Raw genomic sequence first — 112,527 nt, forward strand, 5'->3', positions numbered from 1 at the left:
GCCGCGGTTTCAGGACCGCGTTCGCCGCCATCAGCCCGCCCGCCAGCGCTCCCACCACGCCGGAGCCCCAGGCGTCCTGCCCGGCCACAAAGAGCCCCTTGACCGGTGTACGGCATCCCGCCCGTGCCGAACGCAACCGCTGGGGAGTCGCCGCGAGTCCGTAGAAGGAGCCCAGCACGCTGTGCTGATAGGTCTCGAACGACAGTGGCGTCGCCAGTTCGGCGAATGCGACCGTCTCCCGGAAGCCGGGCCAGCGTTCCTCCAGGCGGTCGAGCAGGCGCCGGGTCAGCTCGTCCTTGAACGTGCGGTAACTGTCCGGCCGCTCGGTCTCGGGTGTCCCGCGCCACTGGTCGACCGCCTTCGGATCGACGAGTTCCAGCAACTCCACCGTGTGGAACCGGGCAGCCGGGTTGTTGAGCGAGGCGAACGAGACGTACAGCGTGCCTTCCCCGGGAGGGCGATGAATGCTGTCGTGGTCGTCGAGATCCGGCATGAACCAATGGTTCTCGCCGCGCAACCCGAACTCGGCCGGCGACCTGTCCAGTCCGAGAAACAGCATGACCGCCGACCGTTCCTCGGGCAGATCCGCCAGTTGGTGGCTTTCCCCGATCAGGGCGTATGTGTTGCGCACTCCGACCGCCGAGACAACGGTGTTCGTCCGCACTCGGTAGCGGCGGCCGGTGGCGGTGTCCTCGACGTCGACACCGGCCACCCTGCCGTCCTCGACGACGACCTCATGGACCGTTTGCCGGGTGCGCAGCACCACGCCGTACCGCTGCAGGATCTCCAGAACGACCCGGTTGAGCTCCTGCGGGCCGCCCACGGGATGTGCGGTGCCTTCCATGAAGAAGGTCAGCGGGACCGCCGCGTGATAGCCGAACGCGCTCGATGCCGGCGGGGTGCCGTAGAGCCCCCAGCGCGCGGCCAGAACGGCCTGCAGACGCGGATCGCGGAAGCTGCGGGCAACCTGTTCGCGCACCGATCGGTACGTCGACGGGAAGAGCCGCTCGATGAGGCGTGCACTCGCTTTTCGCAGCCCGGCGGGGAACGATGCGAAGACATTGCGTGCGGTCAGCCCGACCATGGCCCAGCGCGTGGTCCGGAAGAATCCGTCGATGGCGTCGGCCTCGGCGGCAAACTGTTCCTTCAGACGCGCACGGAACCGTTCCTTCGTGGCAGGGACGGCGAAATCGAACCCCGGGAAGTGCAGTGCGTCGTACTCGTCCGGCAGTGGCGAAAGCTGCGCCCGTCCGTCCGTCATGAAACCTAGGAACGGGCCGGCGCTCGCGCTCATGTAGTGCAGCCCGGTACCGAACCGGTATCGCCCGGCGCGGGAGAACTCGTGCGTCATCCCGCCGAGCGTGTAGTGCTGTTCGAGGACGAGAACCCGCTTCCCGCCGAACTGCGCGATCGCGCGCGCCGCCGCGAGACCACCCATTCCCGACCCGATCACCACCACATCGGCTTCCTCGTCCGACACCATCGGCAACCCCCCAGTCAGCTGTCCTCCGAGGCGCTCAGATTGGCCGAACCGGCTTGACGTCCACTGAATGACCAGTGAAGGCCACCCGGAACCGCGTCCCGGTCACATTCCGTTCCCGTCCAGTGCGACGCCATAACTTTGCGTCGAGCGCGAGTGTGGAGCGGCGCAATCGCGGTTCGAAGAAGTGGTCGTCAGCCGGACGGTGTGGGAGAACCCGACACCCGCTCCCGGCAGTGTCGGCCGTCGTCCGAAGGAGAGGTTGGTCCATGGTGAGCGGGAATCCGACGATCGTGCTCGTGCACGGAGCTTTTGCCGACAGCAGCGGCTTCAACGCCATCGTCAAGCGGCTTGTCGCCGACGGCTATCCAGTGCTCGCCGCGCCGAATCCACTTCGGGGGCTCGCCTTTGACGCGGCCAACGTCAAGGCACTGCTGGACAGCATCGAGGGACCGATCGTGCTGGTCGGGCACTCGTACGGGGGTGCAGTCATCTCCACGGCCGCCGTGGGAAACACGAACGTGAAAGCACTGGTCTACCTGGCGGCGTTCGTGCCTGAAGCGGGCGAGAGCGCGCAAGCACTGGTCGAGAGGTTCCCGGGCAGCACCGTGGGCGAGTCCTTGAAGCCCGTACCGCTACCCGACGGACAGGTGGACCTCTACATCGACCCCAAGGTCTTTCATCCGCATTTCGCGGCCGACGTGTCCGCGGAGGAGGCTGCCCTCTACTCGATCACGCAACGTCCGGCCGCTGGCGCCGCCCTCGGTGAGCCCGCCAGCGGTCCGCAGGCCTGGCACACGATCCCGAGCTACAACCTGATCAGCGGCGCGGACAGGATCATCCCACCGGCGACGCAGGAGTTCATGGCCCAGCGCTCCGACGCGAAGACGCAGGTGGTCGAGGGTGCTTCACACATGGTGTTCGTCTCCAGGCCGGGCGCGACGGTGGCCCTCATCGAGACAGCCGTGCAGGAACAGGCTCTCCCGCGACAACACCGCTGAGCACCGCAAGTACATCGATCCAATGATCCGTGGGAGGGAAAATGCACAAGAGTGAACAGGCCATGAGGTGGGGCCTGCGGATCCACCTTCTCTGGTACGTCATCGCCAATCTGGTCCAGGTGCTGCTGTGGGGGACTCTGACCCCGGATCACTTCTTCTGGCCCGTGTGGTCGATTGTGGGCTGGGGTATCGGGCTGGTGGCCCACTTCTGGGTGATTCGTTCGAAGTCCCGATCAGCCATCCGGTCGACCTGAGCCGTTGCAAAGGGGAACAAATGGGGAATCATGTCTGAGAAAGTAGTTCCGGGTCGCAACACCGCCGCCGCTGAAGGCGATGTCGTCGTCTTCCACATCGGGCTACGGATCAACCGGCTGCGAGCATTCTCCAGCTGGTTGCCGGCATTCATGTCGATGCCGCGCATGCTGCGTGAGCTGTCACAGGAGAAGGGCAGCGGGCTTCTCGGCTACAAGGTGCTGTACGGCGGCCTCCGAGAGTTCTACGTGGTCCAGTACTGGACCGACAAGGAACGGCTCCTCACCTACGCCCATCAGCAGGACAGGGAGCACCGGCCCGCATGGACGGCGTTCAACCGACGAGCACGCGCCGGGAAGGGTCATGTGGGTATCTGGCACGAGACGTTCATCGTCCCGGCGGGCTCCTACGAATCGGTGTACGACGACATGCCCGCCTACGGCCTCGGTGCCGCGACAGGTGTCGTACCGGTCGGTCGGCGCGGCGACACGGCGGCCCAGCGGCTGAGAGCGGAAAAGGGGTAGGCGTCCGTTCTGTCAGACTCGCTCACGCCGAACCGCCTTGGCCCGCATGCACACCACGTGGTCTCATCACCACAGTGCAGCCGAGTACCGCGGTGTCGGCCAGGCGTGCCGATGGGCTGTGAGCGGATCGAAGAGGGTGAGAGAAAAACGGTCGGCGCCGGGATGAGCCATCCCGGCGCCGATGCCTATTTTGACGTGCAACTCCCCCACAGCAACAACATGCAGACGATCACGCCGGCGCGGCGCTGCCACCCGGAGGTCTGCGGAGCAGGTGCAGGCAGACGATCGAGGCGACGACGGTCCGCCGTTCGGAGGCGTCCAGGCCAGGGTCCGTTTCGACGACGTACTGCTGCAACCCGATCCACGAGTCGATGGTGCTCACCGTGACCCGGCCGAGTATCTCCGGCGTCGGGTCCCGTTCCGGGTCGGTCTCCGTGAGCTGCCATTCGGCGTTCAGGAGACCCGGCCGCGTGAGGAGGAGCTGACGTCCTTGTTCCGTCCGGAGGCTCAGTTGCCGGGTCTTGATGAGTCCAAGGGCACCGGCGGTGCCGACCTCGCGGTCCGCGGCGTCGGTGAAGCGGAACTCCACGGGCCCGAACTGCTCGATACGGACGACGAACTCGCCTGACGTTGTCGTGAGCACGGAGTACGTGTCGTCGGTGTACGTGACGCAGGCGAGCGGGGTCCCCTCCACGGTGGACACGGCCAGGGCGGGGCCCACATATCTGCGCCACCGTGACCGCCGCGGCTGACCCACCACAACGGTTTCCAGCTCGAACAGACCGGGTTCCGTCATCGGTTTCCCTTCCCCCGCCTCCGCAACAGCCGACAACGTTGCGCAATCCGCGGCCGGCTGTCTCAGCAGTTCGCGCTGTAGCGGATACAAGTAGGCGACGGGGTGTGGCTGTTGTCCCACTCCTGCCGCTCAGCCACCAGTATTCCGCCTGCGAGGAGAGCCACCAACAGGTGTGCGACCACCGTCCAGCGGGCACGGAAGATTCCCGCGAGAACTGCCAGGAGGAGCACGACGATCAGCAGCATTCGTAGCCGCTCCATGTGTGCGAAGGCGGCCGAATCGATCCGTGCTTGATCGCCTTGCGCTGCCCATGCCTCAAGGCCGAAGCCGTATATCCAGTCCAGCGCGAGCCACGCGGTCTCCGCCAAGAGCAACGGGATCGCGAGGGCGAGGTCCACGCCCGGGCGCGTTCTGCGCGACCAGGGGCGCCGCCGTTCCGGGGCTGAAAGGGTGTCCGCCATGGGTGCAGGATGCCGTGGCTGGTGATGGTGCGCATGAGCACCCGTACTCAACTCCGGTCCCACCGCGTCGTCGTCGCAGTCCAGACCGTCTGCCGATCGCCCACTCGCGCACCGGGCACCGGGCACCGGGCACCGGGCACCGGGCACCGGGCACCGGGCACCGGGATAGGGTGCGTCGATGAAGCGGATCTTGGTGGTGGGTGTCACCGGTGCAGGTAAATCCACGCTTGCGCACGCCCTGAGCAGTCGCTTGGGATCGCCGTACCACGAGATGGACGCACTGTACTTCAACGGCCCCGGCTGGGCGGTCAACAGTGCGTTGGCCGAGGACGTGGCACGGCTCACCGCCGAGCCTTGCTGGATCATCGACTCGCTCGGCTACCCGGAAGTCCGTGACCTGCTCTGGGACCGGGCCGACACGGTGATATGGCTGGACTATCCACGACGCGTCATCATGCCTCGTGTCCTGCGCCGGTCCTTCCGGCGCACCGTCACGCGCGAAGTCCTCTTCGGCGGCAACAGGGAGACCTGGAGGGGCTGGCTCAGCAGGGAGCACCCGGCCTGGTGGGCGTGGTCCCAACAGGGGGCACGCCGCCAAGAGGTCGAGCGTCGGGTCCACGATCCCCGCTTCGCCCCGCTCCAGAGCCTGCGCTTCCACCACCCCAGGGAGACGGCGACCTGGCTGGCATCCCTCTGACCTGGCGGGAAAGTGGGCGGGATCTGCTTCGTCAGAGGGCGTCGGCGCCGGTCCAGAAGGTGAAGACCTGATCCAGGCCGATGATGCCGAAAATGCGAAGGGTGTGAGCGGGAACGCCGGCCAGCACGATGTCGGCGCCGGCGGCCTGAGTATGCTGGCATGCGGCGAACAGGGTGGTGATGCCGCTGGAGTCGCAGAAGGTCAGACCCGACAGGTCGATGACCAGGCGGTGCCCGTGGACCAGGGTGAGTTGCTCGACGTGGTCGCGCAGGACGGCGGCATTCGCGAGGTCGAGTTCACCGCTCACGTGCAGAACGTATCCGGTGGCGGTGTCACGGCGGGAAAAATATTGATCATGCTCATCGTGGGGTGTTCGTTGCCGGAGGGGTGAGTGGAACTATGGCAGGGCCGCCCAGCGCGAGTAGGGCGGCGTCGTCCTCCAGCCCGGCACCGAAACTGCCCAGCAACTGGGTCAGTGCGCTGATCACCGTATGTGCGGGGGCGGGACCGATGTCGGAGGCGAACGCGTCGACTTGACCGTTGCCGCGGATGCGGAGTGCCAGAGGCTGGCCGCCGGAAGCCAGGCTCACTGTGACTCGATCCTCGGGACCGGGTTCCAGGATCTGCACACCCTGGCGCAGCGTCCGTTCCTCCCCGCCGTGGCCTGGGAGGAGACGGCCAAGTACCGCGGAACGGCTTGCCCTTCGACGCCTCGAGGAGAGGGCGGAACGCTCGCAACACCGTCCGCCCCTCGTGCAGCCGTGCTCTGCCCTTACGGAGGCACGCCCGCCTGCCCGCGAGCCACTGCCGGGCAGAGGGCGCGAGGCCACCCCCGATGATCACGCAGTGCGTTCGGGCCCGCACATGCCGACGGGTCGAGAACGATCACCAGGCAATGCGGCCTTGCAGCCGTCGGTGGATCTCCTGACGGATGTCGGCCGCGAGGACCCCGGTCCTGCCCCACGAAACGACCAGCTCGGCCACATGGCGCAGCTTGATATCGGTGCACATCGATGTCTCGCGAAGCACGTCCCAGACCTCGGCCGGGGTCATACGCGTCATGGCGACGATGACTCCGATGGCCTGGTCGATCACGGCGTCGGCGTTCATGTCCCGTTCAAGCTGGGCAACCTGAGCCTCAAGCTGATCGATCTGCCCGAGCGAGTCGGCGTTCGGCTCCGAAACCGCGTCAGAGAGCCGGTCCGCGTGGAGGTCCACGTTGCCTCCGTGGTGGGGGGTGGGTATTCCACACTGCGAGTGTCCAGCCTCGGGCCGAGTACGCACGGCGATTATTCACCGTGATCACAGTGAGGGCCGGTGTGGCCGGTGACGGACAGACGGAGCTCGGTACTCCAGTCGCAGTTCGTGATCACGGGTGCAGAAGCCGCTGCTGGAGTCGCTCCCCGTGGCTTACCGTCAAGCGCCGGGCTGCGCGTGGGAGAGGTGCTCGGAACTTCGGCGATGGCTTAACTTCCCCGCCACTGCAGATGGTCTCGGTCAGGAGACCAGCGGAACCAGGGACGGATCTCAGGTACAAGCGATGGGGCAGCCACGCCGGATCGAATGCTGGGCAGCCCGCAGGAACAGTGCCACGTAGAAGGCCGTGTCCAGGTCATCACTCCAAGGTCCCGGTCGAGTGGCGGCCAGTTCCTTCGCCGCTCCGTGCCTGAACCACATGCTCAGGTCGAGGTTGTCGCATGTCGCCGGGGTCTCGGGCGGCAGGGCGATGACCGCGGCAAGTCTTTCTGCGAGTGGTAGCACCTGGGGGGCGCCGACGACCATCGTCGACTCGCAGCAGCCGACGTCGATGGGCAACCAGATCTCCTCATCGAGCGGAAAAGGCACGAGCACCGTCCAGCCGCAGACGGTCTCCGATTCCTCCTGTGACAGGTGGTCCTGGCACAACGCGAGGAACCCGGTCATGGACGGGGTCAGCTTCTCCTCGAAAGCCTGACCTGAGCCCGGCGCGAAGTCCGTCTCTGCGGGGACGTCCTCATAGGGCGGCAGGCCCCGCCGTTTCAGCTCGGCATTGAGGGCCGAAGCGACTTCGCCCCACCCGTCTTCCTCCTCATCGAACCATTCCTCCGCGCCCATGCTCACCAGGTACACGCCCATGCGGGGAAGCTACAACCTGCAACTGACATCGATCAGGGGGCCGGCAGGACTCGGTTGTGCAGGAGAGTGAAACCAGCGCGGCCGAACGTTCGGCGCTTGAACACTTTGATGCGGTTGACGTGTCGTTCGACGACTCCGGAATTCCAGGGCAGGGTGGGGTCGGCGATGACCGCCGCCCGGTCGCGGTCGACGCCGGCTGCGAGGGTGTGGAGGCCCGGCAGATCCTCTCGGCGGACTGCGTCGAACCACTCGAGCAGCCGTCGGCCCTGTCGCTTGGTGAGGATCTGGGAGCAGGAACGGACATGTCCGGTATGGGCTTCCAGTGCGGCGCAGTGAGCGCGGACGGTCTTGCGCCTTGCTGTTCGACCTCACAGGTAGGCGGCGAGGTACCGGCCGCTCGTCGATGAACCGAGGCATGGGGGCAGTAAGCGCCACGTCATCGTCCCGGCCAACGGCACCCCGCTGGCCGCGACCGTGACGGGCGGCAACGGCAGTCACGTCGCCCTGTTCACTTTCGGTCCCCGAGACAATGAGGATCCAAGAAGAGGGAGGTGCCATGGTGACGGACGGGCTGCCGGGTGTTCTGGCCGACTGGACCGACTACGACGCGGCGGGTTTCGAACTGGGGAAGATCCTTGGGGTGTTCCCGGCGAACGCGACGTTCGGCGGGGTCAAGCGGATGTTCTGGGTGGACGGTTACCCGCTCGGTGAGATGCTCGTCGATCTACTCGACCGGATGGTCGAGGCAGGCGTACTGCTGAGGAACGAGGACCTGCAGTACCGGTGGAACGTCGACAATCCAAACCTGCCGCTCACGCGGAACGACATCGAGGACCGCGAGCACGCCTGCTGAAGGGGAGCGCGTGACTCGCCTTGGGTGACCGTCGCGAGGTCCGGCCGTGCTGTCGTGCGGTACTCCGTGACGAGCGCCTTGGTCGAGAGTATCTCCCCTGTTCCAGAACCCTGTTCACGTAGCGGGCGTCATCATCACGCGGTCGCACAGAGGTGCCGGACCGGACCCCGTTGGACTCCCCAGCGCCAAGTGGCCGAGGGCAGAACCGTAAGCCCACCACCGCACGGACCGCCCGGCGGCCTTGGCTGAAGGTGCCTGGAGGGCCAGGAAAACGGTTCCGGCATACTGCGCGCATGAGCCTGCCCGCCGTGCGCACGTCTGCCTCCGTGCTCGTGATCGCGCTCCTCGCCCTCTCCGGCTGCCGTGTGGAGACGTCTGACAGCGCGGGTTCGGCGGCCCGCAGTGCCGCGGCCGTGGCTCCCCTCGAGCACTCGGCGGTGGGGAAGGCGCTGGCCGACCGGGCCGGGCATCCGTACTCGGCGCGGTTCGCGACGACCGGGGGCGTCCAGCGCATGGCGGGCTTCCTGAACCTCGGCGCCCGTACCAGCGGTGAGTTCGCCATCTCGTCGGTGTCACCGGACCAGTACAAGGAGACGCAGGAGGTTCTGCTGCCCGGCCACGCCTACCTGCGGCGCGTGAATGACCGTGGCGACACCGTCAAGGGCTGGTGGCGCGACCCCCTCACAAAGGCGCCGCCCGGCAACCAGATCGTCGAATTGCACACGACGGCCCGTCTGTTGGCCCGTCAGCCCGCCAACGCCCACGCGCGTCCGGTCCGCGCCCCGTCCGGCACGACCGCGTACCGTCTCAGCGGCTGGATCGACACCGCCGCGCTCAAGGACACCGACCCGAGGACGTATGCGATGCTGGCGCCCAGGCCCGATGTCCCCGGGGCGAAGGGCGTCAGGTGCACTGCTTGGGTCGACATGCAGGGCCGGGTCGTGCGCTTCGACGAGGACCTCGTCCACCCGGACGGCAGCGAGTACCACAGCGTCACGACCCTCACTGGGTTCGACGGACCGCTTCCCGTCCACCCACCCGCCACTCCTGGGACCGAAGGGCGTTGACGGTCCTGGGCAGGCTGCCGGCGCCCTCCCCGCGGCGGGCGCCGGCAGCACGCCCCGCATGCACGGGGCAAGCCGTGAACCCGCATGCATCCGCCGACGGTCGGCGCCGTATCGCCGCCGCCCCGTTCCGCCGCTGACCGCTCGACCGCTCATGAAGCCCGGTCGCGTACAACGGCTTCTTCCTCTTCTTCGGCCCCGCACGACAGGTCGCCGTCCAGGCGGCGCGCGTGATCGACTGCACGCGGCAACGACCGGCGGATGACCTCGGGCAGCGGCCCGCCCGCCGGCCACTGCACCAGAACGCGCGCCACCTCGCGCAGCTTGACGTTGGTGTGCTGCGAGATGTGTTTCAGCACCTCCCAGCCCTGCTCGGGCCGCAGACCGCCGACCGTGACGACCACGCCGATCGCCTGATCGATGAGAGCGTGCGAAACCATGGCAGATCGGAGCTGTTCGACTTCTTGCTGCAGGACCGTGACCCGATCCGTGTGCTCGCCGCGCTCGATCATGTTTCCACGTTGCCGTGCGGGGGGTTGCCAGGAACAGCCATCAGACGAACGCTTTCACCATCCGCCGTACAAGAAACGAAAAACACCTGTTCAGGAATCACATGCGGGAGCCGTTCGCGGGCATCAGGCAATCCATGGAGACGCTGACCTTCGACAGCGACGACCTCGAAGAGACCGAGGAATTCCTCAGCCATGCCTATGCCAGGATGCGCATCGGCAGCAATACCGCCGGCCCCAGCCGGGCCCGTATCCACCGCACGGGCATCGACGCGGTGAGCGTCGACGAACTCGACCTGGACTTCGAGATGAGCTACGCGGTGACGCCGCTCGGCAAGCTCTGTCTGTGCGTTGTCCATGACGGTACGGTGCGGGATCACACCTTCCAGGGTGTCGAGGACTCCTTCGGCCCCGGCGACGTGGTGCTGTTCGCGCCCCCGGACCTGCCGTATGCCGGACGGATCTGCAATGCGCGCTACACCATCACCATGCTCGAGCCTGCACTGCTCGCCCAGGTGGCCGGCTCGACCGGACCGCAGGGCGACGAGTCGGTCAGGGTGACCGGACACCGGCCCCACTCGCCGGCGGCCGCACGGCAGCTGAGCCAGGCCATCAACTATCTGCGTGACCACGTCCTTGCGGACCCCGCCGTCGCCGACCAGCCTCTGGTGGCGTCCACCGCCGCGCAGCACCTGGCGGCCAGTGTGTTGTCCGCCTTCCCGAACACCGCGCTCCCCGACGAGGGAGGCTCCGAGAGGAGCGACGCACACCCGGTGGTGCTCCGCCTCGCCCTCGCCTATATCGACGACCACGCCGACCAGCCGATCACGCTCGCGCAGATCGCTGCGGCGGCCCATGTCACCCCGCGGGCCCTGCAGTACGCCTTCCGGCGCCATCTGGACACCACCCCGCTCGCCCATCTGCGTCGTGTGCGGCTCGCGGAGGCACATCGGGATCTGGTGGCCGCCGACCCCGCCGGAGGTTCCACGGTCACCGGGATCGCCGCTCGCTGGGGCTTCTACCACCCGGGGCGGTTCGCCTCCCTCTACCGGGACATGTATCGCCGTACTCCGCATCAGGCGCTGAACGGCAGTTGAGTCGGCTCGGTGCCTGCGCAGGTAGGTGCCGACGGACGGCGGGCGTCATCTCCGCATGCGGTGTTGATCAAGCGTGGCCAGGATGTCGTTGACAGGGCCGAAGCTCATCAAGGCTGTTGTGCCACCCGCGATCTCGCCCCGCAGGGGGGAGAGGGCGTTGTGCGCCTGCGTGGCGAGTGATGGGTCCTGGAGCAGGATCGCTGTGTGCGCGTTGACGGCCCAGAGCGCGTCGTACAGGTGGTCGGCAGGGGGTCTGGGCAGGACGGCGGCAGTTTCGCGCGCCGCTGTGGGATTGCCACGGGCGAGCTCGAGGAGGGGCTGGATCCAGGGACGGCAGGGTCCCCAGTCGAGGGCGGGGTCCACCTGCACGGGACGTCGGTGGCGCATGCGCAGGGAGAGGAGCGCGAGCGGCACGATGCCGGCTTCTACCCCGGGCATGCCGGCGCCTGCGAGGTCGGTGGCTACGGTGCGATAGGCATGAGCGACCTCGGCGGGGTCGTCCGAGCGTTCTGCCAGCTGCATGGCCCGGAAAGCGGCGGTGAGCACGTGAACGAGCGGGGTCTCGTGAATGGCCGCGAGCCGCTCGGCCGACTCGACGTGCCGTTGCGCGCTCTCGGTGTCGCCGCGGGCCGCACAGACCTGGATCTTGATCAGGTGTCCAAGGATCTCGAACATCGAAAGATCGTGCCGCGTGGAGACTTCGATGAGCTCGCCGGCGATCACGTCGCGTTCTCCGGTGCGCCCGGGGCGTTGGAAGGACTGTACGAAGCGGGCGTTGAGCGCGAGTACCAGCACGCTGGGGTCGTGGAGTTCTCGGGCGAGTCGCTCGGCTTCGGTCGCCGCCTCGGCCGCCCAGCGGTCTCGGGTTCCGCGATGCTCCAGCCCGACGGTGGCGAGGAGACGTGCTCGCAGCGCGGGTGAAGCCCCTGGTCCCAGCCGGTGCAGCGTGCGCCGAGTGGTCGCGACCAGGGCCTTGGACCGTGCGGGATCATCGGTGCGCGTCCAGATGGTGGGGACGTCGTACGCCGCGATCACGCGGGCGGTGAGGCCGGGGTCTTCGGTCCGTTCTGCTTCCGCGGCCGCCGCGGCGCGTTGCTCTTGGGCAAGTACCAGATTGGTGCCGCCTGTGACCGCGGCGGCCCGGGCGACAGTGCTCATGGAGCGCAGCCGGGTGTAGGTCCCCGTCGCTTCTGTGCGGGTGAGCAGGCGCAGCCGGTCCTCGTCCCGGGGTGCGGGCGTGAGATGCGGAGCATGACGGAGGATGTCGCGTTCGAGATGGTCGAGGCTGCTCGCCGATTCCAGTCCGAACCGTTCCAGCAGCCTGGCTCGCGCGTCACGCAGCAGGGCCAGCGCATCAACCTGGCGGCCGGCTTGGTAGAGAGCATGGGCAAGCAGAACCCAGGCGTGCTCCCGCCACGGGTGTGCGGTGGCGAACGCCTCCAGTTCCGGGACGAGGGGCGCGCCACGTCCGAGGTCGAGCATCGCTCGGGCGCGCAGCTCGACGGCTTCACGGTGCAGTTCTGTCAGCCGGGCGCGCTCCGGCGTCAGCCAGGGCGAGGCGTCGAGGTCTGCGTACGGCTCGCCCCGCCACCACGACAGTGCTTCGCTCAGCGCACCGGCACCCTGACCGCTGGGCGCGTTGTGCAGGGCTCGAAGGGTGTCCTCGAATCGGTGGGCGTCGACGTGTGCCCGTGGAATCCGCAGGGCGTATCCGGTGCCGACGGTCTCGATGGTGAGTGACCGGGTTCGCGCAGGACGGTCGGGTTCGAGGGCGCGGCGGAGTTCGGCGACGAAGGTGCGGACCGTCCCGGCCGCTGCGGGCGGGGGGTCCTCCCAGAGGTCTTCGACCAGCACCTGGAGCGGGACGGACCGGCCGCCGGCGGCGACCAGCCGTCCCAGGAGCTCGCGGCGGCGCCGGCTCCCCACCGGTACAGGGTGGCCTTCGGCATCCGTGACCTCGATCGGCCCGAGCACGTTGACGAGGATCTCCATGTCCTCATTGTCGTAGGTCTCGGGCTGCTGCTGATCCACTGCTGATTCGGCTCTCGGATCATCCCTGTCGTTCATGCATCCGACGCGTGTGTCGCAGCGACTCACGCGTCAGGGAGAAGGAGACGACAACGATGGACATCAGCATTCCGGGGTTCGAGACCAGGTCGATCGCTGTGGCTGACGGCGTGGAGCTGAACGTGGCGACCGGCGGGGAGGGACCGGCCGTCGTGCTGCTCCACGGCTTTCCGCAGACCCACCTGATGTGGCGGCACGTCGCCCCCGTCCTGGCCGAGCACCACACCGTGGTCTGCCCCGACCTTCGCGGTTACGGCGCCAGCAGCAAGCCGGAAGCGGTCACCGAGGACACCTACTCGAAGCGGACGATGGCCGCAGACATCGTCGGCCTGGCCGACGCACTCGGGTTCGACCGGTTCGCGCTGGTCGGGCACGACCGCGGTGCGCATGTCGCCTTCCGGGCCGGCCTTGATCACCCGAATCGGATCAGTCACCTGGGAATCCTGGACATCGTTCCCACTCCGGACACCTGGAACGTCCTCCACGGGGTCGGCGCGGCGGTGGCCTTCCATCTGTACCTGATGGCTCAGCCGCCCGGTCTGCCCGAGCAGATGATCGCGGGCAGCGCCGACGCGTTCTTCGGCCACTTCCTCGACGTCTGGTCCATGAGCTCCGAGGCGATCCCGGCGGACGTGCGCACCGAGTACCTTCGCGCATGCCGGGAAGCGGTTCCGTCGATCGTCGCCGACTATCGCGCCACCGCGACCGTCGACATCGAACATGATCAGGCCGACCTCGACGCCGGCAACCGGCTCACCATGCCGGTGTCGGTCGTCCAGCAGGACTGGGGGCAGCAGTTGGGGTTCGACGCCGCCGCGACCTGGCGGCCGTGGAGCACCGACCTCGATCACTTCACCACCCGGGCGGGTCACTTCATGGCCGAGGAGGCTCCGGAGGACATCGCCAGGCTGGTCCTGAACCTGATGAAGCGGTGATCGTCCCGGACGGGCCGCCATCGGCCGCAGTCACCTGAGGCCCGGATCGGGAGCCGTCATCAGCGTGCACCGTGCCGACACACGCAGGCCTGACCAGTGGCTTTGCGGGTGGATACGGGGAGTGACGGCCGATCGGCGAGGTGTACGAAGGTCGGCAGTGCGGCCTCGACGGTGCACGTTTGCCATATACATACCGCTACCTGCTGGATATTGGTTTTTGTCCAGATGTTGAACATCCCTCGCCAAGTCCGGCATGCGCTGAGAGGGTGGGAATGGTGATGCCCGAGGTGACTGCGGGAAGGGGACCGCAGAACCGAGGGAGAGTGCGATGGCGCAGAATCGGATGTGGCTGGCCGAAGTTCTGGCCGCGGCGGAGGACGCCGCGCCGGTGGCGTCCCTCGATGTCGTGGCGCGCAGTCTGCGGGAGCGGTTCGGCGCACAGTTTGTGTCGTTCCTGTTCGTCGACATCGTCGGCCGGAAGATGGTCAGGGTCGGCGAGGACACCGACTCACAGCGAGGGTGCCGCGCCGATCAGATTCTTCTGGCCGGCAGCCTCTATGAGGAAGTCCTGCGCAACCAGAAGCTGGTGCAGGCGCTGGACGGCGGGCGAGGACATCGAGTGCTCGCCCCCGTCACCAACCGCGGCGACGCCATCGGCGTACTGGAACTGTTCCTGCCCCACGTGACGCAGCAGGCGCTGGACCAGGTCGAGGGGATGGCGCACGCGCTGGCCTACATCCTTGTCACCGACCGTCGCTTCACCGACCTCTACCACTGGGGGCAGCGCACTGTCCCGGTGACCCTGGCCGCCGAGATCCAGCGCCAGCTCCTGCCCACGGCCCCCTCCTGTGAAGCCGCCGAGTTCGCCCTCGCCGCCACGCTGATCCCCGCCGACAACTGCGCCGGCGACAGCTACGACTACACCCTCGACCACGACACCCTCCACCTGTCCATCTCCGACGCGATGGGCCACGACGTTGATGCCGCCCTCATGGCGACCGTCTTGGTCAACGCTTCTCGTGGCGCCCGGCGCGCCGGAGCCGATCTGGCCGAACAGGCCCGCCGGACCCACCAGGCCCTCCTGGACCACGGCCGCAGCTCGTTCGCCACCGGACAGCTGCTGCGAGTCGCCCTGGACGGCACCCGCGCGCAGGCAGTCAACGCCGGTCACCCCTGGCCACTTCGACTGCGCAACGGCACCGTCGACACGCTGCACCTGGACGTCAGCCTGCCCTTCGGCTTCAAGTCCCCTTCCCCGTACCGGGTCCAGGACCTCGATCTGCGGCCCGGGGACCGCCTGGTGCTCTACACGGACGGCATGCAAGAACGTCAGGCGGAAGCCGTCGACCTGCGGCGCGTCATCCACGACACCGCAGCCGAGCATCCCCGCGAGGTCGTCCGGAACTTGGCCTCCGCGGTCACCGACGCGTGCGAGGGGCATCTCGCCGACGACGCGACGGTGATCTGTCTGGACTGGCACGGCCCCTGTCACGGAGGCCGACACGCAAGAGCCGGCGCCGACTGCTGACGGTGGGGGCAGGGGATCGCAGCCAGGTCCGTCCCTGGTGCGCGTGCCCAGGACACCCACCGACGCCTCGCGTGATCACCACGCCCGCCGCTTCAGCACATGGCAGGGCCGCGAAAGGATGGACACGCAGGCCGGCCGGCCGCACGCTCGTGCCGGCCGACCGGTCGTCACCCGCTTGGCCCGCCTCGATGAGTGGTCAGGACAGGCGGGTGGCGGAAATCCCGCCGTCCACGTAGAGCGTGATGCCGTGGACCATGGCCGCGTCGTCACTGACGACGTAGAGGACACCCTTGGCGATGTCGTCCGGCTGCACGACAACGCCTGCCGGTGTGGCGGCCGTCAGCGCGTCGAGCTGCGCGCGGCCCGCCTCGTTGCCGGGTGTGAGGGTCGCCCCCGGCGCGACGGTGTTCACTCGTACGCCCCGCGACCCGTACTCAGCGGCCCAGCTGCGGGTGAGCTGCTCGTCCGCAGCCTTGGTCGCGGTGTACATCGCCGCGAAGGGGCTGCCGACCCGGGCCATCCAGGAGCCGATGTTGACGATGACGCCGCTGCCCCGCTCGGCCATGGCCGGCGCCATCGCCGCGACCAGGACGTGGGGGGCTCGGATGTTGACCGACAGCATGGCGTCGAGGTCCGCGTCCGACAGGTCCTCGGTCTGCGTCGCCGGATAGATGCCCGCGTTGTTGACCAGGATGTCGACCCGCCCCCCGAGCACGTCGGTGGCCTGTGCCGCGAAGGCGCGCAGCTGCTCGTAGCTTCCCGCCAGGTCCGCCGGGACGAAGTCCGCGCTGCCACCGGCCTGCCGGATCTCCTCGACGACGTTCTTTCCGCGGGTTGCCTGTCGGCCGCTGACGACGACGTGTGCGCCTTCGCCGGCCAGTGTGCGCGCTATCGACGCACCGATCCCGCTGGTCGAGCCGGTGATCACAGCGGTACGGCCGGACAGCCGGGCGCCGGTGGCGGCGGGGGTGCTGATGTTCGTGTGAAGGGAAGTCATGGATCCCTTTCTAGGGCGGCCCGCTGGTATCGGGCCAGGTCAGGATGAACCTGGGCATGCCAGGACCACCCAGGGGGCCGATGGGCCGCCTACCCTGGAGCCATGTCACGCGACCGCGCCGCGCTCGGGGCGTTTCTGCGCTCCCGGCGAGACCGCCTCACGCCCTCGCAAGCCGGCATCGAGGCATTCCCGGGGGCCCGACGGGTGCCGGGGCTGCGGCGCGAGGAGCTGGCCGTGCTGGCAGGTCTGAGCCCGGACTACTACAGCCGGCTCGAACAGGGACGCCAAGCCAACATCTCCACCGAAGTACTCGACGCGCTGGCGCGGGCACTGCGTCTGGACGAGGTCGAGCGCGCGCATCTGCGGGACCTCGCCGCGCCCACCACCCGGCACCGGGTCGCGACCTCGCACGCCCCCCAGCGCCCGGATCCCGGCCTTCTGCGACTGATGCACACCCTCGATCATGTCCCGGTGCTGCTCCTCGGCCACCGCGGGGAGGTCCTGGCCCGCAACGCCCTGCTCACGGAGGTACTGGGCCGTCCACTGGAACCGGGGTCATCGTTCGTCCGCTTCATGTTCCAGGATCCGGCCGCCCGTGAGCGGATCCTGAACTGGGCGGACTTCGCCTCGGCCACCGTCGCCACGATGCGCCGGGAGATCGCCCGCCGCCCCTACGACAACCGGCTCACGGCGCTCCTCGACGAGTTGCGCACCACCGACCGCGATGTCGCCCGGTGGTGGGACGACCACGCCGTACGCGACTACGCGTCCGTGACCAAACGCATTCGGCACCCTGCCACCGGCCCGATGTCGTTCGACATCGAGATCGTCTGTGCGCCCCACGAACCGGACCAGCGGCTCGTCGTCTACACGACACAGCCCGACTCCCCCACCGCCCGCGTCCTGCCGCTCCTGGCCAGCTGGAACGCGACCCCCGTCGTACGGCCCGACACGCGCGCCGGCGGGTGAAACGCCCGCGTGTTCACGTGGGCGGTGTCCGGATACTGCGTTCGGCATGATTCCGAGGCGTGTCACCGATGCTCTTCCGGAGTTGGAGGTCTTCGCGCATGCCGTGCAGGCGCGCCGCCCCGACGACGGCACCTGGTGCGAGGCCTGGACGGTGCGCGACATCCTGATCCATCAGACGGGCAATGCCGAAGAGCTGGCCCGGGTTCTCACCGCTCACCTCGCCGGCGCACCGGTCGAGACGCGAGGGTTCGACCGGGAGAATCCCTATCGGGCCACGATCGAGAGGGACGCGGCCGTCCGCGCGCTTCTCATCTGGGGCCGTCGCCCTGCGGATTGCCTCACGCCGGCACAGTGACGCGGGCCCTGAAGCCCTACGAGCGGTGCGCACGCTTCTCAGCGGTTACTGAGCGTAGGGTCCGTGCGCCTCGGCCGACCGATCTTCGGGGCCATGTCTGCGAGGTACGGGACGGTCCCCATGGTCCCGATCCACTTCCGTCCGTGGTCAGCGCCCTGCGCGCCCTGGTCCGCGCCCGCCCGCTTCCTCGGCCGATGACGTGAGCTCTCCGGACGAGGGGGCGAGCTCACCCGGCCCCGCCCAGCAGTCCGGTCCGCCGCCCTTGCGCGGCCAGACCTCCGGGCCACCGCCGTGCCACTCGATCAGATCCGACTCGGCCACGTCCAGCTCGTCTCCTCCCGTCAGACCGATGTAGCGAAGGAACACGGTCAGGTCGTGCAGCGAATACGCCGTGCCCAGGGTCTCGCCATCGATACAGACCCGCCGGCCGCCGGATCCGCCGGGCCCCCGCACGACCACGCGATGCTCGGCCATGAGCTCAGCCTCTAACACTCGCAAACCGGGCGCATTCCGTGACGTGGTCCACGGCAGACGGGTGTCACAGCGATCGTCGACCTCGGCTGACCGTACAGGTCGCCGGCATGGCGTCCGTGTCGGCCCGGAGGCATCCCGCTCCCGTCACCGCGACCGGTTCCTGTTCGACGCGGATTCCGGGTCGACTCGGGTCGCTACGGATGTCGGGTGACGGCAGGCATGCGTGGAGGAAGCCGGACTGCGGCAGAAACCCGGGAGTTGAGCCTGTCACGAAGCGCGACGAAAGCTCGCCGCCGGGCCGATCACGCCGGGCCCGAACTTGTCGCGGATACGGTCGCTCACGGCCTCGGCGGCGAGCCGCGAAGCGCGAGCACCGTCAAGGCTGAGCTGCTCGGCGACCTGATCGGCTTCCACCAGATCCTCCGCCCTGAGCGTCAGTCCGGCGAGCCGGCCTCGCTGCAGGCCTGCGGCATCCATCAACTGGTAGGCCAGGGTGCGCAGGTCATCGTCGTGCGCGGAGGTGTCCGGCAGGCGGCGGGTCTTCTCCCACCTGCCCTCGCCGACGAACCGCAGCGTCAGTGTCAGGCCTCGGGCCGCCTGACCCCGTCGGCGCAACAGCCGTCCGAGCTGGATGACCAGGTCGAGCAGGGCGGTGCGGACCTCGGCACCGTCCAGGGTGTGCCGGACAAAGGCGCACCGGACCGCGGCCGAGGCCGGCAGGGCGCGCGGGACGACGGGGCGGGGATCGGTGCCGTGGGCCCGGTCGACCGCCAGGCGCCCGGTGCGGCCGCCGAGCAGACGCTGCACTGTGGCCGGCGGGACAGCTGCGAGCAGGCCGACGCTGTGGATTCCGTAGTCGCGCAGGGCACGCGCTTGGTGGGGACCGATGCCGTGCAGGGCTTCCACGGGAAGCGGGGCAAGCCACTCGGTGACGCGCTCGGGGGTGACGACCAGTACGCCGCCCGGGCCATCGATCCGGCCGGAGGCCGTGGCGGCCACGGTGATCGACGGCCCGATGCCGACACGCACATCGACACCCAGGCGGGAGAGAGTCCGCACCCGCAGTACCTCCGCCAGCCGACCAGGATCGACGCCGTGATAGCGCAGCGCACCCCTGAGCTGGACCAGGGCGGCTGACGGCGGTAGGGCCTGTACGACCGGCGACAGCTCCGCGAGTTCCTCGAGGACCCGCCGGAAGACCTCCTCGGGTACCCGGTCCGGACAGCGGACATGCATCACGACGGACGGTCCACGCCCCGTTGTGTCATCAGTCACGGCGACTCCACCTCCTCCACAGCCACCATATCGAACGTAAATTCGAACACGCGAGGGCGGGCCACCGGATCTCGAAGGCTCGGCCGCTGAACCGGCGGGAGCGGAATGAGGCGCTGTCGACATCGTTCGGAGGCGAACCCGTGGCCCGCGGTGGACAAGCGCGGGCGCCGTGCGATCAGTTCGCGCCGGAGCCGCCGCTGCCGGAGGAGCCGCTGAAGCCGGAGTTCCACCGGGGGCGACTCTGGTCCTCGCTGCGCCTGCTCCCGCCGGGATGCAGTTGGTGCGGCGTCAGGCGCTCGCTCTCGTCCGCAGCTCGCGGCACTTCGTCCGGCTCCCTCCGCTCATGAGCCGACATGTCGGGACCGTCGCCGGAATCGGGGTGCGGGGGCCGTGGGGAGGTGCGTGAGGGGCCCTGTTCCCTGCCTCGGACCTTGATCCCGAGCCGGATGGCCCAGACCAGGAACCCGGCGACGACGAGACCGACCACCAGGGCGCCGGCCACGCCCCACGCAGCGTCCGAAGCTGCCATTTCGATCGAGATCATCATTTCCGCCGGGTTCCCCGGAGAGGGAGGGGAACACGTCGACGTGCGGCCGCACAGCCCGTCGTGCGCCCGCGGCAGTGAAGGATCGCGCAACGGGCGTGGCGCAACGCGGCGCCCGGGATGCCCGTCAGTAAAGTCGCGGCGTACGGCCACTTCGACCGGTGATCTTCCCCACCGGCCGACCCGGACGGATGCGGCATGTCCGCCTCCTCAGCCCGACCGGTCTGCCTCGGCGCGCGCCGGGCACTCGCGTCGCGCCCGTATGCCGCCCGACCTCGCAGCGGACCTGACGCCCGCGAGGTCGGGCTTTTGGAGGAGGAGGATGTCCCGTCTGTCGGAACCCGCCGCCCGGCACGGTGCTTCCGCCCCGTCCCCGCTCGGCCGATCGCTGCTGCGCTGGGCGACGACGACCGATCACAAGGTGATCGGCCGGTTGTACATGGTCACCGCCTTCTGCTTCTTCCTCTTCGCCGGTCTCCTGGCGATGGGGATGCGGGCCGAACTCGCCCGTCCAGGACTGCAGCTCATGTCCGAGGACACCTACAACCAGTTCTTCACGGTGCACGGCACGGTGATGATGCTGCTCTTCGCCACACCCATGTTCGCGGGGTTCGCCAACGCGGTCATGCCGCTGCAGATCGGCGCCCCGGACGTCGCCTTCCCGCGTCTGAACGCCCTGTCGTACTGGATGTACCTCTTCGGCGGTCTGATGGTGGTCTCGGGGTTCGCGGTGCCCGGGGGTGCCGCGTCCTTCGGCTGGTTCGCCTATGCCCCGCTGAACAGTGCCCTCCGCTCCCCCGGCGCCGGCGGGGACCTGTGGGTGATGGGCCTGGTGGTGACGGGCGTGTCGACAACTCTGGGCGCGGTCAACTTCATCACCACCATCATGTGTCTGCGGGCACCCGGTATGACCATGTTCCGGATGCCGATCCTCACCTGGAACATCCTGTTCACCTCGATCCTGGTGCTGCCGGCCTTCCCCGTGCTCACCGCGGCGCTGCTCGGTCTGGAGGCCGACCGGAAGTTCGGTGCGCACATCTTCGACGCGGCGAACGGCGGCGCCCTTCTGTGGCAGCACCTGTTCTGGTTCTTCGGCCATCCCGAGGTCTACATCGTCGCGCTGCCGTTCTTCGGTATCGTCTCGGAGATCATTCCGGTGTTCTCCCGCAAGCCGCTGTTCGGCTACCTGCCGATGATCGGTGCGACGGTCGCGATCACGATGCTGTCGGCGGTCGTATGGGCTCATCACATGTTCGCCACCGGCGCGGTACTGCTGCCCTTCTTCTCCCTGATGTCGTTCCTGATCGCGGTGCCCACCGGCATCAAGTTCTTCGCGTGGATCGGGACGATGCGCGGGGGATCGCTGTCGTTCGAGACACCGATGCTCTGGTCGGTGGGATTTCTGGTGTCGTTCCTGCTGGGCGGTCTGAGCGGCGTGCTCATCGCGTCCCCGCCGATGGACTTCCACGTCACCGACTCGTACTTCATCGTGGCGCATCTGCACTATGTGCTCTTCGGCACCGTGGTCTTCGCCATGTTCGCGGGCTTCTACTTCTGGTGGCCGAAGTTCACCGGCAGAATGCTCAACGAACGGCTGGGCAAGGTGCACTTCTGGCTGCTGTTCATCGGCTTCCAGCTGACCTTCCTGGTCCAGCACTGGCTCGGTACGGAGGGCATGCCGCGCCGCTACGCCGACTATCTGGCCGCCGACGGCTTCACCCTGCTCAACACGCTCTCGTCCGCAGGGGCGTTCCTGCTCGGCGTCTCCACGCTGCCGTTCCTGTACAACGTGTGGCACACCGCACGGCACGCCGAACAGGTCACCGAGGACGACCCCTGGGGGTACGGCCGCGGCCTCGAGTGGGCCACGTCCTGCCCGCCGCCACGCCACAACTTCCGAGCCCTGCCCCGGGTGAGGTCCAACTCGCCCACCTTCGACCTGCACCACCCAGAGATCGTCCGGCAGGCACCGCAGGAGGAATTGCGATGAAGATCGAGGCCCTGCTCTTCGGCGGTGTCGCCGTGTTCTTCGCCGCCGCCGCCGCGCTGTACGGCGCATGGTCGGGCGAACCGGCCGGCACAGCGGTACTGATCGTCGCCTTCGGCATGGCCGCGGTGGTCTCCTTCTTCTGCGCGGTGCAGTACCGGCGCCGCGGACGCCGCCCCCAGGACCGCACCGACGCGGAAGTGGCGGATGCCGCCGGCGCGCTGGAGTTCTTCCCGCCCCACAGCCCCTGGCCCCTGGTCACGGCGCTGGGCTTCAGCGTCGCCGCCCTGGGCGTGGTCTACGGACTGTGGCTCTTCCTCATCGGCGCCGGGGTGCTGGCTCGAGGGGTTCTGGGGATGGCGTTCCAGTACGCGACCCGCCAGGACTGACCGGTCGCCTTGGAGCGGCCGGCCGGTATCCGGTCACGGCACCGCCGCCGGGTGCCCGGAAGGACCCGGCCGACGCCGACAGTTCGTGTGCGCCACGGACTGCGCGCCGTCACGCCGTACGCGACACGGAGACGCCGGTGGGTGCGGCGATCGCCGCCCCACCCACCGGTTGCCCCACGCCGTCCAGCGGCGCAAACCAGCCGATCATCGGCTTTCCCGCCGCTCCACCACGCCTTGCTGAGCGGCTCAGTTGAAGGTGTCGGGGTCCGGGCCGGTGCGCAGGTCACGGTCGAGTGTGGTGATCGCGGCCATCTCGTCGTCGGACAGGGTGAAGTCGAAGACGTCGAGGTTCTCTCGGATGCGAGCGGGAGTCACCGACTTGGGGATCACGATGTTGCCGAGCTGCAGGTGCCAGCGCAGGACCACCTGGGCGGGCGACCTGTCCAGCCGCTGCGCGATGGTGGTGATCGCGTCGTCGCCGAGGACAGCGCCCTGGGCCAGTGGGCTCCAGGCCTCGGTCGCGATGCCCAGTTCGGTGTGCAGCGCGCGCAACTCGGACTGCTGCAGGCCAGGGTGCAGCTCGATCTGGTTGACGGCAGGCAGGAGCGAGGCGCCGTCGACCAGCCGCCGCAGATGGGCGGGCTGGAAGTTGGACACGCCCGGGGCGCGGACCCTGCCGTCGGCCACCAGCTTTTCGATCGCCCGCCAGGAGTCCCGGTACAGGTCACGGACGGGCGTCGGCCAGTGGATGAGGTACAGGTCGATGTACTCGAGGCCCAACTTGGCGAGACTCGCGTCGAATGCCTTGAGCGTGGCGTCGTAGCCCTGGTCGGCGTTCCACAGCTTGGTGGTGATGAACAACTCCTCGCGGGGGATGCCCGCCGCGGAAAGTGCCTTGCCCACGCCGGACTCGTTGCCGTAGATCGCGGCGGTGTCGATGGAGCGGTAGCCGGCCTCCAGAGCGGAGGCCACGGCCGCGGTGGTCTCCTCGTCGGGGACCTGGAAGACGCCGAAGCCGAGCTGTGGGATCTGCACGCCGTTGTTGAGGGTGACAGTGGGGACAGAAGTCATGGTGGGTGGAGCTTTCTCGTACGAAGTACTGGTCTGGCTTGGTGGCCGGGCGTCCTGACGAACGCGCCGGCAGGGTGCCGTCGTCTTCGGCGTACGTCCGCCGAGCCCGTCGGCGCCGTCCGGGTGGGCGGCGCACCGGAGTGGGACGCCCCGAAGCGAGGAGCCGCCGTCGGTTGGGGGTGCCGGTCTCCCCCGAGACGAGGACCGCCCGCTCGTCGGAGGGAAGGGCGCAGGTGGCCTCCGGGGTCCAGGACGGTCAGGAGGCGTCGATCGTGGTCGTTCTCATGATCACACTCCGTTGGTGAGTGTTGTGCGGGACGTCGTCGCATGGGACGACGCGTAGCCGGGTCGTGCGTAGAGGTGCAGATGATCACGGGGAGCACTTACAAGCACCAACAATAGTTGCAGACGCCTGCTAAGGGCAAACGCGGGATACCGCGCTTGGAATTTGTAGTCGCACGCAAACATCTGGGGGGCGGGAATCCTCGTGGGCTCTCGACCGGAGAGGGTCCGATCTCGAGGTCCGCGGAAGCCGCAAGCAACGCGTCAGCTCCGCGGCAGGCGCGGGACCGGCCAACCCGGCCCCCACCGCCATGACCTCCACACGGCCGCGTCACCGAACGGACCGGTGCGTTCCTCGATCATCGCGAGGGCCTGATCTCGGGCGGCGTCCACGGCCCGGTACTCGGCGTCGGTGACGATCCCGAGCCGTCGCACCTGGGCGTACTCGTCTTCGTCCTTCCAGTGCCAGCGGCTCAGGTCGGGGGCGACAATCAGGTCCACAGCCAGGTCGAAGGTGTCGAACCCGCCCCGCGTGCGCCGGATGGGGTGCTCGAAGTTCACGTACCAGTTGCGCATCCCGGCACTCGTGTAGAAGGCGTTGACGCTGAACCACGCCGTCGGCGGCTTCCACAGCAGCAGTTCGGTGTCCTGCCACACCCCGCCCACAAGCTCCGACTCCCCCATGGCCATCGCCTCCAAGGCCTCACAGCGCGGGAACCGGTCGCCGTCGGCACAGGCCTGAACGTACCGCCACGGCCGGCGGAGCTCCGCCCCCGGCGCGCATGCGGTCACCAGCGCATCGGTGCTGTCGGCGACGACCCGGAGCGCCTGCTCGCTCCATACGCGGCCGCCGCGATACACATCGCGTCGTACGACCGTCTCTCCAGCCTCAAAGCTGCGCACCGCGCCTCCTTCGCGCCGGCCCGACGGATCCTCCTCACCGGACTGCGGCCGAGCCATCACCCTCCGTCGGTTCCGTCCGAATCGCCGGAGCGCGGTCCTGGGCTGTCGCCGCACGTTCGACCACGGCGATCGGTGCCCCGCGAGTTGCGTAACCGTCAGGACGGGCGGCACCGAGCCCTCGCAGTGCGATGGTCGCGCGCGCGTCAGGGGTACCGCGTGACCGACACCTACGAGCCGACTGTCTCCAGTGCCTCCTCCGGTGCCGGTCGGCCGACGGCAGAACCGCAAACGGTCGGATCGGGGCGGGCTTTGCTCCGCCAGTCGAGTGGTTGGCCTCCGTGGCAAGAACCTGTCGTCTGCCGCCGGACGTGATGTCGTTCGTGGATGTGATCAACGAGGTTCATGTGTCGGAGCCGGGTCTGATCGTGGTCGACGTGGTGGCCGCGGACGACGCGACTGCCTTTGCGTTTCATGCGGTTCTGGCGGCGATGTGGGTGACCACCGGGATCGAGCGCGCGCCCCGGGATCCCGGGCGGTCCGGAGTACGGCTGCGCTGCCACCTGGACATGCGCCGGCGCCCGGGCTGATACGGGCTGGGAGGACGGTCGGCAAGCTTTTCGAACGGGGGCGGAACACCGTGGGCAGCGGGCACCGTGCCGCTCGACACCACGGCATGACCACCTGCCCGTTCGGCCGGCTCTGTCGTGCGTGGACGCATCTCGGCCCCATGTCCCGCACATGTGGCCCCGCATGGGGACGGTCTGTCGCGCTCCGTCCAGAACGGGTGTGCCGATGCATCGGGCGCCGGACCACTTTCCCGGTCTCCGGGTATCCGGCCCGCGTTCAGCCGGCCAGCAGATCGCCCACCGCGGCGACGCCGTCCGCGATCGCGCGCTCCGTCACATCGCCGAAGCCCAGCACGAGCCTCGCGCCGCTGGAACCGGCCGGCACCGAGCGGTTGGCCGCCATCCCGTACAGCCCGACCCGTCGGGTGCGGGCCGCAGCAACGACCTGCTCCTCATCGCGGCCCGAACCGAGGTGTGCCACCGCATGGAAGCCGGCGGCGAGGCCGGTGAGCCGTACGCCGGGGGCGTGCGCCGCGAGCGCCTCGACCAGGGTGGCGCGCCGGGCCGCGTACACCGTCCGCATCCGCCGCAGATGGCGGTCGTAGCGCCCGGACGCGATCAGCCGGGCGAGCGCGATCTGGTCCAGGGTGGGCGATCCGCGGTCGTCCGACACCTTGAACGCCACGACCGATTCGACCAGGGCCGGTGGGCACAGCAACCAGCCCAGCCGCAGTGCGGGCGCGAGGGACTTGCTCACGGTGCCGATGGCCACGACGCGATCGGCGGCGAGCCCGTGCAGCGAACCGACCGGGTCGCGGTCGTAGCGGAACTCCGCGTCGTAGTCGTCCTCGATGACGAAGGCGTCCCGGCGCTGTGCCCAGGCGATCAGCGCACGTCGTCGTTCGGCGGCCATGACGACCCCGGTCGGCCACTGATGCGCGGGGGTGACCAGGACCGCCCGCGCGCCGGTCCGCTCCAGTGCCCGTACGTCGATGCCGTCCTCGTCGACGGGCACCGGTACGGCGGTCATCCGGGCGTGCGCGGCGGCCAGGGCCGTCGCGACCGGTGCGCCCGGGTCCTCGTAGGCGAGGGTGTGCACGCCCTGGGCGGCCAACGCGCGCAGGACCAGGGCCAGGCCCTGGGCGTAGCCGGAGCAGATGACGGTCCGTTCGGGGTCGGCCGCGGCGGCCCGCACCCGCCGCTGGTACCCGGCGACCACCTCGCGCAGTGCGGGCGCCCCATGCGGCTCGCCGTAGTCGAGCGCGGCGGTCGGCAGGGCACGGCCGGCCTCGCGCATCGCCCACAGCCAGTCGGCCAGCGGGAAGGACGCGAGGTCGGGGACACCGGTCCGGAAGTCGGCGATGAGGCGTGGAGCGGGCGGCGGTGCGGGAGTCGGCGCAGGCGGCGGACAGGCACGGGCGGCGACCGTGGTGGCGGCACCCACCCGGGTGGAAAGGTAGCCCTCGGCCTGCAGTTGGGCGTAGCAGTCCTGGACGAGGCCGCGGGAGACTCCGATGCGACGGGCCAGTTCACGGGAGGACGGCAGCCGCTCTCCGACCTCGAGACGGCCGGCCCTTATGGCGTCTCTGATCTGGCGTTCCATCTGCGTGCGCAGGCCTTCTGCGCTCTCCCGGTCCAGGGTGAGCAGCAGTTCGGGCGAGAGACCGGACCACTCCAGCGGCATGGAAATGGAGCTTATCGGGGGGCCGGGCGACCTCTAGCGTCACCAGCATGACCAAGCCACCCAGCTCGTCGTCCGCCGACACGGCACGCTTCCCGGACGCCCCTCCCGCTCCTGCTCTTCCTCCGCTGGTGACACGGCAGTTGCTGCTGCGCTTCCTGACGGTGATCGGCGCCTCCGCAAGCTTCTTCCTGCTGCTGTCGGTGGTGCCGCTGTACGCCCAGCACAGCGGCGGCAGCCCCGGCCTGGCCACGGGCGCGTTGATGCTGGCCACGGTCGGCGGCGAGTTGGCCACCCCGCGCCTGGTCGCACGATACGGCTACCGGGTGGCACTGGCGGCGGGTCTGGGCCTGCTCGGCGCGCCCGCACTGGTGTTGACCGCCGGAGACGGCATGGCGTGGATCGTCGCGATGTGTCTGCTGCGCGGGTTGGGCTTCGCCCTCACCGTCGTCGCCGGCGGTGCTTTGACGGCGTCCCTGATCCCGGCCGAGCGGCGCGGCGAGGGACTGGCCCTGGCCGGGATCGTGTCGGGTGTGCCGTCCCTGGTGGGCCTGCCGCTGGGTGTGTGGCTGGCCTCGCACGTGGGGTTCACCCCGGTGTGTGTGGCCGGCGGGATGGCGGCGCTGGCCGCCGTCGTGGTGGTACCGGGGCTGCCCGGGCGGGAACGCTCCGCGGGCCGGGACGCCGGGGTCCTCGCGGGCCTGCGCAACGGTGCTCTGGTTCGGCCCACCGCGGTGTTCGCGACGACCGCGATCGGCGCTGGGATCATCGTGACGTTCCTGCCGGTCGCCGTCCCCGCCTCACTGTCCGGGCTGGTGGCGGTCGCGCTCTTCGCCCAGCCCGCGACGGCCACCGCTGCCCGCTGGTTCGCCGGGCGGTTCGGCGACCGCCACGGCCCGGCCCGCCTGGTACTGCCCGGACTGCTCGCGTCGTCCGGCGGCCTGTTGGTGACGTCGGTGACGAGCAGTCCGGTGGCGGTGCTGGCCGGGGTCGCGTTGTTCGGGGCCGGTTTCGGGGTGGCACAGAACGCGACGCTGACGCTGATGTACGCCAGGGTGCCGGAGTCCGGGTACGGGACGGTCAGCGCGCTGTGGAACGTCGCCTACGACGGTGGGATGGGCCTGGGCGCGGTCGGCTTCGGCGCAGCGGCGGCGCACACCGGCTACCCGGCCGCCTTCGCCCTCACCGCCGCCGTGATGCTCGTCGCCCTGGCCCCGGCGTGGCACGACCGGCTGCGGGCATCGAACTGCTGCCGGCCGCCCACATCCGCGTGACCGCCCCGGGAAGCCCGCTTCCGTCAACTCGCGGTCCGCCGGGGGATCCACCCCTTCGGTGGAGCCGCCTCCCGCCCCTCCCCCGGGAGACGGCATGGGGCAACGCCATGCGATGGATCCTGATCGGCGAGGAGTTCGAGGCCGCCTACGCCCATCGCCTCGGCCTCATCCAGGAAGGCCTCGCCGACGGCGCCTCCGCGCTCGAGCGGGCCCAGCAGATCGCGCGCGTCATCGGCCGGCCGTCCACGCCGCCGGCCGTGCGCATCGCTCTCGCTCCGCCCGCCGGGCCCGCGAGTCGGGTGACGCCGCCGCCGTCGCCCGGCCGCGGTGTCCTCAGGGGGATGCCCGCCGTGTCGCCCTGGGCAGCGCTGTAGCTTCCTCAGGCCGGGCACGATCGTCGCGTCAACCCGTGGTCATGCGGGCCAGTGCGTTGCGGCCGGTGTCGAAGCTGTGCAGTGCCGCGCCGACCGCAGCCGCGACGGTGACTTCGAAGATCTCGTCCTCCGAGCACCCCTCGGCGGTGAGCCGGTCCAGGTCCGCTTCGGTGATCCGGTACGAGGCCGTACGGACGGTCGCGGCGTACGACTGCCACGGTCCGGGAAGTGGCTCACCGGCCGCTGCGGCGGCGCGCAGCGCCGGATCGGTGGTGGCAGGCGCGTCCAGCACCGAGTGGCGAAGGTCGGCCACGGCGTCGCCGTGGCCGGTCGCGGGGCCGTCGTTGAGCAGGAAGGACGGGAAGCGATAGCCGAAGCGGTGCAGCGCACGGGTACCGCTGTGCAACTGGCCCTCACGGAGGGTGAATCCGAAGGCGTTCGCCAGGCGGTTGACGATGTTCCACACCAGGTTGACGCGCAACGCTTCCTGCAACGCGTGCTCGGGCAGGTCGGCGAGGTCCGCGGTGACTTCGGCGGCGTAGATGCGGTCCGGGGTCAGGCCGGCCGACTCGAGGAACTGCCGGACGGCGCGCAGTTGTGGCCGGGCCGACTCGGGATCGTCCGGGTCGATCTCGCCGTGGCCGGCGATGCGGGTGAGTTCGGCGTGCGTGTCGATGCAGAACGGGCACTGGTGGAGCCGCGCGGTGCACATCGCGAGGTATTCGCGTTCCCCCGCGGTCCAGTACGACGGTCCGCGCATCGCATCGGCGGTGAGCTCCAGCAGCGGACGGGTGAGAAAGCCGGGCCGGTACAGCAGCGTCTTCACGATGTCCGGGCTGTCCACACGCGACGTCGCGGAGGTGAGCGCCAGGAACAGCTTCACACGGCGGCGGTGGCCGTGGTCCAGGACGGACAGTCTCATCAGGACTCCGGGATGTCGAGGTCGTGTAGCCGGCCGGCAAGGAATCGCCGGTCGGCGGGGTTGGTGGCCAGTTCGTGGGCACGCCGGTACGCGGCTGCCGCGTCCAGGGTGCGGCCCAGGCGGCGCAGCAGATCCGCGCGGGCGGCGTGCAGCAGGTGGTAGCGGTCGAGCCCGTCGATCCGGTCGATCAACACCAGTCCCTCGTCGGGACCGGTGGCCATGGCCACCGCGACGGCGTGGTTGAGCGCCACCACAGGTGACGGGGCCAGCGCGAGCAGTCGGGTGTAGAGGGCGGCGATGCCCGGCCAGTCCGTCCGATCGGCACGGACGGCCTGGGCGTGCAGCGCGGCGATCCCGGCTTGCAGCTGGTAGGGGCCTGGCCTGCCCAGGCACAGCGCACGGTCCAGCAGCCCGACGGCTTCGACGATCTCCGTGTGATCCCAGCGGGACCGGTCCTGGTCGGTCAGCAGCACCACCTCACCGGAAGCGCTGTAGCGGGCTGCGCTGCGCGAGTCATGCAGCAGCAACAGGGCGACCAGGCCGAGCGCTTCGGGCTCGTCGGGCATCAGGGTGGCGACGAGCTTGCCGAGCCTGATCGCCTCCTGGGACAGCGTGCGATGTTCGGACCGTTCGGGAGCGGCGATGTAGCCCTGGGTGAAGATCAGATAGATCACGGCGAGGACTCCGGACAGCCGCTCGGGCAACAGCGGGTCGGCGGGCACTTCCAGGCCGATGCCGGCATCCCGGATCTTCCGTTTCGCGCGCACCAGGCGTTGCGCCAGAGTCGATTCGCCGACCAGGAACGTCCGGGCGATCTGCCCGGCGGTCAGTCCGGCTACGGCCTGCAGGGTCAGGGCGACCCGCACGTCCTCGGCCAGGGCGGGGTGACAGCAGGTGAAGATCAGGCTGAGCCGCTCGTCGCCCAGGCCGAGCAGACTCTCTTCCTCGAGGTTCGTCATCGTCGTCACCGCCTCGTGTTCCGCGCCGAGTTCGGCGAGCTTCGCTCGACCGAGCCGGGCCCTGCGGAGCCGGTCGATCGCCCTGTTGCGGGCCGCGGTCAGCAACCACGCCACCGGATCGTCGGGCGCCGATTCACCCCATGAGCCCAGCGCGAGCGCGCACGCGTCCTGCAGCGCGTCCTCGGCGAGTTCGAAGTCGCCGAGGACACGGATCAGAGCGGCCAGCATCCTCGCCCGGTGCTCCCGGTAGACCGGCTGCAGGATCGCCGCGGCGTTCATTCGCGGGTGGCCGCCGGGTCCGCAGGACGGTGGTCCAGGCCCGGAACACCGACGATCGGCCGCACCTCGATCCCGCCCTGCTCGGCCATCGGGCACATCGCGGCCAGCTCCAGGGCCTCGTCCAGGTTGCGGCAGTCGAGGACGTAGATGCCGCCGAGGTGCTCATGGGTTTCGGCGTACGGACCGTCGGTGGTCAGCGTCCGTCCGTCCCGCACGCTGACGGTGGTGGCGGTGTGCTCGCCCTGCAGGGGATGCCCGGAGACGAACGCGCCCCGCCGACGGCACTCGTCGGCGAACGCGTTCACCCTGGCCAGCGCCTCGGCGAAACCCGGATCGTCGGGCTCGGGCCGCTCGCAATCGTAGATCAACAGCATGTACTGCACGTGTCCTCCATTCGCCCGGATCACGGCCGGTCGAAGAGGATGACGAACGGACCGACCGTATCTCGACACCCCGATTGCACCATCCTCGCCGGATCCGCGAGGGCCGGGGTACGGCGGCGTGCCGAGCACAGCGGAGCAGGGCGCAACCGGCGACCACGGCACCGGGCGGGTCGGGCTTCGCAGCAACCGTGACGACCGCCTGCATGGCCCGACGGATGTACAACCCGTACTCACAGCGTGATGACCGGCCATGCCCCCGTCGCACCGCTCCGGCACGGCCCAAGGACGAGGGCGACCGCGGATACAGGCACCGGCGCATGCCGGCGATCACCGTGTTCGTGGCCACCACGGGCTGCACGTGGGGACAGCTGTCAACGGGGTTCGGCCCGTCCGGGCCGACCACACACCGTCGGTTCGCAGAGCGGAGCCGGGGCCGCCAATGGGGCAAGCTCCATCGCCCGGTTCCTGACGAACTCCGCGTTCGAAGGAAGTTGGAGTTGTCGCGAGGCGCGACCGACTCGGTGCAGATGCGGGTGCGTCAGTCGGCGAGTCGGGAGGCCATCGCCGGGAGTGGCCGCCAGCTGACGGGGACACCGCGCATGACCAGAGCGCAGTCGAGGGTCGCGCTCCCCGTCGGGAAGCGGTCCGGGTCGTCAAAAAAGGACGACGCGGCGGAGCGAACCCGGCCGGCCTCCACGTGCCAGGCACTGGTCCGCAGTTCCATCCCATCGAGGTGACGGCCGGAGCCGGTGGCCGAGAACCCCTTTGCCCCGCCTCGGAAGAAGCGCGAAGCCTCGGCGAGATCGGCGAAGAGCTCACTGCCGCGCAACTCGTCGGACAGCTCGACGGTGACATCCACCCGGGTGTCGCCGTCCCGTGTCGCCAGGGCGACGCGCATCTGACCCGGCGTCTCGTGCACTTCGAAGTCGGCGCGGCCGTGTTCACCGGGGAAAAGGCGGCCTCCGGCCCAGGTGTTGAACCATGAGGCGGTGTCGCGCCGTGGGATATAGACGCCGGTCTCCACGCCGTCCGGTCCGTCCCACTCGACGGCGATCCGATGTGCCGCGTTCTCGCTCCGCAGTCCGAAGGCCTTGGGTGCCCAGGTGGGCCGTACATGTCCCAGGCGCAGCAGACAGATGCCCGCGACCGCGTAGCCGTGCACCAGGTGCGGGCGCAGTGCCCCGGGAAGCAGGCGTGCTGCGGCGTCCGGCGCGACTCGATAGTTCACCAGAAGCCTGCGTTCCACGACGCTGGACAATCGCGGCTGCCTCATGATTCCTCGTTCTGCGCTGCGGGGCGCCATGTGGTGTGACGGAGCACGATCTGTTCGGGGCAGACGGCGCTGAGGAACCGGCCGATGGAGTTGGCCAGACGTTGCTCTGCCAGCGCGTAGAAGATCCGGTTGCCTTCCCGTCGCTCGGTGACGAGTCCGGCCCCCTTGAGCACACCGAGATGTCGTGAGATGGAAGGCGCGCTGATCGCGAACCTGGCTGCGATCTCACCGGCCGCGAGCTCGCCGCCTCTGAGGTCCTCGAGAATCTGGCGTCTTGTCGGATCGGCGAGGGCGCGGAAGGCTCCCGCCTCGTCCTGAGCTCCCGTCATCCTCGATATTTAGCACCTTGGCTAAACATCTAACAAGGGGTCGGGCCCCACATCGGTCGGCACGGGTCGCGGCCGACGGTATCCGCTCGGCCCGCTTCCGGGACCCGCTCACCCGCCGACTGGAGGGTTCAGCAAGAGTGGGGCGTCCGGGGCCCCTGGCCGTCGTATACCGGCCCCGATGGGCTTCGGACACAGTCGTCCGCGGGTCGAGGCCCAGCGCCATGCCGGTGTGACCGCAGTGGTCACACCGGCATGGCGGGACCGACGACTCCACTGTGTTCCGGAAGCGCAGATGTGCGGGGTGGGGCCGCCCGACGTCGCACCGCGGACTCTGCCGACCTCGGTGTCCGCGTGGCGGTCGCGCATCACGGATCCGGCAACAGGTGCGGGCGGTCTCCGCAACCGCTCATGCGGTCCGGCATCGGCCCCGCCGACCACTTGGCCGAACGGGACATCCCCGTGGTGGACCGTCTGCCCGGGGCGGGACTGGGCCCGCAGGACCATCCGTCGGTACTGATCAGCCTGCCCGTGGTGCGCGGTTCCACATGGCTTGACGCGTTCAGCGAGGAGAACCGGGCCCTCTGTGCCGACGGCTGCGCGGACCGTTGGCCTCCATCGGCCAGGCCGGCGCCTTCCTGAGCTGCGCGGACGGCGCCGAAGCCCCGGACGTCGAGCTCACACCGATGCTCGTGGACCTCCTCGGCAACGGTGCACCGGGGTTCTCCTGCCTGGTCACACTCCTGGCGCCCGAGAGCCGGGGCACCGTACGGCTCGCTTCCACCGACCCAGTGGCCGCGCCGCTCATCGACCCGCGGTACTCCACCGAGGCGGCGGAGCGGGAACTGATGGTGGACGGGATGTGCAGGACCCCGGAGTCGTGCGAAAGCCCGATCATGCGGGCACTCATCGGCTCCGCCTCGTACCCCACCGCCACGGACGACGTATCGCTGCCGGAGTGCGCACGCGAGTCCCGGGTCTCCATCAAGCATCCTGCGAGCACCTGCCGCGCGACCGAGGACGAGCAGTCGGTTGTCGACCCCACTGCAGGTACACGGCAGCACGGGGCTCCGCGTCGTCGACGCCTCCGTCATGGCCGCCATCACTCGTGGGAACACGTACGCCCCGTCCGTGACGGTGGGAGAACATACAGCCGAGCTCATCCTCAGCACGGCGTGAGCGGCACACACCTGCGCGTCACCCCATAAACGCCGCTGATCGCCGCATCGAGTGAATCTGGTGGCAGTTGGCTGCGTTCCGGTCGCCGGTGGCCGCCGTCCGGAGTTTCCTGGCGGAGAACACACACCAGGAGATGCGGATGCGGCACACCCACAGCGCAGTGCGGCCCGCGAGATGTCGCGGCCTGTACGCCCTTGCGTTGCTCGCCCTCCTGGCTGTCCTCCACACGACATTCAGCACCTGTGCGTCGCACCTGACCGTGCTCGAGCCGGACGGTTGCCGTCAACAGGCGGTCTCCGTAAGCGATCCACGCTGTCGGGCGATGCCTTCGACCGCCGTCGCCGGCCCCGACGCCGAGGGGCACCACCAGCACAGCGGAGGCGTGCAGTCCCGCTCCACCTCCCCCTACGGACGGCAGCAACTCGGGGCTCCCACGCACGGTACCCCCGCCGTCGACGCCGACCGCGCCGCACCCGGCACTGCCTCCACGGCAACATGGCAAGGGACGATGGGTCCCGGGAGCATCGCGTCCACTCCCGGCACGGTTGTCCTGCGCTGCTGAGAGCACCATCACCGCGCCCGCGCGCCGGTACGGGTGCGGCGGCCGGCGTCCGCGCGTGAACGCTCCGGAATGCCGGCCGACGGCGTGCGGCCGCACCCCGTGATCCCCACGGCACCCTTCCCGTCTCGAATGTGCTGCCGGGATCCGCGCCCGCAATCGCATCACGGTCGCTCGGACCTCCCGGTCCGGACGCCGCTTCCGTCATACAGCAGCACGCCCCGACCCTGCTCGCCCGTCCGAGCCTCCATCCCGTTCATCGCCCGGCGCCTGGATCCGGCCCTCGGCGGCCGCGCACCCGGTACCGCACCGCCGACACCCGCAAGGTCGTCGCCACCCCCCGCACACTCATAGCTTCGCGTCCCCGTGACACGGGCGGGCCACGGCCCATGCGGCACCGCACACTCCGGCGCCTCCGCGACGTTCCTTCCTCCCGCAGAAAGAACGCCATGACTTCACGCAAATCCAACTTCGCGACCGCACTGCGGACCGACCTCTCCTCCTCCCTCATCGTCTTCCTCGTCGCCCTGCCCCTGTGTGTGGGAGTCGCCGTCGCATCGGGAGCACCGGCCGAACTCGGCCTGATCACCGGCATCGTCGGTGGTCTGGTCACCGGGCTGCTCCCCGGCAGCAGCCTCCAGGTCAGCGGCCCGGCCGCCGGGCTGACCGTGCTCGTGTTCACCGCCGTGCGGGACTTCGGACTGTCCGCGCTCGGCGTCATCGTCCTCGCCGCCGGACTCCTTCAACTGGCCCTCGGCGCACTGCGTCTGGGACGCCTGTTCCGTGCCATCTCGCTGTCCGTCGTGCACGGCATGCTGGCCGGCATCGGACTGGTGCTGATCGCGGGACAGCTCTACGCGCTCGCCGACCGCAAGGCCCCCGGCAGCGGTACGTCGAACATCGCGGGGCTGCCGGACCTGGTCGCCGACGTCGTCGGCTCGGGCGCCGCGTTGACCGCCGTCGGTGTCGGTGCCGGAACGGTCACGATCATGACGCTGTGGAAGAAGCTGCCGCCGAAAGCGCAGATGCTGCCCGGCCCACTCGTCGCGGTCGGAGCGGCGATGCTCGCCGCCTTCGCTTTCGACCTGCCCGTCACCCGCATCGAGGTCAACGGGCTGATGGCCTCCATCCAGCCACCCGGCCTCGACGCATTCGAGAAGTTGGCGGAGGTGGCCATGCTCACCACCATCGTCGCCTTCACTCTTATCGCCTCCGCGGAATCCCTGTTCAGCGCGGCAGCCGTCGACAGGATGCACGAAGGGCCCAAGACCGACTACGACAAGGAGCTGATGGCACAGGGCGCAGGCAACACCGTGTGCGGACTGCTCGGCGCACTACCCATGACCGCGGTGATCGTCCGCAGTGCCGCCAATGTGCAGGCGGGAGCCACGACGAAACTGTCGCGCGTCCTGCACGGTGTTTGGCTCCTGCTGTTCGCCGCATTGCTGCCCCACCTCCTGGACCTGATTCCCACCGCCGCTCTCGCCGGGGTCCTCATCCACGCCGGCCTCAAACTGCTGCCCCACAAGGAACTCGGCCCCCTCTGGCGCGATCACCGGGGCGAGGCCGTGGTACTGGTGGTCACCGCGGGAGCGATCCTTTTCACGAACATGTTCGAGGGCGTGCTGATCGGATTGCTGCTGTCGGTGGTGAAGACCGCCTGGGAGACCTCACGCGTTCAGATCGAGGTCGATGACACCGGAACGGGACCGGTGCGGGTGCGGATCCTCGGCCATGCGACCTTCCTGCGGCTGCCCCGCATCCTGGAGACCCTGGAGCAGCTTCCCGCACATCGGCCCACCGAGCTCAACCTCACCGGTCTGCTGCACCTCGACCACGCCTGCATGAGCGCGCTGCAGAACTGGGCCGACCAGCACAACGCACGCACCATCCACCCCGAGCCTTCTCCCGCCTCGGTCTGAGCCGAAGGGCTGCGGGACGGTGGTCCGTCGCACTGGGTCGATCCCGCCGGGCCCGTCGCCCGCGGAGGCGAACCGAGCGGTGAAGACCTGCTCCGGCGCCCTGGGTGCACCCACATGGCGATCCGCCACGAAGTGGGCCGTCCAACTCGTGCAGGCGGTCGCGAACGAAGCGACCGGGGGCGGGACCATTGATGGTCCCGCCCCCGGCAGTTGTGTTCCTCTCTCAGTGGCGGTGTGCCGAGATCACTTCAGTCCGAAGGCACGGACGATGGTCTGCTCCACGGCGTTGCCGTCGGAGTCGGTGGCGCCTGCCCGGAGGGTGACGAAGCGGGCGCCCTTGGGGGCGTTCAGCTCCGTACGCCAGCCACGGCCGTCGGACGTCCGGGTCAGCTGTGCCCTGTGCCAGGTGGCGCCGTCGTCGTAGGACAACTGCAGGGTCCCGTCGTGGAAGGCGGCGGGGGGCAGATCCGCGTAGGCCTTCGGCCACTCACCGGACGGTTTGGCGGGCTTGATGGTGAACACCGCGTCGCGATCGGCCTTGCCCGAGAAGTCCGTGGTCACGTTGTAGTCGAGTTGGACCAGGGGCAGCGGCAGGTTCTGGTAGCGCTGACCGGCCGCGGACGTGAAGTCCCAGACCGTTCGGGTGCGGGTGGAGTAAGGGCTCGCCCAGGTGCCGCGGGAGAACTCCGAGACGATGCGGTACGGAAGCGCCTCGGGCTTCAGCCCCGTCGCATAGGTGTAGTAGTCGGACGACTGGGCGAGCAGGGTGTCGCCCTGGTAGATCGACGTCTTAGCCTGGACGCCCGGGGCGGTGCCGTATCCCTCGCGGTCGGCGCCCGCGTCCCCCCAGCCGGCTACGAACGCGAAGAGAGCGTCGTCCTGGCGGGACAGCGAAGAGCCGTCGTACGAGATGCGCGGCCGCTGGATCGGCGAGAACCAGCTCTCCGCCGTGCGGCTCCCGGTGCCGTAGTGCTTGTCCGCGGCGATGACCCGGGTCTCACCGGTCACCGTCGCGCTCTCCCGGTACTGCACGCCCGGGGACACGTAGTCGGTGCGGTCGCCCTGGCCCTGTCCCGGAATCTCCGGCCAGCCGACGGCCCACCAGTCGAACTCCGGATACACGTCGTAGCGGAAGTCCGTCGCCTGGGCCGGACGGTAGTTGCGGAAGGACATGTCGACCCTGGCCAGATCACCGGTGTTCGGACGGTAGGTGAGATCCATCGGGATCTGGTTGCGGTGGTTGCGGACCACGTCGTACAGGTACTCGGTGGTCGGGTTGGAGTACACCTCCAGTGCCGTACCGGACTTGGAGGCCTGCGAGATCAGGCGGCGGCCTTCCTCCTGGTCCAGTGTTGCGATGTTCATCGGCGCGATGCTGTCGAAGGCCAGCGGTTCCACAAGGCCGGGGCCGTCGTTGACGACCAGCAGCAGCGCGGCGCCGGCCGCCGCCGCGGTGTCCGCCTGCTCGGACAGCGCCACGGTGTCGTTGCGGTCGACCACGACGGCCTTGCCTCGGACGTCCCGGCCCGTGTACTCCGCCGCGGCGCCCTGACCCACGTACACGGCCTTCAGCCGGTGCGAGCCCTTGGACAGGGGCTTCGTCCCACGCCGCACCAGCAGATCGTCGAACGAGGTGCCGCCCATGGAGATCTTCAGCGCGGGCTGCTCATTGCGCCACCGGGTGCGCACGTCGAAGGTTCCCTTGGTCACCTTCGCCGTGGGCACCGCCCAGAGGGTGTCCTCGGTGCGCGGCACGAGGAAGGACATCACCTGATTGCCCGCACCGGGGAAGGCCCGTGTGTAGTCGACCCGCAGCGCGCTGCTTCTGGACTCCCGAGGGGTCAGCAGCTTCATCTGCCGGGCCTTGGTCGCGCTGAGCACGATGGTGGTGTCACGGTCCAGGTCGAACTGGGGCACCATGACCAGGGCATGTCCGCGGGACTGCGGACCATGACTGCCCTCGACCTGCATCCACTGACCCAACGACCAGGTTCCGGCGGGAAGTTCGAGCGTCAGAACGCCGGGTGAATCGATGTCGAAGTTGATGTTCCAGTTGTTCACAAAGGGGTCGGAGGTTTCGTCGGAGGCTCCCATGAGCGTGCCGGGGCCCGTGTAGATCCCGCCTGACCGGTCCTTGGACACGATCGTCACCTTGAAGGTCTGGTTGGCGGTGGCGAAACCGACGGCGGTGTGGGCGAGGCGGATGCCCGCCGCCGACGCGTCGATGCGCGCGTCGTAGGTCGTCCCCCGGGCGGCCTTGTCGACGTTCGCGGTCACGGTGACCGTGCTCGTGCCATGTGCCGGGACGGTGACCTTGTCCTTCGACAGGGTGAACAGCCCGGCCGGGGCCTTGGGGGCGGAGACCGCGAGGTCCAACGTCACCGCGGAGTCGCCGACGTTGGTGTACGTCACCGTCTTGTCGACCGTCGCGCCGGGATCGGCCGGCCAGGTGTGCTCGCCGAGGGAGACCGTACCGGTGGCGTACACGGTGGACTTGGAGGCGGCCGCGATGTCCACACGACCGGCACCGGCCTGGAAGGCGGTGTAGGCGGGGGTCGGCTTCGAGGTGCTGACCAGGGCGTCCTTGATCTGCTGACCGGTCCAGTCGGGGTGCTCCGCGGCCAGCAGCGCGGCGGCTCCTGCGACATGCGGAGTGGCCATCGAGGTGCCGCTCATCGTGATGTAGTCGCCGGTGCCGCCGGCGTATCGCGAGCGGGCGGCGAGAATGTCGACGCCGGGAGCGGTGATCTCCGGCTTGACCGCGCTGTCCGACCAACGCGGGCCGCGGCTCGAGAAGTCGGCCAGCTGGTCGTCGTGGTCCACGGCGCCGACGGTCAGCGCCGCATCCGCGGCGCCGGGTGCGGCGACCGTCATCGGGTCCGGGCCCGAGTTGCCGGCGGCGATGGTGAACAACGCACCGGTCTCCGCACTGAGTTGGTCGACGGCCTGGCTGAGCGGGTCGGATCCGTCGGACGGGCTTCCGCCCAGGCTCATGCTGATGACCTTGGCGTGGGCGTTCCTGGCGGCCCACTCCATGCCGGCCAGGATCCAGGAGTCCTGTCCTTCGCCGGAGTCGTTGAGGACCTTGCCGACGTGCAGCCGGACGCCGGGGGCGACGCCCTTCTCCTTGCCTGAGGAGGCCGCACCGGTTCCGGCGATGGTGGAGGCCACGTGGGTGCCGTGCCCGTGGTGATCCACGGCGTCCGTGTCGGCGGTCGCCTGGCCCTGCGGACCGTCACCGCCGCCGGGGGGCTGGTCGGGTACGAAGCTGGTCGCCTCCGCGACCTGACCCACCAGATCGGGGTGTCCGTCGTCGACGCCGGTGTCGAGTACGGCGACGTCCACGCCCTTGCCCGTATTGCCCCCGCGCCACACCTCGGGCGCACCGATCTGGGCGGTCGAATCGGCGAGAGTCGCCTTGGCCTTGCCGTCCAGCCAGATCTTGGAGATGCCGCCGGCCAGAGTGGGCTTGGGGGCGGGCGAGGCGAGGAGGGAGCTGCTGCGGGACACCGCGGATGCGTTCACCTTGGCGGTGACGGCCGACCAGAACTCGGCCGCCTTGTCATGGTCCTCGGCGAGAGCCGCACCGTTGATGCTGGAAAGGGTGCGCACCCGGTTCGCGCCGCGCGGTGCGCTCTGTGTGCGGGCGGCAGCGTTGTGTGTGTAGGTCACGATGAGCGGCAGGTGATTCACCCGGGCGTCGTCGTAACCGTCGGCGACCAGCCCCGTGACGTTGAAAAGGTCCTTGTCGAGGAGCCCGGCGGAGACGTACGGCGCGGCCGACTCGGGGTACACGTACAGGTCCTTGCCGACCTTGTCGGTGTGCGCGGCGATGGGTTCACCGTGCGGACCGCTCACCGTCACGGTGCCCGCACCTCCGGCGGGCGTGACCGTGACCTTGTCGCCTGTGATCAGCGTGACGGTACGGGGCTGCGCGGCCGCGGCCGGGGCGGGCACACCGGCCGCCGCCGTGCTCCCCAGCTGCCGTACGGGCTGCGCGTCTGCGGATGTCGTGACCGAAAGGGACAGCATGGCCGCCGTGATGCCGAGCGCCGTCAGCCGTCCTCTACGAGAGGATATGTGAGGCAATGTGAATTCACCGCCGTGTTTGCGGGGGCAGTACCGGCCGATCATGCGGCGTTCGCTTTCCGGTCAGCCATACCGGAATGGTGTCGCCCTTGGTCATGGCGCACATGCGCCATGAGGACACCCGTGGCGCGGGACGGCGGTACACACTTCGTGTGACAACGCGGCAGAGGGCTCCAGGTGCTGTTCGGGTCACGGTCGGCAGGACGGGCTGTGGCCGCGTGCGCCCCGGCCGGCGCGGGAGACGCGACAGGACCTGCACCGACCGGCTCATCCCCGACACGGGTGAAGCTGTTCGCTATACAGAACGTCCGGCTCGGCGTCGGTCGGGGCAGGCGACCGCCAGTTGTCAGGCAACTAGTGGCATCGCACGCATCGTTGACACGTGACTAGCGGCGCCATACGCTCCCGATCGTTCGTTCTGCAGAACGACAACGACGTTCAGGAGGCGGTGCCACGTGTGGTCAGGCCTGATCGGCGGAAGGACCAGAGCAGTCGCGGCAGGGGCCGTCGCGATGGTGACGGCATTGATCGGCAGCAGTGCGGGGGCGGCGCCCGTCGGGCCCGCAGGTCCTCCCCCCGCAGCGGCGCACATCTCGGATCCGTTCGCGCCCATCGATGCGCAGCACCCGCAGGACCAACAGGACATGACCTGGAGCGACTATCAAAAAGTTCCGGGCACGAACTGGGCGGATCCCCAACTGCAGCCGACTCAGAAGAAGTTGCGCATAGCGTTGGTCGCGGTGGATTTCCCGGACCAGCCCTTTGTCATGACTATGCCGAAAAAGAGCGACCCTTTCGGCAACCCGCAGATCGACCCCGTATCCCGCGATGACATCCCTGGGTTCTACGCGGACTTCTACAACAAGCCCAGCGCGCTGAACCACGGCCACACCGTGAACGAGTACTGGATGGAGCAGACCGGCGGCCGTATCGGCGTCGAGTTCGTTCCCTTCGGACCGTACCGGGCTCCCCGGCCGTCGTACGAGTACGGGCTGAACGACATCGGCCAGGAGCGTGCGGGCTGCCCGAGCGGACACACCTGCGACGGCAGCATCGAAAAGGACATCGACCCCGTGTGGAAGCAGGACGTGGGGGCGGACGAGGCGAAGTCCTTCGATCGCGTGATGCGGATCTACGCCGGCTACGACGAGACGTCCGTCTGGCAGGAGTTCGGCGAGATGAAGTTCCAGACCCCGCAGGACGTGCCCGATGAATGGGGGCCGCCCGACCCGGACCTTCCGAACGCCGTGCGCAGCCGGTACACCGGCTTCACGTCGTGGAAGGCCGGATCGCAGCTGTGGGGCAACTCCGGTATCCGGCAAGGGGAGAGCTCGGGAACCATCACGCACGAGATCACCCATACCTTCGGTATCGGCGACAACAACAACAATCCGTACGTCGAGCCCTACCACCGGGCCGGCACCGGCCCCTTCGACGTGCTCGACCGAGGCTCCTTCAACGGGCCGGGCGGACCGCACAACCGCTGGCAGGTCCCGGCCACGCAGGGCGCCTCGATGCCGGCCGGCCAGACCGTGCGGACCAAGACCAAGCTCGGATTCCTCAACGACGACCAACTGCTGACGCTGTCCCCGCAGGCACTCGCGGATCATGGTCTGGCCGTGTTCGACGTCCGCGCCCGGTCGGCGAAGGTGAAGGAGAACCAGCTACAGGGTGTCGAGATCGACCTGGGCACGGACAGGACACCGGCATGCGACGTCAATACGGATCCGTTCTGCTCCGGCCCCGGCTTCACCGACTACACCATCGAGACGGTGCAGCGGATCGGCGCGGACTCCTTCACCCCTGATCACGGGGTGATGCTCACGAAGAACAAGCCGTTCGGCGACGAGGGCGCCAGCTGCGGTTACCTCTGCTTCAGCTGGATGATCGACGCCAACCCCCAGGACATCAACATGGTCGACTTCACCCGGCCGGACGGCACAAAGGTGATGCGCTCGATCGGTGACTACCGTCAGCTCAACGACGGCCTGTTCCACGCGGGGACGCGCTCCGGCAGCGCGTACGAGTACACGGACACGGCCAACAGGCTCAAGTTCTACGTCATCAACATGAAGACCGATCCGGCCGGCGAGCTCTCCTACACGGTGGCCGTACGGTCGCTGGACGGATCGGGCCCGCAGACCCGCGGCGTGGCGCTCAGCCACGGCAGCTCCGCCGGTGACGCCCAGCGCCGGGGTGCCGTCTGCACCTTCCAGCTGGCCAACACCGGACACGGCTCCAGCGGTGCGACGGACAAGTCGGCCGCGTACCGGGATGCGGACGTCTACCGGCTCTCCGCGACGGCGCAGGGCGCGGGATGGCGGGCCGAGGTTCCCAACGCTCTCGCCACCGCCAAGGTCGGCGAACGCACCACGGTCAACGTCGCCGTGGCCGCGGGCAAGGGCGCGGCAAACCACTCCAAGGTGACACTGACCGCACGCTCCGAGAGCGATCCGCACAAGACGGCGCAGGCGAACTGCACCGTGCACCGCTGAGCAACCGGTCGCCGGGAGCACTCCCGGCGACCGCATCGGCCGAGGGCCGGCGTCGCGACCGCGCCCGGCCCTCGGCCTCTTTCCCTCAAGTCCTCGACCGCCAACGGCCGTCACAGGCAGGCGCAGACCCCGTACGCTGAGGCGAACGCACCCGCCCCGCAGGAGATCGTGTGATGACCCCGAGCAGCTCGGTCAGACAGACCCTGGCCGCCAACCTCAGGCGTGAGCGGAACCGCCGCGGGCTGTCCCTCAGCGAACTGTCCCGGCTCTCCCGGATCGGCAAGGCGACCCTGTCGCAACTCGAGTCGGCCACCGGAAACCCCACGATCGAGACGGTGTTCAGCCTCTCCCGCGCCCTGGATCTGCCGATCTCCGACCTGCTCGAGACCGATCCCTCAGGCAGCGTCACCGTGGTCCGCGCCGCCGACACGGAGGTCCTGAGCGGCGAAGGGGTCGACCTGCGGCCGCTGCGCCGGATACAGACCGGCGGGCTGATCGTCGAGGTGTACGACCAGCAGGTACGAACCGACGGCCGGCAGACCTCCCTCGGCCACGCGGGAACCGAGCACACCATCGTCCAGTCCGGCCAACTCGACGTGGAGGTCGACGGACACCTCACCCGCCTCGGCCCCGGCGACTACATCGCCTTCGACGCCTCGATCCCCCATGGTTACGCCGCCCCGGAAGGCCCGGTGCGTTCGGTGCTGCTGCTCCAGTACCGAACGCCCCGGTCCCAGCAGGACGACGACGAGAATGCGGCCAACGCACCGCACTGAACGGACGCGGAAGCCCGGCGGCAGGCGCGTCCCCTCCGGGTCGGACGCCCCCTGATCCGGGCCAGGGCTGACTGGGTCCCACCGGATGCAGCGGGGCTCGATCACACCACTGACCTTCGGCGTTCTTGGTGCACCCCACGGGTCATCGGTGGTCGTTCCCGGGGCTCGAAGCGGGAGTCGTCGCCCGCAAATGCGTCGACAGCGGTCACGGGGATCGTGGATGCTACGCACGATGACCAGAATCGATGACATGCCTCCCGCTTGGGACGAGCGCAGCCAGCTCACGACGTTCCTCGACTACGCACGTGACACCGCCCGCGTCAAGTGCGAGGGCGTCTCCGCGGAGAACGCCCGCAAGGCGCTCCTGCCGGGCTCGCCGCTGATGACCTTGAGCGGACTGATCAACCACCTCCGCTGGGTCGAGTACTACTGGTTCCAGGTGGTCTTCCTCGGGGAGGAGGACGAAGGTCCCTGGACCGAGGAGGACCCCGACCGCGAGATGCGGATCGGCGTCGACTTCCCGCTCACACAGTTGCTCGACGAGTACGCAGAACAGAGCGCCCGGTACCGCGAACTGGTCGCCGGGAACAGCCTGGACACCAAGGCCAAGCGTGCCGGCCGCGATGGCGTGCACGTCGACCTGCGCTGGATCCTCCTCCACCTCACCGAGGAGACGGCCCGCCACAACGGCCATATGGACATCCTGCGCGAGATGCTCGACGGCACGACCGGTGACTGAGGTCCACCCGCTCTTGTGACGGTCCGGCGGGCCGCCCGCTGCCTGCCCCGGCACAAGGGTGTGCCGGCAGGCTCCGCCCGAGTGCCGACGTTCGTTGTCCGCCCGTTGTCGCCGCTCGTCACCGGCGGCGACAACGGACGGCCGGCCGGCCCGCCGCTCGAGGCCGTACCGGCAAGGTTCCACGTCCCGCACATCGGTCCGGGCCGTCCACGCGCAAGGCCGGACGGTCTCGCCACGGATCGCGCGGCATGCCGCAACGGCCCATGCCACCAGTACCTGCGGCATCGCGACATCCGTCCCACGTGGGTGAAGGCCGATGTCCGGGGCGCCCCGCTGCACGGGACTCAACACTTTTCCCGCCGGCCTGGCGCTGGAGGCTTCGGGTGCGTCACGCCCACGGGCCTGTTCGGCGCCGGACGAACGTGACGGTCCTCTGGGCAACCGGCCGCGAGGGCCGTTTCACCGGCCCTCGTTCATGCGGGCGTCGCGGGGATCTTCTCGCTGAGCCAATCGGCGAATGTCTGGGTGCCACGGGGGCCGGTGCCGGTGGGAAGCAGGCCGCCGCTGCTCGTCCCGCCGGGGAAGTACACCGGGAGGACCGGACGTCGGCGGGCTCCGCCCGCGGCGATGAGGAGCCGGGCCATGTCGACCAGCGACTCGGTCTGCGGTCCGGCGAGCTCGGGGGCCATTGCCTGCGGTGCCCGAGGGGCGAGGTCGGCGAGGGCTTCGGCGACTTCCCGTACGGCGATGGGTTGGACCGGTCCCGTCGGCATCACCGCGATCGGCCCGGGCACGTTGTTCAGCAGTTGCCCCGCGAACTCGTGGAACTGCGTGGCGCGCAGCACGGTCCAGGGCACCGCCCCGCCCCTGACGATCTCCTCCTGCCGCAGCTTGCCCGCGTAGTAGGCGTTCTTGACCCGATCGATCCCCACGATCGACAGGGTCACCAGGTGCCGCACCCCGGCACGCTCCGCCGCCTCCACAAGGTGCCGCCCCGCCGTGTCGAAGAAGCCCACCGCCGCCGACCTGCGCATGGTGATCACGTTGCTGACATCGATCACCGCTTCCGCTCCGGCCAGCGCCGCATCCAGCCCGGCCCCGCTCAGCAGATCGACACCCGCACCACGCGACAGCACCACGGGCGCATGCCCGCGGGCCCGAAGGGCCTCCACGACGAGCCGTCCGGCCACCCCGGTACCGCCGGCAACTGCGATCTTCACAACCACTCCCGTCTCTCAGCCCTGTCCGGGAACATGACCGCGGGGTCAGGTCATTTGTGACACCCCCTGATATGAACGAAGTCACACGCTCCCGGCTCAAGTGCCGTGTCACCAAGGGCCTGAGGCCGGTGACCGTGCAGGCAGGACACCTGGATCGATCAAGAACTGACTACCGCCAGGACCGTCCGGGGAACGCCGACCGTGTGCCCGGTCGTGAACGTGGGTGAGGGTCCGCCGACTTGCCGGCGGACCCTCACCCGCCGGCTCGTACGCGACGATCGGCCAACGGCTTCATCCGGTGACCTGGGCGATGAACGCGACGAGGTTGGCGACGGTCCGCTCGATCTTCTCCTCCAGCGTGAGCGACTCGTGGAGCCGGGCGCCGATGCCCGCGTCCTTCTTGCCCCGTACATACAGCGAACAGGCGAGGTCGCTGCACAGATAGGCGCCCACGGAGTTGCCCTGCTGCCCCGCCTTGCCCGCCTTCGCGGCGACCATCAGCGACACGCCTCCCGTGTGCGTGGTCATACAGATCGAGCACATGCTGCGGCGCGTCCAGGAGGTGACACCGGGGCTACGCAACGTGATGGCCACCGGTCGGCCGTCCAGCTCGATGGCCAGATAGGCCCGGTCGGGAGCCTGGGGGTCGCGCCAGCCGAGGAAGTCCAGGTCGCCCCAGGGTCGCTCGGTCAGGTCGCGGGGTACGGAGAGCCGCTTCGCCTCACCTTTGGTGCAGTTCACGAAGGCGGCTCGGATCTCTTGCTCGGTCAGCGGTTTCATGAGCAGCAGGCTAATTTGCCTAAAGCTTTTAGGCAAATGCATAATGGCTGTCGCCGGAAGGGAGAAGTGTTATGGTTCGAGTGGGGCTGACCCCGGAGCGTCTGACCCGGGCGGGAGCGGAACTGGCCGACGAGGTCGGCTTCGACCAGGTGACCGTGTCGGCGCTCGCCCGGCGGTTCGACGTCAAGGTCGCGAGTCTGTACTCGCATATGAAGAACTCCCAGGACCTCAAGACCAGGATCGCCCTGTTCGCCCTGGAGGAACTCGCCGACCGAGTCGCCGCCGCGCTGGCCGGACGGGCCGGCAGGGACGCCCTGGCCGCCTTCGCGGACGCCTACCGCGACTACGCCCGGGAGCATCCCGGGCGCTACGCCGCCGCCCGTCTCAGGCTCGATCCCGAGACGGCGGCCGCCAGTGCGGGTGTCAGGCATGCGCAGATGACCCGGGCGATCCTGCGCGGCTACGACCTGACGGAGCCGGACCAGACGCACGCGGTCCGGATGCTGGGCAGCGTCTTCCACGGCTACGTCAGCCTGGAGACGGCCGGAGGCTTCGACCACACGGCCGTCGACCCGCAGGAGTCCTGGGACTGGATGGTGGATTCCCTCGACGCGCTGCTGCGGAACTGGACCGCATCTTGACCGGCGGTCCGCACCACCGAACCCGATCGCCCGCTGCACATCGGCGCAACCGCACCATGCACACCCCTTGATCAACAGGCTGAGGCAATGAACACTCAACACGGCTGGATCACGACACCGGTCACCAAGGACATCCTGCGCGGTTTCCTCGACGTGGAAGCGACGGAACGCGGTCTGCTGCCCCACCGGCTGCCCGCTCGTGCGCGTCGGCAGATCCCCGACGACCAACTGGCCATGGCCGAGGCCCAGCCCTCGGGTGTGCGGCTGGTCTTCCGCACCCGGGCCACCAGCGTCGAACTGGACACCGTGCCCACCAAACGGCTGTACCGAGGTCTCCCGGCCCCGGCGGACGGCGTGTACGACCTACTGGTCGACGGCCGCCTCGCCGCCCAGACCACGGTGACCGGCGGCAACGTCCACCTGATCGACATGGCCACCCAGTCCTTCGAACTGCGTGAGGGCCCTGCCGGCACCGCCAGGTTCACCGACCTCCCGGCACGTGACAAGGACGTCGAGATCTGGCTGCCGCACACAGAGATCACCGAGCTCGTCGCTCTGCGCACCGACGCCCCGGTCGAGCCTGCACCGGCCGGCGGCCGCAGGGTCTGGCTGCACCACGGCAGTTCCATCAGCCACGGCTCCAACGCCACGCACCCCACCGCCGTGTGGCCCGCCCTGGCCGCGGCCCGGGGCGGCGTGGAGCTGATCAACCTGGGGTTCGGCGGAAGTGCACTGCTCGACCCCTTCACCGCCCGCGCAATGCGTGACACCCCGGCGGACCTGATCAGCCTCAAGATCGGCATCAATGTCGTCAACACCGACGCGATGCGCCTGCGCGCCTTCACCCCCGCAGTCCACGGCTTCCTCGACACCATCCGCGAGGGGCATCCGACCACTCCGCTGCTGGTCGTCTCCCCCATCCTGTGCCCGGTCCAGGAGGACACCCCCGGACCCCTCGCGCCCGAATTCGAGGGCGGGACCCTGCGGTTCAAGGCCACGGGCGACCCTGCCGAACGCGCCGCCGGGCGCCTGACGCTCAACGTCATTCGCGACGCACTCGCCCGGATCGTCGAACAGCGGGCGGTCGAGGATCCCCACCTGTACCACCTCGACGGCCGCCGCCTCTACGGCGAGACGGACTACGCCGAACTCCCGCTGCCCGACGAGGTCCACCCCGACCCGGCAGGACACCGACGCATCGCCGAGAACTTTGCGCGGCACGCATTCGGTGAGGGGGGCGCCTTCGCCTCCGAGGCCGGCTGACGCAACGGCCGCCGTACAGCGGTCCGCACCTTCTCGCCCATCGCGGGCAAGGCCCGGAGCGGCACTTCCGGGTGGGCGCCGACCGCATGGGCAGCACGGCGAGGACCCGCGATCGGCGGGCCCTCGCCGCTGTGTCAGGCGGACATGTGCTGCTTGCCGTCGTGTCCGTGCGATGTGTGGTGGCCGCGGTGGTGGGGACGCAGACCGGAGAGGTCGTGGCGTACCACCGAGTTGCGGTCGGCGACGCTCGCGCCGAGGGCGAACTGCGGCCAGTAGCCGAGGATCTCCATGCGGCTGCGCTCGCTCCACCGACGGGCCAGTTCGCTACGGCTCTTGTAGAAGTTGAGCGCGTAGCCGCCCGTGTACAGACGCAGCAGGGAGAACCCGCCCGGGTACTCCTTGGCGGCGGCGACCTCCTGCTGGATGACACGCGGCGCCAGCGGGCTGATCGTGCGCTTGTTGCGGTGCGTGTGGCCCGCGTGGTGCAGGAACAGGCCCGGCATGCGGGCGTAGTCGCCGAGGATCGTGGCCGCCTGCATGGCGTCCAGCGAGTTGCCCGCGGTGATGGGGAACGCCGAGTCCTGGACGACGAGCGGGTGGTGGCCGAAGACGATCGTCGGCCGTTCCTGGTCGCGGTGCAGCTGGTCACGGAACCAGGCCGTCTGATCAGGGGAAAGGGCCCCGGCGTCACCTCCGTTGCCCGGCTTGTCGTACGTGTCGATTCCGATGACCCGCAGCCCGTTCAGGGTCCGGGTGAAGTAGGTGTTCTCGTGCTGCGCGGGGAAGAACCGGTCCGCGAAGCAGTCGTTGCCCTGCCACTGCCCGGCGCGGCAGTGCGCGTACGGATCGCCCAGGTGCGCCCGGTCGTGGTTGCCTCGCGTGACGAAGTAGTCGTCCCGGTAGGCGCCGAACCTGCCCAGCAGCTTGTGGGCCTGGCTGAGGTCGAGGGGCACGGCTTCGGCGGAGATGTCGCCCGCGGCGAGCAGGTAGTCGGCACCGAGTGCTGTCACGTCCCGCACCAGGGACTCCAGCATGACCTCCGGGTACGGCGGCAGGCCCGGTTCCTGCTGGATGCCGATGTACTGCGGCTGGCCGCCGACGAGTCCGGCCTGGGTCTCACCCATGTGGAGGTCGTTGCACAGGGCGATGGAGAACAGGTAGCGACCGGGCGGAGGTTCGGGCGTGGTGAAGCTGTAGGGACCTGTGCCGTCGAGGCCGTGGTCCGAGGTCCCGACGGCGTTGCCCTTGATCAGCGTGAAGGCCGTCGGAGGGACGGGCTTGCCGTGCGAGGTGGCCTGGTAGTAGTAGGTCCGGCCCGGCTCCAGGCCGGTCAACTCGACGTAGTGGTACGGCGTGTGGGAGGACAGGCCGGTCGCGACCCGGTTGAGGCGGCCGGGGTGGGTACCCCAGCGCACCTCCCCGTCGGCGGGCGCCGGCACCATGCGGCCGAGTCCGTCGTCGCTGCCGGTGTAGCCGGTGTACCAGGTGATGACGGCTCGGTCCTCGGTGAGCGTGACCAGCTCGAGGTTGGCGGGTGAGATGTCGTCCCCGCGGGTCGCGGCCGAGGCGACGCCGTCGAACGCGGTCGCGACGAAGGGCGCCGCCGCGGCCACCGCGGACCAGCTCAGAAGATCTCTTCGGGTGAAATCACATCCAGGCATGCTGCTTTGAGTAGTCGCCGCCGTTGAACACGGCATGTACGAGTCGCCACGTCCGTCATTACTTTGCCGACCCGGGGCCCGGCACCGGGGCAGCGGGCTTCTCGACGAGGGATGCCGCAAAGGCGCGTGTCGGGCACACCTCCCCCACTCCCCCGACCCTGCCCACTGAAGTCCGTGAACCACTATGGACGTTCGCCTGGTTCACACCGAGCGGGGGCTTTGAACGTGCCTCCCCGCGGCACGCCGTCCGAGCGATCAGGGCCTCGCCGCTCGGTGTTCGTTCCGTACCTGTTGCCGCGCTGTGTGCAGGGCCAGGGGTGTTGCCGCCGCCCAGGCCTGGGGTGAGCAGGAATGGGGGTAGGGAACGGGGCCGGTGGTGGCGGATCGGCCGTAGCCGGCGATGACCTCGGGCAGGCGGTAGCCGTGGTGGGCCGCTGCCGCGACGAGGCCTTCGGTGACGGTGTCGACCTCGTCGGTGAGCCGGTAGCGGGCGAGGCCCAGCGTGATGACGGCGTTGTCGTGGGGCCAGGCGCTGCCGCGATGGTAGGACAGGGGGTGGTACGGCTTCTGTCCCGCGGCCAGGGTGCGGATGGCCCAGCCGGAGAAGAAGTCCGGTGCCAGCAGGCGGCGGCCGACCCGGCGGGCGTGCTCGGTGTCGAGGATGCCGGACCACAGCAGGTGGCCCGCATCCGAGGCCAGGGCGTCGACTCGGTGTCCGTCGCCGTCCAGGGCGAGAGCCGGGAAGTCGGCTTCCGGCATCCAGAAGTCGGTGGTGAAGCGGCTGCGCAGCCGGACGGCCGTGTCGCGCAGACGGTTGGCGTAGGCCTCGTCCTGCCAGACCTCGTGGGCGAGTTCCGCCGTGCGCTGGAGTGCGTCGTAGGCGTAGCCCTGGGCTTCCGAGACGGCGATGGGACCCTTTGCCTGGGTGCCGTCCGTGAAGCAGATGGCGCCTGCGGAGTCCTTCCAGTTCTGATTGACCAGTCCGCCGGGGTCGGGGGTGTAGACGAGGTAGCCGTGTCGCTCCAGGCCGCCGTCGGTGAGCATCCAGTCCACGGCCCGCCGGGCGTGGTCCTCCAGGCGCACGGCAAGGCTGCTGTCGCCGGTCGTCTCGTGGTGGGCGTGGAGCAGGACGAGGAACAGCGGTGTGGCGTCGACGGCACCGTAGTACCGGCCGTAGGGGATCTGGCGGAAGTGAGCGAGTTCGCCGTGGCGGGTCTCGTGGACGATGCGTCCGGGCTGTTCGCCGCTGAAGGCGTCGTAGCGCTGCCCCTGTGTGGCGGCGAGGGCGCTGAGTGTGGCGGCGGCCGTGTCCGGCCGGTACGGCAGGAGGAAGTAGGAGGTGAGCAGGGAGTCTCGGCCGAACAGGGTGAGGAACCACGGGATGCCGGCGGCGGGTACGTGCACCGGGTCACCGTCCACGCCCGTCACCGGGATGGTCAGCAGGTCGATGTCGGCGAGGCCTCGCTCGCACATGCGACTGAGGCCGTCGGTCGCTGCCGGAGCCTGCCGAGGGGGGTGCGGAACGGCTGGCGGCTCGTACGGCAGTCCGTGTGGCTGGGCACGGACGGTCAGTTGGAGTTCGCTCTCGTCGTGCTCGTCGAGCGGGAGGTGCCAGGTGAGGGTCCGCGCGCTGGACTGTGCGGCGCGCTGCCCGGTGTCGACGGCGTCCGGGGCGGGACGGCAGGTGAGCGTGGTGCGGGAGCGCCAGTCGGCCCGGTGGTAGTCGAAGTGCAGGCCGTCGGGCGTCGTGCGGGTTGTGTACTGGGCGTCGGGCTTGGAGTAGTGGCGGTCATCGGCCCGTAGTTCGAACAGGTCGGCGAAGTCGGCGTCGACGGTGAGATCGATGCGGGCCGTGACGGGGTGGGGAAGGTTGCTGACCAGGCGCAGGCGTTCGGTGAGCGTGCCCGCGGTGAGGGTCTGCCTGCGGAAGACGGTGTAGGCGGGGGGATTGTCCCGTGTGCCCTGCGGGGTGAGGACGCACTCGGCCGTGTCGTCCGTCGTCGCCTCGGCGGGCACCAGGGCGACGGGACTCGCGCCGTCGACGGTGAGCTGCCAGCGGCTGAGATGGCGTGCGTCCTTGAGGAACAGCCCGTCGGGCGTGGTCCCGCGGGTGCCGCTGATGCCCGCTCCGGCGTCGAGGCGGGCGAAGGTGGCGTCACGCACCAGCTGCACGGGGTGGTCACCCGCGGTCATGGCCGGGCTCCTTCGGGTCGGCGCACAGCAGGTCGAGTGCGAGGGCGGCGGTCCAGGAGAAGTGCCGGGCGCCTCGGGCGGCGCCGGTGGTGGGGTCGACGTACTCGGCGAACTCCGACCGCCCGGCTTCGGCGAGAAAGCCCTGCTGGAGCCGTTCGGCGTCGGAGTGCAGGCCGTGGGTGCGCAGTCCGCGGTGGATCAGCCAGGCCGTGTTGAACCAGGCCGGGCCGCGCCAGTAGCGCTGGGCGTCGAAAGCGTGACCGGTCAGGTCGTAGCTGGGGATCAGCCGGGTGGCCGGCGCGCTGAAGTGCGGGCCGTCGAGGGTGTCCTGGAGCCGCCGGACGATGTCGTGCGGCAGGCCGGGCACGACGAGGGGGACGAGTCCGGTGACACTGCGCTCGTCGACCAGCGTGTCGGTGGTCAGGTCGCGGGCACGGAACAGGCCGGCGTCGTCGTCCCACAGGCGGGCCACCACGTGCTCTGTCAGTTCCTGGGCGCGCGCGGTGTGGGAGGCGCCGTCGCTGCCGAGCTCGTGGGCCATCGCGGCGAGGGCGTGCTCGCTGACGATGAGCAGGGCGTTGAAGCAGGGGTCTTCCACGGCGAAGCCGTGCCGCGGCGCGCGGTCGTCGTAGCCGGCCTCGCGGTAGTCGGTCGCCAGCCGGACGTAGCGCGCGTAGTCCAGGTCGGTGGGCCGGTCGGCGGGATGGCCGTGGTCGAGGTCGGCACGGCGGAAGGCCTCGGGCTCGGCGGGTTGCACGCGGTGCAGGGCCCGGTCCCAGCAGGGGCTGTTGTCCATGCCCGGCTCCCACGGGTGGACGACGGCTGCCAGCCCCGCACCGCCGATCTCGCGGCGGGTGAGGAGGTAGTCGTGCCAGGCGGCGAGCCGTGGATAGGCGCGGCTGAGGAACCTGCGACGGCGGGATTCCCGCGGGTCCGCCTGGTGCGTGAGCCAGGCGGCCAGTGCGTGCACGGGAGGCTGGACGATGCCCGAGGTCTCCGGCGTGGCCGGGGCACCGGCGGGTCGGCCGGCGCGCGAGGACTGCCAGAAGTCGGGGCTGGGGAAGTAGGCGTCGTGCGGCAGGGCGGGGTTGAAGACGATGTGCGGGATGCGTCCGTCGGCCCACTGGGCGCCCAGCAGGGATTCGAGTTCCTGCTGGGCCCGGCGCGCGGACAGGTGACGCAGTCCGATGGCGATGAAGGCGGAGTCCCAGCTCCATTGATGGGGGTAGAGGGTGCGGGAGGGAACGGTTGAGGTACCGGTCCAGTTGTCGATGAGGACCCGTGCCGCACCGCGCCGCAGTGTCAGGGCCGCGGACGCGGTGGACACGGGCCGGTCCAGGAGGGAGTTCACGCGCCGGACCTCTGCAGGAAGGCGGGGATGGACCGGACGGCTTCGATGGGGTCGCCGATGAGGCGGCATTCGGCGGCGAGGAATCCGTCGTAGCCGATGGTGTGCAGGGCGGCGAGCCAGGCGGGCCAGTCGAGGTGTCCGGCGCCGGGCTGGAAGCGGTTGGAGTCGGAGACCTGGGCGTGGCCGATGAGGTCGGCGTGCCCGAGGATCGCGGCGGCGGGGTCGCTCTCCTCGATGTTCATGTGGTAGCTGTCGATGCCGATCCTGACGGAGTCGAGTCCGGTGCGGCGTATCAGGTCGGCCGCCTGCTCCAGCCGGTTGACCATGTGGTCCTCGTACCGGTTGAGCGGTTCGAGGAAGAGCGTGACGCCTTCCCTGCGCGCGTGCTCTCCCAGTTCCGTCAGGCCGGCAAGAAGGATCTCGTGGTCCTCCTCCTCGCTGCGCGGCGGCTCGAAGGGCGGCAGACGGCGCGAGAACATGCCGTAGGAGGCGGGCGTTTGGGCGCCCAGCCCGCCGATCTCGGCGATCACGGTGAGCTGGGACTTCAGCTGGGCGATGGCGTCGGCACGCAGGCCGGTGTCGAAGGCGCCGAAGAAGTGCAGCATGTCGACGCAGACGGTGGGCATGACCACCCCGTCCTTCGCCGCCTGCTTCAACTCGTCGAGGCGGGAGGCGAAGTGCAGGTCGCCCTTGCCGCGCAGTTCGATGGCGTCGTAGCCGGCCGCTTGGGCGAAGTCCCACTTGGCCTGCAGGGTGTCTCCGGGCAGGAGTTGCTCCTGAACGGCGGTCTTGAGCATGGTGGGGCCTTTCAGAATTCCAGGACGACCTGCAGCGCCTCGGCGGGGCGCTCGTCGAGCAGCACGTAGGCGTCGGCCGCGTCGGCGGCCGGGACGACATGGCTGACCAGGGAGCCGACGTCGACCTGCCCCTCGGCGACAAGCCGGAGGAAGGTCTGCTGAAGGCGCTCGACGCTCCAGCGGTGGGACAACTGCGGCGGTACGCCGCCGATCTGGGAGCAGATGAGCTGAACGCGGTTGTGGTGGAACTCGTCCCCCAGCCGCAGTCCGATGCCGTCGCCCTGGTAGAAGCCGGAGGCGACCACCCGGCCGCCGACGGCGACCGAGCGCAGGGCGTCGTGCAGGGCCGGGTAGGCGCCGCTGATCTCGATGGCGAGGTCGGCCCCGAGTCCGGCGGTGGCCTCGCGGATGCGTTCGGCGACCGCGTCGGTACGGGCGTTGAGCGTGTGATGTGCGCCGTACCGCTTGGCGGTCTCCAGTCGGCCGTCCAGTGCGTCGACGGCTGTCACACGGGCCCCGTTGAGCTGCGCGAGCCGCGTGGCGAGCAGGCCTATGACGCCCTGCCCGAACACCGCCACGTCCTCGCCGAGGTGGATGTCGCCGGCCAGGACGGCGTTGTAGGCGATGGCGCCGACCCGGGCGAAGGCACCCGCCAGGGGCTCGAGCCCGGCCGGGAGGGTGTGGCCGGTCATGCGCTCGGCGGGGACGATGCCCTCGCTGCGGTGTCCCCAGATACCCCACACCAGGTCGCCGGGGCGCGGCAGCCCCGGGGTGTCGGCCAGGTCGGGGGCGATCTCGACGACCTCGCCGACCTCGGAGTAGCCCCAGCCGGCCACCGGGTACTCGATGCCGGCTGCGCCCTCCCGGAAGAGCCGGGCTTCGGGGTCCCAGGTGCGCGTCAGGTAGGGGTTGGTCCCCCGGTAGGCGGTGAGCTCGGTACCGGCGGAGATGCCCGAGTAGCGGGTGCGGACTCTGAGGTGGCCCGGCGGCAGCTCGGCTCGGGCGTGCTCGGCGACCTCCACCTGGCGAGGGCCGGTGAATTGAACGACGCGTTCCACGGATGGCTCCGGAAGTGGTGCGGTGGTGAGTTGCGTCGACAATATCTCCAACTTATGTCTTGTCAACACGCAAAACTGATGCTGAGATGCGTGCCCAGTAGACGTAAGCCGGAACAAGGACACGCAATGCGCACCATGACCCTGCGGTCGAGGATGACCGCGGTCGGCGTCACAGCAGCCCTGGGACTTGGGCTGCTCACGGGCTGTTCCAGCAGCACCGGGCCCGGCAAACCGGACCGAGAGATAACGGTCTGGTCACAGGAGAACCTCCCTGATCGCATCGCGGCGACGCAGAAGGCGATCGACGGGTTCGAGAAGAAGACGGGGATCAAGGTCCATCTCGTCGGGGTCGACGAGGGCCAGATGCCCCAACTGATCATGTCGGCCGCGGCCGCCGGCAAGCTGCCCGACGTCATCGGCGCGGCCCCGATGGGCCAGGTCTGGCAGATGTACACCAACGGCCTGCTCAACACGGACATCCCGAAGAAGATCATCGGCGAGTTGGGGCGCGGCACCTTCAACGCCAACGCGCTCGACCTCACCTCCGACAAGGACACCAGCCTCGGTGTGCCTTCCGACGCGTGGCTCCAGCTGCTGGTCTATCGCAAGGACCAGTTCGACCAGAAGCAGCTGGCGGCGCCCGACACCTACGAACGCGCCCTGACCGCCGCCAAGGCACTCACCACCAGGGGCAACGACGGCATGTCGGCGGCCACCGACCCGGGTGACGCGTTCACCTCGCAGAGCTTCGAGAGCGTCGCCCTCGCAAACGACTGCCGGCTTGTCGACGACCGCCACGAGGTCGCCCTCGAATCACCGCAGTGCCAGACCGCCTTCCACACCTACGACCAGCTCGCCCGTACCTACGGCGCCCCGGGGACCCAGACCGTGGACTCCACCCGCGCGACCTACTTCGCCGGCCGGTCCTCCATGATCATCTGGTCGTCGTTCCTGCTGGACGAGCTCGCGGGCCTGCGCAAGGACGCCCTGCCCAGCTGTCCCCAGTGCCAGCAGGACCCGCAGTACCTGTCCCAAAACAGCGGCATCGTCACCGCGCTGAAGGGCCCCGACGCCGCGCAGGCGGCCCAGTTCGGCGAGATCACCTCATGGGTGACCACCAAGACGGCCGAGACCGCCGCCTCCCGCCAGTTCATCGAGTACATGATGGGCCCGGGCTACGAGACCTGGTTCGGCATGGCTCCCGAGGGCAAGATCCCCGTCCGCCACGGCACGGCCGCCCAGCCCGATCTCTACCTCGACGCCTGGCGGCACAGCGACATCGGCGTCGACACCCGAAAGCCCTTCGACCAGGTGTTTCCCGAGGAACTGCTCAACCAACTCGCCGACGGCGTCAGCAACATGCGGCGCTGGGGCATCACCCAGGGCGAAGGGGCCCTCGTCGGCGCCACCAACGGCGAACTCCCCGTGCCGAAGGCCATCGGCGCGATGACCGGCGGACAGATCTCCCCCTCCGAGGCCGCACACGAGGCCGACGACGAGGTCGCCGCCCTCAAGAAGTCCCTGCAGTAGCCGCCCGCATGCACGCCCGCAAAGGTCCTTCCATGACAACAGCCCCCGTCGGCGCACCGAAGCGCCGTCACACCGGCCCCGGGTCGGCAAACCGGTCCGCCGATCGCCGGCGGCGCCCGATGACCGCCGGCCGCCGCGCCAACCGCGCAGGCCTCGCCTTCGTCTCCCCCACTTTCGTCGTGGTCCTCGTGGTGGTCATCCTGCCCATCCTGTGGACCGTGCTCCTCGCCTTCCAGCACGCCAAGCTGGTCGACATCCAGGGCATGGGCCTCCTCGGCAACTGGTCCCTGGACAACTTCACCCAGGTCTTCGACTCCGCCGGATTCTGGTCGAGCCTGGGCACCACCCTGCTGTACACCGCGGGCGCCACCCTGGGATCGGTCGTCCTCGGACTCATCGCCGCTCTGGCCCTGCGCAAGCCCTTCCGCGGCCGCGGACTGCTGCGCGCGGCGATGCTGCTGCCCTACGTCGCCCCCGTCGTCGCCGTGGCCTTCGTCTGGGAAGTCGCCCTGAGCCCCCAGTACGGCGTGGTCAACGACTGGGGCCACCGCCTGTTCGGCTGGGACAACCCCATCGCCTTCCTCTCCACCCGCGAATACCAAGTCGACCTGCTCGGTGCGCACTTCGGCATACCGCTGGCCCTGCTGACCGTGATCGCCTTCGAGTGCTGGCGCTACTTCCCCTTCGCCTTCCTGTTCATCCTCGCCCGACTGCAGGCGGTTCCCGCGGGCCTGGAGGAGGCCGCCACGGTGGACGGCGCCACTCTGACCCAGCGCTTCCGCCACATCCTGCTGCCCCAACTGATGCCCGTCATCGCCCTGCTGTGCGTCCTGCGGTTCATCATGACCTTCAACAAGTTCGACGACGTCTACCTGCTGACCGGGGGCGGAGCCGGCACGAACGTCGCCGCCGTCCGGGTCTACGACTTCCTCACCGCCCGCTACGACGTCGGGGCCGCCGCCGCCCAGGCCCTCGTCCTGGCCGCCTCCCTGATGATCCTGCTCGGCTTCTACTTCACGTTCTTCGGCAACAAGGTCCAGGAGGAATCGTGACCCGCAAGGCCACATTGACCAGGGCCCAGTTCGAGGACAGACTCTTCGGCGTCCTGCGCTGGTTCGTCATCGCCTTCCTCGCAGTGATCACCGTGGCGCCCTTCTACTACATGGTGCTGCTGTCGGTGAAACCCATCGACGCTCTCCTGCTCGACCCGGGTTCGCTGTGGGTCTCGGCGAAGGACTTCACCCTGTCCACCTACCGCGACGTACTGAAGTCCACCGACGACGGCGGCCAGGGATTTGTGAAGTTCCTGCTCAACTCCGCACTGGTCTCCATCGGTACGGTGATCCTCACCCTGCTGGCCGCCGTGCCCGGCGCCTACGCCGTCAGCCGCCTGAAGTTCTTCGGCCACCGCCAGGTCAGCGCGCTCTTCCTCGCCGTCTACCTGTTCCCGGCGACCCTGCTGGCCGTTCCGCTGTTCGTCATCTTCGCCAAGCTGGGCCTGTCCTCCAGCCTGGTCGGCCTCGCCATCGTCTACGCCGCCCAGACCGTGCCCGTGGCGATCTACATGCTGAAGAACTACCTCGTCACCATCCCCCCGTCCATCGAGGAGGCGGCAGCGATCGACGGAGCCGGCAGACTTCAGACGGTCCGCAAGGTCATCCTGCCCCTCGCCCTGCCGTCCCTCATGGCGACCGGTCTGTATGTGTTCATGATCGCCTGGAACGAGTTCCTCTTCGCTCTCCTCTTCCTGGCCGCCGACCCCGAGAAGTGGACCGTCTCACTCGGCCTGGCACAACTCTCGAACGGCGTCGAAGTGCCCAAGACCATCCTCATGGCCGGCTCGGTGGTGCTGACGATTCCCGTGGTACTTCTGTTCTTCGCCGCCGAACGCATGCTCACCGAGGGCCTGACCAGTGGCGCCGACAAGAGCTGAGCCATGGGGGAAGTCATGATGACGCCGAGTCAGGTCAGCGCGGGAGAACTGCTGCAGCTGATCCGCAGCGGCCGCGCCGACACCCGCGCCGAACTGCAGCGCGCCACCGGCCTGTCGCGCTCCACCATCGGAGCGCGGCTGGACCTCCTCAACCGCGCCGGATGGCTTCGGCACACCGCCGGTACCTCCACCGGCGGCCGCCCGTCCCACAAGATCGCCTTCGACCCGACGCACGCGTCGGTGATCGCCGTTGATCTCGAGACCCGTCATGCCCGCGCCGCGGTGCTGGATCTGGCGGGCACCATCCTCGCCGAGCACACGGGCCCCCTGCACATCACCGACGGCCCGGACGAGGTCCTGGACCGACTCGCCGCATGGTTCCCGGATCTGATCGGCGCCGCCGGCGTGGACGCCACCCATGTCTGCGGCATCGGGCTGTCGGTGCCCGGCCCCGTCGACTGGGAGACCGGGCGGATCATCGAGCCGCCCATCATGCCCGGCTGGGACCGCTACCCCGTCCGCGAACGTCTGCAGAAGGCCTTCGCCGAACATGTGGGCACCGGCATGGACGAGGAGCCGGTCCCCGTCTTCGTCGACAACGACGCCAACCTCATGGCGCTGGCCGAACACCAGGCGAACCACCGTGACAGCGCGGCCTTCGTCCTGGTCAAAGTGTCCACCGGTATCGGCGCCGGCGTCGTCGTCGGGGGCGATGTCTACCGCGGCATCGACGGCGGCGCAGGCGACATCGGCCACATCCGCCTGCACGACCGCCTCGACGCCCTGTGCATGTGCGGGTCCTACGGCTGCCTGGCCGCCGTGGCCAGCGGCCGGGCCCTGGCCCGCGAGCTGTCCGCACTCGGATTCGAGACGGCCTCCGGTTCCGACGTCAAACGCGCGCTCGCCGAAGGCCACCCCGATGCCGTCCGCCTCGCCCGGGAGGCGGGTCGCCGGGCGGGCGAGGTCCTGGTGACGGTTGTGACCCTGCTCAACCCGGGCGTGCTGATGCTGGCCGGAGACCTCTCGGGAGTGCCGTTCATGACCGGAGTCCGCGAACTGCTCTATCAACGCGCCATGCCCCGCACGACCGCCAACCTCCAGGTCGTCACCTCACGGCTGGGTGACCACGCCGGTGTCATCGGGGCCGCTTCCATGGTCGTGGAGTTCCTCTACTCCCCCGACCGCGCCGACGCCCGTCTCGACCGCCTCGCACTCTGACGTCGAGGCGCCGCACACTCAACAGGAACACCGTGACCGCAGAACCCGCTCCCTGGACACACCGCCCGGTCGAGGTCGGCCTCGTAGGCGCCGGCCCCTGGGCCCGTGCCATGCACGCCCGCATACTCGCCGCAGGACCGGAGACACGACTCGCCGCAGTCTGGGCCCGTCGTCCCGATGCGGCCCAGCAGACCGCCGCCCCGTACACGGCCCACGTCGCCGCCGACTTCGACGAACTCCTCGACCACTGCGAAGCCGTGGCCTTCGCCGTCCCGCCCGCCGTCCAGGGCGAACTGGCACCGCTGGCGGCCGAGCGAGGAAAGGCCCTGCTGCTGGAGAAGCCCCTCGGCCCCGACCTCCCCACGGCCCGGCGCGTAGCGGACGCCGTCGCCGAAGCCGGCGTGATCTCCCAACTCGTCCTCACCAAGCGCTATCACCCGACCACCCGCGCCTTCCTCGACGCCGCCCGCAGCCTCGACGTCTCCGGGGCACGCTCCGCCTACCTCCACGGCGCCTTCCTCGGAGGCGACCTCGCCACCGGCTGGCGCCTCGAACACGGCGCGCTGCTCGATCTGGGACCCCATCTGCTCGACCTCCTGGACGCCGCGATCGCCCCCATCACCGCCATACGCAGCACCGGCGACCCCAGGCGCTGGATCGAGCTCACCTGCGAACACGCCAACGGAGCCGTGAGCCAGGCCTCCCTCTCCGGTTCCGTCGACCTGCCGCGCGCCATCACCCGGATCGAACTCTTCGGCCCGAACCCGCCGATGGCCTACGACACCGCCGAAATCGACCACGAGGAGTGCTGGCCCATCCTGCGCCGCGACTTCGCCACGGCCGTACGCACCCACACACCGTCCGAACTCGACGCTCACCGCGGCCTGTACCTGCAAAACCTCATCGAACAGGCCACACAGCAGTGAACTGACCGCTCGGGGCGGCGGCGTCGGACGGGCTCGACACCGAGCGCGGCGTGCCGGACGCCGTCGCCCGTAGGATCAAGGGATCGACCAACGCCGCGCGTACGGGTCCGAGGAGGCTGTCACCGGTGGTGCTGCAGGTGCGAGGCATCGTGTTGCCGGAACGGGAAGAGCGGTCGTTCTGGATCGATGGGGACCGGCTGCGGACCGAGCCGGTTCCGGACGCGGATCTCGTCATCGAGGGCGGGTGGCTGCTACCCGGCCTGGTCGACGTGCACACACATCCGGGCACCGAGCTGCACGGCGCCCCGTTCAGCGATGAGATGCTTCGCCGGCACCTGACCGACCACCGCGACGCCGGTGTCCTGCTGGTCCGGACGCCCGGGTCCGCCGCGCGCATCCCGGATTGGGTCGACGAGGAGCCGCAGTTGCCCCGGGTCCGCTCGGCCGGACGCTGGCCGGCCACTCCCGGCCGCTTCTTTCCCGGCCTCGGGCGTGACGTGAGTGAAGAGGATCTGGTGCACGCCGCTGTCGAGGAAGCCAAGGCGTCCTCGGGCTGGTGCAAAGTCATCGCCGACTGGAGGCACGACGAGCCGGCACTGCCACGGGACATCCTCTCTGCCGTCGTGCAAGCCGTGCATGCGATCGGCGGCCGAGTAGCCGCCCACTGCCAGACCGCCGACGGCAGTCTCAACGCCGTCCAAGCAGGCGTTGACAGCCTGGAGCACGGCATGCACCTGGATCCCGGCCTGATCGATCGGATGGCTTCCCAAGGCACCGCGTTCGTCCCGACGCTCGGTGCCTTCGGCGCCGGAGCAGATCGACGGCGCGCCGAGGAGCCGAGCGCCCGTCGCGACTGGTGGCTGGCCGGATGGGAAGCCATGCTGCCCAACGTCCGAGCCGCACACGAAGCCGGCGTCACCGTCCTCGCGGGCACCGACACCTTTCCCTGCGGCACGGTCACGTCAGAGGTCGCATGGCTGGTCCGTGCCGGTCTTTCGGCCGAAGCGGCTCTGGGCGGGGCATCATGGTCGGCCAGGTCCTGGCTCGGCCTGCCGGGCCTGGTCGACGGAGGCCCCGCCGACCTCGTCGCCTATGACACGGACCCGACGCTCGACAGCTCGGTCCTGGCCCACCCGAGCCGCATCATCCTGCGGGGCCGAGTCATCGCCTGATGCTCGGCAACGTCTGCCTGCACTTCAGCCGATCCGGGTTCGTTGTGCGGCACTGCGGCTCCTGAGACGAGGAAGCGGGATGCCGCCCGGCGGTGGGCCGGTGACGCCAGGCATCTCGGCTGTGCCTTGCTGGGGCAGCAGCCGTCGACTACCGCCGTCGGAGCTGGTGTTCGGCTCTAGTGGGACGTGCCGACGCACGCCGGCCCGTCGGTACGGGCACCGGCGTCCCGCTGCCCGTCACCCTGGCCGGCGGCAGTCACAAGGAGGTCGACGGGTGGTTCCGCTCCTCCACACCGTGCCGCCGTCACAGGGCGAGCGTGGCCCGGGGCGTTATGCGCCCTCGTTCCGGTGCAGGAGGCGCGCGAGCCAGTCGGTGCGGGTTCGGCGGGCCGTCGCCGAGATGTGCGCCTGCGGGTAAAGCGCGTCGAATCCGTGGAAACCCCCTGCCCAGACATGGAGTTCGGCCTGGCCGCCGGCCGCCCAGATACGGGTGGCGTAGTCGGTGTCCTCGTCGCGGAAGACTTCCGCCGATCCGGTGTCGATGTAGGTGGTCGGCAGACCCGAGAGGTCGTCGGCCAGCGCGGGCGAGATGTACGAGGAGACCTCGTCGGGGCGGTCGCCGAGGACGGCATGCCATCCGAACTCGTTCATCTCACGGGTCCACACACCGGGCCCGCCGGAGTACTGGCGGCTGGACGTGCTGGTGTTGCGGTGGTCGAGCATGGGGCAGATGAGCATCTGCGCGGCGATCGCGGGGGTGCCGAGGTCGCGGGCCAGCAGAGTGGCACCGGCCGCAAGGCCGCCGCCCGCGCTGGCGCCTGCGACGACGATCCGGGCCGGGTCGATGCCCAGCTCGTCGGCGTGTTCGGCGATCCAGAGCAGCCCCTGGTAGCAGTCGTCGACGAGGGCGGTGCCGGTGGCTTCGGGTGCCAGCCGGTAGTCCACGGAGACCACGACCGCGCCGAATTCGTCGAGCCATTCCAACGGGATGTCGATCTGTGAGAAGCGGTCGCCCATGACCATTCCGCCGCCGTGCATCCAGTAGATGCAGGGTGCGCCGGCGGTGCGGTCGTCGGTGCCCGCGGGGCTGAAGACCGACATGCGGATCGGAACGCCGTCCGGGGCGGGAATCGTCACCTCACGCCGGTCGACCGACCGGTGCGCGAGCAGGGACTCGACGGGCGTCGAGGGGTACTGGCGCAGTTGCGCGAGCACTTCGGGACTGAGCCGGGTCATCTGCGGCATGTCGGCCAGCAGTTCACGCAGTTCGGGGTCCAGGGCGGGTCGTGCCACGGTCATGGTCGTAGGCCTTTCGCGAGGTGGTACCGGGTGGGTGGACGAGGAGCGGGCCGGCCGCGGCGGGAATGCAGCGGACAGGAACGACGGGGTCCTAGAGAGTGGCCTTGCCGCGAAGGGGCACGTAGTCGGTGTACTCGGGCTCCTTGGCCAGCAATGCGCCGATCTGCGCCACGATGGCCTGCGCCGCCTCGCCGGCGAAGATCCGGTGATGGTCCTCCTCGCTGGTCCAGCCCTCGGTGACGTGGACGACGTCGGGGTCGGACGCGGAGCGGGAGACCAGGTAGACGACGCAGAACGGGCTCGCGCCGGGGCTGCCTTCGTTCAGGCCGGTGAGCAGCAAGTCGACCAGCGCGTCTCCCATGGCGGGCTCGGCGGTCAGGGTGGCGTTGAACCCATAGTTGACGTTCATGGATGTCAACCTCTCGGTGAAGGAGTGAAGTGACTCCATTCAACCCATCTGACCTGGCCAAACGTTAGATCGTTGCTCGCTCGTACCTGCATAATCCTCTCGACTGCGGGAGCGGAGGGGTGGAGAGGTGCTGCAATGGACGTATGTACCTCGAAGAGTTCCGCACCCTGCTGGCCCGGCACGCGCGCCCCGACTGGACCACGGTCATCGACGGCGTTCTGATCTCGAAGGTCGACCGGCCGGATCCGCCGGCACCCTCCATGTCGGGCACGGTGCTCGCCGTCATCGCCCAGGGCGCCAAACGGCTCGCGCTGGGCGAGCGGGTCTACGAGTACGGCGCCGGGCAGTATCTGGTGGCATCCGTCGACCTGCCCGTCACGGGGCAGTTCGTCCAGGCCGGCCCCGGGCATCCGGCACTGGGCGTCGGCCTGGTGCTGGAACCGTCCGCCGTCGCAGAGTTGCTCCTGCAGGCCGGCCCCGGGGACATTCCCCACACCGGCGGAAGCGCGCCGTCGGGGATCGCCGTCAGCGACGCTCCGGCGGAACTGCTCGACGCGGTGGTCCGGCTGCTGCGCCTGCTCGACGAACCCCGCGACCGCGCCGTACTGGCTCCACTGATCAAACGCGAGATCCTGTGGCGCGTGATCACCGGTGAGCAGGGCGCGACGGTGCGCCAACTGGGCCTTGCCGACAGCGGGCTCAGCCATGTCTCCCGCGCCGTGCGCTGGATCCGCGAGCACTACGCGGAGGCCTTTCGGGTCGAGGACGTGGCGCGCCTGTCGGGCATGAGCGTCTCCGCCTTCTACCGCAACTTCCAGGCGGTGACCGCGATGAGCCCGATCCAGTTCCAGAAGCAGATCCGGCTCCAGGAGGCCCGACTGCTGCTCGCCACCCACCCGAGCGACGTCACCGGGGTCGGCCAGCGTGTGGGCTACGACAACCCCTCCCAGTTCAGCCGGGAGTACCGCCGCCAGTTCGGCGCACCCCCGAGCCGTGACGCGGCCCGCCTGCGGGACACCGTGCGCAGCCCTGCGGGCGCTCTGCCGTAGTCGGAGCCATTGAGCAGGATCGTGCAAGGGACAGCGAGGAAAGTTCTACTATCCGTCCAGGTCAGAGCGATTGAATGGGATTACTGGTTCTCCTCCACAGCAGGAAAGTGTCTGCCCGTGGATCCCGTCCCATCACAAAGGATCACAGCATGAAGACCGTTCTGATCACAGGCGCCTCCTCCGGATACGGGCGACGGACCGCGCTCCACTTCCACGAGCAGGGGTGGAATGTCATCGCGACGATGCGGACACCGCGCGAGGGCGTCCTGCCCGAGTCGGACCGGCTGCACATCGTCGAACTCGACGTCACCGAGCCCGATTCCATCACCACCGCGATCGACGCGGCGGGGTCCGTCGACGTCCTGGTGAACAACGCGGGCGTCCCCTCGATCGGCGTCTTCGAGGGCACCCCCATGGACCGGGTGCGGGAGGTTTTCGAGACCAACACGTTCGGCGTGATGGCTACGACGCAGGCGGTGCTTCCCCTGTTCCGTGAGCGCGGCTCCGGCGTGGTGGTCAACGTGACCTCCAGCGTGGTGCTGGGCCACATGCCGCTCTCGGCGGTCTACAAGGCGAGCAAGATGGCCGTCGAGGGATTCACCGCGTCTCTGGCTCTCGAGCTCGCGCCCTTCGGCGTGCAGGCGAAGACGGTCGAGCCGGGCGCCTGCCTGACGACGAACTTCGCCGTCAGGGCGACGAACGGCGCCTCGCTGGACGAGCTGGTCCCCGCGCCCTACGTACCGTGGGCGGAGAAGGCCATGGCCGATTTCACGCGCCAGGAACTGTTCACCGAGGAGAGCGACGTCGCCGAGACGGTGTGGCGAGCCGTGCACGACACCACCGGCCAGCTGCGGTTCCCGGCCGGCCCGGACGCGGTCCAGCTCGCCCAGGCGAAGTGATCCACGGCGCTTCAGTGGCATTCGGCAGACATGCCGTACTCACGCCGACCGACCCGATCCGGTACGACGCCCGCAGGGCATGGTCGCTCCGACCGTGCCCTGCCCGGCGCGCCTCAGGTGTGCGGCCTCACGCGCATCCGGGGGTGAGCGGCCACCTTACGAGCGCTGTTTGCGACCCCCTTGAGGTAACCGTTACGGTTACTACTGGAACGGAGGTGAGGGGCGACGTGAGCGCCAACAGCAAGTTGACCATCGCAGCCCATGCCCTGACCTGGATCGGGCTGTACCAGCGACGCGGGAAGCGTACGACCGCGCGACCTCCATCAACCTCAAGGGCACCGTCTTCACCGTCCAGAAGGCTCTCCCGCTGCTGTCCCCCGGCGCCGGCGTGATCCTGCTCTCCTCCAGCGCGGCGCTGCGGAACGTCCCGGGCCTGGGCGTCTACGCCGCCGCCAAGGCCGCGATCCGCAGCCTCGCCCGCATCTGGGCCGCTGAACTCGCCGACCGCGGTATCCGGGTCAACGCCCTCACCCCGGGTCCTGTCGCCACCCCCGGCGGAGACGACCTGCGGGCCGCGTTCCCACAGAGCGGCCACACCGGCGCGCCCACCCCCCTCGGTCGTCCAGGCCGTCCCGACGAGGTCGCCGCCACTGCTCTCTATCTGGCCGGAAGCCAGAGTTCCTTCACCACCGACGCGGAACTGCTCGTCGACGGCGGTGCCACCCAGCTCTGACGTCCTCGTCATCGCGACGAAGGGCGATATCCCCATGCCGCGCCGTCGTGGCCGAGGTCATGGGCCGGACGGTCCATGACCTCGGCCAAGCACCTCCACTTCGTGTGCGGACTCCGAGCCGGAGACCGGATGCGGCGCCCACCGTGCTGCGCGATCGACGGTGGCACCGTCCTCTGCCGGCTTTCCCTCGCCTGCACGGAATCGGCGAGCCGTCAGGTGCGTGCTTCCGCGGTCGTCCGGCGGTGATCATCGGCGATCTGCACTGCCTGGGCGGCCGCCACGACGCCGCTGTCGAGACCACAGGTGCAGCGCACCACCGCCACGCCTGTCGCCTCACGCTCGACCCATCCACCGGGCTGCGCTGCCGCCCGGGTGATGTCGTGCACGACGGTCTCGTGTTCCACCATGCGCGCATCCTCCTGTCACGGGCTCGGTCCGCCCGCACCGGCCGCGGTTACGAGATGACCGCGCCGGGGGCGATCCGACTCGTCGTCTCACCGAGGTCGTGCACGCCGTCGTGGACCATGCCGTACACCTCCACGTCACCGCCCATGTTGTACAGGCCGCCGGTCACCATTCCGTGGATGCGGGCCGTGGCGCCCTCCTCGACAGTGACGCGTCCGGCCACGCCGTGCAGATCCAGGTGCCCACCGCTCACGACCCTGATGCCCTTGGGAGCCATACCGCTCAGCTTGTGGTGCTCGCCCACCGTCACGAGCAGGTGGTGCACACCGTTCGTTTCGACCATGGCCAAAGACTACGGACGGTCTCCGCCGGACAGCGGTCGACGCGACGGCGTTGCACCGGACTCTCTCACTGCCGGACGACGAGTCGGGCCGGGCGGAGGACCGGTCCGCCCGGCTCGGGACCGATCCCTGGCGTTGTGCCCTGACGACGAGTGCGCAGCAGCAGGTAGAGGAAGTAAGGAGTACCGATGACGGCCGTCATGAGACCCGCGCCGAGTTGTGCCGGTGCGATCACGGTCCGGCCCATGACGTCGGCCACGCATACGAGGGAGGCACCCAGCAGCACCGCCACGGGGACGACGCGTATGTGCCGGCGGCCGACCAGGGCGCGTGCCGCGTGCGGGGCGATGAGCCCGACGAAGCCGATCGTGCCTGCTGCGGCCACGGCCGTCGCGCCGAGCAGCACGGCGACCGACAGGAATCCGAGACGCGCCGAGGCCGGCCGAAGGCCGAGCAGTCCCGGCGTGTCCTCGTCGAGGGACACCAGGTCGAGTTCGGTGCGGCGGGCCAGGGCGACCACGATGCCGAGGACGAGGGCACCGCTCACGGGCAGGGCGTCGGGCAGTTCCCGTCCGTAGGTGGACCCGGACAGCCACGTCAGCGCCTTCGTCGCGTTGAACGGATCGGTGAGCACGATGAACAGGCTGATCAGCGCGGTGGTCGCGGCGGACACGCCGACGCCCACGAGGACCAGTCGATTGCTGCCGAACCCGCCGCGCGCGGCGAGTCCGAACACGACGACCGACGCGACGGCCGCGCCCGCGAAGGCGGCGCCGGCGATACCCCACGTGGCGGCGGCCGGAACCGTCGTCACGAGCAGAACCGCGCCCAGCGCCGCACCGCCCGAGACCCCGAGGATGCCGGGTTCTGCGAGAGGGTTGCGGGTGACGGCCTGGACCAGCGTGCCGGACAACGCCAACGCGGCACCGGCGAGAAGCGCCGTCAGCACCCGTGGCACACGGGTGTCGAGCACGAAGGAGACGGACTGCCCGGCCGTCCCTTGCGCCCAGTGGAACACGTCCCCGAGCAGCAGCTTCGTGTCGCCCAGCAGGACCCCGGCGATGGTCACCCCGACCAGGGCGGCGGTCAGCGTCGCAGCCGTGACCAGGAACATCGCCCTGCTCGGGATGCGCATCCGCTCCGGTGAACGCGCGGTGGCCGAGTCGCGGACCCGCAGCGCCAGACCTATCAGGAACAGCGCGCCGACAAGGCTGGTGACGACGCCCGTGGGCACGGCGACGGCTTGGTCGGAGGAGACCAGCGCACGCAGTGCGTCGTCCGAACCGAGCACGAGGCACGCACCGGCGAGCCCCGCGACCGGCAGGCTTGCCCGCATCCGGGTGAATGACCGCAGCCTCCGGGCGAGGAGCCGGACCATGGCGGGCGCGCACAGGCCGACGTAGCCGATCGGCCCGGCGAGGGTCACCGCCGCGGCGGACAGCAGCGCGCCGAGCACCACCACGGCGACCCTGGTCCGGCGGACCGGGACGCCCAGTCCGCGGGCCGCCTCGTCGCCGAGCGCGAGGGCGTCCACTCTGCGGCCCACCAGCAGCAGCCCGATGACGCCCACCAGGACGACGGGCGCCATCTGCACGACACCGCCGAATCCGTTCTGGCTGATGCTGCCCTGGTTCCACTGGTAGAGGCCGTTGGTCTCCTCGGGGAAGAGCAGCAGCAGACCCTCGGTGACGGAGGACAGGCCGAGCATCAGGGCGCTGCCGGCCAGCACCAGCCGCACGGTGCCGGTGCCCACCCCGGACAGGGACAGAGCGGTCGCTGCGGCGCCGAGTCCGCCGAGGAAGGCCACTCCGGAGGAGGCGAGCAGCGGCAGCGAGGTACCGGTGACGGTGATCACTCCGAGTGCCAGGTAGGAACCTGCGTTCACAGCGAGGGTGTCGGGGGCCGCGAGCACGTTGCGGCTGACGGCTTGAAGTGATGCGCCGGCCATGCCGAGCGCCCCGCCGACCAGCAGCCCCGCCGTCATTCGGGGCAGGCGCGAGGCGATGACGACGGACGCGTCACCGGCGTCGGCCCGGCCGGTGAGGGCTTTCCACACCTCGGAGGGCCCGACAGCCGCCGTGCCCTGGGTGATGTCGAGGACCGCGAGGACCGCGACCAGGAGCACGAGCGAGGCCGTCACCGCGGCCGCGCCCGTTCTCGAGGAGGTGGTCGGTGTCCCGGCCCCGGTGGCAGGAGCTGTTGTGGTGACGGCCATGGCGTTACTTCGTCAGCGCGTCGACGACGGCGTCCACGTACGCCTGCATCGACTTCGGGCCGCCGAACATCCAGATGCCGTCGGGCAGTCTGTGTACCTTGTCCTTCTTGACGAACGGCAGCGACTTCCAGACCGCGTTCTTCGAGAGGTCCTTGGCGAAGACGTCGGTGTCGCTGTTGTTGCCGATGTAGGCGAACTGCACATCACCGAGGCCCGTGAGTCCCTCGACGTCGGTGGAGCCCAGGCCGTACGCCTCGTCACCCTTGACCTTCCAGGCGTTCTTGAGGCCTATCTCCTCGTTGACCGCGCCTACCAGCGATCCGCTGGTGTACGGGCGGATGGAGACCTGGTTGGAGGCGACGTAGCCGTCGCCGAAGGCGATCTGCGACCCGGCGAGTCCGGCGTCGGTCAGCTTCTTCTTCCCCTCGGCGACCGTGGTGTCGAAGGCCTTCTTCACCTCGGTGGCCCTGCCGGCGGTACCGGTCGCCCTGGCGATCAGGTCGAGGTTCTCCTCCATCTGCCCGATCTGGTCGGACGACTTTGCGGAGCGCACCTCGAAGACCGGAGCGATCTTGCGCAACTGCTTGACCGCGGAGGCCGACAGGTCGGTGGTGGCGACGATCAGATCGGGGGACAGCGAGGCGATGGTGTCCATGCTCGGCTCGCCGCGTGTGCCGATGTCCTTCGGGGCGTTCTTCAGCGGCGCGGCGGTGTCCCACGCCGTATAGCCCTTGACGTCGGCCACGCCGACCGGGTCCACGCCCAGCGTGACCAGGCTCTCGACGACGTTCCATTCGGTGCCGACGACCTTCTCGGCGGGACCGTCGAGCTTCACCTCGGCGCCGCTTGCGTCGGTGAGGCTGATGCTCTGCGCGCTCGGCTTCGCCTCGGCGTCGGTGGATTCGGTCGAGCCGCAGGCCGTCAGGGCCAAGGCCGCGGCGGAGCAGGTGGCGACTGCGATCAGGTGGCGTCTCATGACGTGGTGCTGAACCTTTCGGATCGTGCATGGTGGCGGCCGACTGCGCGTGTGCGCGGGCGGCCGGTCAGGGGGTCGGTGTCGACATCGACGCGGATGCCGTAGGCGGTGGTCAGTCGATCGCCGGTCAGCACGTCCTCGGGCGTCCCGTCCGCGACGATCCTGCCCGCGTACAGCAGGGCGATCCGGTCCGCGACGGCGGCCGCCTGATCGAGGTCGTGCAGTACGACCCCGACCGCGATGCCGTGCTGGTCCGCCAAGTCTCGGATGAGATCGAGGAGTTCGACCTGGTAGCGGAGATCGAGGTATGTGGTGGGTTCGTCCAGGAGCAGGACTCCGGTCTCCTGCGCGAGGCAGCTCGCGAGCCATACGCGCTGCAACTGTCCGCCGGAGAGGTGCTCGACGTCCCGTCCGGCGAGCTCCTCCATGCCGGTCATGGCGAGGGACTTCCGCACGGCTCGGGCCCCGTCGGGATCGAGTCGTGACCAGCGTCCGCGGTAGGGGTACCGGCCGAACTCCACGACGTCCCGCACCGTCAGACCACCGGGCGTGGGGCGCCCCTGGGGCAACAGCGCAACGCGCCGGGAGAACTCACGGGCTGTCAGGGCCAGCGCATCGGTGATCTCGGCGCCCTCCCCGCTCCCCCTGCCGAGGGTGATGGTCGCGGAGCGAGGGCGCAGCAGGCGCGCCAAGGTACGCAGCAGGGTCGACTTACCACTGCCGTTCGGGCCCACGAGGGCGGTCACCTGGCCGGGCCGGAGTGTGACGGCTGCGCCGTGCACGACGTCCGTGCCGTTGTACGACACGGTCACGTCCCGGGCGGTCAGCTCATGACCTCGGGAACGGCGGGCCTTGGGCGCTTCTTCAGCGGAACTCACGAGGTTAGGTTAGCCTAACCTTACTCACTTTCAAGCCAGCGAGTCGGACGTAAGTAAAGTTAGGCTAACCTTCCTTCATGGCCAAGATCCATCCGCTCACGCCGCAGAACCCGCGAATGTTCCGCGCCCAGGTGGTCCGCACCGCGCGCGTGTCCCCGTCGATGCACCGCCTGACGGCCACCGGCCCGGAACTCGCGGAGTTCCCCTGGCTGGGCTACGACCACTGGTTCCGCCTCTTTCTGCAACTGCCCCACCAAAGCAGCCTGCGGCTGCCGGAGTTCAGCGGTACCCGATGGTGGCAGCCGTACCTGGCCATTCCCGACGAGGAGCGACCCCACTGCGCGAACTACACGGTGGCCGATTTCCGTCCCGAAGCGTCGGAGATGGACATCGACTTCGTCGTCCACCGCGGCCCCACCGGCGAGGTCGAGGGCCGGGCCGCCGTCTGGGCCTGCAACGCCCGCCCCGGCGACTCACTCGCGGTACTGGACCAGGGCGTCCTCTACGACTGCCCTGAGGACGCCTCCGAGATCCTCGTCGTCGCCGACGAGACAGGTCTTCCCGCTACGGCGGGGATCGTGCGCTCCATGCCACGGGAGACAACCGGCCGGGTCATCCAGGAGGTACCCACCGCGGCCGACATCCGTGATCTCGACGCACCACAGGGCCTGGACGTCACATGGGTCGTCCGCGAGGACAGCGGCGAGGTGCCAGGCACCGCCGCACTGGCCGAACTGCTGCGGCACACCGAGGCCGACCCGAGGGGTTACGCCTTCGTCGTCGGCGAGTCCACCCTTGCCACCGAGGGGCGTCGGCACCTGCACGCGGCGGGTCTGCCCAAGAGCCGCATCACGTTTTCCGGCTTCTGGAAGCACGGACCGGCGCAGCCCGCCGCCTGAACACACTGCGCACCGCGGCGACCTGGGCACGCGCACGGCCACCTCGGCGATGGTGCCGCTCTCAGTCGCGGCGGGATGTCACGGGTGTGGTGCCGGTGAGTGCGGCGTCCCAGCTGATGAGCAAGCGGAGATTCTCGTCGGAGGGTGAACCGACGTCGGCCGTGTACGTGGAGAGGAACTGGCCGTCGGAGCCACTGATGTCGAGTGTCTCGTAGTTGAGGGTCATCTCCCCGACGGTTTCGTGGAAAATGCGCTTCTTGCCGTGGCCGTGCTTGAAGAGCCTGTAGTCGGCCCAGTAGCGGGCGAAGTCCTGAGACGCGACGGCGAGCTCGCCTACGAGCTCTTCAAGGGCCTCGTCGGGCAGTCGCGCGTGGCGGGCCGCGCGGAGGGCGGCGACGGTGGACGTGGCGACTTCCTCCCAGTCCGGATAGCGTTTCGCGGCACCGACGGTCGCGCTCTACAACGCGACCAAGTTCGCCGTCACCGGCGCGACCGAGGCGTGGCGTCAGGAGTACACCACCCGCAATCTGCGGTTCTCGGTGATCGAGCCGGGCCGCACCGAGAGTGAGCTGTTCGACCAGAAGGACAACTCCGGCAGAGACTTCACCGCGGCATTCGGGCAGGTCGAGGCTCTGCACGCGCAAGACGTGGCCGACGCGATCGGCTATGTCGTCACCAGCCCCCGCCGTGTGGCGATCAATGAAATCGTCATCCGGCCGACCGACCAGCCATGACGTCGTCGGCCGGAGTCCGGATGAGCGCTGACGGCTGCGTGTGCCTGCATGGCGAAGAGGCGTAGCCCGGTCGGGCGGCGAAAACAACGCCCGACATGGCGGTCCGTCGGGCCGCGGAGCGTGACCGGGACTCTGCTTGTCGGCCCACGGTCGTCGCCCTCTGCCGGCGTTGAGGGGCGCTCAAGGTGAGCGCCCCTCAACGGGTGTTGTCAGACGGCATATCCACCGTCGACGTCCCAGTTGACGCCGGTGATGCAGTGGGCTTCAGGGCCGGCGAGGCAGGCGACCGCACTGGCGATGTCCGCGGGCTGGGCGTAACGGCCAAGGGCCATGAGCTGCTTCATGGACTCGGCGAACGGTGTGGAGTCCGGGTTCATGTCGGTCTCCACAGGGCCGGGCTGGATGTTGTTCACGGTGATGCCGCGTGGACCGAGTTCACGGGCCAGACCCGCGTCAGTCCGGCGACGGCCGCCTTGGTCAGGACATAAACGCCGGCACCGGGCATGGGGACGCGGTCGGCGTTGATCCTGCCGATGGTGATGATCCGGCCGCCCCGCCCGAGGTGGGGGATGCCGAGCGGTCGACGCGGTGACGTCAAGGCCGCGCCCGGTGAGCGACCGGTCGATGTAGTCGCACAGCGGCTCGCGGCCCCCGTTCAACAGCCGGTCGGCCGACCCACCGTGGCCCAGCCGTACATGCCGAGCGCCGTGCCGGAGATCACTGCGCCTTCGACGAAGATCACCATCCATCGCCGGGGTGCCGGCACCCCCCACGCGGCGATGACCACGGTCTGCAATATCCTCTGGAGCCATGCCGAAGCAAACCCACAGGTACGCCGTCAGCGGCCTGCCGCCCGTCGGGCACGGCACAAAGGCACCATGGCTCGATGCCCGTTCGCCGCTCGGCCGTGGCAGGGCGTGCGGTGCGGCCGACGCCCCGCACATCGTGTTCCCGACGGGTCCCGAGCCGCTGACGACCGCCCATCCGGGCGGCACGCCGGCGGACGTCCGCGAGCAGTCCACGTGACGCCGGCCGTCACCCTGGCCGTACTGCTCGCCGCCGTCACCCATGCCAGCTGGAACGCGATCGCCCACCGCATCACCGACAAGCTGGTCGGCTTCACACTGATCGCGGGCGGCGGGATGCTCATCGGGCTGGCGATGGCCGTGTTCGCGCCGTTCCCCGCGCCGGCCGCCTGGCCCTATCTCATCACCTCCGCCGTCATCCACATCGCGTACTACGCGCTGCTGATGCGATCCTTCCGGCTGGGCGACTTCGGTCAGGCCTACCCGATCGCGCGCGGGACCGCTCCCCTGGTGGTCACGGTGCTGGCGGCGGTGTTCGCCCACGAGGTGCCCGACGGCTGGGCGGCGGCGGGCATCGCCGTGTCGTGCGCCGGACTGACCGGGGTGGCCCTGTGGGGGTTGCGCGGACGCCGGCCCAACTGGGCGGCCATCGGCGCCGCGCTGGCCACAGGGCTGACCATCGCTGCGTACACCTTGGTGGACGGCCTGGGCGTACGCGCCTCGGGCTCCTCGCTCGGGTACATCGCATGGCTCATGGCGGTACAGGGCGTCGTGATCCCCTTGTACGCGGCATACCGGTGGCGAGGTCAACTCCTGCCCACTCTGCGGCCGTTCGCGATGCTCGGGCTGCTCGGCTCGGCCTTGTCCGTGGCGGCGTACGCCCTGGTCCTGTGGGCGCAGACCCGGGCGGAACTGGCTCCCATCGCCGCTCTGCGGGAGTCCTCGATCATCGTCGGCGCGGCGATCGGCGCGGTCTTCTTCAAGGAGCGGTTCGGCGCGCCGCGGATCGCGGCGGCCGGGCTGCTGGTGGTCGGGATCGGGCTGATGCTCCACGCCGGCTGACCGGCCTTGCCCAAGTGCCCGGTCTCGAGGCCCGAGGGGGCGCGGTGGCCCGCATGGTCGGGGTACGGATTGCGACATCCAAACGCGCCAGGGCCGCATCCGGAAGCCGGGTGCGGCCGCCTTCCTGTACGGGCGGACACTCTCCCGCGCCGGCCGTGCCGCCCCGGCGCACATCGGCCCGACGCAGGCGACCGTCACCGGCAGGCGCGGCAGGTCGTGCGCCTCCCCGACCCGGAGCACGGAGAGGAGCACGGCAACACGCTCGACCGGAGCGAAGTCGATCGTCCAGGCGGCGATGATCGTCATCGTCCGGACCCGGGCAAGCTGCTCGGCCTCCGGCCGGACCGCGCCGCCGGTCACGAGAACGGCCCCGGCCCACACGGAACCGGGCCGGGGCCGATGAGCGAAGCGTGACCACCCTCCGCAAAGCGTGTCCGCCCGGTCCGAGAAGACGGGAACGGTCCCTTCCTGACTGGACCCGGCTATCCGCGCCAGAGCCAGGTGACCCTCTCGTACAGCGGCTGGAACCCGGCGCGCAGCATGTTGTGGAGCGAGGAGTTGTGCTCGCCGGGCGCTTCGGCACCGGTCTCGGCGACGAGCCATCGGCACCCAGCGGCCTGGGCCGCCCGGGCGCGGGCGGCGAGCAGCGCCGACTGGGCGCCGCGGCCGCGGCCCTGTGGGAGCGTCGCGCCGCCGAACATGTCGGCGCAGTCGCCATTCACGAAGATGCTCCCGACCGCGATGATCCGCTCGCCCTCCCACACGGCGTACTGACGCCAGTTCGGCCTGCCCACACAGGCCGCGGCCATCTCGATCATGAACGGAGCGGTGAACCCGAAGGTGGTCATCATGACCGTGGCCCACTCCTGCGCGTGATGGCGCTCGACGGGACCCACACGCAGAACGGGGTCCAATGCGGCGATGCCGTCGGCCGAACCCACCAGGGCGTCGACCTCGCACCCCAACTTCGCGAGACGGCCGCCCTCGGTCAGATTCCTCTTCGCGGCGATCGAGGCCCAATCCTGCGGCAGCAGCGGCGGCGCGACCATGAACGCGCCCTGGGGCACCCCCTGCTCGCGGTAGAACTCGCACACCTGCGCCACGACGTCCTCGGTGATCGGCCCGTCGGCGCCGAATCCGCCGGCCTTGTTGAAGAACCGGCTCGGGTCTTCGCGGATCGTCAGTGCCAGCGCCGTGCCGACGCGCAGCGAGCCGATGCCCAGCGCCTCCCACACGGGCGCGGGGGCGCCGGTCACGAAGTCGACGTACGCCCTGATCTCGGTCTGCTCGGCCAACTCGATCGGCACAACGGTGCTCATGTCCGAATCCCCTTTCCAGTGGTGTGAACGAAGTCCAGTACGACAGCGGTGAACTCGTCGGCCTCCTCGACATGCCCGAAGTGGCCGCTCGCGCGGAGCTCGCACAGCCTCGAGTCGGCCGGCCCCGCGCCCGTCTCGTACGCACAGCTGAGTGGGCAGATGAAGTCGTACGTGCCGACGATCACCAGCGCCGGCACATCGATCGTGCCGAGCCGGTCCCGTACATCCCAACCGACCGGGTGCCGGTTCGCGTCATGGGTGACCCGAAGGGTGGGTTCACCCACCCGTTCGACCGTCCTTCGGTAGTCGGCGAAGCAGGCGGGCAGGATGCCGTGAAGGCAGCGTCGATGCGCCTCGTCGTCGGCGATCTCCATCGTCTGCGACACAACGGCCGCCTCCCACACCCGGCCCGCCTCGACGGCCTCCGGGCGATCCGGCCGGCGCTGGACGAAGGCCGCCGTCTCCTCGGTCGCGGCCTCCATCAGCTCCCGCCCGTACTCGGCTGCCGTGTCGTGCGGGATCAGCCCCTCAAGGCGGCCGGGGCGATCGACAGTGAACTGGAGCACGGCGAAACGGCCGTGCGAGTGGCCGAGAAAGTACCCGGTCCGGGCAGCGAGGTCGTCGAGCACTGCCTCGGCGAAGCGTGCGTAACGGGCCATCGAGCAGTCGCCGTCCGGCAGCAGGTCGCTGTCGCCGGACCCGACGGGGTCCACGTGGACCATGGACAGGTGCTCTTCCGGTGCGGGTAGCCGCAGGTACTCCGGGTGAACACCGGGACCGCCGGAGTGCACAGGACAGAAGGGTCCCTCACCCGCGACCCGGTACACCTCGCGGACGCCGTCGACGATGACGGTGCGCGTCTCGGCCTTGGTGGTTCCCATGGGTCGCCCGGCCGGCGGACTGTGGTTCGTTTCGTTCATACCCGCACGATGCGGCGAGACCTGGAAAAGTTCGATCGGTCGCCGAATTCGTCCGCGGGACCGGTCAGCGGCGGCGCGGGTGGTACAGACGGACTCGGCTGACGCGGCCCCCGTCCAGAAAGTGCACCCACACGACACCGGGCGGGCAGTGGTACGGGTCCTCCGGAGGGCTGAGCAGGGCGGCCTCCCAGATGACCACCTCACGGCCCGCCACCACGTTCCGCAGATCGTGGCGTACGCCGTCCGACAGATCACGTCCGAAAGCGGGGCCCAGGTAGTCGACGCCTGTGACCTTACCCGTCGGCCATGTCACGTCCGCCCGGGGTGACCACCCGTCGGACATGGCCGAGGCGATGTCACCACGATGGGCGGCCGCCATGATCTCCTCGGCAAGCCCCCGGTGCAGCGCCGTCCGGGCGGTGGCGTCGTCGTGCACCCGGTCGGCCGAGCTCAGCAGCGCATCGGCCAGCTTCGTACGCGCCTGGCTGAGCCTGCTGCGCACGGTACCGACAGGAGTCCCGCACAGCGCCGCTATGTCCTCGTAGGACGTCACGTCCGTGAAGTAGCGCAGCATCGTCACCAGCCGCAGCCCGGGTGACAGGTCCTCCACCGCGCTCCAGACCCAGTCCCGCAGCGCATGCCGGTCGAGCACCTCGGCCGGATCGGGTGGACCGTACGTCCGGTCCATCGCGACCGCGCCGGCGGGTTCGGCCACGGGAACGGCCGACATCCTGCGCAGCTGGGCGCGGCACACATTGCGCACCACCACGCGCAGCCAGGGACCCACCGCGTCCCGGTCCCGGACGTCGCCGATGCGGCGCAGCGCGATGAGCGCCGCCTCCTGTACGGCGTCCTCGGCGTCCGCGCCGTGCCCCAGCAAGGCCAGCGCGACCGCGTACATACCTGCCCGATGCCTGGCGAGCACCAGGCCGAGAGCACCGGCGTCGCCCGCCTGTGCCGCGCTCACCAGCTCGGAGTCCGGCGGCGCGCCCGCCAGAAGACCAACCACCATCCGACCATATCAATGGGGTGCACCGGGACGGACGCGGTCATGTCGCCGCCACCACCCAGCCCTGCGGACTGGGTCCGGACGTGCCGCCGCACAGCGATCGCGGCCGAGTCCGGACGCTTCGCCCAGGGGCCCCGTCCGTGCCGTCACCGGCGCACGTCACCCGATCAGCGGCCGCCCACGACCATCGTCCGAGGGCCGGCAACCCGCCCCGAGGGTTACCGCACAACCGATGTGTGTCCCTGCTCAGCACCAGGTACAACGGGTCGGCAGTGCGTCCCGGCACGCAAGGTTCCCGCGATCACCGGAGGTCGACCGACAGGATGGTAGATGCGCCACGCGTATCGCGCGCCATCGAAACGGCGGGGATGGCTGATAGCTTCACCGGCTGTCGGAGGCTCCCGGAAGCGTGACTCCCAGGTAGAGCCGTCCTTTACCCGCGGAGGCTGCGATGACGGTAGGAAAGGATGATCCGGAGAGGGAGACTTCTGCACCGTTGAGACGTAGGAGTTTTCTGGCGTCGGCTGCCCTGGCAGCCGCCGTACCCGCCTCGGTGCCAGAACCTGCCCTTGCCGCCGGGGTGTCGACGGGCGAGCACATGGCGGCTTCCGGTCAGGGGGCCGTGGCACGTCTGCTCGCCGTTCCGGAGACCGGACGCGGGGTCGGCTGGCTCAGGACGGCGCTTCAGGTCGCCGTGGCGCTCGAGCTTGCCACCATCCCTCCGTATTTGTGCGGCTGGTGGTCCGTCAAGGACCGCCGCAGCGAGGCCGCGCGGCTGATCCGGCGCATCGTCGCTGACGAGATGTACCACATGGGCGTGGTATGCAACCTGCTCGTCGCCGTGGGCGGCCGTCCGCGGATCAAGGAGGCGGCACCCACGTACCCCGGGCCCATGCCCGGCGGTGTGCGTGCCGGAGTGAACGTATACCTGTCCGGCCTCACCAAGCCCTTCGTCCACGACGTGATGATGGCGATCGAGGCGCCCGAAGCACCCCTCGCCCGCACTGCGGACGATTCCCCCACGATCGGCGCCTTCTACGACGACCTGCTCAAGGCGTTCCACACCACGGCACCGAAGCTCTCCACACGGGGGCAACTGTCCGCGCACCTCGGCTCCGATGTGCTCAAGCCGATCGGCACCCTCGATGACGTCGAACGCTCCATCGGGATCATCAGAGAACAGGGCGAGGGCACCACGAGTTCCCCGGCCGAGGCCTTCGGCGACGACCACCCCGCGCACTACTACGCCTTCGCCGAGATCTACCACGGCAGGCGACTGCGCAAGGACCGCGGCAGCTGGCAGTTCACCGGCGCCCCCGTACCCTTTCCCGACACCCGCCCCATGGCGCGAGTCCCAGTCGGTGGCTGGCACCGTCCGCCGGCTCCCGTGCGGCGGCGCCTGATCGAGTTCGACACCGCGTACACCAGTGTGCTGGACACCCTCGACATGGCCTGGGACAGCGACGGCCCCGGCAGCCTGGATGTGGCCGTCCGCGCCATGCACCGGCTGGAGACTCCCGCCCTGGAACTGATGGAGATCCCGATCCCCGACACGGACCAGACCTATGGCCCCACGTTCCGGCCGCCCCTGAACTCCTGAGCCGTCCGCCCCTGGGCAGGGTGTTCGACGACGGCGTGCGTGAACATCCGGGTGTCGCGGATACCCGACCCGGCGCGGACGTGGGCCGTTCCGGCCGTCACGCCGCCCCCGCCAATCGGCCGTCATGGACGCCGAACCCATCACGGCCTGGCGCACCGCGGCCGCGGCAACGCACAACGCCCTGGCCCCGCCGTGGTCGTCGCCACAGGTGCCCAGGCCCGGGCCCGGGTGTCCTTCCTCGCCTCGCTCCGGTCAGCGGGCCGAACGTCACAGCGATGCGGAAGTGGCTGTCGTTCCGGGTGCGGCCACCAGTCGCAGGCCGACTTCCACGAGGGTCCAACCGAGCCGGCTACGGAATTCCCTCGGGGGCCTGCCCACGAGTGCCAGCCGGTACGCGTCGGCCTCGGCATGGTGTTCGACGGCGCGGATGCGGTGCAGGGCGAGATGGATCTCGGGGTGCATCGGGCTGTGGCCTCTCATTCCGTCGGCAAGGGGAACGCATGGGTCTGGATGCGTACCTGAGCGGCGTCAGCGTCGCCTTCGTCGGCCCGGTCGCGATAGGTGTCGATGAGCGCGTGCATCTTCTCGACGAGTTCGCGGGTGAGTTCGGGCGTGAGCCGCAGTGTTGCGTTGCTCATGTCCCAAGTGCGGCTCCACTCTTCCGACCATGCCTGGCGGTTGCCGAGCCAGGTCGACAAGTCCCGAGCATGAGACGTCGCGATCTCGTGCAGATACATGTCTGCCGCACCGCGAACCGCAGCATCGGCGTCGGCAAGCAGGGCGTCGTCGAACCGCACCCCGTTGTGGACCGCCTTCCACCACCGCTCTCGGCCCTTGCCCCGCTCAGGGGCACCCTCGATGAAGCCGTGGGCGGCGAGCTGTCGCAGGTGATAGCTGGTGGCGCCGCTCGACTCCCCCAATCTGGCTGCGAGTTGGGATGCCGTGGCCGGGCCGCCGAAGCGCAGGGCGTCCAGCAACTGCATGCGCAGCGGGTGTGCGAGTCCGCGCAGGGAACGGGCGTCGAGACTGTGCACCTTGGGCGTTCGGGGCTCGTCCATGCATGCAAAGATAACGTTGCAAAGAATCCTTTGCAAGGGGTTCTTTGCAACGTGTCCTTGGCAAGTTGGCAGCTACGTGGCGGAGTTGGGGCCCCGCCTGGGTCGCGGCCGTCTCGCCGATGTCGTCGTCAGCGCCGGCCGGACGTCGGTGGGCTCGGCGGTGTGGATTCCGCGCCCTGTTCACGTTCGGTCGAAGCGCTCCAGCTGGCCAGCAGCTTCAGGCTTTCCTCCGCGGCGGACCCGGAGGGTGCGCTGTAGACCACCACGCTCAGGCCGCTTTCGTCCGGCAGGCTCATGGTCTCCTGATCGAGTTCCAGATCGCCGACGAGCGGATGGTTGAGGCGTTTTGTGCTCTCGCGGAAGACATGCACGTCCTGGGACCCCCACATCAGGCGGAAGGCGTCACTGCGGGTGGAGAGTTCACCGATCAGGTTGGTCAGTTCCCGGTCGTAGGGGCTTCTGCCCGCCTCGATGCGCAGCGCGCCCACGGCGAAGCGGGCCATGCGCTCCCAATCGACGTAGAACCGCCTGGCCGCGGGGTTGAAGAACGCGAACCTGGCGACGTTCCCCCCGCAGGTCGAGTCGGCGTACATCTCGGAGTACAGGGCCCGGCCCAGCGAGTTGGCGGCCAACGTGTCGAGTCGGTTGTTCATCACGTACGCCGGCAGCTGCGGCATTCCCTCGACGATGCGCATCACGCTCGGCCGAACCGTCGGCCCCGCCTGCTGCCGACGGGTGCGGCCCCGGGGCGCCGGTCCGGCGGCTCGAGCAAGGTCGTACAGGTACATGCGCTCGGTGTCGTCGAGTCGCAGGGCGTGGGCGAGGGCGTCCAGCACGCTGTCGGAGACGCCCTTGAGGTTGCCGCGCTCCAGGCGTGTGTAGTACTCGACGCTCACCCCGGCGAGTGTGGCGACCTCGGCCCTGCGCAGACCGGGCACCCGTCGCTGACCGTACGTCGGCAGGCCCGCCTGCTCAGGGGTGATCCTGTCGCGGCGGGAGCGGAGGAATGCGCTGACTGCGTCCCGGTTGTCCATGAGGACCAGACTAGGCAGGCCGGGCGAGGGCTGAGGGTCCCTGCCAGTACCTCTCACGGCAAGGACTCCCCCGTCCCCGCCGCCTGCCGTTGCATGGTGCGTGCCCCGATACCTCGGGGCCCGACCGCTGGAAGGCGAGTGTGCTTCCCGGCCGGCCACCCCTCTTCCGTACCGGGTCCCTGTCAGGGCCCGGGTCCCCACAAGACTGAAGGAGCCACACCATGAGCGACCGGATCCGGACGACGGCGCAGAGTCCCGCAGATGTCGTGCGCGAGTTGTATGCGGCCCTGCGCAAGGGCGACGTGCCCGGCGTCCTCGCCAGGCTCGCGCCCGAGGTGATCGTGGACGAGCCGAACCGGCTCCCTTACGGCGGTGTGCACCAGGGCCGTGACGTGTTCGTGGAATCGGTCCTGGGCGCGATGATGGGCTACGCAGACGTCGCCATCACCGAAGCCGAGGTCTTCGAGGGTCCGGCAGGCGTCGTCGGGACGCTCACCGGTGTCCTCACCGCCCGCTCGACCGGTGAGGAGTACCCGCTGACCATGGTCGAGATCCACCAGGTCGAGGACGGCTCGGTACACAAGATCGACGTCTACACCAAGAACCCCGACGAGCTCGCCGCGTTCTATGCACGGGCCGAGGCGGGCACCCGCTGACGGCAACGCCTCGATTCCGGCCGGACCGCCCGCTGTGTGCCGCGGGCGACCCGGCCGGCTCACCGCCGAGGTCGGGCCGTGCGGGCGAATGCTCACCGAACCCGGCCGGGCCTGCAGGGACCGTGTCGCGGGCACGGTCCTGGACCTGGGACTCGACGCCCCACGCGCCCACCGGCCGAAGCACGCAGTGAGCGGGGTTGACCTCCCCGAAGTCGTGGTGGCGCGGCGTCAGCGGGTGATCGCCTTGGTCTCGAGGAACTCCTCGATTCCGGCACGACCCATCTCCCGGCCGTTTCCGGACTGCTTGTAACCACCGAACGGCGCCTGGAAGTTGTGCTGTCCACCGTTGACGTCGATCTGGCCGACGCGCAGGCGTCGCGCGATCGCCATGGCGTGTTCCTCGTCGCCGGTGATGGCCGCGTTGAGACCGTAGACGGTGCCGTTGGCGATCTCGACCGCATGGTCGTCGTCGGTGTAGGGGATCACGGCCAGGACGGGACCGAAGATCTCCTCCTGGGCGATGACGGAGTCGGGGTCGACGTCGGAGAAGATCGTGGGCCTGACGTAGGCGCCGTTCTCGAAGCCGTCCGGGCGGCCGGGGCCGCCGACCACCAGCGTGGCGCCGTCGGCGATACCGCGCTCGATGTAACCGTCCACACGTCGGCGCTGGGTCTCCGATGCGACCGGACCGATGCGCGTCGCCTCGTCCGCGGGGTCGCCCACGGTGTACTCCCCGGCGGCCGCACGCAGCTTCTCGACCACCGTCTGCTGCAGGTCCCCGGGCACGAGCAGACGGACGTAGGCGCCGCAGGCCTGGCCACCGTTGGCCCAGGCGTAGGCGAGACCCCGTGTGACCGCGAAGTCGAGGTCGGCGTCGGGCAGGACGATGTGGGCCGCCTTGCCGCCGAGCTCGAGGGCGACCCGCTTGACGGTGTCGGAGGCGGCGACCGAGACGGCCTTGCCGGCGCGAGTGGAACCGGTGAAGGAGATCATGTCGATCTTCGGATGCCGGGCGATGGCCTCGCCGACGACGGGACCTGTGCCCTGCACGACGTTGAACACGCCGTTCGGCAGACCGGCCTCGGTGGCGATCTCCGCGAACATCCGGGCACTGAGGGGGGAGAGCTCCGACGGCTTGAGGACCACGGTGTTGCCGGCCAGCATCGCGGGGACGACCTTCGTCACCAGTTGCTGGAGCGGGAAGTTCCACGGGGTGATGGCCCCCACGACGCCGATCGGCTCACGGACGACGAGCGAGTTCTCGATCACCTCCGTCCATTCGAACCGCTCGGCGGCTGTGATCGCTGCCAGGGTCGACGCGACCGGGAACCCGGCCTGCGCCTGCCGCGAGAAGGTGATCGGTGCGCCCATCTCCGCAGTGATCGTCTCCGCAAGCTCCTCGGAGTGCTTCTGCATCCCCTCGGCCAGACGCCGTATGACGGCGATGCGGTCCTTCGGCGACGTGGACGACCATCCGGGGAAGGCGGTGAGCGCGGCGTCCACCGCCCGTTTCACGTCTTCGGTCGTGCCTTCGTGCACCGAGGCGATCACCGAGTTGTCGGCCGGGTTCACCACGTCGATCAGCGGCCCGGTGCCCTGGACGGCACGGCCGTCGATCCAGTGGGACGGGGCGGGAAAGGGAACGTCACGGGTTTCGTTCATGGTGCCAAGAAAACCTCGGCCGCCCGGCCGCATCCATGTTCGCCCATGCCCATGATCTGCGTCACGTGCCGCCTCTCGGCACCGACCTGCCGGACCGGACAGCGAACAGCGGGCGGCCGCCCGCCCGCCCGCGGGTGATCGACGTGCCCCGGTCGCCACCGGTCGGGCGCTGCCATGCCTGATCCCCCGGACGGCCCGGCTCTTGGGAGCCGGGCCGTCCGCGCGCCGAAGGATCAGACCAGCTCGACCCTGAAGATCTGCTGGGTCTGGTCCCGCTGCGTACGCATCGCACCGCGGTCGCTGGTGAAGACCACGACACCCCGGTGCAGGGCGGGCCAGGTGTTGTTGCCCCGGTGGCTCACCTGGGAGGCGCCGGACCAGCCCTTGCCGGTGTCGAGGGTGGCGGTGAAGACCTTCCACCGCCAGTCCGTCGAACGGGAGTCGTACCAGACGGCCCGTATCGTGCCGTCGGGGTCCACGCCGAGCCTGGGCCGCTGGCTCATCGCGTCGGCGTTCAGGGCGACCTGCTCGAACGCCGTCCACGTGGAGCCGCCGTCGGTGGAGCGGGCTGCCCGGAGCTGGAGGTTGGCGCCTGAGCTCTGCAGCGCACCGCTCTCCCAGATCGCGACGAACGTGCCGTGCTCGTCCACCGTGAGGCCAGGATGCCTGTCCGAGCGGTCGCCGACCTTGCTGACCTGGACCGGGCTGCTCCAGCTGTGGCCCGGTGCCTTGCGGACCGACGCCAGAATCTGCCAGTTGTCGGGGTCGGTACCGCCACTGGCCGGCTGTCCTGCGGGCGGGGTGTGGCCGGTCCACAGCGGGTCCGGGTCGTAGCGGTCGTCCTGCCAGCTGACCACCGCTCGCTTGCCGTCGTGGACGGCGATGACCGGGAACAGCGAGGCGGGGTAGCGCGGGGAGCGCGCGTCGGTGGGCACGCCCGGGCTGGTCGCCTTGCCCGCCGCGGAGATGTTCACGGCGGCCTTGTCGACACCGAGGATCTGCGCGTACACATCGAAGGCGCCCTCGCCGTTGTCGGACCAGGCGACCAGCGGGTGCTTGCCGTCGATCAACGCCAGCGCCGGGTTGATCGCACGGCCCTTGCTCTTGCTGATCTTCTGCGGGGCCTTGAAGGAGCCGCCGCCGTCGGCGCTGTGCGCCAGCAGGATCACGGGGCGATGCGGCTGCTCCTTGCCCTGCTCGTCCTGCCAGACCACCCACACGTCGGCGGAGGTGGCGACGACGCGCGGGAACCGCGCGGTGGCCGAACGGCCGGACACGGTGATGGACTTGGTGATCCTGCCCTTGCGGTCGAGCCGGCGGTAGACCACCTTGCTCGCGTGGTCCTGGTGCACCTCCGCCACGACGTGCGTGATGTCGCCGACGACCGCGACGTCGGAGAATCCGGTGAACGTGCCCTGGTCTCCCGTGACGAGTCCGGCCGTGTCACCGGTGGTGTCGGCGGCCGGAAGCGCGATCTCGGGACGGGGCGCGGCGGGGGCGCCCACGGAGACGAAGATCGGCGAGGTGGCACCGCGCATCTGGTCGGGCAGGTTCGGGTCGGCTTCGGACCCGGAGGCGCTGCCTGGTGAACGGGCCTCGACCCGGAACCAGCCGTGATCCGTGCCCCTGAGTACGAGCGGCAACTCGTAGGCCTCGTTGGCCCGCTGCGGGCGGAACGTCGCGATCGGGCCCGCCGAGCGGCCGGGTGCCCCGTAGACGTGGACAGTGGTGCCCTTGCCGCCCCTGACCCTCACCCGCAGCATGGCCTTCTTGGGCAACTTGCGGTCGGCCACGACGACTTCGTCGCCGCCGATCGCCTCGAAGACGCCGTCACCGTCGACGTCCGCCTCGATCGTGAGGAACGGCCCCGCGGTGTTCTGCGCAACCGTGGTGCGGCCGCTGCGGAACCCGTCGAGGATGCCCAGGACCGACCGCTGTGCCGCGAAGACGTGGGTGGTCGGCTCCCCGGGGGCGTCGATGTCCCAGAGCTCGCGGAAATGGCAGTCGCTCGCCGCCGCCACGCCGAAGCGGAAACCCGCGTTCCAGCGGTTCTCCGCGTAGTCGACCTCCGCGTCCGGGTCGCTGGCGACGTTGAGTACCTCGACCAGATCCGCGCCCTGCACGCTGGCGTTGTCGTTCGGCCCCGCGGCCGGCGTGTACTCGCCGTCGTCGGGGTGGGCCTGCGACCACACCGCCCCCTGCGCGTGGGCGTCCCACACCGACTGCTGCACGTGCCGGAAGGCCGCGGAGCCGGGCGGGTTGGCGCCGTCCACGATGACGTCCACGTTCCCCAGCACGATGGCGTGGGGCGAGCCGTTCGCCTCCTCGCCCGGGAGCAGCAGCAGTGCGGAGGACTTCCACTGGGGATCCCAGACCTGGTCGTAGGTCCGGTGGTCGGTCAGTGGCATGAAGTCGAGGCCGGCCTTCTCGCCCTGCGCGATCTGGTCCCCGACGGGAAGGTTGCCCGGAAGGGTCTGGTGGGACGTCTGCCGTGGGCCGCTGCCGTCCGACGAGTGGTCGTCGTGGACGTGGGTGTCACCCGCGAGCCACTTGCCCTTGGGTGCTTTCGCCCGGTGGATGCCGGGGCCCGAGGCGGTCGGCTTCGCCTTGCCGGCCGCCTCGGGGGTCGAGCCGGTGGCCGCTCCCGCGGTACCTGCGCCGGTGCCCACCAGCGCGACCGCGGCGCCCGCCACACCCACGAACTTCCGGCGGGTCAGGTCTGCGGCCTCGGCCCTGCGGTTCAGGTCGTCGGGCTCCCTTGATGTTTCCATCTCGTTCTGCGCCTTTCGTTCACCGCTCCCGTGCGAAACGGTGTCAAGTCGCCGAGACGCTAAGAAGCCTCGTCTTCCACGACATGAACCGCCCACAAATCATTCGCGGTGATCACACGAAATAATGCGGAGCATGAGCGGTGGCCCGAATTGCGGCTCGACCGGTACCGTCCCCGTTCATCTGCGCAGATGCGGCGCCGGCCCGTCCGCCGGCTCAGCCGCGGTCCCCCGAGCCGACGAGGTGGGCGTCATACGACGGCGCCCCCGCGCCGGGTGCGCGCATGCGGGCTCCTCCTTCGACCTGTTCCGGTGGGAGCGCCGAGGCGCCCGATCTCGCGTCAGCCGTCCACGACCACAGCGCGGGTGCGTCGCCGCCTGCACCGAACGCGTCGGCGGGATATTCTTGCGCCTCGCGCGGCCCGGCGCGTTACCCTTGGCGCCATGAACGTCACAGGCCGCAGCATCACCGTCACCGCGCGAGCGACCAACTCGCCGGTTGCCGCCGCCTGACCTTCTCCCCTTCCCATCGGCGACCGGAAACGGCCCGTCGGTGGTTCCGTGGCGTTCTGATGACCCTGCCCCGGTGTGACGACCACGCGGTCCCGTTGTCCGGTGCCTCCGACGCCAAGGAGTCACCCCTGATGAACACCGAGCAGATCGTCCGCACCTTCGTCGAGTACTTCGAGGAGCGCGGCCATCGCCGCATCACCGGCTCGACACTGCTGCCACCTCCCGATGACTCGGTGCTGTTCACCACCTCCGGGATGCATCCGCTCACCCCCTATCTCGAAGGTCGCCCCCATCCGCTGGGCAGTCGGCTGGTCAATGTGCAGCGCTGTCTGCGGACGACGGACCTGGAGGAGGTGGGGGATCCCACTCATCTGACGGTCTTCGAGATGCTCGGCACCTGGTCGCTGGGTGACTACGGCGGCCCGCAGAGCCTCGACTGGGGGTACCGGCTGCTCACGGAAGGGCTCGGTGTCGACCCGGGCCTGCTGCACGCCACTGTGTTCGGCGGCGACGACCGGATCGGACCGGACACCGATTCCCTGCGGCTCTGGCAGGACCTCGGTGTGCCCGTCGAGCTGACCGTGGAGGACAACTGGTGGTCCAACGGACCCGTCGGCCCGTGCGGGCCCGACTCGGAGATCTTCCTGTGGAGCGGTGACACCCCGCCCCGGTCGACGCCGACCCGTGACGACCGCTGGGTGGAGGTGTGGAACCACGTCATGATGCGCCATCTGCGACTCGAGGACGGCCTCCTTGTGCCGCTCCCCCGGCCCAACATCGACACCGGGCTCGGACTGGAGCGGCTCGCCTCACTCCTGCAGGGCAAGTCGTCCGTGTTCGAGTGCGACGTCTTCGACCCCTGGCGCCGGCTCGTGCCGCCTCTGTGGCCCCTGGACGAACCCTCGCTCCGTCTGGTCCAGGACCACCTGCGCTCGGCCGTCGTGGTGATCGGTGACGGGGTACGTCCGGCCAACACCGGACGCGGCTATGTGCTGCGCCGCCTGATGCGACGAGTACTCACCGTGCTGTGGCGGGACGATCCGTCGCGCCGTCTGGGCGACCTGCCGGACGAGTTGGTCTCGCACACCCTGGACCACTTCCGGCAGGACGTGGAACCCACCGATGTGCGCCGTCAACTGATCGAGGAGGAGCGCCGGTTCAGTCGGCTCCTGGAGCGCGGACGCACGGTACTGGCCCGGCCCCGGTTCCAAGGCCCGCTGGAGGACGAGGACTTCGACTATCTCCACGACACCCACGGTCTGCCGCGCGACCTGGTGATGAACCTGCGGCAGGAATGAACGAGGTGGTCTCTCCGGCTCACCCGCCGGGTCGGGCTGCGCCGGAGGTGACAGCGCCTGTCGCCACGTGCACCCGGCGGGAGGACGGGCGGGGAGACGGCGGCACCGTCGGCTCCAGGATTCCGTGGCCCCCGGCACCCGGGGCCGGGGGCCGAGGGCCGGTCGGAAACAGCGCAGGACGACCGCCGCACCGGCATGGCTGACACCACGCGGGTAGGAATGACCGGGCGGGAGGTGCGTATGACCGAGTGGACGGCCCCTATGTGGGACGTGGACAACGGACAGGGTCTGCGGCAGGTGGCGGAGCTCGGGCTCGCGCTGCTGTTGTCGAGTCTGATCGGCTGGGAGCGGGCGGCGCAGCAGAAGAGTGCGGGCCTGCGCACCCACACCCTGGTCGGTATCGCCAGCGCGCTGATGATGGAGGTCTCCCAGCACGGCTTCACCAACGTCCTGGGGCTGGACCACGTCGCCTTCGACCCGTCCCGGGTGGCGGCGCAGATCGTCTCCGGGATCGGCTTCATCGGCGGCGGCCTGATCTTCGTCCGCAGGGACGCCGTCCGGGGGCTCACCACCGCCGCGACGATCTGGCTCACCTGCGCGGTCGGCATGGCCTGCGGCGGGGGCCTTCCCGTCCTCGCCGTCGCCGTCACCGCCGTGCACTTCCTCGTCGTGCGCGGCTATCCGCGCCTCTTCGCCCGCTTCATCCCCGCCACCACAGCCACCACGATCGAAGCCCGCCTCACCTACCTCACGGGCCGAGCGCTGCTGCCACAGCTGATGGAGACCTGCACCCGGCGGGGCTTGCGCATTGTGCAGGTCAGGGCCGAGCGGCTGCCCGGGCGCAGCGACTCCGCGGCCCGCGTCCTGCTCCAGCTCGAAGGCACCACCGACACCAGTCGATTGGCGTCGGCGCTGTTCCACCACGAAGGCGTCCTCGACGTCGAAATGGCCACCACCGACGAAGAGTGAACGGCCTACAGCACCGGCGGTCCGCCGCTCCTTCCGGGCCGCGTGAACCGGCGTCGCCTCATGGCTCGGTCCGACAGCCTCTCCTGCCGACGACCACCGGAACCTGCAAGGTGACCGTGGTGCCCGCCCCCGAGACGCTGCGGAACTTGAGCTGGGCGTCGATGAGGTCGGCGCGCTCGTGCATGGCGGAGAGCCCTACACCGTGCAGCGCGGCGGCCGGGGAGGTCGCCGCCCGGAGAGCGGGGCGGCGTCCGGAGTTCGGGGACTGCGCCATGCCGCACCCGTTGTCGGCCACGGTGAGTGTCACCGAGCCGGTGCCACTCCTCATGCCGACGGTGATCCGGGAGGGGTCGCCGTGCTTCACCGCGTTGGTCAACGCCTCCTGCACGATCCGGTAGGCGTGCGCCTGTGCCGTCGGGCACAGCCGGTCGCCGACGCTCCCGTCCTCCCAGGGCATCTGGAAGTCGACGCGGACGCCGAAGGTCTCCGCGGTCCGCCGGCACAGTGCCTGCAGGGCCGGGCCCAGTCCCAACTCGTCCAGCACGGCCGGTCGCAGATCCACGATCAGGTGCCGCAGCGAGGTGATCTGGTTGCCCACCAGACCACGGGCCTGCTCGATGGCGCTGCGCATGGCCTCCGAGCGGCCGTCGGCGGCCGCGGCGGACAGCACCACCTGGACTGCGCCCAGTTCCTGGAGGGTCTCGTCGTGAAGTTCGCGGGCCCAGCGTCGGCGCTCCCGCTCTTCACCGTCATGACGTGCTCGGAGCCGTTCGCGTTGCAGCAGTGTCCGGCGCTGTGTCGTACTGCGCCTCGTGGAGGCGGCGTACACCACCAGCAGCAAGGGGAGCACGTGCAGTCCGTTGAGCAGGGGTTGCATGGTGATGCGCACCAGGCAGGCCACGGCCACGAGCAGTGCAAGGGCCGCCGCCACCGCCAGGAGGATGCGTCCTCCCGAGCTGTTCAGCGGCGCCGCCACGACGTAGGACGCCGCGCTCGCCAGCGACAGGACGAGTTCCGGAAGCAGGGGCCCGTCGGTGATCTCCAGAGCGATCGCGGATACGAGCAGACACGTGCCCGCCGCCTCGAAGACGAGGCCCGGGCGGAACGGCTGCGATCCGGTCATGCCACCAGTCCACGCTCCCGGGCCGCAGCAATCAATTCGGCCCGGGTTTCCTTACCGAGTTTGTCCCGGATACGGGAGCGAAAGTTCTCCACGGTCCGTACCGACACATACAGGCGCTGGGCGATCTCCTGGTTGGTGTGCCCCAGCGCCAGCAGGGACAGCACCTGCGACTCGCGTTCGGTCAGTGGTTCGGGCTCGGCGGCACGCTGCGGTCCGGCCCCTTCGACGGCCAGCCGGGCACCGAGCGCGGGCTGCACATACGTGGACCCGGCTGCGACCTGACGGGCGGCGGCCAGCAGTTCCCCCGCAGCCGCCTCCTTGAGCAGATATCCCGATGCGCCGCTGCGCAGCGCCGCCCTGGCGAACGCCGGGTCCTCCTGCATGGTGAGCACCAGGATCCGTGTGCCGGGGGACGCCGTGAGCAACTCGGGAATCATCGGCAGGCTCGACCGACCGGCCAGTGTCAGGTCCAGGACAAGAACTCCGGGACGGTGCTCACGCACCATGTCGACGGTCTCGGCGACGGAGGAGCTCTCGGCGACGACCTCCAGCGCCGGGTCCTGGGACAGCAGCAGCCGCATCCCCGCCCTGACCACCAGGTGATCGTCCGCGAGCACAACGGTGGTCTTCGGGGAGACAGACCGATCGACGTCGGGAGACTGCACGTCCATAGCTGCCACAGTAGAGCGGGCGCTGCCCTGCGGCAGCCGCCGATGTCGTCATTGCGGCAAACCCACAGCCAGGTGTGCGGCAGCGGCGCAGCCCCCCGTGGTCGGACCGCACGAGCGGTTCACCACATCACCGACGGCGTGTGTGGCCGGGCACCGATGCATTTCCCGGCACGGCGATGGATCCTCGAAGGCAGTAACGCCCCCGTTCGACGCTCGAGGCAATCATCATGACGTACTCCCCTCACGCGTCCGCTCGACGGCACGTCTCTCCCGCCCGGGATGCCTTTGACATCGCCCGGCAGCTGGTCGACTCCGCGGTGCCGACTCTGGCCGACATCGCCGCCGTCGAGGTCTCGGACGCCCTCTTCGACGAACGCAGTGCCCTGTCGGAGGCGAGCGCCTGCCAAGGCTTCCGGCGAGCGGCCTTCCGCGCCGTGTGCGGTCATGGTTCACGGTGCGCCTACCGGATCGGCGAGGTCAGCCGCATTCCTTCCGGAACGCCCTACCGGCGTACTCTCGCGGACCGGCGGCCGCGGGTCATCGCGTCCCTTCCGCCGCAGGCTCACTGGCTCGCCCGCGACCCGGTCCGGGCCCCGCTGATGCACCAGGACCGGGTGCACTCCCTCATGGTGGTGCCGCTTGTCGCCCATCACGTCGTTCTCGGGCTTGTGGCCTTCTACCGGTGCAACGGCTCGTCTCCGTTCGGGAAGGCCGACCTGCGGGCAGCGGCACGGCTCGCGGGCCGGGTCGCCCGGATGCTCGACGAAGTCCATCGCGACCTGCGGGAACAGGCGATGGGACGCATCCTGCAGCATGCCTTGCTGGCGAGGCCACCGCAGCTGACCGCGGTCGAGGACGTCCGCGGTCATGTGCCGGCGGACGGCGCTCCCGGCGGCTGGTTCGATGTCATTCCGCTCCCGGGCACCCGTGTGGGGCTGTCGGTGGGGTCGACCGGCGGCCGCGGAATCGCCGCGGCGGCCGTCATGAGTCAGCAGAAGGCGCGGGTCGCAGCGCTGGCGGCGCTGGACGTCGAACCCGTCGAGGCCCTGACCCACAGCCTCCGCCCCTCCGCTGTCGCCGCCACCCCGCCCCCGGCGGAAAGTCGCGCTGCCGACCGGTCCGCGACGGAGACCCACTGTCTGTACGCGGTCTACGATCCGGTGACCCGCCGGTGCACCGCGGCCCGCTCGGGCGCGGCCGGCCTCACCGTCGTCGCCCCCGACGGTGACGTCACGTCCGTCGGTCCCGCCGCTTCGGACCCCGCCGACGGGGACGGCTACGAGGTCGCCGTGTTCGACGTTCCGCCGGGCAGCCTCCTCGTCCTGAGCTGCGCAGGCACCTCGGAGCAGCACGGCGGTGCACCGGACGGTCAAGAGGAACGGGACGACTCCCGTCCCGGTGGGGACGTCCGTCTCCCGTTGACGGGAAGGGGATCGCACGTACTGCTCACCGCCCGCACACGGGCTGTCGCCCCCATGGACATCGCCACCTGGGAGCTGCCCAATGACCCCACCGCTGTGGCCGACGCACGCGACCGGACTGCGACGCAACTGACCGCCTGGGGACTTCCCGACCTGTCCTTCAACACCACCTTGGTCGTGAGCGAACTGGTCACCAACGCGATCCGCTACTCCACGGGTCCGATCGGTCTGCGCCTCATCCGCGATGCCGCCCTGATCTGCGAGGTATCGGACAACAGCAGCGCGGCACCGCGCACCCACATACCGGCGCCCAGCGACCAGGGCGGCCGTGGCCTGATCATCGTCGCCCATCTCGCCCGGGCCCACGGCACGCGCTACACGGCACCCGGCAAGATCGTCTGGGCGGAGCAGTCCATCGACGTGGCATGACCGCTGCGGCCGCCGGATCAGGGCGCCCCGAGCTCGAACTCGGCCCGGTCCGATGCCACGCCGTTGACCTGTAGCGACACTGCGTGCGGGCCCGGGTGATAGCGGCGGGTCGTGATCGGCCGGAAGGAGTGCTCACGGGTCACTTCGACCTTCTCGCCCGGGGCCAGCGTGCGGGTGGTGAGTTTGAACGTCTTGGCGCTCTGTGAGCCGTTGGCCTTGTTGTGGTGGACCACGTAGTCGATCGACAGCCGGGCCTCCTGGTCCCCCGCGTTGCGGATCGTCGCCGTGAAGCGCACGCTCCCGCCGAACGGCACCGTGATCCGGTCGAGCACCGGTCCGCCGATATCAAGGGTCGCCGGAGCGAAGCCGAGCAGTTCCAGGGCACCGGGGTGACCGCGCTTGACGAGCGTGCGCAGTCCGTGGCGCACGAGCCGTCCGGTGGTCGGGGCGGGGTCGGCGAGCCAGCCCCGGGCCGTCGCCACGACGAGGTCGGCCCGGTCACGGCTGAGGTCGTTCAGATGGTTGGCGACCGACCGCCGGACGTACTCGCTCTCGTCGCGGTAGAGGGCGTCGAGGACGGGCACGGTCGCGCCGGGGCGGGCGATCAGCGCCGGCACGCGGATCGCCCAGGGGAGGTAGGGCCGGGTGCCCTCCGAGGCGAGACGGCGCACGTCGCTGTCGGGAGACGCCGTCCAGTCGGCGATGTTCCGCAGCGCGCGGTCGACGTCGTGCCGCAGCAGGACCCGGATCGCGAACTCCGAGGTCAGCCGTCCGGTCAGAGCGGCCAGAAGCGTCATCGCGTCGTCGAAGGCGTCATCGGTCCCCTCGGCGACGGCTTTCGTGGCGATGGCGCTCGTGACGGGCCAGATGAGCCACCCGGTGAACGCCGGCACGCCGGCCTGGGCGGCGCGCACCACCCGCGCCAGCTCGGCGTAGTCCCCCGGCACGTCCGCGAGCAGGGCGTCCCGCAGCAGATCGGAGCGCTCGCGCAGGGAGAGGGAATCGAGCTGCTGTGCGGTCGCCCGCAACGAGGCGGGGTCCGCGTCGGGGAGCACGGTGCGCACGGCCTGGGTCAGCGACCGGGCGGTGTGACCGTTGATGAGTTCGTCGGCAAAAGGCATGGCTTGTCTCTTCGGTTGGTTCAAGGCGTGGCCGCGGGCTGTCCCGTGCCGGCGGCGTCTCCGGCCTGGACTGCGCGGCGCGGGCGATGATGCGGCGTCTTTACGGGGGTGTGCCGCGTCCAGGGGGCACAGGTGGGTTTGCACGGGGCCGTGGCGCGTCAGGGAGACGGCGCTGTCGAGGCCAGATAGGCCATGGCCTCCTCACTGCGGCTTCCGGGCTCGGGGGTGCCCACGAGCAGCTGCTGTCCCGGGGCGTCCACCACGTCGAAGGTCTGATAGGTCAGCTCGATGCGACCCACGTCGGGGTGCACGAAGACCTTGAAAGCACGGGTCAGACCCGCGACATCGTGGTCGTCCCAGAGCACCCGGAAGTCGTCCGAGGCGGCCTTGAGCTCGGCGACCAGGCCGCTGATGCCCGCGTCCTCCGGGAACTGCCCGGCGTTCAGGCGCAGCGCGTACACGGTGCTGCGCCGCAGCAGCTCCCGATCGGTGAACACCGTCTTCGCCCGAGGGTGGGTGAACAGGATGCGTGGCATGTTCCGCTCGTCTCCGAACGGCGCCAGGAGCGCGTCGGCGAGCGGGTTGGCCGCCAGTACGTCGAAGGCCGGGCCGAGCACGTAGGACGCGGCACGGGGGAATGCCTCCAGCAGGTGCAGAAGCGCGGGATGCACGAGTTCCCGCCGGCTGTCCGGTCCGAGCCTGGGGTTGAGCCCCGCCAGCCGGTGCAGATGCTCGCGCGCATCGGGCGCGAGGCGCAACGCCCGCCCGAGGGCATCGATCACCTGTGCGGAGGGATGGCGCTCGCGTCCCTGCTCCAGACGGGCGTAGTAGTCCGCGCTGACCCCGGCCAGCACCGCGACCTCTTCGCGCCGCAGACCAGGGACGCGCCGCTGGGAGACGCCACCGGCGAGTCCGGCCTCCGCGGGCTCCACCCGTGCGCGGCTCGCACGCAGAAACGCGCCGAGTTCGTTGTCGTCCGACCCCGTGCCGCCCAGGCCGGCCGCGCCGGCCCCGTCTCCCCTCCGATGATTCGGGACCGTCAACCGCGTGATCATGCCTCGTCTCCCGTCCAGCTCGCCGTTGCCCTCGGACCGACGGATCGTACGACCGCCCACTGACATCGCCCCGACCGGCAGCTGCGGCGAAGACGGGTCCCCGCGAGGCCTGTGCCGGCGATCCGCCGCGCTCGGGGCCGACGGCGGACCCATGAGTGCCGCCGTCCCCGCGGGCTCCCGCCGACGTCGCCGAGGCACCAGCGTCCACCGCCGCCGGGAGACGAGGAAGGCAGCGTATGCCTGGGTGCCGCACACCCAGGCACACGCTGCCTTCCGGGATCCGGTCCGGCGCACTGAGGTGGAAGGAGCGGCGGCCGCCGCCGGACCATCCCGTAGGAGCACTCATGATCACGTCAGCGGAATCGAAGACCGTCCTCGTCACCGGGGCCGGCAGCGGCATCGGCGAAGCCACTGCCCGTCGGCTGGCCGGGCTCGGCCACCGTGTGCTGCTCGGTGCCCGCCGAACCGCACGCCTGGCGTCCCTCTCGGAGGAACTGCGTGCCGGCGGGGCGTCGGTCGCCCACCGGGAGCTGGACGTGACCAGCCTCGACTCCGTGCGGGCTTTCGCCGCCGCCGGGATCGAGGAGTACGGGCGGGTCGACGTCCTGATCAACAACGCCGGCGTGATGCCGTTGTCGCCGATCGCGGACCTGCGCATCGCCGAGTGGGAGCAGATGATCGACGTCAATCTGCGGGGCGTGCTCTACGGGATCGCCGCAGTACTGCCTCATATGCAGCGCCAGGGCGGCGGGCACATCGTCAATGTCTCCTCGACGTCGGGGCACCGGGTGGACCCGACCGCGGCGGTCTACTGCGCCACCAAGTTCGGCGTGGTGGCACTGTCCGAAGGGCTCCGGCAGGAGAGCCGGGACGTCCGGGTCACCGTTGTCAGTCCCGGGTTCACGCAGAGCGAGCTGACCCACCGCGGTGGGTCGGCCGAGGCCCAGGGCGCGGCGCGTGCTGCCGCCGAACAGCTGGCGATCCCGGCGTCGGCGGTCGCGGACGCCATCGTCTTCGCCATCGATCAGCCGGCGCAGGTGGACGTCAACGAGCTGATCGTGCGCCCCACCGCACAGGGCTGACGACCGGAGCGAAGGCCTGTGGAGCCCGGCGGACGCGACTCATGCGCGGCACCGCGCCGCTCCTCGGGCATCCGGCATCCGATGGCACGTGGTCACAGACCACGGGACCGTCGTGGCGCTACGAGGAGCTCCCCGGCTTCGCTCCCTTCTGCGAGCCGGCCGGGCGTCCGGCACCCCCCGCGCCGGGGCACCGGTCCGTCGGGCGCATGCCGATCCGGGGCCGGTGCCGGCAGAGGCGGACAGACCCCGTCGCGAAGAACTGCTCCGGACAGTGCCGATTCACCGCAGCCAGCCGCGACGGGCCGCCTGGGCCGCCGCCTGGAAGCGGGTGTCGGCGCCCAGTTCGGCCATCAGACGATGGATACGGCGCTGGGTGGTGCGCTGGCTCCAGCCCAGGGTGCGCGCGATCGCCGCGTCCGAGCAACCGGAGGACAGAAGCCTCAGCAGGGCGAGCGTTTCGGCATCCGGGCCGCCGGGGCGTTCGACCGGGGACCTGGTGTCCCGAAGCGGTGTCGCCCGTTCCCACTCGACTTCGAACAGCGCCTCAAGTGCCACGAGCATCGGTGAACGCTGAATGAGATAGGCGGCGGAATGGCCGCCGGGCGCGAGGCTGAAGGGGATGATCGCGGACCTGTCGTCCGAGATCACCAGTTTCAGCGGCAACTCCGCCAGCACTCTGGCCTGTTCACCGGCGCGTATGCTCGGCAGGATGTCGTCCTGGAGCCGGCCCGGCCAGTCCACAGCGGCCCGATCGTAGATCACCCGGTGGACGACACCCGTGCGCTGCCGCCGGCGTTGGTCGTCCAGGTTGCTTCCCGGCCGGTCGACATAGGGAGGCCGGTCGAAGGCCCGCACCTGGCGCCGGGCACCCTGGGTGAGCCGGTGGACGGCCGCGCTGATGTCCTCGTGGCTGGTGAGCAGTTCCACGGCGATGTTCGGATCGCTGATCCGGTGGGCCTCGCGGTGCTTCTCGGCGAGCTGCTGCACCAGGGAGCGGGCCGAGTCGAGCCGGCGCTCACGTTCCTGGATCAGCTCGCTGACCGCCACATCGGGGGCCGCCGCGGTGAAGTGCGGCGGACGGCCCGCGGATCTGGTGGCAAGGCCGTCCTTGACCAGCACGGACAGCAACCTGCCCACCGCCCGCACGCTCATCCCGCATGCTCCGGCGACCTGCGAGGCGGTGCTCCGGGGCAGCCCGACCAGGGCGGTGTAGACGAGTTGTGTTTCGTCGCTGAGTCCGACGACGTCAAATTCCATTTCCACTCCGGTCGTTCCTGGCAGCCAGCTGCCACCTGGCGGAAGTTGGCCACAGCCGCGTCCTTGCGCCCGGTCCGCTTCCGTTGACATCTTCCCCTGGAGAAAAGGGGCGTTGTCCTGCGGTGTCGCCCGGGCCCACGTCCCTGTCGTGTGTCAGCACACCGAACACCAGCGGAAGGTGCCCCTATGCCCCAAGCCCGACCACCGGCCCTGCGGCTGCTGCGCGCCTGCGCGGTCCTCGCCCTCACCGTCGCCGGGACCGCCGTGGCACTGCCCGCATCCGCCGCGCCCCCGGCCACCCCCACTCCCCCGGTCCGCACACCCGCCACACAGGCGTCGCCGAGACCCGACCAGCAGCGGCACGGCGTCGTTCCCGGCCAGACTCTGGTGACGCTGGACCAGCAGACCTCGGTCACCGGAGCGCCCCTGCCCGGCACTCGCCTCGCCGCCCGGACCCCGCAGACGAACAGCGCGGCCCTCAACGCCAAGTTCCGGGCCGTAGGCGCCACATCGCTGCACCCGCTCGTCCAGGAGGACAACACCGGGCAGTCCCGGACCTACGTCCTCACCACCGGCCGGCGCGACTCCGCCGCCGTCGCCCGTTCCCTGCGCGGCACTCGAGGAATCGCCGACGCGGAACCCAACCGGTATGTCAACACCATGAACACCGGAGCCCGGTCGCTGCCGTCCACGGCGGTCCGGTCCTTCCCCGCCGCGCGCCCCAGCGGTTCCGCCAGGACCGGCAAGACAGCGCGAACGTCGCCCCCGGATGCCGTACCGGCCAACGACACCCTCACCACCTCCGCGCAGGCGTTCCTCAACTCCGGCGGTGTGAACGCGATCGGCGCCTTCTCCCTGCTCCAGGGTCGGTACGGTCAGCAGCCCGGTACCGGCGAGACCATCACGAACGTGTCGATCGGCGACCTCACCGACCAGTCGATGGCCGACGACGGCGACTCGTACGTGCAGTCCAACGGCCCGACCACCGTCCTCAGGAACGGACAGCGCTACCTCGACCTGCCGTCGATGCCGCTGATCCCGACCTATGTGGCCAAGGACTCCGGCGGTCTGGACGGCGCCGCGTCGACCGAACAGCAGGACCCCTCCCTCGACGAAGTCATGCTCGACTTCGGCGTCATGGCCCCGCTAGCCCATGACCGGCAGCGTCCCGAGGCGACCGGCAGCGGCTACACCGACCTCCTGGGCATCGCCCCCGGCGCGGACTACCGACTGGTCGTCCCGCAGCAGCCGACCACCGACCGGATCGCGGGCGCCCTGCTGGCCGCCGCCCACCAGTCACCCAGGCCCGACGTGATCACGGCCAGCCTCGGCTTCGGCACCGACGCCGAGGGCTTCCCCGGCCGCTACCTCGAGGACGACCCGGTCATCCGTGCCGTCGTCACGTCCATCGTCCATGACGACGGCGTCGTGGTGTCCATCTCCTCCAACGACGGCACGCGCCTCTACACGCCCGCCTCCGTCGGCCCCGACGGCGGCAGCACCCCCACCGACCTCGCCCCCGACAACCGCTCCGCCACCACCATCGCCGACGACGCGGAGTCCACGACACCGTCAAGGGTCCCCGACAGCGGGGCGATAGCCGCGGGCGGCACCACCCTGGACGACACCCTGGCCGCAGGACCGCAGGGCGACGCCACCACGGCCGAGACACGGCTCAGCGGCTTCGGGACCTTCTCCTCGGGCTTCGGCAGCCGGATCGACCTCTCGGCGCCCAGCGACAACATCCTGGCCTTCTCCCATCAGGCCCAGGGCGCGGCGCAGGACGTCGCCGTGTCCCTCAACGGCGGCACGTCCGCCTCCGCCCCCGAGATCGCCGCCGCAGCGGCGGTCGTACTCCAGGCCGGGCGGCTCGGCGGCCACCGTCTGACTCCCGTCCAGGTACGGGACATCCTGGAGAAGACCGGTCGCGCGGTCTCCACGCCGCCGCAGATCGACCGCGCGCTGCATGTAGGTCCGCAGATCGATGTGACGGCAGCGACCGAGAGGGCGCTGGGCCGCAGCTCCGGGTCCCCGTCACTGGTGCGCCTGTCCGTCGCGCACCGTGTCACCATCGGCGATCTCGGCGGCGCCTTCATGGAGACCACCGACCCGGGCCGTATCGACCTCGGCGACCCATCCACCGGCGGCAACGGTGAAGGGCTTGTCGGCCCGGTGACCTTCGCCGGCGACACCACCGGAGTGACCGGCCGCGCCCAGTACACCCTCACCGTCGGCAAGACGGTCTTCCGCTCGGACAGCCCCGCGATACGCGTGACACCGGCCCAGCTCCTGACGGCCGCCGGTCTGCCTCTGACCTCCACGACGGACCGGCAGATCACCGTGGCCTACCGCGTCCTGGTCGACGGGCGCACCCGCGTGAGCACCACCCGTACCCTCGCGGTCGGCCCCAGCGACGGCACCTATGCGGAGGCCACCGCCCCCGACGCTCCGGCGACGGTCGGCGCCGGGCACCCGGTCACCGTCTCGTACGACCTCACCGGTGTCGCGTCGACCTCCGACCCGCAGCTTGTGGTGTCCACGGTCGGCCACTGGAACCCGAGCCTCGCTCCCCTGTTCACCGCCGGCTGGCACCAGGCGCTGACCGCGCCCAAGGGAACGGTGACGATTCCCGCTGAGGCCTTCGCGAACGGCGGCGGCCTCTACGGCATCGGTATCGCCCAGCGGGGCTTCGGCGGCAACCCGCTGTCCGTCGCCTACGGGGAGTTCGCCCCGATCCGGGTGGACGGCGGCACGGCGGCGAACCGCCCGGCCGCCCCGGTCCTGACCGGGGCCAACGGGATCGCCGGCCACACCGCTGAAGTATCCCGTGACACCTCCCGGTTCACGCTCCGCTACGACGTACGGGACGTCGCGGGCGCGCAGTCGGCCGAGGTGGAGTTCGCCGCACCGGCCCCCACCCAGCACGGCACGCTCAACACCTTCACCAACGCCAACGGCACCCGACTCGACCACGACGGCGTGAACAGCCCCTCGGTGCTGCACCGTACGCTGCCCGCCGTCTCCGGATCGGTGCGCCTGGACGCCGCGGCACTCGGCCTCGGCAGCTCGGACAGCTACAACGTCCGGGTGCTGGCCCTCGGCCGCAACGGTCAGGTCGTGGGTCAGGCGTCCCCGCTGTCGACGCTGGTCTTCGACGACGGGCCGGCGCCCGGCGGTGCGTCGGTGGAGAGCTTCGCCGCGGCCGGTTCCCACTCCGTCGCGGCGCTGGCCACCGCCTCCGGCGGCTCCGAGGTCCGCCACTACTCGACGGCGACCGGACGTTACGGCGACGTCATCACCTCCGACCCGGGCTCCGGCTCGTCCTACGAGGTCGTGGGAGCCACCGCGAACCGCGTTCTGCTGGCCCACAAGGCCACGGCCGACGGCGACGTCCGGGTCGAGACCTGGAACACCACGACGGACTCCCTCACCGGCGTCACCGTGCTGCCCGCCGACACGTACACCTACGTCACCGGCCGGATCGACGGCGTTCACAACAGGGGCGCCGTGCTCCTGCACGGGACCGACAAGGCCGACCTGGTGCTGCCCGTCGACCTCGGCGCGGGCACCACGGGCGATCCGATCCAGGCCGACCCGACCGGCGTGCCGGCCGGAACATACAGTCTGCTCACCCTCGACTCCGCGACCGGGGACGTCTTCCTGGCCAAGGCCGCCGGGGCCTTCAACTGCCTCGGCGGAGTGACGGCGGCCAAGGTCGATCCGGTCACCCGGACGGTGACCGGCCTCGGCAGCACCTCCGGATGCAGCCACGGCATCGCCTCCGACGGAGCCGGAACGCTGTTCAACCTCTCGGCCACCGTGCCCAGCGTCAACATCGTTCCCACCAGTGTGCTCGGACCGATCGACGAGACCGGCGGTGAGACGGCCGATGCCATGAGTGTGCGCCTGGGCAAGGCCTCGGCCCTCGCGGTGGACGGCACCCACCGGATCGCCGTGGTGTCCTACGCGACGCCTGAGGGCAAGGCCTACTTCGGCGCCGGAATGTGGGTACCGGACAACAACGCCACCAGTCAGCTGGTCGTCGTGGATCTCACGACCGGAACGGTGATCCGCACGCTGACCGGCTTCGCCATCGGCACCCACGGCGGGGCCGAGAACGCGCTCCAGCTGGATCCCGGCACCCGGACCGGGTGGACGTACGGACCGAACGATCAGCAGATCCAGCAGTTCAGTTACTGACGGACCGACCCGTCCTCCGTCCCGGGGGCCCGTACGCACTACGGGCCCCCGGGGCAGGCCCCGCAGCGGCCCCCGGGCAGGCCGGCTCGGCCTCCACGGAAACCCAGGTGCTCCGAACGCACCGTCCGGGTAGGTTCGGAGCGTGCCCGAGCTCAAGCTGCTGCACGCCGACCACGGCCCGGCGGTCCTCGCCTTCGAGCTGGCGAACCGCGCCTACTTCGCCGCCGCCATCGCTGATCGGGGCGACGCGTTCTTCGATCGATTCGCCGAGCGGCTCAGCGCCATGCTGGCCCAGCAGGATGCCGGCATCAACGCGTTCTACGTACTGATCGCCGAGGACGGCTCGGTTCTGGGCCGGTTCAATCTCTACGACGTCCAGGACGGCACCGCCGAACTCGGCTACCGCGTCGCCCAGCACGTCACGGGCCGCGGCGTGGCCACCGCGACCGTCCGGGAGCTGTGCCGACTCGCGGTGGCGCGGCACGGACTGCGCACACTGCGGGCGGCCGCCGCACACGACAATGGCGCCTCCCGAAAAGTGCTGGTCAAGGCCGGGTTCGTCCCGGTCGGCCCGGCGGGCCCGGCCGACGTCGGCGGCAAGACGGGTACCTGGTATCGACTCGACCTCGTGCCGCAGCCGTAGCCGTAGCCGTAGCCGTAGCACGCGATCTTGCAGCCGTACCCCGGCCTGCGACGAGCCGGAGTACGGCCCTCAAGCGGCGCCCGGCCCGGCCCGTTCACCGCCCGAGCGGCGCCCATCCCCCTGTCCTGGGGGACGCAGGCGGCCGTCGATCAGTGCGCCGTGGGTCCCGCCGTGCCGTAGTGCACAAGTGAGGTCGGCACCACGGTCCGCCGGGTGGCGGAGCGCACGGAGCCGTCCCGGATACGGGTGGCGACCAGTCGACCGGCCTCGCGGCCGAGTTCGTCGCTGTCGTAGGCGACGATGGTCAGCGGCAGCCCCAGCGCGTCGGCGAGTTCGAAGTCGTCGAAGCCGGCCAGCGCCGTGGTCGTGCCCGCACGGCGGATGGCGCGGAAGGCGCCGATGGTGTTGCGGTTGTTGGAGCAGAACAGCGCCGTGGGCGGTTCCGGGAGGTCGAGCAACTCGCCTGCGGCACGGGCGGCTTCGCCGGTCTGCTGCTGGCCCTGCCGGATGTAGGCGGGCTCGGCGGGGATACCGGCGTCGGCCAGTGCGTCGGCGTAACCCCGCAGACGCTCGATGCTGGTGTAGACGGTCGGGGGCGAGCCGAGGAAACCGATCCTGCGATGCCCGGCGGCCAGTAGCCGCTCGGTGGCGGCGCGCGCCCCGCCGTAGTCGTCGACCAGCACGCAGTCGGCGGCGAAGCCGTTCGGCGGGCGGCTGGCGAGCACCACGGGCACGCCCTCGGCCGCCGCGGCGGCGAGATGACGCTGGTCGGTGTCGGCGGGCACGGCGATGATGCCGTCGACTCGGCGGGCCACCAGGTCCTGGACGAGGCTCCGCTCGCTGTCCAGGTCCTGTCCGGTGTTGCCGATGACGGACTTGAGGCCGTGCTGGGCGAGCACGGAATCGACACCGAGGGCGAGGCGGGAGTAGAAGGGGTTGGCGAGGTTGGTGACGACGAGCCCCACCAGACCGGTCCCGCTGCCCAGCCGCAGACTGCGGGCCATCTCGTTGCGGCGGTAGCCGAGTTCCGCGATGACCGTGCGCACCCGGGCCGCGGTGGCCGGCGCCACCTTGGGGTCGTCGCGCAGAACGCGCGAGACGGTCATGGCGCTGACCTCCGCACGCTCGGCGACGTCCCGCAAGGTCGGCTGCGCGTCCCTCGGCCCACGTGTGTCCGCCATCCCGGCCGTGTCCCCTTCGTCAGTCCCCGTCGGCCGCCGCGCGCGCCGCGCCGATCAGTGCGGCGTCCCCGGCGAGACGGGCGGGCTTCACCGCACGAGTATGCCGTGCGGCGGCCGCGGTTTCGGGGGGCACAGGACCACGACGGGCCACGCCGCCGTCGGGCACCCAGCCCCCGCCCTCGAGTCCCGACGTCAGGGCCGGAGCGACGAGATCCCAGGAACGGGCCATGGAGCCGCCCACCACGAGTGCCGTGGCGCCGAAGTCCACCAGCCGCGGCCCCAGCACGGCACCCAGCGTCGAGAAGGCGGTGCCCAGTACCCGCCGGGCCCGTCCCTCCCCCGCCCTGGCGCGCTCGGCGATGTTGTGCACGTCGAGGACCGGATCGCCGTACCGGAGCAGGATCGCGCGGCGTGAGACGACGTCTTCGAGCGGCTCGTCGCCCACCTCGGTCAGGTCCATGCGTCCCCCGGGCGGCACGCCGGGCCCGTCCTCGCAGACACGGCCGTCGGCGAGGAACGCGGAACCGACACCCGTCCCGAGGGTGATGCCGACGGCGCGGCGGTGGCCGCGCGCGGCGCCCGCGGACCACTCGCCTGCCAGGAACGCGTGCGCGTCGTTGAGGAACACGACATCGGCGGGGTGTCGCCACAGCCCGCCGCGCAGCGCGGCCCCCACGTCCACTCCGTACAGGGCGTCGAACTTCCCGACTCCCGCGTAGAGGGCGATGCCCCTCGCATAGTCGAACGGCCCCGGCACCGCCACACCCCAGCGGGCCCCCGCGGGCACCGCCAGGGTGCCGGCACAGGCGCGCACGGCGCCGAGGATGTCGTCGGCGGAACCGTGTGCGTCCAGCGGCATGCGGGTGCGGTCCAGGACGCGGCCGTCCCGCGGCTCGACGAGGGCCGCGGTGACGTGGGTGCCGCCGATCTCCAGGACGGGTATCAACGCACGAGCGCCTTCACCACCCGGACGGGTCCGCCGTCCGCTGCCCGCAGGGTGTAGCGGCCGACCGCGGCGGGGACGGTGAGCGTCTCCGCCCAGGCCAGTTCGTGCAGGTCCCCGGCCGCCGTCCGCACCGTCACGCCCGCACCCTCCACCACGTTCAGCACATGGAAGCGCCCTCGCGTGGCATCCTCCGCCTCCGCTCCGGCGTCGAGCACGTATCTCCTGACCTCGTAGAACATTTCGTCCAGTGCGCCGATGACCTCCTCCCGCCAGCCGGTGCCCTCGCGCAGGGTGCGCGGCTCCTGCACAAGGTCGCGGGCGACGGCCTCACCGCGGCGGCCGGTCTCCAGGTTGGCGAAGCCGTGCTCGTACGGCAGCGGCCGGGGACTGCCGTCGGCACCGGGCCGCAGCCAGTCGTAGAACCGCAGGCTGTACAGGTACGGGGTGGCGCTGATCTCGAGCACGACGTTGCCGGCGCCGCTGGCGTGCGGGGTGCCCGCCGGGATCATGAACAGCCTGCCCTGCTCGGCGGGGAAGGTCAGGACGTGGTCCTCCGGATCCATGGGCACCCCCTCGGTGGCGGCCTTGAGCACCTCCTTTCGGAAGACGTCGGCGTCGGCGTCCTCGCGCAGGCCGAGGAACACCTTGCTGTCGGGGCCGCCGAACGTCATGTAGTACGTCTCGTGCTGGGTGTAGGGCCAGCCGAAGCGCTCCCGCATGTACGGCTCCCTGGGGTGGCAGTGCACCGAGAGGTTGCCGCCGCCGACCGTGTCGAGGTAGTCGAAGCGGATCGGGAAGGACGTGCCGAAACGAGCGTGCACCTCGTCACCGAGGACGTCCTCGGGGTGCAGGACGCACATCAGCTGGAACGGCACCTCCGCCTGCGCCTGCGGCCCGTCGCCGACGAGGATGCCGGCCTCGGGGGCGATGAGTTCGTAACCGAGCGCGGTGTTCCGTGCCGCCGGGTCGAAGCCGAGTTCCTGCTGGGCCCAATGACCGCCCCAGGGTGTGGAGTTGAAGAACGGCCGGGTGCGCACGGGTCGGCGGCTCAGGGTGGCGAGGGTGGCCCGCAGTCCGTCGCCGTCCAGATAGACCGGACGTTCGGGCTCCTGGACGTCCAACCAGCCGTCGAGGCGGGGAGCGAGCGCGTCGCGATGGCGGTCGAGCATGGGCCAGTCGACGTAGAACAGGCGGCGGAAGTCGCCCTGTTCACCGGGCAGCCCGAGGTTGACGCCCCTTCCGGCGGCCACGGCGGCCTCCGCATGGCGCTTGGGGAGGTCGGCGTACCAGAGGACGTCGTGCCGGACGAGGGCGGCGCCCGGCCCGAAGACCACGGCCGGCCCCCCGTCCGGTGGCCGCGGCACGTCGTCGAAGAGGTCGTCCAGGGTGTTCTCGGCGAGCTTGCAGTAGTACGGGTCGACGGCATCCTCCGGGCGTACGGTGCGACGCCTGATCTCGGCGGGCGGTGCGTAGTGCTCGCGCACGTCGAGCAGCCGCACCGCGGTGGCCGGGCAGGCGGCCACGAGCCGGTCGGCCAGCAGGTCCCAGTCCACGGACGGCGGCCCATCGATGGCGACGACCGCCGGGGCGGGGGGCAGTTGGTCCGCGATCGCCTGCCAGCCCGTCACAAGGACGGTTCGCGGTGCGGGGGTGTATCGAGGGTCGAGCCGGTACACGCAATCTCCTTCGTACTTTCGTGCAGATTCAGAGGCGCTCGAGGAGTACCGCTGCCGTGCCCAGTGCGGGGATGTCGAGCGTCATCTGGCCGTCGTGCAGGGGGAGTCGGGCGGACGGAGTGCCCAGGTAGTCCGACCGGTGCGCGGCGGAGACCGGGAAGCGGGCCCGTACGGGGCAGGCCACCGGTTCCTCGGCGAAGGACTGCAGCCGCAGCAGCACCCGACCGGGTGCGGGCGTGGTGGCGCCGACCAACCTCACACGCGGGTCGCCCAGTTCGGCGAAGGTCAGGAATGCGGGAGCCTTGTCCGACTCCGGCCCTCTGGCGCGCACGGCGTGCAGGGGACGGCTCCAGGCGGCGGACGTGCGCGGGCCGAGACCGGCGTCCGCGCCACCGCAGGCGATGCTGTAGCGGAACGTGAACTCGAAGCCCTGCTCGCTGGGGAAGTTCGTGTCCCAGAGGTTGTTGTGGATCCAGGAGAAGACGGTGGCGGGCTCGTCCTGGCCCATGGTCTTCGGGAACGGGGCGTACGGCAGCGCGATGTTGCCGAACTGAACCAGCGGCGCGTCCTGGCCGGCCCAAGCGACGGTGAACTCGTCCTCCCGCAGGGTGATCCAGCGGCGCACGGCCCGCATGTGCAACGCGGAGCCGGGGACGACCGGGAGGCCGGTGCCGGTGGCACCGCCGGACGCCTCCATGCGCACCGTGGGCGAACCGAAGGCGAACGGGAAGGCGAAGTAGGCGCTTTCCTTGCCGGTGGTGGCGTCCTTGTCGACGCGGTTCTCGATGTCGAGACGGGCGACGCCGCGCGGCAGTGTGAGAGTGGTGCGCACCCGGTTCGCGCCCGCGGGACGGGTCTCGTACGTGATCGTCTCGGCGGTGGCGGTCGACCGGCGGGCGATGAGGGCGGCCGGCGGTGCGACGGAGCGGTCGCCGAGGTGCTCCAGGCGGTCGGAGCCTGTGGTGCGGCTGGAGTTGTGGTTGAAGCCGCCTGCGGTCGTGTAGCTGTCGTGGATATAGGCGTTGAAGCCCGTGACGGCGTCGGTACGGACCAGTTCGCGGCCGGTGGCCTTGTCGGTGACGGAGCCGATACAGGCGCGGGCGAGGTCCACACGCACGGCGAGGTGCTCGTTCTCCAGGAGCAGCGGTTCGGCCAGCGCGTGGGCCGCGGCCGCGGTCTCGGCAGGGTCCTCCCGGTCTGTGCCGCCTGTCGGGTTCCAGCCGGTGGCCGCCTTGAGGACGGCCTCTTCGGCCGCGTCGCCGATCGCCTCTTCGGCGATCCGGATGTCGAGGCGGACGGAGCCTGCCGGCGGCACGTCGTCCACGCGCACCAGCAGGAAGCGGCCGGCGTCCCGGTGGTCGTCGTTGACCTGTGGGCTTTCCTCGTGGTGCAGGCGCGCACCGGTGCGCGCGTCATGGACCGCGACCGGTCGGTCCAGCGGGATGCTGGACTCGGGCAGGAAGATGCGTACGACGTCGGTGCGCGGCCAGGAGCAGGTGTTGACGACGTGGTAGGAGGCGGGAATGCCGGCCTGGGAGGCGAGTCGCTGCCCCAGACGCGCGGAGGCCCGGTTCAGCAGTGACTGCCCGTCGTCGTGGGCGCGCAGGGCCTGCCCGTACTTCCAGTGCCACTGCTGTTCGCCGGAGTGCCCGCCGTGGTCGCCGTGCGTCCAGGGGTCGCCGGCGCCCCAGGTGTGCTCGTCGAAGAGGGAGACCGCCTCGTACACGCCGGCCGCGTCGCGGCTGTCGTCCTCGGCCCCGGCCGCGCCGAGGACACCCGCGAACGTGCCGAGGGTCTGGGCGTCCGCGACGACGGACTGGGCTGTGCGGGCCAGGGAGAGCGGATGGGCGCCCGAGCCGACACCGTCGACCCACCAGTCGGTCCAGTCGCCCTCGAAGGTGCGGATCTCGTCACCCAGCCGGGACTCGGCGTCGGTGAAGAAGTCCTCGTTGCGCGACAGCCGCAGCTGCGGATAGGCCCAGGTCTCGTTCCAGCGGCGCACCGTGTCGGCGATGATCCGGCGCGGCGGCGCGTTGTCGCCGAACTTGCCCTGCACCCGCAGGTGCAGCACATCCCACGGGTAGGGCTCACGCTTGATCTCCTCCTGGTCCATCGCCCAGCCGAAGACACCACCGCGATAGGGGTACGGGTTGGTGGCGAGGGACGTCAGATAGGACGGCAGGAGATCGTCGACACTGCCGTAGTCGGTGTCGAAGCCCAGCAGTGGGCCCTCCATGTAGGCCAGGCCGTGCGGGGTGTCGGTGACCCACACCAGCACGCTCTTGCCGCTGGGGGCGCGCCAGCGGAACAGACGCGGCAGCTTCTCCCCGCCGACGAGGTGCGGTACCGAGCGGCCGGCCCAGTTGTGCGCCACCGACAGGTACTTGACACCGGCGTCACTGAGCGCGTCGACCAGACCGACGACCGATCCGGGCACGTCGGTCTGCATGGCCGAGGTGAAGTCGATGCCGTAGCGCTCCCTCGTCTCGTGGGCCATGCGGAGCAGTTCGTGCAGTTCGTCGGTGGAGCAGGTCTCGGTGTGCAGGTTGAAGGGCATGGCGGTGAGCTCGATCCTGCCCTCGTGCACCCGCCGTACGAACTCCTCGACTTGTTCGGCGGGCCGCGCGTCGGCCCATTGCCGGAAGGACCACAGCGACTCGACACACCATCGGAACTGCGACTCGGGTGCCCAGCCGTCGGTGGCCCGGGTCAGCTCGAGGCAGGCGTCGAGGAAGGACAGATGCTCGGCCAGCACCCTGCCCTGAGGGTCGGTGTAGCCGATGTCCAGGTGCGAGTGGTGGACGAGGTGGACGGTCCAGCGGCGTTGGGGGGTGAGCGTCACGTCGATTCCGCTGCCCGGGTCGCTTCCGGGCAGCCCCACGGTGACCCGCTGGGCGGTGTCGACGGCGGGCAGCAGCAGGCGGATCGAGCGGTTGGGCCCGGCGATGCGTTCAGCGGGGAGTGCGTCACCGGACTCGGTGCGTACCGTGAGCTCGTCCGGGAGCCGGGAGCCGTTCACCGCCTCCACTCGCAGCGACTGCAGCAGTCCGCCGGTCTCGGCGCGGCGCAGCAGTGGTTCGACGGTGAGACGCAGTGCGTTGCCGCCCAGGCTGCCTTCGGCGCTCACGACCGAGCCGCGAAGGCTGTCGCGTATCCGGTCGTTGTCCCAGTCGGTCGTACGGACGAGTGCCCGTGTGGTCATGCGGATCTCTCCAGATCGTGCTGGGGGACGGGGCTAACGTGCGGTCGCGGTGATGCCGCGCAGGAACAGGCCGCGGAACACCAGGAAGACGACGAGGGTGGGAAGGGAGACGATGAGTGCGCCGGCCAGGATGACGGGCGGTCCCGACGACGCGTAGGCGTTGTTGAGGGTCGTCAGAGCGGCCATCACCGGCTGGATGTCGGGGCTGCGGCTGAGCGTGATGCCGAACAGCAGGTCGTTCCAGACGGCGGTGAACTGGAAGATGAACGCGGCGGCCAGGCTGGAACCCATCAGCGGCACATGAATGCGCCAGAAGATGCGGTGGAAGGAGGCCCCGTCGAGCATGGCCGCCTCCGTCACCTCGGGTGGCATCGTGGTCATCTGATTGCGTATCAGGAAGAACGCGAACGGGACCGCCCACGCCACGTACACGAGCATGAGGCCGAGCCGGGTGTCGTACAGATTGCCGTCCGCGTACATGCCGAACAGCGGGGCGAGGAACATCTGCAGCGGGAAGAGCGTCCCCGAGTAGATGAGCCAGAACCAGAACACGGGCTTCGGCAGGGGCAGCACCACCACGGCGAAGGCGGCCATGGCCGCCACGACCACGGCGGCCGCGCCGCACACCACGGCGTACAGCATCGAACTGAGGAAGCTGTCACCGATGCCCGCGTCGCTCCACGCGGTCGAGAGGTTCTCCCACACCGCGAAGCCCCGCGGGGCCCAGTCCGGCCGGCCCGTGTACGCGGTGACGGGTGTGAGCGCGTTCACCACCAGCAGGTACAGCGGAACGAGCCAGAGCACCACGCAGCCCGCGACGAAGAGGTTTCGGAAGATCCGTCCCATGGGTCTGTCACTCCTTTCGAACGCCTGGAGTCAGTTCTTCGCAGCGGATGTGTCGGGCAACTGCCGGCGCAGGTACATCCATGAGGAGGCGACGACGATGACGGACAGGACGAGTGCGATGGCGGATCCGTAGCCGACGTGGAAGAGCCGGAAGGCCTCGCGGTACATGGTCAGCGCCAGCGTCTCGGAGGAGCGGGCCGGGCCGCCCTGGGTGAGCACCCAGATCATGTCGAAGGCCTTGAGGCTGTTGACGATGGCCATCCCTACCACCACCACGGTCACGGACCGCAGTTGCGGCAGGGTGACGTGCCGGAACATCCGCCAGCCGGTCGCCCCGTCGAGTTCGGCCGCCTCGACTGTCTCGCGCGGGATGGCGCGCAGCCCGATGGCGAACAGCACGACATTGAGGCCGGTGGCCTGCCAGGTACTGGCGACGATCATCGCTATCGTGTTCTGCGGCCACTCCAGCAGCCAGGCGCGCGCGAGGGAGTCCAGCCCGATGCCGTGCAGCACCTCGTTGAGCGAACCCTCCGAGGTGAGGATGAACTTCCACAGTACGGCGGTGGCGGCACCCGAGATCGCGTACGGCAGCACGATGAGGAGTTGCGCGAGCCACCCGAAGCGCATCCGTTGCGTCGCCACGGCGATGGCGAGGCCGATGGCAACGGGCAGCAGCAGGGTGCCCGCCACCCACATGACGGTGTTGAGCAGCGACCGGCCGAAGATCGGGTCGTCGGCGAGCCGCGCGTAGTTGTCGAGGCCGGTGTAGTGGCTGGTGAAGCCGTTGTCCTCGAAGAAGCTGCCGTAGACACTGCGGAAGAACGGGTAGACGAGCAGTACTCCGACGAAGAGCAGTGCGGGCAGCGCCCAGGGGATGCCGACCAGCGGGTGGCCCGACCGGTGCCCGGCCCGGATGCCGTCAGCGGCCTGATGGGGGGTGCGGGTGGGGATCCGCCGGCGAATCCGGAGCGGCCTGCCCCTGGTGCCGGGTCCGTCTGTCGCGGCGGGGGTTGCCGTGCTCATGGCGTCCGTCATGACTTCTCCGCCTCCCTCCACACCCTCCACGCCTCGTCGGCCCGGCCCTGCATCGTCCGCAGCACCGAGCGGTACGACGACGGATCGAGCAGGAAGCCGGCCAGATCGTCGACGGTGGCCTCGACCAGTTCCGGCGGTCCCAACTCCCAGAAGCGGTTGAGCATCCGCAGCTTCTTCTCGCGCACGGTCGCGGTGATGCCCGCGATCATGACGTTGGCCGGTGCGACGCCGGGGTTGGGGCATCCGTCCTGCAAGGTGTGCGAGAAGGCCTTCATGACCTTCGGGTGCATCCAGGCGCCGGCGGCGCGACGGGCCTCGTCACGATCGGGGCCCTTGACGGTGCAGACGAGGGCGCTGGATTCGAAGATCATGCCGGGCTGCGCCCGGGTGTTCTGCATCGGCAGCACGAAGGCGTCCAGGCTCTTGCCGGGCTTGCCGCCCGCACCGACGAGGGTGGAACCGAGCCAGGTGCCGCAGGGCAGCATGCCGACCTTGCCGTGCACAAGGGCCGCGGCGGCCATCGTGTGGTCCATGTCCATCGAGGTGAACCAGTCCTTGTCGAAGAAGGACGCGATGGTGCGCATGGCCTGTTCGGCGCGCGGGTCGGTGTAGCGCGCCCGCCCGTTCATGAGGTCTTCGTAGAACTGCGGGTCCTGGCGGCTGAGGATCTCCTGGAACCAGATGAACGAGGGCCAGCGCCCGGCCGCGGTCCCGTGCAGCGGGGTGATGCCGGCGCTCTTCAGACGGGCCGCGGCGGCGAGGAAGTCGTCCCAGGTCTCCGGCTTCCTCAGGCCGTTGGCCCGGAAGACCTCGGGGTTGTAATAGAAGACCCAGTAAGCCAGGTTCATGGGCAGGGCGTAGACGCGGCCCTTGTACGTGAACGCGGAACGCAGCGAGGTGTCGACCCAGCCCTTGCCTGCGGCGCTCTCCCAGTGTCCGGTCAGATCCACGATGCCGCCGGTGC

General features: G+C 69.9%; 103 protein-coding genes and 4 pseudogenes (2 of these 107 only partly in view). 46 read left to right on the plus strand and 61 right to left on the minus strand.

Annotation, left to right across the window (positions count from 1 at the left end; all coding sequences use genetic code 11):
- A protein-coding gene (locus ACSHXN_RS03355) for an FAD-dependent oxidoreductase (protein WP_356294731.1) crosses the window boundary here: on the minus strand, positions 1-1,483 show its 5' portion. 1,085 nt of this gene lie to the left of the window's left edge; 1,483 of the gene's 2,568 nt are visible here — the first part of the coding sequence; it begins with the start codon at positions 1,481-1,483; the stop codon falls past the left edge of the window.
- 266 nt (positions 1,484-1,749) lie between these two features.
- Here ACSHXN_RS03355 and ACSHXN_RS03360 point away from each other — a divergent pair, with 266 nt between their 5' ends.
- Genes ACSHXN_RS03360 through ACSHXN_RS03370 form a run of 3 tightly spaced genes read left to right on the plus strand, consistent with a single transcriptional unit; the run spans position 1,750 to position 3,257 of the window.
- Complete coding sequence (locus ACSHXN_RS03360) at positions 1,750-2,481, plus strand: alpha/beta fold hydrolase (RefSeq protein ID WP_355136417.1); 732 nt, start codon at positions 1,750-1,752, stop codon at positions 2,479-2,481.
- A 41-nt stretch (positions 2,482-2,522) separates the two neighbouring features.
- Positions 2,523-2,735: a 2TM domain-containing protein gene (locus ACSHXN_RS03365; protein WP_356113291.1), complete on the plus strand. Its 213-nt coding sequence runs from the start codon at positions 2,523-2,525 to the stop codon at positions 2,733-2,735.
- 30 nt (positions 2,736-2,765) lie between these two features.
- Positions 2,766-3,257: a DUF4188 domain-containing protein gene (locus ACSHXN_RS03370; protein WP_355136413.1), complete on the plus strand. Its 492-nt coding sequence runs from the start codon at positions 2,766-2,768 to the stop codon at positions 3,255-3,257.
- A gap of 229 nt (positions 3,258-3,486) precedes the next feature.
- On the opposite strand, the gene ACSHXN_RS03375 is transcribed toward ACSHXN_RS03370, so the two are convergent.
- Both ACSHXN_RS03375 and ACSHXN_RS03380 read right to left on the minus strand, forming a co-directional pair.
- Entirely contained in the window at positions 3,487-4,053 is a 567-nt protein-coding gene (locus ACSHXN_RS03375; RefSeq protein ID WP_355136411.1) for a hypothetical protein, read from the minus strand.
- Between the two features lie 62 nt (positions 4,054-4,115).
- Positions 4,116-4,514, minus strand: coding sequence for a DUF6234 family protein (locus ACSHXN_RS03380; protein WP_355136409.1), 399 nt, complete (start codon positions 4,512-4,514; stop codon positions 4,116-4,118).
- A 178-nt stretch (positions 4,515-4,692) separates the two neighbouring features.
- Here ACSHXN_RS03380 and ACSHXN_RS03385 point away from each other — a divergent pair, with 178 nt between their 5' ends.
- The gene (locus ACSHXN_RS03385) at positions 4,693-5,211 is read left to right on the plus strand and encodes an adenylate kinase (protein WP_438302610.1); all 519 of its coding nucleotides are present in this window, start codon (positions 4,693-4,695) and stop codon (positions 5,209-5,211) included.
- 31 nt (positions 5,212-5,242) lie between these two features.
- Here ACSHXN_RS03385 and ACSHXN_RS03390 read toward each other — a convergent pair whose 3' ends face one another.
- The 5 genes from ACSHXN_RS03390 to ACSHXN_RS03410 form a co-directional block, all read right to left on the minus strand.
- Positions 5,243-5,524: an STAS domain-containing protein gene (locus tag ACSHXN_RS03390; RefSeq protein WP_438306419.1), complete on the minus strand. Its 282-nt coding sequence runs from the start codon at positions 5,522-5,524 to the stop codon at positions 5,243-5,245.
- Positions 5,525-5,570: 46 nt separating this feature from the next.
- Positions 5,571-5,801: a hypothetical protein gene (locus ACSHXN_RS03395; RefSeq protein ID WP_356113283.1), complete on the minus strand. Its 231-nt coding sequence runs from the start codon at positions 5,799-5,801 to the stop codon at positions 5,571-5,573.
- Between the two features lie 295 nt (positions 5,802-6,096).
- Complete coding sequence (locus ACSHXN_RS03400) at positions 6,097-6,429, minus strand: ANTAR domain-containing protein (RefSeq protein ID WP_438302611.1); 333 nt, start codon at positions 6,427-6,429, stop codon at positions 6,097-6,099.
- A gap of 309 nt (positions 6,430-6,738) precedes the next feature.
- Entirely contained in the window at positions 6,739-7,326 is a 588-nt protein-coding gene (locus ACSHXN_RS03405) for a hypothetical protein (protein ID WP_356113281.1), read from the minus strand.
- 32 nt (positions 7,327-7,358) lie between these two features.
- A complete protein-coding gene (locus ACSHXN_RS03410; RefSeq protein WP_438306420.1) occupies positions 7,359-7,649 on the minus strand; it encodes a transposase in 291 nt (96 codons plus the stop codon).
- 233 nt (positions 7,650-7,882) lie between these two features.
- On the opposite strand from ACSHXN_RS03410, the gene ACSHXN_RS03415 reads away from it, so the two are divergent.
- Positions 7,883-8,179 carry a hypothetical protein gene (locus ACSHXN_RS03415; RefSeq protein WP_438302612.1) on the plus strand — a complete coding sequence of 99 codons (297 nt, stop codon included), beginning with the start codon at positions 7,883-7,885 and terminating at the stop codon, positions 8,177-8,179.
- Between the two features lie 293 nt (positions 8,180-8,472).
- Positions 8,473-9,246 (plus strand): hypothetical protein, encoded by a 774-nt coding sequence (locus ACSHXN_RS03420; protein WP_355136399.1) that lies wholly within the window; start codon positions 8,473-8,475, stop codon positions 9,244-9,246.
- Positions 9,247-9,395: 149 nt separating this feature from the next.
- On the opposite strand, the gene ACSHXN_RS03425 is transcribed toward ACSHXN_RS03420, so the two are convergent.
- Complete coding sequence (locus ACSHXN_RS03425) at positions 9,396-9,755, minus strand: ANTAR domain-containing protein (protein ID WP_438302613.1); 360 nt, start codon at positions 9,753-9,755, stop codon at positions 9,396-9,398.
- Positions 9,756-9,889: 134 nt separating this feature from the next.
- Between ACSHXN_RS03425 and ACSHXN_RS03430 the strand changes: the two genes are divergently transcribed.
- Positions 9,890-10,849: a helix-turn-helix transcriptional regulator gene (locus ACSHXN_RS03430; protein WP_383358147.1), complete on the plus strand. Its 960-nt coding sequence runs from the start codon at positions 9,890-9,892 to the stop codon at positions 10,847-10,849.
- 45 nt (positions 10,850-10,894) lie between these two features.
- Here ACSHXN_RS03430 and ACSHXN_RS03435 read toward each other — a convergent pair whose 3' ends face one another.
- On the minus strand, positions 10,895-12,916 hold the full coding sequence (locus ACSHXN_RS03435; protein ID WP_438302614.1) for a BTAD domain-containing putative transcriptional regulator: 2,022 nt from the start codon (positions 12,914-12,916) through the stop codon (positions 10,895-10,897).
- 56 nt (positions 12,917-12,972) lie between these two features.
- Between ACSHXN_RS03435 and ACSHXN_RS03440 the strand changes: the two genes are divergently transcribed.
- Together ACSHXN_RS03440 and ACSHXN_RS03445 are read left to right on the plus strand one after the other, a co-directional pair.
- The gene (locus ACSHXN_RS03440; RefSeq protein WP_355136391.1) at positions 12,973-13,851 is read left to right on the plus strand and encodes an alpha/beta fold hydrolase; all 879 of its coding nucleotides are present in this window, start codon (positions 12,973-12,975) and stop codon (positions 13,849-13,851) included.
- 328 nt (positions 13,852-14,179) lie between these two features.
- A complete protein-coding gene (locus tag ACSHXN_RS03445) occupies positions 14,180-15,379 on the plus strand; it encodes a PP2C family protein-serine/threonine phosphatase (RefSeq protein WP_356294746.1) in 1,200 nt (399 codons plus the stop codon).
- A gap of 196 nt (positions 15,380-15,575) precedes the next feature.
- On the opposite strand, the gene ACSHXN_RS03450 is transcribed toward ACSHXN_RS03445, so the two are convergent.
- Entirely contained in the window at positions 15,576-16,376 is an 801-nt protein-coding gene (locus tag ACSHXN_RS03450) for an SDR family NAD(P)-dependent oxidoreductase (protein ID WP_355136387.1), read from the minus strand.
- Positions 16,377-16,478: 102 nt separating this feature from the next.
- Between ACSHXN_RS03450 and ACSHXN_RS03455 the strand changes: the two genes are divergently transcribed.
- Positions 16,479-17,345 (plus strand): helix-turn-helix transcriptional regulator, encoded by an 867-nt coding sequence (locus ACSHXN_RS03455; RefSeq protein ID WP_438302615.1) that lies wholly within the window; start codon positions 16,479-16,481, stop codon positions 17,343-17,345.
- Between the two features lie 46 nt (positions 17,346-17,391).
- A complete protein-coding gene (locus ACSHXN_RS03460; protein ID WP_355136383.1) occupies positions 17,392-17,700 on the plus strand; it encodes a maleylpyruvate isomerase N-terminal domain-containing protein in 309 nt (102 codons plus the stop codon).
- Between the two features lie 147 nt (positions 17,701-17,847).
- Here the strand turns inward: ACSHXN_RS03460 and ACSHXN_RS03465 are convergent, their stop codons facing one another.
- The 3 genes from ACSHXN_RS03465 to ACSHXN_RS03475 form a co-directional block, all read right to left on the minus strand.
- On the minus strand, positions 17,848-18,174 hold the full coding sequence (locus tag ACSHXN_RS03465; protein WP_355136381.1) for a hypothetical protein: 327 nt from the start codon (positions 18,172-18,174) through the stop codon (positions 17,848-17,850).
- A 267-nt stretch (positions 18,175-18,441) separates the two neighbouring features.
- Entirely contained in the window at positions 18,442-19,410 is a 969-nt protein-coding gene (locus tag ACSHXN_RS03470; RefSeq protein ID WP_355136427.1) for a DNA polymerase Y family protein, read from the minus strand.
- Between the two features lie 214 nt (positions 19,411-19,624).
- A complete protein-coding gene (locus ACSHXN_RS03475; RefSeq protein WP_438302616.1) occupies positions 19,625-19,978 on the minus strand; it encodes a DUF6479 family protein in 354 nt (117 codons plus the stop codon).
- A 337-nt stretch (positions 19,979-20,315) separates the two neighbouring features.
- Here ACSHXN_RS03475 and ctaD point away from each other — a divergent pair, with 337 nt between their 5' ends.
- Complete coding sequence (gene ctaD / locus ACSHXN_RS03480) at positions 20,316-21,983, plus strand: aa3-type cytochrome oxidase subunit I (protein WP_438302617.1); 1,668 nt, start codon at positions 20,316-20,318, stop codon at positions 21,981-21,983.
- Complete coding sequence (ctaF, locus tag ACSHXN_RS03485; RefSeq protein ID WP_355136375.1) at positions 21,980-22,369, plus strand: aa3-type cytochrome oxidase subunit IV; 390 nt, start codon at positions 21,980-21,982, stop codon at positions 22,367-22,369. Before ctaD ends, ctaF begins: the two co-directional genes overlap by 4 nt.
- Positions 22,370-22,615: 246 nt before the next feature.
- Here the strand turns inward: ctaF and ACSHXN_RS03490 are convergent, their stop codons facing one another.
- Together ACSHXN_RS03490 and ACSHXN_RS03495 are read right to left on the minus strand one after the other, a co-directional pair.
- The gene (locus ACSHXN_RS03490; RefSeq protein ID WP_438302618.1) at positions 22,616-23,440 is read right to left on the minus strand and encodes an aldo/keto reductase; all 825 of its coding nucleotides are present in this window, start codon (positions 23,438-23,440) and stop codon (positions 22,616-22,618) included.
- A gap of 546 nt (positions 23,441-23,986) precedes the next feature.
- Positions 23,987-24,625 carry a DUF402 domain-containing protein gene (locus ACSHXN_RS03495; RefSeq protein WP_355136371.1) on the minus strand — a complete coding sequence of 213 codons (639 nt, stop codon included), beginning with the start codon at positions 24,623-24,625 and terminating at the stop codon, positions 23,987-23,989.
- A gap of 338 nt (positions 24,626-24,963) precedes the next feature.
- Here ACSHXN_RS03495 and ACSHXN_RS03500 point away from each other — a divergent pair, with 338 nt between their 5' ends.
- Entirely contained in the window at positions 24,964-25,212 is a 249-nt protein-coding gene (locus ACSHXN_RS03500; RefSeq protein WP_355136369.1) for a DUF6207 family protein, read from the plus strand.
- A gap of 256 nt (positions 25,213-25,468) precedes the next feature.
- On the opposite strand, the gene ACSHXN_RS03505 is transcribed toward ACSHXN_RS03500, so the two are convergent.
- Positions 25,469-26,875, minus strand: a complete 1,407-nt coding sequence (locus ACSHXN_RS03505) for a PLP-dependent aminotransferase family protein (protein ID WP_356113260.1) — start codon at positions 26,873-26,875, stop codon at positions 25,469-25,471.
- A gap of 47 nt (positions 26,876-26,922) precedes the next feature.
- On the opposite strand from ACSHXN_RS03505, the gene ACSHXN_RS03510 reads away from it, so the two are divergent.
- Complete coding sequence (locus ACSHXN_RS03510; protein ID WP_356113258.1) at positions 26,923-28,146, plus strand: MFS transporter; 1,224 nt, start codon at positions 26,923-26,925, stop codon at positions 28,144-28,146.
- Positions 28,147-28,253: 107 nt separating this feature from the next.
- Positions 28,254-28,520, plus strand: coding sequence for a hypothetical protein (locus ACSHXN_RS03515; RefSeq protein ID WP_438302619.1), 267 nt, complete (start codon positions 28,254-28,256; stop codon positions 28,518-28,520).
- Between the two features lie 28 nt (positions 28,521-28,548).
- Here ACSHXN_RS03515 and ACSHXN_RS03520 read toward each other — a convergent pair whose 3' ends face one another.
- The 5 genes from ACSHXN_RS03520 to ACSHXN_RS03540 form a co-directional block, all read right to left on the minus strand.
- Positions 28,549-29,442, minus strand: a complete 894-nt coding sequence (locus ACSHXN_RS03520) for a hypothetical protein (protein ID WP_356113254.1) — start codon at positions 29,440-29,442, stop codon at positions 28,549-28,551.
- Positions 29,442-30,680, minus strand: coding sequence for an RNA polymerase sigma factor (locus ACSHXN_RS03525; protein ID WP_355136357.1), 1,239 nt, complete (start codon positions 30,678-30,680; stop codon positions 29,442-29,444). Before ACSHXN_RS03525 ends, ACSHXN_RS03520 begins: the two co-directional genes overlap by 1 nt.
- Positions 30,677-31,054: a YciI family protein gene (locus ACSHXN_RS03530; protein ID WP_356113300.1), complete on the minus strand. Its 378-nt coding sequence runs from the start codon at positions 31,052-31,054 to the stop codon at positions 30,677-30,679. The genes ACSHXN_RS03525 and ACSHXN_RS03530 overlap by 4 nt, the downstream gene beginning before the upstream one ends.
- Positions 31,055-31,601: 547 nt before the next feature.
- Positions 31,602-32,336 carry a DUF2071 domain-containing protein gene (locus tag ACSHXN_RS03535; protein ID WP_355136355.1) on the minus strand — a complete coding sequence of 245 codons (735 nt, stop codon included), beginning with the start codon at positions 32,334-32,336 and terminating at the stop codon, positions 31,602-31,604.
- Positions 32,333-32,665, minus strand: a complete 333-nt coding sequence (locus tag ACSHXN_RS03540) for a metalloregulator ArsR/SmtB family transcription factor (RefSeq protein WP_355136353.1) — start codon at positions 32,663-32,665, stop codon at positions 32,333-32,335. Before ACSHXN_RS03540 ends, ACSHXN_RS03535 begins: the two co-directional genes overlap by 4 nt.
- Before the next feature lie 605 nt (positions 32,666-33,270).
- Between ACSHXN_RS03540 and ACSHXN_RS03545 the strand changes: the two genes are divergently transcribed.
- The 3 genes from ACSHXN_RS03545 to ACSHXN_RS03555 all read left to right on the plus strand — a co-directional run bounded on the left by ACSHXN_RS03545 (position 33,271) and on the right by ACSHXN_RS03555 (position 36,322).
- Positions 33,271-33,870, plus strand: a complete 600-nt coding sequence (locus ACSHXN_RS03545; protein ID WP_438302620.1) for a GMC oxidoreductase — start codon at positions 33,271-33,273, stop codon at positions 33,868-33,870.
- Between the two features lie 293 nt (positions 33,871-34,163).
- Positions 34,164-34,403 (plus strand): hypothetical protein, encoded by a 240-nt coding sequence (locus ACSHXN_RS03550; protein ID WP_355136351.1) that lies wholly within the window; start codon positions 34,164-34,166, stop codon positions 34,401-34,403.
- Positions 34,404-34,849: 446 nt separating this feature from the next.
- Positions 34,850-36,322: a SulP family inorganic anion transporter gene (locus ACSHXN_RS03555; RefSeq protein ID WP_355136349.1), complete on the plus strand. Its 1,473-nt coding sequence runs from the start codon at positions 34,850-34,852 to the stop codon at positions 36,320-36,322.
- 243 nt (positions 36,323-36,565) lie between these two features.
- Here the strand turns inward: ACSHXN_RS03555 and ACSHXN_RS03560 are convergent, their stop codons facing one another.
- On the minus strand, positions 36,566-40,354 hold the full coding sequence (locus tag ACSHXN_RS03560; protein WP_438302621.1) for a S8 family serine peptidase: 3,789 nt from the start codon (positions 40,352-40,354) through the stop codon (positions 36,566-36,568).
- Between the two features lie 824 nt (positions 40,355-41,178).
- Here ACSHXN_RS03560 and ACSHXN_RS03565 point away from each other — a divergent pair.
- The 3 genes from ACSHXN_RS03565 to ACSHXN_RS03575 all read left to right on the plus strand — a co-directional run bounded on the left by ACSHXN_RS03565 (position 41,179) and on the right by ACSHXN_RS03575 (position 44,421).
- Positions 41,179-42,906 (plus strand): M6 family metalloprotease domain-containing protein, encoded by a 1,728-nt coding sequence (locus ACSHXN_RS03565; RefSeq protein WP_438302622.1) that lies wholly within the window; start codon positions 41,179-41,181, stop codon positions 42,904-42,906.
- 173 nt (positions 42,907-43,079) lie between these two features.
- The gene (locus ACSHXN_RS03570) at positions 43,080-43,682 is read left to right on the plus strand and encodes a helix-turn-helix domain-containing protein (protein ID WP_383358126.1); all 603 of its coding nucleotides are present in this window, start codon (positions 43,080-43,082) and stop codon (positions 43,680-43,682) included.
- Positions 43,683-43,914: 232 nt separating this feature from the next.
- Positions 43,915-44,421 (plus strand): DinB family protein, encoded by a 507-nt coding sequence (locus ACSHXN_RS03575; protein WP_438302623.1) that lies wholly within the window; start codon positions 43,915-43,917, stop codon positions 44,419-44,421.
- 473 nt (positions 44,422-44,894) lie between these two features.
- Here the strand turns inward: ACSHXN_RS03575 and ACSHXN_RS03580 are convergent, their stop codons facing one another.
- Together ACSHXN_RS03580 and ACSHXN_RS03585 are read right to left on the minus strand one after the other, a co-directional pair.
- Positions 44,895-45,641 carry an SDR family oxidoreductase gene (locus ACSHXN_RS03580; protein WP_355136339.1) on the minus strand — a complete coding sequence of 249 codons (747 nt, stop codon included), beginning with the start codon at positions 45,639-45,641 and terminating at the stop codon, positions 44,895-44,897.
- 291 nt (positions 45,642-45,932) lie between these two features.
- Complete coding sequence (locus ACSHXN_RS03585; protein ID WP_438302624.1) at positions 45,933-46,421, minus strand: FBP domain-containing protein; 489 nt, start codon at positions 46,419-46,421, stop codon at positions 45,933-45,935.
- 71 nt (positions 46,422-46,492) lie between these two features.
- Between ACSHXN_RS03585 and ACSHXN_RS03590 the strand changes: the two genes are divergently transcribed.
- Both ACSHXN_RS03590 and ACSHXN_RS03595 read left to right on the plus strand, forming a co-directional pair.
- The gene (locus ACSHXN_RS03590; protein WP_355136335.1) at positions 46,493-47,062 is read left to right on the plus strand and encodes a TetR/AcrR family transcriptional regulator; all 570 of its coding nucleotides are present in this window, start codon (positions 46,493-46,495) and stop codon (positions 47,060-47,062) included.
- Between the two features lie 87 nt (positions 47,063-47,149).
- Positions 47,150-48,325 (plus strand): GDSL-type esterase/lipase family protein, encoded by a 1,176-nt coding sequence (locus tag ACSHXN_RS03595; RefSeq protein WP_438302625.1) that lies wholly within the window; start codon positions 47,150-47,152, stop codon positions 48,323-48,325.
- A 134-nt stretch (positions 48,326-48,459) separates the two neighbouring features.
- Here the strand turns inward: ACSHXN_RS03595 and ACSHXN_RS03600 are convergent, their stop codons facing one another.
- The 5 genes from ACSHXN_RS03600 to ACSHXN_RS03620 form a co-directional block, all read right to left on the minus strand.
- Entirely contained in the window at positions 48,460-49,986 is a 1,527-nt protein-coding gene (locus ACSHXN_RS03600) for a metallophosphoesterase (RefSeq protein ID WP_438302626.1), read from the minus strand.
- Positions 49,987-50,241: 255 nt separating this feature from the next.
- Positions 50,242-52,179 carry an amylo-alpha-1,6-glucosidase gene (locus ACSHXN_RS03605; protein ID WP_438302627.1) on the minus strand — a complete coding sequence of 646 codons (1,938 nt, stop codon included), beginning with the start codon at positions 52,177-52,179 and terminating at the stop codon, positions 50,242-50,244.
- A complete protein-coding gene (locus tag ACSHXN_RS03610; protein ID WP_438302628.1) occupies positions 52,166-53,530 on the minus strand; it encodes an MGH1-like glycoside hydrolase domain-containing protein in 1,365 nt (454 codons plus the stop codon). The genes ACSHXN_RS03605 and ACSHXN_RS03610 overlap by 14 nt, the downstream gene beginning before the upstream one ends.
- A complete protein-coding gene (locus tag ACSHXN_RS03615) occupies positions 53,527-54,327 on the minus strand; it encodes a sugar phosphate isomerase/epimerase family protein (protein WP_438302629.1) in 801 nt (266 codons plus the stop codon). Before ACSHXN_RS03615 ends, ACSHXN_RS03610 begins: the two co-directional genes overlap by 4 nt.
- An 11-nt stretch (positions 54,328-54,338) precedes the next feature.
- Complete coding sequence (locus tag ACSHXN_RS03620) at positions 54,339-55,385, minus strand: zinc-dependent alcohol dehydrogenase (RefSeq protein ID WP_355136323.1); 1,047 nt, start codon at positions 55,383-55,385, stop codon at positions 54,339-54,341.
- Between the two features lie 126 nt (positions 55,386-55,511).
- Between ACSHXN_RS03620 and ACSHXN_RS03625 the strand changes: the two genes are divergently transcribed.
- The 6 genes from ACSHXN_RS03625 to ACSHXN_RS03650 all read left to right on the plus strand — a co-directional run bounded on the left by ACSHXN_RS03625 (position 55,512) and on the right by ACSHXN_RS03650 (position 62,164).
- Entirely contained in the window at positions 55,512-56,915 is a 1,404-nt protein-coding gene (locus tag ACSHXN_RS03625; protein ID WP_355136321.1) for an ABC transporter substrate-binding protein, read from the plus strand.
- A 32-nt stretch (positions 56,916-56,947) separates the two neighbouring features.
- Entirely contained in the window at positions 56,948-57,967 is a 1,020-nt protein-coding gene (locus ACSHXN_RS03630; RefSeq protein WP_355136319.1) for a carbohydrate ABC transporter permease, read from the plus strand.
- Positions 57,968-57,981: 14 nt separating this feature from the next.
- Positions 57,982-58,848, plus strand: a complete 867-nt coding sequence (locus ACSHXN_RS03635; protein WP_438306421.1) for a carbohydrate ABC transporter permease — start codon at positions 57,982-57,984, stop codon at positions 58,846-58,848.
- A 3-nt stretch (positions 58,849-58,851) separates the two neighbouring features.
- A complete protein-coding gene (locus ACSHXN_RS03640; protein ID WP_355136315.1) occupies positions 58,852-60,066 on the plus strand; it encodes an ROK family transcriptional regulator in 1,215 nt (404 codons plus the stop codon).
- A gap of 32 nt (positions 60,067-60,098) precedes the next feature.
- Positions 60,099-60,992: a Gfo/Idh/MocA family protein gene (locus ACSHXN_RS03645; protein WP_356113227.1), complete on the plus strand. Its 894-nt coding sequence runs from the start codon at positions 60,099-60,101 to the stop codon at positions 60,990-60,992.
- Between the two features lie 125 nt (positions 60,993-61,117).
- The gene (locus tag ACSHXN_RS03650; RefSeq protein WP_438302630.1) at positions 61,118-62,164 is read left to right on the plus strand and encodes an amidohydrolase family protein; all 1,047 of its coding nucleotides are present in this window, start codon (positions 61,118-61,120) and stop codon (positions 62,162-62,164) included.
- A 330-nt stretch (positions 62,165-62,494) separates the two neighbouring features.
- Here ACSHXN_RS03650 and ACSHXN_RS03655 read toward each other — a convergent pair whose 3' ends face one another.
- Both ACSHXN_RS03655 and ACSHXN_RS03660 read right to left on the minus strand, forming a co-directional pair.
- On the minus strand, positions 62,495-63,463 hold the full coding sequence (locus ACSHXN_RS03655; protein ID WP_355136309.1) for an alpha/beta hydrolase: 969 nt from the start codon (positions 63,461-63,463) through the stop codon (positions 62,495-62,497).
- A gap of 91 nt (positions 63,464-63,554) precedes the next feature.
- Positions 63,555-63,872 carry a putative quinol monooxygenase gene (locus ACSHXN_RS03660; protein ID WP_355136307.1) on the minus strand — a complete coding sequence of 106 codons (318 nt, stop codon included), beginning with the start codon at positions 63,870-63,872 and terminating at the stop codon, positions 63,555-63,557.
- A 143-nt stretch (positions 63,873-64,015) separates the two neighbouring features.
- On the opposite strand from ACSHXN_RS03660, the gene ACSHXN_RS03665 reads away from it, so the two are divergent.
- The 4 genes and pseudogenes from ACSHXN_RS03665 to ACSHXN_RS03680 all read left to right on the plus strand — a co-directional run.
- Positions 64,016-64,921: an AraC family transcriptional regulator gene (locus tag ACSHXN_RS03665; RefSeq protein ID WP_355136305.1), complete on the plus strand. Its 906-nt coding sequence runs from the start codon at positions 64,016-64,018 to the stop codon at positions 64,919-64,921.
- A gap of 149 nt (positions 64,922-65,070) precedes the next feature.
- Positions 65,071-65,820: an SDR family oxidoreductase gene (locus ACSHXN_RS03670; protein ID WP_355136303.1), complete on the plus strand. Its 750-nt coding sequence runs from the start codon at positions 65,071-65,073 to the stop codon at positions 65,818-65,820.
- A 227-nt stretch (positions 65,821-66,047) separates the two neighbouring features.
- Positions 66,048-66,123: pseudogene (locus ACSHXN_RS03675) on the plus strand (Rrf2 family transcriptional regulator); the annotation flags it as partial.
- Positions 66,113-66,553 (plus strand): annotated as a pseudogene (locus ACSHXN_RS03680) (SDR family oxidoreductase); the annotation flags it as partial. The pseudogenes ACSHXN_RS03675 and ACSHXN_RS03680, both read left to right, overlap by 11 nt.
- Before the next feature lie 212 nt (positions 66,554-66,765).
- Here ACSHXN_RS03680 and ACSHXN_RS03685 read toward each other — a convergent pair.
- The 5 genes from ACSHXN_RS03685 to ACSHXN_RS03705 form a co-directional block, all read right to left on the minus strand.
- The gene (locus ACSHXN_RS03685; protein WP_355136301.1) at positions 66,766-66,960 is read right to left on the minus strand and encodes a hypothetical protein; all 195 of its coding nucleotides are present in this window, start codon (positions 66,958-66,960) and stop codon (positions 66,766-66,768) included.
- Between the two features lie 47 nt (positions 66,961-67,007).
- Positions 67,008-67,301 carry a hypothetical protein gene (locus ACSHXN_RS03690; RefSeq protein ID WP_355136299.1) on the minus strand — a complete coding sequence of 98 codons (294 nt, stop codon included), beginning with the start codon at positions 67,299-67,301 and terminating at the stop codon, positions 67,008-67,010.
- A gap of 65 nt (positions 67,302-67,366) precedes the next feature.
- Positions 67,367-69,514, minus strand: a complete 2,148-nt coding sequence (locus tag ACSHXN_RS03695) for an iron ABC transporter permease (RefSeq protein ID WP_438302631.1) — start codon at positions 69,512-69,514, stop codon at positions 67,367-67,369.
- A gap of 4 nt (positions 69,515-69,518) precedes the next feature.
- Entirely contained in the window at positions 69,519-70,490 is a 972-nt protein-coding gene (locus ACSHXN_RS03700; RefSeq protein ID WP_438302632.1) for an ABC transporter substrate-binding protein, read from the minus strand.
- A complete protein-coding gene (locus ACSHXN_RS03705; protein ID WP_438302633.1) occupies positions 70,487-71,368 on the minus strand; it encodes an ABC transporter ATP-binding protein in 882 nt (293 codons plus the stop codon). Before ACSHXN_RS03705 ends, ACSHXN_RS03700 begins: the two co-directional genes overlap by 4 nt.
- A gap of 77 nt (positions 71,369-71,445) precedes the next feature.
- On the opposite strand from ACSHXN_RS03705, the gene ACSHXN_RS03710 reads away from it, so the two are divergent.
- The gene (locus ACSHXN_RS03710; RefSeq protein WP_355136291.1) at positions 71,446-72,267 is read left to right on the plus strand and encodes a siderophore-interacting protein; all 822 of its coding nucleotides are present in this window, start codon (positions 71,446-71,448) and stop codon (positions 72,265-72,267) included.
- A gap of 61 nt (positions 72,268-72,328) precedes the next feature.
- On the opposite strand, the pseudogene ACSHXN_RS03715 reads toward ACSHXN_RS03710, so the two are convergent.
- Positions 72,329-72,652, minus strand: a pseudogene (locus ACSHXN_RS03715) (MmyB family transcriptional regulator); the annotation flags it as partial.
- A 67-nt stretch (positions 72,653-72,719) separates the two neighbouring features.
- Between ACSHXN_RS03715 and ACSHXN_RS03720 the strand changes: the two are divergent.
- Positions 72,720-73,001, plus strand: a pseudogene (locus tag ACSHXN_RS03720) (SDR family NAD(P)-dependent oxidoreductase); the annotation flags it as partial.
- Between the two features lie 209 nt (positions 73,002-73,210).
- On the opposite strand, the gene ACSHXN_RS03725 reads toward ACSHXN_RS03720, so the two are convergent.
- From ACSHXN_RS03725 to ACSHXN_RS03735, 3 genes are read right to left on the minus strand one after another with little or no spacing between them, the layout of a single operon-like run.
- A complete protein-coding gene (locus ACSHXN_RS03725; RefSeq protein WP_356294791.1) occupies positions 73,211-73,414 on the minus strand; it encodes an SDR family oxidoreductase in 204 nt (67 codons plus the stop codon).
- The gene (locus tag ACSHXN_RS03730; RefSeq protein ID WP_355136287.1) at positions 73,411-73,599 is read right to left on the minus strand and encodes a hypothetical protein; all 189 of its coding nucleotides are present in this window, start codon (positions 73,597-73,599) and stop codon (positions 73,411-73,413) included. Before ACSHXN_RS03730 ends, ACSHXN_RS03725 begins: the two co-directional genes overlap by 4 nt.
- A 57-nt stretch (positions 73,600-73,656) precedes the next feature.
- Positions 73,657-73,788, minus strand: coding sequence for a hypothetical protein (locus ACSHXN_RS03735; protein WP_356294794.1), 132 nt, complete (start codon positions 73,786-73,788; stop codon positions 73,657-73,659).
- Between the two features lie 23 nt (positions 73,789-73,811).
- On the opposite strand from ACSHXN_RS03735, the gene ACSHXN_RS03740 reads away from it, so the two are divergent.
- A complete protein-coding gene (locus ACSHXN_RS03740; protein ID WP_355136283.1) occupies positions 73,812-74,027 on the plus strand; it encodes a hypothetical protein in 216 nt (71 codons plus the stop codon).
- Positions 74,024-74,869: a DMT family transporter gene (locus ACSHXN_RS03745; RefSeq protein ID WP_355136281.1), complete on the plus strand. Its 846-nt coding sequence runs from the start codon at positions 74,024-74,026 to the stop codon at positions 74,867-74,869. The genes ACSHXN_RS03740 and ACSHXN_RS03745 overlap by 4 nt, the downstream gene beginning before the upstream one ends.
- Positions 74,870-75,351: 482 nt before the next feature.
- Here ACSHXN_RS03745 and ACSHXN_RS03750 read toward each other — a convergent pair whose 3' ends face one another.
- From ACSHXN_RS03750 to ACSHXN_RS03760, 3 genes are all read right to left on the minus strand, one after another.
- Positions 75,352-76,188 carry a GNAT family N-acetyltransferase gene (locus ACSHXN_RS03750; RefSeq protein WP_355136279.1) on the minus strand — a complete coding sequence of 279 codons (837 nt, stop codon included), beginning with the start codon at positions 76,186-76,188 and terminating at the stop codon, positions 75,352-75,354.
- Complete coding sequence (locus ACSHXN_RS03755; protein ID WP_438302634.1) at positions 76,185-77,108, minus strand: alpha/beta fold hydrolase; 924 nt, start codon at positions 77,106-77,108, stop codon at positions 76,185-76,187. The genes ACSHXN_RS03750 and ACSHXN_RS03755 overlap by 4 nt, the downstream gene beginning before the upstream one ends.
- Before the next feature lie 64 nt (positions 77,109-77,172).
- Entirely contained in the window at positions 77,173-78,120 is a 948-nt protein-coding gene (locus ACSHXN_RS03760) for an RNA polymerase sigma factor (protein ID WP_438302635.1), read from the minus strand.
- A gap of 595 nt (positions 78,121-78,715) precedes the next feature.
- Between ACSHXN_RS03760 and ACSHXN_RS03765 the strand changes: the two genes are divergently transcribed.
- Positions 78,716-79,717, plus strand: coding sequence for a ferritin-like domain-containing protein (locus ACSHXN_RS03765; RefSeq protein WP_383358113.1), 1,002 nt, complete (start codon positions 78,716-78,718; stop codon positions 79,715-79,717).
- 267 nt (positions 79,718-79,984) lie between these two features.
- Here ACSHXN_RS03765 and ACSHXN_RS03770 read toward each other — a convergent pair whose 3' ends face one another.
- The 3 genes from ACSHXN_RS03770 to ACSHXN_RS03780 form a co-directional block, all read right to left on the minus strand.
- On the minus strand, positions 79,985-80,179 hold the full coding sequence (locus ACSHXN_RS03770; RefSeq protein WP_355799943.1) for a hypothetical protein: 195 nt from the start codon (positions 80,177-80,179) through the stop codon (positions 79,985-79,987).
- A 14-nt stretch (positions 80,180-80,193) separates the two neighbouring features.
- Complete coding sequence (locus ACSHXN_RS03775; RefSeq protein WP_355136270.1) at positions 80,194-80,775, minus strand: ArsR/SmtB family transcription factor; 582 nt, start codon at positions 80,773-80,775, stop codon at positions 80,194-80,196.
- 128 nt (positions 80,776-80,903) lie between these two features.
- Positions 80,904-81,809: a helix-turn-helix domain-containing protein gene (locus ACSHXN_RS03780; RefSeq protein WP_356294810.1), complete on the minus strand. Its 906-nt coding sequence runs from the start codon at positions 81,807-81,809 to the stop codon at positions 80,904-80,906.
- 221 nt (positions 81,810-82,030) lie between these two features.
- On the opposite strand from ACSHXN_RS03780, the gene ACSHXN_RS03785 reads away from it, so the two are divergent.
- Complete coding sequence (locus ACSHXN_RS03785; protein ID WP_355799948.1) at positions 82,031-82,465, plus strand: nuclear transport factor 2 family protein; 435 nt, start codon at positions 82,031-82,033, stop codon at positions 82,463-82,465.
- A 228-nt stretch (positions 82,466-82,693) separates the two neighbouring features.
- On the opposite strand, the gene ACSHXN_RS03790 is transcribed toward ACSHXN_RS03785, so the two are convergent.
- Positions 82,694-84,127: an aldehyde dehydrogenase family protein gene (locus tag ACSHXN_RS03790; RefSeq protein WP_438302636.1), complete on the minus strand. Its 1,434-nt coding sequence runs from the start codon at positions 84,125-84,127 to the stop codon at positions 82,694-82,696.
- Between the two features lie 233 nt (positions 84,128-84,360).
- A complete protein-coding gene (locus ACSHXN_RS03795; RefSeq protein ID WP_438302637.1) occupies positions 84,361-86,898 on the minus strand; it encodes a CehA/McbA family metallohydrolase in 2,538 nt (845 codons plus the stop codon).
- A gap of 641 nt (positions 86,899-87,539) precedes the next feature.
- Between ACSHXN_RS03795 and ACSHXN_RS03800 the strand changes: the two genes are divergently transcribed.
- Both ACSHXN_RS03800 and ACSHXN_RS03805 read left to right on the plus strand, forming a co-directional pair.
- Positions 87,540-88,706 (plus strand): alanine--tRNA ligase-related protein, encoded by a 1,167-nt coding sequence (locus tag ACSHXN_RS03800; protein ID WP_355136260.1) that lies wholly within the window; start codon positions 87,540-87,542, stop codon positions 88,704-88,706.
- Positions 88,707-88,946: 240 nt separating this feature from the next.
- Entirely contained in the window at positions 88,947-89,675 is a 729-nt protein-coding gene (locus ACSHXN_RS03805) for an MgtC/SapB family protein (RefSeq protein WP_438302638.1), read from the plus strand.
- 58 nt (positions 89,676-89,733) lie between these two features.
- On the opposite strand, the gene ACSHXN_RS03810 is transcribed toward ACSHXN_RS03805, so the two are convergent.
- Positions 89,734-90,798: a sensor histidine kinase gene (locus ACSHXN_RS03810; protein WP_438302639.1), complete on the minus strand. Its 1,065-nt coding sequence runs from the start codon at positions 90,796-90,798 to the stop codon at positions 89,734-89,736.
- Complete coding sequence (locus ACSHXN_RS03815; protein ID WP_355136254.1) at positions 90,795-91,469, minus strand: response regulator transcription factor; 675 nt, start codon at positions 91,467-91,469, stop codon at positions 90,795-90,797. The genes ACSHXN_RS03810 and ACSHXN_RS03815 overlap by 4 nt, the downstream gene beginning before the upstream one ends.
- A 227-nt stretch (positions 91,470-91,696) precedes the next feature.
- On the opposite strand from ACSHXN_RS03815, the gene ACSHXN_RS03820 reads away from it, so the two are divergent.
- Positions 91,697-93,319: an ATP-binding SpoIIE family protein phosphatase gene (locus tag ACSHXN_RS03820; protein WP_438302640.1), complete on the plus strand. Its 1,623-nt coding sequence runs from the start codon at positions 91,697-91,699 to the stop codon at positions 93,317-93,319.
- Positions 93,320-93,336: 17 nt separating this feature from the next.
- On the opposite strand, the gene ACSHXN_RS03825 is transcribed toward ACSHXN_RS03820, so the two are convergent.
- A complete protein-coding gene (locus ACSHXN_RS03825; protein WP_438302641.1) occupies positions 93,337-94,440 on the minus strand; it encodes a DNA alkylation repair protein in 1,104 nt (367 codons plus the stop codon).
- A gap of 158 nt (positions 94,441-94,598) precedes the next feature.
- A complete protein-coding gene (locus tag ACSHXN_RS03830; RefSeq protein ID WP_438302642.1) occupies positions 94,599-95,495 on the minus strand; it encodes a helix-turn-helix transcriptional regulator in 897 nt (298 codons plus the stop codon).
- A gap of 344 nt (positions 95,496-95,839) precedes the next feature.
- Here ACSHXN_RS03830 and ACSHXN_RS03835 point away from each other — a divergent pair, with 344 nt between their 5' ends.
- On the plus strand, positions 95,840-96,577 hold the full coding sequence (locus tag ACSHXN_RS03835; protein ID WP_355136246.1) for an SDR family oxidoreductase: 738 nt from the start codon (positions 95,840-95,842) through the stop codon (positions 96,575-96,577).
- Positions 96,578-96,856: 279 nt separating this feature from the next.
- On the opposite strand, the gene ACSHXN_RS03840 is transcribed toward ACSHXN_RS03835, so the two are convergent.
- Complete coding sequence (locus tag ACSHXN_RS03840) at positions 96,857-97,834, minus strand: helix-turn-helix domain-containing protein (RefSeq protein ID WP_355136244.1); 978 nt, start codon at positions 97,832-97,834, stop codon at positions 96,857-96,859.
- Positions 97,835-98,020: 186 nt separating this feature from the next.
- Here ACSHXN_RS03840 and ACSHXN_RS03845 point away from each other — a divergent pair, with 186 nt between their 5' ends.
- Both ACSHXN_RS03845 and ACSHXN_RS03850 read left to right on the plus strand, forming a co-directional pair.
- Positions 98,021-102,034 carry a S8 family serine peptidase gene (locus tag ACSHXN_RS03845; RefSeq protein WP_438302643.1) on the plus strand — a complete coding sequence of 1,338 codons (4,014 nt, stop codon included), beginning with the start codon at positions 98,021-98,023 and terminating at the stop codon, positions 102,032-102,034.
- Positions 102,035-102,176: 142 nt separating this feature from the next.
- Entirely contained in the window at positions 102,177-102,677 is a 501-nt protein-coding gene (locus tag ACSHXN_RS03850) for a GNAT family N-acetyltransferase (protein ID WP_356296799.1), read from the plus strand.
- A gap of 149 nt (positions 102,678-102,826) precedes the next feature.
- On the opposite strand, the gene ACSHXN_RS03855 is transcribed toward ACSHXN_RS03850, so the two are convergent.
- The 7 genes in view from ACSHXN_RS03855 to ACSHXN_RS03885 are tightly spaced (at most 33 nt apart) and all read right to left on the minus strand, a layout consistent with a single transcriptional unit that may run on beyond the window.
- Complete coding sequence (locus ACSHXN_RS03855) at positions 102,827-103,858, minus strand: LacI family DNA-binding transcriptional regulator (RefSeq protein WP_359449816.1); 1,032 nt, start codon at positions 103,856-103,858, stop codon at positions 102,827-102,829.
- A 19-nt stretch (positions 103,859-103,877) separates the two neighbouring features.
- On the minus strand, positions 103,878-104,804 hold the full coding sequence (locus tag ACSHXN_RS03860) for an ROK family protein (RefSeq protein ID WP_438302644.1): 927 nt from the start codon (positions 104,802-104,804) through the stop codon (positions 103,878-103,880).
- Positions 104,801-106,480, minus strand: coding sequence for a class I mannose-6-phosphate isomerase (locus ACSHXN_RS03865; protein WP_356296796.1), 1,680 nt, complete (start codon positions 106,478-106,480; stop codon positions 104,801-104,803). Before ACSHXN_RS03865 ends, ACSHXN_RS03860 begins: the two co-directional genes overlap by 4 nt.
- Before the next feature lie 28 nt (positions 106,481-106,508).
- Positions 106,509-109,682 (minus strand): alpha-mannosidase, encoded by a 3,174-nt coding sequence (locus tag ACSHXN_RS03870; protein WP_438302645.1) that lies wholly within the window; start codon positions 109,680-109,682, stop codon positions 106,509-106,511.
- 33 nt (positions 109,683-109,715) lie between these two features.
- On the minus strand, positions 109,716-110,528 hold the full coding sequence (locus ACSHXN_RS03875) for a carbohydrate ABC transporter permease (RefSeq protein WP_356114900.1): 813 nt from the start codon (positions 110,526-110,528) through the stop codon (positions 109,716-109,718).
- Positions 110,529-110,558: 30 nt separating this feature from the next.
- Positions 110,559-111,563 (minus strand): carbohydrate ABC transporter permease, encoded by a 1,005-nt coding sequence (locus tag ACSHXN_RS03880; protein WP_438302646.1) that lies wholly within the window; start codon positions 111,561-111,563, stop codon positions 110,559-110,561.
- Positions 111,560-112,527, minus strand: the 3' portion of a protein-coding gene (locus ACSHXN_RS03885) for an ABC transporter substrate-binding protein (RefSeq protein WP_438302647.1). It continues 373 nt past the right edge of the window; 968 of the gene's 1,341 nt are visible here — the last part of the coding sequence; the start codon falls outside the window, past its right edge; its stop codon occupies positions 111,560-111,562. The genes ACSHXN_RS03880 and ACSHXN_RS03885 overlap by 4 nt, the downstream gene beginning before the upstream one ends.

Source organism: Streptomyces sp. HUAS TT11 (assembly GCF_051553595.1).
GTDB lineage: Bacteria > Actinomycetota > Actinomycetes > Streptomycetales > Streptomycetaceae > Streptomyces.

Bases quoted from the DNA above. Each gene is read 5' to 3' on its own strand.
- ACSHXN_RS03670 (WP_355136303.1), top strand. From the start codon at position 65,071: ATGAAGACCGTTCTGATCACAGGCGCCTCCTCCGGATACGGGCGACGG.
- ACSHXN_RS03700 (WP_438302632.1), bottom strand. From the start codon at position 70,490: ATGAGACGCCACCTGATCGCAGTCGCCACCTGCTCCGCCGCGGCCTTG.
- ACSHXN_RS03385 (WP_438302610.1), top strand. From the start codon at position 4,693: ATGAAGCGGATCTTGGTGGTGGGTGTCACCGGTGCAGGTAAATCCACG.
- ACSHXN_RS03685 (WP_355136301.1), bottom strand. From the start codon at position 66,960: ATGGTGGAACACGAGACCGTCGTGCACGACATCACCCGGGCGGCAGCG.
- ACSHXN_RS03785 (WP_355799948.1), top strand. From the start codon at position 82,031: ATGAGCGACCGGATCCGGACGACGGCGCAGAGTCCCGCAGATGTCGTG.
- ACSHXN_RS03640 (WP_355136315.1), top strand. From the start codon at position 58,852: ATGGGGGAAGTCATGATGACGCCGAGTCAGGTCAGCGCGGGAGAACTG.
- ACSHXN_RS03555 (WP_355136349.1), top strand. From the start codon at position 34,850: ATGACTTCACGCAAATCCAACTTCGCGACCGCACTGCGGACCGACCTC.
- ACSHXN_RS03525 (WP_355136357.1), bottom strand. From the start codon at position 30,680: ATGAACGCCGCGGCGATCCTGCAGCCGGTCTACCGGGAGCACCGGGCG.
- ACSHXN_RS03615 (WP_438302629.1), bottom strand. From the start codon at position 54,327: ATGCTCAAGACCGCCGTTCAGGAGCAACTCCTGCCCGGAGACACCCTG.
- ctaD (WP_438302617.1), top strand. From the start codon at position 20,316: ATGTCCCGTCTGTCGGAACCCGCCGCCCGGCACGGTGCTTCCGCCCCG.
- ACSHXN_RS03765 (WP_383358113.1), top strand. From the start codon at position 78,716: ATGGCGGCTTCCGGTCAGGGGGCCGTGGCACGTCTGCTCGCCGTTCCG.
- ACSHXN_RS03465 (WP_355136381.1), bottom strand. From the start codon at position 18,174: ATGGCCGAGCATCGCGTGGTCGTGCGGGGGCCCGGCGGATCCGGCGGC.
- ACSHXN_RS03630 (WP_355136319.1), top strand. From the start codon at position 56,948: ATGACAACAGCCCCCGTCGGCGCACCGAAGCGCCGTCACACCGGCCCC.
- ACSHXN_RS03550 (WP_355136351.1), top strand. From the start codon at position 34,164: ATGCCTTCGACCGCCGTCGCCGGCCCCGACGCCGAGGGGCACCACCAG.
- ACSHXN_RS03655 (WP_355136309.1), bottom strand. From the start codon at position 63,463: ATGACCGTGGCACGACCCGCCCTGGACCCCGAACTGCGTGAACTGCTG.
- ACSHXN_RS03600 (WP_438302626.1), bottom strand. From the start codon at position 49,986: ATGCCTGGATGTGATTTCACCCGAAGAGATCTTCTGAGCTGGTCCGCG.
- ACSHXN_RS03425 (WP_438302613.1), bottom strand. From the start codon at position 9,755: ATGATCGAGCGCGGCGAGCACACGGATCGGGTCACGGTCCTGCAGCAA.
- ACSHXN_RS03375 (WP_355136411.1), bottom strand. From the start codon at position 4,053: ATGACGGAACCCGGTCTGTTCGAGCTGGAAACCGTTGTGGTGGGTCAG.
- ACSHXN_RS03855 (WP_359449816.1), bottom strand. From the start codon at position 103,858: ATGGCGGACACACGTGGGCCGAGGGACGCGCAGCCGACCTTGCGGGAC.
- ACSHXN_RS03805 (WP_438302638.1), top strand. From the start codon at position 88,947: ATGACCGAGTGGACGGCCCCTATGTGGGACGTGGACAACGGACAGGGT.
- ACSHXN_RS03595 (WP_438302625.1), top strand. From the start codon at position 47,150: ATGAACACTCAACACGGCTGGATCACGACACCGGTCACCAAGGACATC.
- ACSHXN_RS03405 (WP_356113281.1), bottom strand. From the start codon at position 7,326: ATGGGCGTGTACCTGGTGAGCATGGGCGCGGAGGAATGGTTCGATGAG.
- ACSHXN_RS03740 (WP_355136283.1), top strand. From the start codon at position 73,812: ATGCCGAAGCAAACCCACAGGTACGCCGTCAGCGGCCTGCCGCCCGTC.
- ACSHXN_RS03515 (WP_438302619.1), top strand. From the start codon at position 28,254: ATGCGATGGATCCTGATCGGCGAGGAGTTCGAGGCCGCCTACGCCCAT.
- ACSHXN_RS03825 (WP_438302641.1), bottom strand. From the start codon at position 94,440: ATGCCTTTTGCCGACGAACTCATCAACGGTCACACCGCCCGGTCGCTG.
- ACSHXN_RS03760 (WP_438302635.1), bottom strand. From the start codon at position 78,120: ATGGTGGTTGGTCTTCTGGCGGGCGCGCCGCCGGACTCCGAGCTGGTG.
- ACSHXN_RS03870 (WP_438302645.1), bottom strand. From the start codon at position 109,682: ATGACCACACGGGCACTCGTCCGTACGACCGACTGGGACAACGACCGG.
- ACSHXN_RS03510 (WP_356113258.1), top strand. From the start codon at position 26,923: ATGACCAAGCCACCCAGCTCGTCGTCCGCCGACACGGCACGCTTCCCG.
- ACSHXN_RS03835 (WP_355136246.1), top strand. From the start codon at position 95,840: ATGATCACGTCAGCGGAATCGAAGACCGTCCTCGTCACCGGGGCCGGC.
- ACSHXN_RS03565 (WP_438302622.1), top strand. From the start codon at position 41,179: ATGACTATGCCGAAAAAGAGCGACCCTTTCGGCAACCCGCAGATCGAC.
- ACSHXN_RS03440 (WP_355136391.1), top strand. From the start codon at position 12,973: ATGGACATCAGCATTCCGGGGTTCGAGACCAGGTCGATCGCTGTGGCT.
- ACSHXN_RS03365 (WP_356113291.1), top strand. From the start codon at position 2,523: ATGCACAAGAGTGAACAGGCCATGAGGTGGGGCCTGCGGATCCACCTT.
- ACSHXN_RS03520 (WP_356113254.1), bottom strand. From the start codon at position 29,442: ATGAGACTGTCCGTCCTGGACCACGGCCACCGCCGCCGTGTGAAGCTG.
- ACSHXN_RS03490 (WP_438302618.1), bottom strand. From the start codon at position 23,440: ATGACTTCTGTCCCCACTGTCACCCTCAACAACGGCGTGCAGATCCCA.
- ACSHXN_RS03505 (WP_356113260.1), bottom strand. From the start codon at position 26,875: ATGCCGCTGGAGTGGTCCGGTCTCTCGCCCGAACTGCTGCTCACCCTG.
- ACSHXN_RS03430 (WP_383358147.1), top strand. From the start codon at position 9,890: ATGGAGACGCTGACCTTCGACAGCGACGACCTCGAAGAGACCGAGGAA.
- ACSHXN_RS03775 (WP_355136270.1), bottom strand. From the start codon at position 80,775: ATGGACGAGCCCCGAACGCCCAAGGTGCACAGTCTCGACGCCCGTTCC.
- ACSHXN_RS03800 (WP_355136260.1), top strand. From the start codon at position 87,540: ATGAACACCGAGCAGATCGTCCGCACCTTCGTCGAGTACTTCGAGGAG.
- ACSHXN_RS03795 (WP_438302637.1), bottom strand. From the start codon at position 86,898: ATGGAAACATCAAGGGAGCCCGACGACCTGAACCGCAGGGCCGAGGCC.
- ACSHXN_RS03530 (WP_356113300.1), bottom strand. From the start codon at position 31,054: ATGCTGTTGATCTACGATTGCGAGCGGCCCGAGCCCGACGATCCGGGT.
- ACSHXN_RS03820 (WP_438302640.1), top strand. From the start codon at position 91,697: ATGACGTACTCCCCTCACGCGTCCGCTCGACGGCACGTCTCTCCCGCC.
- ACSHXN_RS03570 (WP_383358126.1), top strand. From the start codon at position 43,080: ATGACCCCGAGCAGCTCGGTCAGACAGACCCTGGCCGCCAACCTCAGG.
- ACSHXN_RS03590 (WP_355136335.1), top strand. From the start codon at position 46,493: ATGGTTCGAGTGGGGCTGACCCCGGAGCGTCTGACCCGGGCGGGAGCG.
- ACSHXN_RS03560 (WP_438302621.1), bottom strand. From the start codon at position 40,354: ATGCTGTCCCTTTCGGTCACGACATCCGCAGACGCGCAGCCCGTACGG.
- ACSHXN_RS03710 (WP_355136291.1), top strand. From the start codon at position 71,446: ATGGCCAAGATCCATCCGCTCACGCCGCAGAACCCGCGAATGTTCCGC.
- ACSHXN_RS03840 (WP_355136244.1), bottom strand. From the start codon at position 97,834: ATGGAATTTGACGTCGTCGGACTCAGCGACGAAACACAACTCGTCTAC.
- ACSHXN_RS03665 (WP_355136305.1), top strand. From the start codon at position 64,016: ATGTACCTCGAAGAGTTCCGCACCCTGCTGGCCCGGCACGCGCGCCCC.
- ACSHXN_RS03380 (WP_355136409.1), bottom strand. From the start codon at position 4,514: ATGGCGGACACCCTTTCAGCCCCGGAACGGCGGCGCCCCTGGTCGCGC.
- ACSHXN_RS03605 (WP_438302627.1), bottom strand. From the start codon at position 52,179: ATGACCGCGGGTGACCACCCCGTGCAGCTGGTGCGTGACGCCACCTTC.
- ACSHXN_RS03875 (WP_356114900.1), bottom strand. From the start codon at position 110,528: ATGGGACGGATCTTCCGAAACCTCTTCGTCGCGGGCTGCGTGGTGCTC.
- ctaF (WP_355136375.1), top strand. From the start codon at position 21,980: ATGAAGATCGAGGCCCTGCTCTTCGGCGGTGTCGCCGTGTTCTTCGCC.
- ACSHXN_RS03750 (WP_355136279.1), bottom strand. From the start codon at position 76,188: ATGAGCACCGTTGTGCCGATCGAGTTGGCCGAGCAGACCGAGATCAGG.
- ACSHXN_RS03780 (WP_356294810.1), bottom strand. From the start codon at position 81,809: ATGGACAACCGGGACGCAGTCAGCGCATTCCTCCGCTCCCGCCGCGAC.
- ACSHXN_RS03585 (WP_438302624.1), bottom strand. From the start codon at position 46,421: ATGAAACCGCTGACCGAGCAAGAGATCCGAGCCGCCTTCGTGAACTGC.
- ACSHXN_RS03830 (WP_438302642.1), bottom strand. From the start codon at position 95,495: ATGATCACGCGGTTGACGGTCCCGAATCATCGGAGGGGAGACGGGGCC.
- ACSHXN_RS03460 (WP_355136383.1), top strand. From the start codon at position 17,392: ATGATTCCGAGGCGTGTCACCGATGCTCTTCCGGAGTTGGAGGTCTTC.
- ACSHXN_RS03790 (WP_438302636.1), bottom strand. From the start codon at position 84,127: ATGAACGAAACCCGTGACGTTCCCTTTCCCGCCCCGTCCCACTGGATC.
- ACSHXN_RS03695 (WP_438302631.1), bottom strand. From the start codon at position 69,514: ATGGCCGTCACCACAACAGCTCCTGCCACCGGGGCCGGGACACCGACC.
- ACSHXN_RS03755 (WP_438302634.1), bottom strand. From the start codon at position 77,108: ATGAACGAAACGAACCACAGTCCGCCGGCCGGGCGACCCATGGGAACC.
- ACSHXN_RS03445 (WP_356294746.1), top strand. From the start codon at position 14,180: ATGGCGCAGAATCGGATGTGGCTGGCCGAAGTTCTGGCCGCGGCGGAG.
- ACSHXN_RS03625 (WP_355136321.1), top strand. From the start codon at position 55,512: ATGCGCACCATGACCCTGCGGTCGAGGATGACCGCGGTCGGCGTCACA.
- ACSHXN_RS03810 (WP_438302639.1), bottom strand. From the start codon at position 90,798: ATGACCGGATCGCAGCCGTTCCGCCCGGGCCTCGTCTTCGAGGCGGCG.
- ACSHXN_RS03845 (WP_438302643.1), top strand. From the start codon at position 98,021: ATGCCCCAAGCCCGACCACCGGCCCTGCGGCTGCTGCGCGCCTGCGCG.
- ACSHXN_RS03415 (WP_438302612.1), top strand. From the start codon at position 7,883: ATGGTGACGGACGGGCTGCCGGGTGTTCTGGCCGACTGGACCGACTAC.
- ACSHXN_RS03660 (WP_355136307.1), bottom strand. From the start codon at position 63,872: ATGAACGTCAACTATGGGTTCAACGCCACCCTGACCGCCGAGCCCGCC.
- ACSHXN_RS03370 (WP_355136413.1), top strand. From the start codon at position 2,766: ATGTCTGAGAAAGTAGTTCCGGGTCGCAACACCGCCGCCGCTGAAGGC.
- ACSHXN_RS03770 (WP_355799943.1), bottom strand. From the start codon at position 80,179: ATGCACCCCGAGATCCATCTCGCCCTGCACCGCATCCGCGCCGTCGAA.
- ACSHXN_RS03475 (WP_438302616.1), bottom strand. From the start codon at position 19,978: ATGGCAGCTTCGGACGCTGCGTGGGGCGTGGCCGGCGCCCTGGTGGTC.
- ACSHXN_RS03535 (WP_355136355.1), bottom strand. From the start codon at position 32,336: ATGAGGCAGCCGCGATTGTCCAGCGTCGTGGAACGCAGGCTTCTGGTG.
- ACSHXN_RS03575 (WP_438302623.1), top strand. From the start codon at position 43,915: ATGACCAGAATCGATGACATGCCTCCCGCTTGGGACGAGCGCAGCCAG.
- ACSHXN_RS03435 (WP_438302614.1), bottom strand. From the start codon at position 12,916: ATGAACGACAGGGATGATCCGAGAGCCGAATCAGCAGTGGATCAGCAG.
- ACSHXN_RS03540 (WP_355136353.1), bottom strand. From the start codon at position 32,665: ATGACGGGAGCTCAGGACGAGGCGGGAGCCTTCCGCGCCCTCGCCGAT.
- ACSHXN_RS03815 (WP_355136254.1), bottom strand. From the start codon at position 91,469: ATGGACGTGCAGTCTCCCGACGTCGATCGGTCTGTCTCCCCGAAGACC.
- ACSHXN_RS03450 (WP_355136387.1), bottom strand. From the start codon at position 16,376: ATGACTTCCCTTCACACGAACATCAGCACCCCCGCCGCCACCGGCGCC.
- ACSHXN_RS03420 (WP_355136399.1), top strand. From the start codon at position 8,473: ATGAGCCTGCCCGCCGTGCGCACGTCTGCCTCCGTGCTCGTGATCGCG.
- ACSHXN_RS03690 (WP_355136299.1), bottom strand. From the start codon at position 67,301: ATGGTCGAAACGAACGGTGTGCACCACCTGCTCGTGACGGTGGGCGAG.
- ACSHXN_RS03360 (WP_355136417.1), top strand. From the start codon at position 1,750: ATGGTGAGCGGGAATCCGACGATCGTGCTCGTGCACGGAGCTTTTGCC.
- ACSHXN_RS03470 (WP_355136427.1), bottom strand. From the start codon at position 19,410: ATGCATGTCCGCTGTCCGGACCGGGTACCCGAGGAGGTCTTCCGGCGG.
- ACSHXN_RS03455 (WP_438302615.1), top strand. From the start codon at position 16,479: ATGTCACGCGACCGCGCCGCGCTCGGGGCGTTTCTGCGCTCCCGGCGA.
- ACSHXN_RS03880 (WP_438302646.1), bottom strand. From the start codon at position 111,563: ATGACGGACGCCATGAGCACGGCAACCCCCGCCGCGACAGACGGACCC.